Source organism: Pseudomonas sp. NFIX28 (assembly GCF_900107395.1).
In the GTDB taxonomy this organism is placed as follows: Bacteria; Pseudomonadota; Gammaproteobacteria; order Pseudomonadales; family Pseudomonadaceae; genus Aquipseudomonas.
In genome coordinates this window covers 53,853-168,133 of record NZ_FNPW01000007.1, presented here as the reverse complement: position 1 = coordinate 168,133, position 114,281 = coordinate 53,853, and the positions used below count along the sequence as shown (strand labels likewise).

The window sequence follows — 114,281 nt, the reverse complement described above, 5'->3', positions numbered from 1 at the left end:
TACGCAAAGGCCGGCGGCCAGGGCGAAGCCCCAGGAGGAGTTGAGCCAGGCACCAATCAGAAAGCTCAGCTGGCTGACCAGGATGAACGGCAGCCAGTCCTGGAGCACCGGTAGCCATTTGTCGCGTTTCGGAATGGCCGACTTGCCCTGGTTGATGCGTTGGTAGAGCGCTTCGGCCCGGCGGATCTGCTCGGCGGTGGGCTTGACCCGCACCGACTCGTAGCCGACCACTTGCTGGCCTTCGAACACCGGGGTCACATAGGCGTTGACCCAGTAATGATCCCCGGTCTTGCAGCGATTCTTGACAATGCCCATCCATGGCAAGCCTTGTTTCAGGGTGGCCCACATATGCGCGAACACCGCGGCCGGAACGTCGGGGTGACGGACCAGGTTGTGCGGTGCGCGGACCAGTTCCTCACGGGAAAACCCGCTGATTTCAACGAAGGCATCGTTGCAGTAGGTAATCACGCCTTTGGCATCGGTGGTGGAGATCAACCGTTGCTGAGCCGGAAAGGTACGTTCGCGCTGGGTGACAGGCTGGTTGTTACGCATGGTTTTTCTATCCGCAAGGCTTTGATAGGTTGTCGGCCGCCCTCGCCAATTATTGAAATTTTTTTCAGGAAGTTGAGAAGTGGTTCATTGACAGAGGCCTTGTCCTGCGCGCAGAGGTCGGGCTCACCCAGCCGAGGCCTTGCAGGGGCCCCGGCTGTGCAAGGGTCAACCCGCCAGCATCGGGTAAGTAAAGAGCCCGAAATGCAGCAGGTTCAGACCGAAATGGGTAGCCACCGCGGCACCCAGGCCGCCGAAACGATAGGCCAGGCCGTAACCGACGCCAGCGATGCTCGCCAGCAGCCACCATTGCCAGCCGGCACCCACATGCACCAGGCCGAACAGCAGGGCCGCGCACATCAAGGCGAGGTTTTCGCCATAGGGCAAATGCTTGAGGCGGCGGCTCAGGCCGCCCTGGATATAGCCACGGAACAGTGCTTCTTCAACCAGGGTGACCAGCAACAGATTGTTCAGGACCCACAGCCAGGCCTGATCCGGCCATTTCGGTGCCCAACTGATAATTCCCAGCAATACCGCGCCACCCAGGGCCGCCAGGGCGGTGAGGGTCAAGGCCAGGGCCGTGGTGTAGAGCGACAGCCGCAGCGAACGCCGCCCGATGATCCAGGGGCAGACCAGCAATAGCCAGAAGCCGATCAGCGGCTTGTCCTGGTTCAGGTACATGGAAAACGGCACCGCGTCGGCGGTAAAGCGTTCCGGGCCGATCGCCCGGCCATTGTAGAAACCGGGCAGCCAGTGCATGGCCAGCGCCAGGGCCAGGACCACGAACAGGCCGTGCCCCAGGTAGCGCGCATACAGGCTTTTCTGCTGGCGCACGGCAAAACCTGCGCCTAGCAGCAGGGCGACGGACACCGCCGCCAGCAGGCCCAACTGGCCGTAGCTCAGGGCCAAGGCGTAGCCAATGGAGAGAAGTGCCAGGTACATCCATGGCAAAACAGTCATGTGAAATCCTTGTTGCGAAAGAAGGGGTGTAGCAGAGACGTGGATCAACCTTTGTCGCCTGCAATCGGCTGAGCAGGCGCCGGCGAGGTTGATAGGTGATGCGGATGACGCTTGGTCATCTGTGCCAGCGGCGAAGGCTCTAGCCCGCACGGCGCCAAGTATAACCAGCTGGGCGCTACGGGCCAGCCAAAAGCCAGACACCGCCCGGGGGCGGTGTCTGGTCCAGCGTTGGTCACGCCGCGTTTCAGGCGGCGATCAGTTGCCGCAGTACGTAGTGCAAAATCCCGCCGGACTTGAAGTATTCCACTTCGTTCAGGGTATCGATGCGGCACAGCACCTCGACCTTTTCCTGGCGGCCATCCTCGCGGGTGATCACCAGGCTGAGGTTCATCCGTGGCGTCAGTTCGGCGCCGGTCAAGCCCTGGATGTCGAGGGTTTCCCTGCCGGTAAGGTTCAGGCTCTTGCGGTTCTGGTCGAGCTTGAATTGCAGCGGCAGCACGCCCATGCCCACCAGGTTGGAGCGGTGGATGCGCTCGAAGCTCTCGGCGATCACCGCCTTGACCCCCAGCAGGTTGGTGCCCTTGGCGGCCCAGTCGCGGCTGGAGCCGGTGCCGTATTCCTGGCCGGCGATCACCACCAGCGGCGTGCCTGATTGTTGGTAACGCATGGCCGCGTCGTAGATCGCCAGTTTCTCGCCGGTAGGGATGTAAATCGTGTTGCCGCCTTCTTCGCCGCCGAGCATTTCGTTGCGGATGCGGATGTTGGCGAAGGTGCCGCGCATCATCACCTGATGGTTGCCGCGGCGTGAACCGTAGGAGTTGAAGTCCCGCGGCTCCACGCCTTGCTCGCGCAGGTAGCGGCCGGCCGGGCTGTCGGCCTTGATGTTGCCGGCCGGGGAGATGTGGTCGGTGGTCACCGAGTCGCCCAGCAGCGCCAGGACCCGCGCCCCCTCGACATCCTTGATCACCGGCAGCGGGCCGGCGATGTCATCGAAGAACGGCGGGTGCTGGATATAGGTGGAATCCGCCTGCCACACGTAGGTCGCGGCCTGCGGCACTTCGATGGCTTGCCACTGGGCATCGCCGGCGAATACCTCGGCGTATTCCTTGTGAAACATCCGGGTATTGACCTGGGTGACGGCCTCGGCGATTTCCTGGCTGCTCGGCCAGATGTCGCGCAGGTAGACCGGCTTGCCGTCCTTGCCTTCGCCCAAGGGCTCGCGGCTGATATCGATGCGCACGCTGCCGGCCAGGGCATAGGCGACCACCAGCGGCGGCGAGGCCAGCCAGTTGGTTTTCACCAGCGGGTGCACGCGGCCTTCGAAGTTGCGGTTGCCGGACAGCACCGAGGCAACGGTCAGGTCGGCCTTCTGGATGGCTTTCTCGATCGGCTCCGGCAAGGGGCCGGAGTTGCCGATGCAGGTGGTGCAGCCGTAACCCACCAGGTCGAAGCCCAGGGCATCGAGGTATTGCGTCAGCCCGGCGGCCTGGTAGTAGTCAGTGACCACTTTCGACCCCGGGGCCAGTGAACTCTTTACCCAGGGTTTGCGTTTGAGGCCTTTCTCCACGGCTTTTTTCGCCAGCAGGCCGGCGGCCATCATCACGCTGGGGTTGGAGGTATTGGTACACGAAGTGATGGCGGCGATGACCACCGCGCCGTTTTTCAGGCGGTAGGTCTGGCCGTTATGGTCGTAGTCGACTTCGCCTATCAGGTCGGCGCTGCCCACGGCCACGCCGCCACCGCCTTCGCTTTCCAGGCGGCCTTCTTCCTTGCTGGTGGGTTTGAACTGCAGGTCGAGAAAGTCAGTGAAGGCCTGGCCGACGTTGGGCAGGGAAACCCGGTCCTGAGGCCGCTTCGGCCCGGCCAGGCTGGCCTCCACGGTGCCCATGTCCAGCGCCAGGCTGTCGGTGAAGAGCGGTTCCTTGCCCGGCAGGCGCCACAGGCCCTGAGTCTTGCAATAGGCCTCCACCAGTTTCACCACGGCGTCCGGGCGGCCGGACAGGCGCAGGTATTCCAGGGTGACGTCATCCACCGGGAAGAAACCGCAGGTGGCGCCATATTCCGGGGCCATGTTGGCGATGGTGGCGCGGTCGGCCAGTGGCAAGTCGGCCAGGCCGTCGCCATAGAACTCGACGAATTTGCCGACCACGCCTTTCTTGCGCAGCATCTGGGTGACGGTCAGCACCAGGTCGGTGGCGGTGATGCCCTCCTTGAGCTTGCCGGTCAGTTTGAAGCCGATGACTTCCGGGATCAGCATCGACACCGGTTGGCCGAGCATCGCCGCTTCCGCCTCGATGCCGCCCACGCCCCAGCCGAGCACGCCGAGGCCGTTGATCATGGTGGTGTGGGAGTCGGTGCCGACCAGGGTGTCGGGAAAGGCGTAGGTGCGGCCGTCTTCGTCCTTGGTCCAGACCGTGCGGCCCAGGTATTCCAGGTTGACCTGGTGACAGATACCGGTGCCCGGCGGTACTACGCTGAAGTTGTGGAAGGCGCTCTGGCCCCAGCGCAGGAAGGCATAACGTTCACCGTTACGCTGCATTTCAATGTCGACGTTCTGTTCGAAGGCGGTGCTGCTGGCGAACTTGTCGACCATTACCGAGTGGTCGATTACCAGGTCCACCGGCGACAGCGGGTTGATGCGCTGCGGGTCGCCCCCGGCCTTGGCCATGGCCGCGCGCATGGCCGCCAGGTCGACCACCGCCGGCACGCCGGTGAAGTCCTGCATCAGCACGCGTGCCGGACGGTACTGGATTTCGCGATCTGAGCGACGTTCCTTGAGCCAGGCGGCGAGGGCCTTGAGGTCGGCGCCGGTGACGGTCTTTTCGTCCTCCCAGCGCAGCAGGTTTTCCAGCAGGACTTTCAACGACATGGGCAGCTTGTCGAGATCGCCAAGGTGCTTGGCGGCTTCCGGCAGGCTGAAATAATGGTAGGTCTTGTCGTCGATCTTTAATGTTTTAAGGGCTTTCAGGCTATCGAGGGACGGCATTGAATCACTCCTTTTAGTCCGCACGGCTACGGACCTGACGGGACGGACAGAGCTCTTAACCTAGTCGTGTTTTCAGTAGCTCGCTAATAACTGGACTCTATGGACAAGTCCAAGGTTCCGAACTCGGCTATCATGCGCCGGTTTTCGTGACAGGCTTTGCGTGCACCTTGGGCGGGTTTGCGCGTGATTCATTGCCAATGGCCCAGGAGATTCGATGAACACCCTCTTTATGCACTGCCGGCCGGGCTTCGAAGGCGAAGTCTGTTCCGAGATCGCCGATCATGCCGCACGTCTGAATGTGGCCGGATATGCCAAGGCCAAGCCCGGCACCGCCTGTGCCGAGTTCGTATGCAGCGAGGAGGACGGGGCGGAGCGCCTGATGCGCGAGCTGCGTTTCGCCGAGCTGATCTTCCCTCGGCAATGGGCGCGCGGTGTGTTCGTCGACCTGCCGGAAACCGACCGTGTCAGCGTGATCCTGGCCCATCTGGCGAGTTTCCCGACCTGCGGCAGCCTGTGGCTGGAGGTGGTGGATACCAATGACGGCAAGGAGCTGTCGAACTTCTGCAAGAAATTCGAAGCACCGCTGCGCAAGGCCCTGACGGCCGCTGGCAAGCTGGTGGACGATGCCGGCAAGCCGCGCTTGCTGCTGACCTTCAAAAGCGGTCGCGAGGTTTTCATCGGCCTGGCGGACGCAGGCAACTCGGCCATGTGGCCAATGGGCATTCCGCGCCTGAAGTTTCCCCGTGAGGCGCCCAGCCGTTCGACCCTGAAGCTGGAAGAGGCCTGGCACCATTTCATTCCTCGCGATCAATGGGACGAGCGCCTGCATGGCGATATGACCGGCGTCGACCTGGGCGCCGCCCCGGGTGGCTGGACCTGGCAGCTGGTCAATCGCGGCATGCTGGTCACTGCCATCGACAACGGACCGATGGCCGAAAGCCTGATGGATACCGGCCTGGTGCAGCATTTGATGGCCGACGGCTTTACCTTCAAGCCCAAGCAGCCGGTGGACTGGATGGTCTGCGACATCGTCGAGAAACCGGCGCGCAACGCGGCCTTGCTGGAAACCTGGATCGGCGAGGGGCACTGCCGTGAAGCGGTGGTCAACCTGAAGCTGCCGATGAAGCAGCGTTACGCAGAAGTGAAGCGTTTGCTCGAGCGGATCGAGGATGGCTTCAAGGCGCGTGGCATCCGGGTGGCCATCGGTTGCAAGCAGCTGTATCACGACCGTGAGGAAGTGACCTGCCACCTGCGCCGGCTGGATGAAAAGAAGCCCAAGGCCCGTTGAGCGTGGGTGCGGCGCAACGCCACAGATAGCGTCGATGCCGGCATTGCGCGACAATGCCGGCCAGTTTCAGGAGTGAGTTATGAGTCAAATCATCGATACGCCGGTCGACGGCACGCTGGATGCCACCGGGCTCAATTGCCCGGAGCCGGTCATGATGCTGCACCAGCATATTCGTGACCTGCAGCCCGGCGGCCTGCTCAAGGTGATCGCCACCGATCCCTCGACCCGCCGCGACATCCCCAAGTTCTGCGTGTTCCTCGACCATCAACTGGTCGCTCAGCAGGAAGAGGCTGGCACCTATCTGTACTGGATTCGCAAGAAGTCCGATTAACTCGCTGCCTGGCTGAGGCGAATGCGCTTGCGCGCACTGCGGGCCAGGCGGATCGACAGCATCAGCGCCGCGCAGCTCAGGCCGGCAATCAAGCCTTCCCACAGCCCGCTCGGGCCACTGGCGGGACCGAACCAGTCGGTCAGCCCCAGCACATAACCCACTGGCAAACCGATACCCCAATAGGCGAACAGCGTCAGGACCATGGTCGCCCGGGTGTCCTGGTAGCCGCGCAGGGCACCGGCGCAGATCACCTGGATCGCGTCGGAGAACTGGTAGAGCGCGGCATACACGATCAGCATTGCCGCCACCTGGATCACCGCGGTGTCCGGGGTATAGATCGAGGCGATGGATTCTCGCAGCAGCAGGATCAGGCTCGCGGAGAACAGGGCAAAGGCCAGTGCCGCGCCCAGGCCGACGCCAGCGGCGAAGCGTGCCTGATGAGGCTTGCCGGCGCCCAGGGCTTGGCCGACCCGCACCGTCACCGCCATGCCCAGGGAATAAGGAATCATGAACAGCAGCGAACTGATGTTCAGGGCGATCTGGTGCCCTGCCACCACGGTGGCGCCGAGGCTGCCGATCAACAGGGCGATCACCGCGAAAATGCTCGATTCGGCAAACACCGCGATGCCGATCGGCAGGCCGACGCCCAACAGGCGCTTGATCACTGCCCATTGCGGCCAGTCGAAGCGCTTGAACAGCTGGCTGCTCTGGTAGGCCGGGGCCCAGCGGGTCCAGCCTGCCATGGCGAACATCATCGCCCACATCACGATGGCCGTGGCCCAGCCGCACCCGACGCCGCCCATGGCCGGCACGCCAAGGTGGCCATAAATGAACACGTAGTTGATGGGGATGTTCAGGGCCAGGCCGAACAGGCCGATGACCATGCTCGGCCGGGTGCGGCCCAGGGCGTCGCTGCAGCAACGCAGCACGTAATACAGCGCCACCGCCGGCAAGCCGCTGGCAATGCCGTGCAGGTATTCCATGCAGGGGCCGATCAGCGTCGGGTCGACCTTCATCAGGTGCAGCACCGGCTCGGCATTGACTAATATCAGGCTGGCGGCCAGGCCGACCGCCAGGGCCAGCCACAGCGCCTGGCGCACGATCGGGCCGATCTCGCCATAGCTGCCGGCGCCGACCCGCTGGGCCACTTTCGGCGTGGTGGCCAGCAGGGTGCCGGTCATCAGCAGGAACACCGGAATCCAGATCGAGTTGCCCAGCGCCACGGCCGCCAGGTCCCGCGGGCTGACCCGTCCGGCCATCACCGCATCGACGAAGCCCATGGCCGTGGTCGCCAGTTGCGCGATCATGATCGGCAAGGCCAGGGCCAGCAGGCTGCGCAATTCAAGGCGCACCCGGGCCGGGCGGTTGAGGGAGGTGGCAGGGGTATCGGTCACGGAATTCACAGGCGAAGCGTCCACAGGGTTGATGCGCAGGGCGGCGTATTCTACGCATTGACAGATGAGTCAGGAAAATACCTCTGTTGTCGATTTGTAAGCGCCGGCGGCGGCCGGCGAGGCGGATTGCCCGCTGGCTCAACACAGCCTTCTCCGCCTAAACTGCGGCTCCGTGAAAGGAGCCTGCCATGCTGATTGTTGCCGACGAAAATATTCCCCTGCTCGATGCCTTTTTTTCCGGTTTCGGCGAGATCCGCCGTTTCCCGGGGCGAGCCATCGACCGCACCGCCATCGAAGGCGCCGATGTGCTGCTGGTGCGTTCGGTGACCCAGGTCAGCCGCGCCTTGCTCGAGGGTAGCCAGGTGCGCTTTGTCGGCACCTGCACCATAGGCACCGATCACCTGGACCTCGAGTATTTCCACGAGGCGGGCATTCGCTGGTCCAGCGCGCCGGGCTGCAACGCGCGCGGGGTGGTCGACTATGTGCTGGGCAGCCTGCTGACCCTGGCGGAGATCGAAGGCGCCGACCTCAGGCAACGCACCTACGGCGTGGTGGGCGCGGGCGAGGTCGGAGGGCGGCTGATCGAGGTGCTGCGCGGCCTGGGCTGGAAGGTCCTGGTCTGCGATCCACCACGGCAGGCGGCGGAAGGTGGCGACTATGTCAGCCTGGAGCAGATCCTCGCCCAGTGCGATGTCATCAGCCTGCACACGCCCTTGACCCAGGCTGGCGAGTCGCCGACCTGGCACTTGCTGGACAAGCCGCGCTTGCAGCAGCTGCGTCCCGGCGCTTGGCTGATCAATGCCAGCCGTGGCGCGGTGGTGGACAACAGCGCCTTGCGCGAGGTGTTGCTCGAGCGGGAAGACCTGCAGGCGGTGCTGGATGTCTGGGAAGGCGAGCCCCAGGTCGATGTGGCCCTGGCCGATCTGTGCGTGCTGGCCACGCCGCATATCGCCGGTTACAGCCTCGATGGCCGACAACGCGGGACGGCGCAGATCTATCAGGCGCTCTGCGATTACCTCGGGCAGCCACAGGCGATTGATCTGCGCGACCTGCTGCCCCAGCCATGGTTGTCGCAGGTGAGCCTCGATGCCGATAGCGACCCTGCCTGGTCGCTGGCGATGATTTGCCGGGCGGTCTACGACCCGCGGCGCGACGACGCGGATTTCCGCCGCAGCCTGGTGGGCAGCGTGGCCGAACAGCGCACAGCCTTCGATGCATTGCGCAAGGGCTATCCGCCGCGCCGTGAAATCGATGGGCTGACCGTGCGCATCCAGGGTGAGGCGCCAGGTTTGCAGCAGATCGTCGCGGCCTTGGGTGCGGTGTCGATTGATTGATGGGGCGAGCCTGGTCATTTGAGCCGAGGGCTTTTGGCAGGCATAAAAAACCCGGCTTCGTGGCCGGGTCAAGAGGACGTGAGGCTATGTGTCAATCTTGCTGCGCAGGCTTGACCAGTCGCTTTTCCAGTTCGCGGCAGGCGTTCTGGATCATGTCTTCAGTGATCGGTACTTCGCGACCCTGAGCGTCGATGATGGCGCATCCCAGAGACTGGTCGGGGTGGGTACGAATCACTTCAATCTTGTCATCGCTGCTGTTTTGCAAGGACATGGCCTGTCTCCTCATCAGGTTATGCGCTTACTTTAAAACCGCCAGGTGACCGGGCTGTGACAACTCTCCCTGCCAGGTCCCACCGCGGTACTTTTCCCGCCAAGAGCCTTCAGTCCAACAGAAATGCTTGTGGACTTCCACTCGGACCTTAGACCAATAACATCTAGGCTCTAGTGTTGGTGGTCATAATTAACCTGACTCATTGTGATTTACCTTAGTTCCTGGAAAGCAGGCTTCTGGAAAAGCAGGCTCCAGGAAAAGCCATTTCGAGACTCGCGGATTTCACGACAATTGGCTTCGATAAACAGGGCTTTGTCTTATCGCGCCGCTGGATCAGGCAGCGGTGATGGGGCGGGGCCAATCCCAGGTGTGCTGCCGGATGAACTTCATGCTTTCTTCGCGTCAACGCCGGGCGATTCGCCTGGCCAGCCGTTTTATCGCGCCTTATCGCTGGCAGGCCCTGGGGGCGTTGCTGGCGCTGGTGGTGACTGCGGGCATCACCTTGTCCATGGGGCAGGGTATCCGCCTGCTGGTGGACCGGGGTTTCATGACCGGGTCGCCGGACTTGCTCAACCAGTCCATCGGTTTGTTTCTGCTGCTGGTGCTGGGGCTGGCGGTGGGGACGTTCGTGCGTTTTTACCTGGTGTCGTGGATTGGCGAGCGCTGCGTGGCGGATATCCGGCGCCAGGTGTTCAACCATCTGATCTACCTGCACCCGGGCTTCTATGAAAGCAATCGCAGCTCGGAGATCCAGTCGCGTCTGACTGCCGACACCACGTTGCTGCAATCGGTGATCGGTTCGTCCCTCTCGCTGTTTTTGCGTAATGCGCTGATGGTGGTCGGCGGCATCGTGCTGCTGTTTATCACCAACCCCAAGCTCACCAGCATCGTGGTGATCACCTTGCCTTTGGTGTTGGCGCCGATCCTGATTTTCGGCCGTCGGGTGCGCAGCCTGTCGCGCCTGAGCCAGGACCGTATCGCCGATGTCGGCAGCTACGTGGCGGAAACCCTGGGCCAGATCAAGACCGTGCAGGCCTATAACCATCAACTGCAGGACGAACAGCGCTTTGCCCTGACGGTGGAAGAGGCGTTCAACACCGCGCGCCGGCGCATTGTCCAGCGTGCCTGGCTGATAACCCTGGTTATCGTGCTGGTGCTGGGGGCGGTCGGCGTGATGCTCTGGGTCGGAGGCATGGACGTCATCGCCGGACGTATTTCCAGCGGTGAGCTGGCAGCTTTTGTCTTCTACAGCCTGATCGTCGGCAGTGCCTTTGGCACCCTCAGCGAGGTGATTGGCGAGTTGCAGCGGGCCGCCGGCGCGGCGGAGCGGATTGCCGAGTTGCTGCGTTCGGAAAGCCTCATCCAGCCGCCAAGCGCCGGGCTGGCCACTTTGCCCGAGCGAGTGCGAGGCGAGTTGGTATTGGAGAACCTGCGCTTCTCTTATCCCTCGCGCCCGGAAAGCTATGCCATCGATGGTCTGAGCCTGACGGTTCGAGAAGGGGAAACCCTGGCGCTGGTCGGACCGTCGGGAGCGGGCAAGTCGACCCTCTACGATCTGCTGCTGCGCTTCTATGACCCGCAGCAGGGGCGCATCCTGCTCGATGGCGTGCCCTTGACCCAGCTCGATCCGCGGGATGTGCGTCGCTGTTTTGCCCTGGTGTCGCAGAGCCCGGCGCTGTTCTTCGGCAGCATCGAGGAGAACATTCGCTATGGCAAACCCTCGGCCACTGCGGAGCAGGTCCGCGAGGCGGCAAGGATCGCCTACGCTCACGAATTCATCGAGAACATGCCCGAGGGTTATCAGACCCACCTCGGTGATGCCGGGCTGGGGCTGTCCGGTGGCCAGCGTCAGCGCCTGGCGATTGCCCGGGCATTGCTGGTGGATGCGCCGATCCTGTTGCTGGATGAAGCCACCAGCGCCCTGGATGCGCAAAGCGAGCATTTGATCCAGCAAGCCTTGCCCGGGCTGATGAAAAATCGCACCACCCTGGTGATCGCCCATCGCCTGGCCACGGTGAAGAATGCCGACCGGATCGCCGTGATGGATCAGGGCCGGCTGGTGGCGGTGGGCACCCATCAGGAGCTGATCGCCAGCAATCCTTTGTACGCGCGCCTGGCGGCCCTGCAGTTCAGCGATGGGCAGCCCGCCGCCTCCATGTAGGGGGGGCGCGACCTGGCGCTGCAAACAAAAATGCCCGCATCGCTGCGGGCATTTTTTATGGGGCGTTATTGCCTACTGATCTTCGAAATACCGCTCATGCCAATCCACCAGTGGCTGGGGCGAGTTGAGCTTCTGGCCGTAGATCACCGAATAAGACAGCACGTTCTGCACGTACTGGCGGGTTTCGTCGAACGGAATGCTCTCCACCCAGACATCGAAGCTCAGGTGGTCGGCGCCGCGGAGCCATTGGCGAACGCGGCCGGGACCGGCGTTGTAGGCGGCGGAAGCGAGCACGCGGTTACCGTTGAACTGGCTGTGCACCTGGCTCAGGTAGGCAGCGCCGAGCTGGATGTTCTTGTCCGGGTCCAGCACTTGCTGCGGCGAGGCCAGCGGGATGCTGAACTTGCGCGCGGTTTCCTTCGCGGTACCGGGCATCAATTGCATCAGGCCGGCGGCGCCGACGCCGGAGCGGGCATCGGCCATGAATGCGCTTTCCTGGCGGGTAATCGCAAACACCCAGCTCGAATGCAGGCCGCGGACCTTGGCTTCGCGCACCAGGGTGTCGCGGTGGGCCATGGGGAAGCGGATATCCAGGTCGTCCCAGTATTTCGCCTGGCTGATGGTGCGGATGGCCGGGAAGTACCATTTCAAGTCGTAGGCCAGCTTGGCCTGGGCGACCATTTCGTCGCGGTTGAAATGACGGCTGACATGGTACCACTCACGACGCCCGTCGACGATCTGGCCGCGGGCATGGAACTCCAGGGCGCGCCGCACACCAGGCGTATTGCGCACCTTGTTGATCACTTGCTGGCTGAGCACCAGGGGCTTGTTGTTCAACTGATATGGCAGTTGGGTGCGGTCGGCCGCGAGGAAGCCATAGAAGTCGCGCTCGTTGGCCAGGCCTTTATAGAGGGACTGAACTTGAGGATTCTTCGGTTCGGCCAGTTCCAGGCTGCGCGCCTGCCAGTAGCGCCAGCGGTTGGTGGTCGCCAGGTCCTGGGGCAGCTTGCGCGTCAACTGGTAGGCATCTTCCCAGCGCGCCAGGCGCAGCAACAGGCGCAGGCGCCACTCGGAAACCGTGTTGTCGCGCAACTCGGGGTCGTATTTGGTCATGACCTCCAGGCCGCGGCTGTCGAAGCGCCGCGCCAGGGTCAGGCCGATTTCCCGGGCAATCGCCACTTTTTCGTCACGGGAGAAGTGCATGCTGCTGGCATAACCGTCGAGCAGCGCCAGGGCCCTGTCCGGATCCTGGCGGGCCAGGCGACGCAAGCCCAGGCCGACCACATCGGACATGGCTTCGCTGGCCGGGGTGAAGCGCGATGGCTGGCTGAGCAGCTCGGGTTTCTGCGCGACATCGACCAACAGCCGGCCCTGGGGGGCGAGGGTGGTCATGCTTTTGACCAGGCTATTGGCCAATGGATAGTTGCGGGCTTCGGCGGCCAGTTTGGCGCGCTGCCAGCGCTTCTGTTCGGTCAACTGGCCTTCGGCAGCCCACTGGGCGAACAGCGCATCGCAGGTGGCGGGCAGGGATTTGCCGCTCAGCCAGAGCTTGTCGGTGGCGGCATAACCTTCGGCCTTGAGGTTGTGGCCCAATTGGTATTGCGCGTTCAGGCAGTCCAGCTCGGTGAAGTTGAGCTTGGGGTCGTAATACTTGACGAAAGTGGCCCAATCGCCGCGTTCGGCCAGCCAGCGCAACCAGCGCAGTTTCATCCAGTTGGCCTGGGGCAGGTCGCCGTGTTCGCGGAGAAATTTTTCGATTTCAGCGTTGCTGGCAGTCTTTAACCGGGCCGTCAGCTCGTCATAGGCCAGATAGGGTTCGAGCGGGTAGTCGGCCAGGACCTGGCTGTAGCGGAAATATGGCCCGGAATCGCCCTTGGCCAGGGCGCGTTTGGCTTCATCGTAATATTGACGCTGGAGGGAGAGGTCCGCGGCCTGAACGGTTTGCACAGAGGCAGAAAGAAGCAGGCAGGACAAAAGGCTGAAAAGGCGACTGCGCATGAGACATCCGGGCAGAGAAATCATGACAAGTGCCGACAATGCCAACACTGATTATTCCTTAGCTTAGCCTTTTGCCAGCAACGGATGAAAGCTTTGCCGGCCTCTGGTCGCCAGTTCGCTGCAAATGTTGTTCAGGGTGCTTCAAGAGCGAAAATGCCGGCCTTCTAAGGCCTCAACTCAGGTAGAATGCGCGCCCGGTTTTTGGAGAAGCTCATGACCCTGCTCAAATTCAGCGATGTGTCCCTTGCGTTCGGCGCTATGCCGTTGTTGGACAAGGTGTCCTGGCAGATCGCCCGTGGTGAGCGGGTGTGCATCATCGGCCGTAACGGCACTGGCAAGTCCAGCATGCTGAAGCTGGTCAAGGGCGATCAGAAGCCTGACGACGGTTCCGTATGGCGTGCGCCCGGTCTGAAAATCGGCGAATTGCCGCAGGAATTGCCGGTGGCCGACGAGCGGACTGTGTTCGACGTGGTTGCCCAGGGCCTCGACGGTGTTGGCGAGCTGTTGGCGCAATATCACCACCTGAGCCAGAACATTGTCACCGATGCCGACCTGGAAAAGCTCATGCACGTCCAGCATGACCTCGAGGCCCGTGATGGCTGGCGCTTGCAAACGCTGGTGGACAGCACCCTGAGCCGCCTGCAACTGCCGGCCGACAAGACCCTCGCCGAGCTGTCCGGTGGCTGGCGTCGTCGCGTCCTGCTGGCCCAGGCCCTGGTTTCCGAGCCGGACCTGCTGCTGCTCGACGAACCGACCAACCACCTGGATATCGGTGCCATCGCCTGGCTGGAAGAGGCCCTCAAGGACTTCCAGGGCGCCGTGCTGTTCATCACGCACGACCGTTCCTTCCTGCAAAACCTGGCCACCCGCATTCTCGAATTGGATCGCGGCGGCCTGATCGACTGGAACGGCGACTACGCCAGCTTCCTGGTTCATAAAGAAGCGGTGCTGGCCGCCGAAGAAACCGCCAACGCGCTGTTCGACAAGCGCCTGGCCCAGGAAGAAGTGTGGATCCGCCAGGGCATCAAGGCTCGTCGCACCCGTAACGAAGGCCGTGTACGCGCGCTCAAGGCGCTGCGTGTGGAACGCAGCGAGCGGCGCGAGCGTACCGGCAAGGCCAATATCCAGCTGGAAACCGCCGACAAGTCCGGCAAGCAGGTAATGGTCCTTGAAAACGTAAGTTTCGCCCATCCGGGCGGCCCGTTCCTGGTCAAGGATTTCTCCATGGTCCTGCAACGTGGCGACCGTATCGGCCTGCTGGGCGCCAACGGCACCGGCAAGACCACGCTGCTCAAGCTGATGCTGGGCGGCCTGGTACCGAGCAGCGGCAAGGTCGAGGAGGGCACGCGTATCGACGTGGCTTACTTTGACCAGTTGCGTCACCAGCTGGACCTGGAAAAGACCGTGATCGACAACGTCGCCGAAGGTCGCGACTTCATCGATATCGACGGCCAGAGCCGTCACGTGCTGAGCTACCTGGGCGATTTCCTGTTCAGCCCGCAGCGTGCCCGCACGCCGGTCAAGGCGCTGTCCGGTGGCGAGCGTGCCCGCCTGTTGCTGGCCAAGCTGTTCAGCAAGCCGGCCAACCTTTTGGTGCTCGACGAACCGACCAACGACCTGGACGTGGAGACCCTCGAGCTGCTGGAAGAAGTGCTGCTGACCTTCCAGGGCACCGTGCTGATGGTCAGCCACGACCGGGCATTCCTCGACAACGTGGTGACCAGCACGTTGGTCTTCGAAGGCGAAGGCAAGGTTCGTGAATATGTCGGCGGCTATCAGGACTGGCTGCGCCAGGGCGGCTCGCCCCGCCTGCTGGGCGTGACCGAGAACAAGTCCGGCAAGGCCGAGCTGAATTCGGCGGTGGTTGCGCCTGTCGCGGCGGCGCCTGCTGCGGCGCAGGAAGCGCCTGCGGCCAAGAAGAAGCTCAGCTACAAATTGCAGCGCGAGCTGGAAGCATTGCCTGGTCAGATCGAAGCCATGGAGCAGCAAATCGCCGCCGTGGAAGCGCAGATGGCCGATGCCGGCTTCTATCAGCGTCCTGCGACCGAGACCGCGGCAGTCATCGCTCAGCTGGAACAGCTCAATGCTGAACTGGATGTGATGGTCGAGCGCTGGGCCGAGCTGGATGCCTGAGTGACTTGGCGCCAATAAAAAAGCCCGACATTGATGTCGGGCTTTTTGCAGGGCCGGTTCAAACGAAAGGGCTGCCGGTAGCGGTTCAGCGCTTGACCAGATGTACGGCCAGTACGTCGCAAGGTGCGCCGTGCAGCACGTCGTTGGCGGTCGAGCCCAGCAACAGCGCCAGGCCGTGCCGGCCGTGGCTGCCGACCACGATCAGGTCGCATTCCTGTTCCTTGGCCAGATGGTGGATTTCCTGGCGCGGCTGACCATAGGTCAGGTGGCTGTACTCCTTGGACAGCTCAGGATATTTGGCGATGAGGCGATCGAGGCGCTCCTTGGCCTGGTCGAACTGCTGCTGTTGCAATTGGGACAGGTCCATCGGTACGTCGCCGCCGAATGCCATGGCCATCGGTTCGACAATATGAACCAGGGACAATTTGGCGCTGTTGCTGACCGATAGCTCGCGAGCCCGGTGGATAACAGGATCGCACTCTTCGGTTAGATCTACGGCGACCAGAATATGGTGGTAGGGCATAAGGTGCTCCTCCTGAGGATTGCAATAGCTTCAAGTATGGCTGGTTTCAAGCGGATTGGTTCCGACCCGGATCAATCGGCTCATCAAGAATCGGGAGTACAGATATGACGGTCTGGATAGTGGTGTCAATCCTCGCGGTGGTGTTGAGTCCGCTGGCGTGGCTGCGCCCGTCGCGCCGCCAGAGCGGGCAGATCGCCATGCGCATGGAGGCGCGCCGCATGGGCCTGGGCATGCAATTGGCGCCTCAGGAATGGCCGCACTGGTTGGTTCCACAGCCTCCGAGCCCTTGTGCGCAATACCATCGGCCGCGACGCGGTACAAAGCCGGCCTGCTGGGCCTACTGGCAAAGCGCGCCGGGCGAGTGGGTCAACCAGTGGCGGGAAGCGTGTACGGATACGGCCTTGCTTGAGCATTTGCGCACCCTGCCAAGCAATGTTTTCAAGGTCGAGGCCGACCGGCAGATGATCGTCTTGTATTGGGGCGAGCGTGGCGAGGTCAGTGTTTTGCAAGACATTGCCGCAGTGCTCAAGGCACTGGCATGAGGTGCGACCTGCGCTGCAATGGCGCAGGTTATTGAAATACAGCCACTAAAAAGCCCGACAGAGTCGGGCTGGGGGTTGGCCAGGCAGGCCGGTAAGTCTTTTTACTTCGCTGATTCTGTGCGGTCAGGGAATAGGGTTGTCGCCGATCCTACGCCTGGTATCCGCCCAGGGCGTCCATATTTTGCTCCAGGATTGTGCCAGCGTAGCTGCGAATTGGTCGCGGGCGCCACGCATTAGGGCGATTTTTCTAAATATAGACTCTATGAATATCCCCAGATGTGCAGGCTGGTTGATGGTGTCTGCCTGTTTGAAGTGACCGCGAAGTCGCGTTTTAAACAACCTTTTGGGCGATTGACAATTGTCGGATTTTGCCTGAATGTGGCGTACCCAAATCAAACGGGCGTATGAATTGAGCGTTTGTATTACCAGACGGCTCTTACAGAATCCCGACTATCGCGTTGGCGGGTGTGCCTGGCGGATTGGCGTAGCATCGATGGAAACGTCGCTGCCGAGTCAGAAGTTAGCGTCCGACGTGTACTGTTCAGCTTCCATATCGTGGAGATCAGTTGATGATTTACGAAGGTAAAGCCATCACGGTTAAGGCTCTTGAAAGTGGCATCGTCGAATTGAATTTCGATCTCAAGGGTGAGTCCGTCAACAAGTTCAACCGTCTCACCCTGAACGAATTGCGTTCGGCCGTGGACGCCATCAAGGCAGATGCGTCGGTCAAGGGTGTGATCGTCAGCAGTGGCAAGGACGTCTTTATCGTCGGCGCCGACATCACCGAATTTGTCGATAACTTCAAGCTGCCGGATGCAGAGCTTGTCGCAGGCAACCTCGAAGCCAACAAGATTTTCAGCGATTTCGAAGACCTCAATGTTCCGACCGTTGCCGCGATCAATGGCATCGCGCTGGGTGGCGGTCTGGAAATGTGTCTGGCGGCTGACTATCGCGTCATGTCCTCCAGCGCCAAGATCGGCCTGCCGGAAGTCAAGCTGGGCATCTACCCGGGCTTCGGCGGTACCGTTCGCCTGCCACGCATCATCGGTGCCGACAACGCCATCGAATGGATTGCCGCTGGCAAGGAAAACCGTGCTGAAGACGCACTGAAAGTCGGTGCGGTCGACGCTGTCGTCGCGCCGGAAAAGCTTCATGAAGCGGCCCTGGCCACCGTCAAGCGCGCCATCTCCGGCGAGTTCGACTACAAGGCCAAGCGTCAGCCAAAGCTGGAAAAGCTCAAGCTCAACGCCATCGAACAGATGATGTCCTTCGAAACCGCCAAGGGTTTTGTCGCTGGCCAGGCTGGCCCGAACTACCCGGCGCCGGTCGAAGCCATCAAGACCATCCAGAAAGCCGCCAACTTCGGTCGCGACAAGGCACTGGAAGTCGAGGCCGCAGGCTTCGTCAAGCTGGCCAAGACTTCTGCCGCGCAGAGCCTGATCGGGCTGTTCCTGAATGACCAGGAGCTGAAGAAAAAGGCCAAGGCCTACGACGAAATCGCCCGCGACGTGAAGCAGGCCGCCGTTCTCGGTGCCGGCATCATGGGTGGCGGTATCGCCTACCAGTCGGCGTCCAAGGGCACGCCGATCCTGATGAAAGACATCAACGAGCACGGTATCGAGCAAGGCCTGGCAGAAGCCGCCAAGCTGCTGGTCGGCCGTGTCGATAAAGGTCGCATGACCGCGGCGAAGATGGCCGAAGTGCTCAACGGCATTCGTCCTACGCTGTCCTACGGTGACTTCGGCCACGTCGACCTGGTGGTCGAAGCGGTCGTCGAGAACCCAAAGGTCAAGCAAGCGGTTCTGGCCGAAGTCGAAGACCAGGTCAAAGAGGACACCATCCTCGCTTCGAACACCTCGACCATTTCCATCAGCCTGCTGGCCAAGGCCCTCAAGCGTCCGGAAAACTTCGTCGGCATGCACTTCTTCAACCCGGTGCACATGATGCCGCTGGTTGAAGTCATCCGTGGCGAGAAGTCCAGCGAGCTGGCCATTGCCACCACCGTTGCCTACGCCAAGAAAATGGGCAAGAACCCGATCGTGGTCAACGACTGCCCGGGCTTTTTGGTCAACCGCGTCCTGTTCCCATACTTCGGCGGTTTCGCCAAGCTGGTCAGCGCCGGTGTGGACTTCGTGCGCATCGACAAGATCATGGAAAAGTTCGGCTGGCCAATGGGCCCGGCCTACCTGATGGACGTGGTCGGCATCGACACTGGCCACCACGGTCGTGACGTGATGGCCGAAGGTTTCCCGGATCGCATGAAAGACGATCGCCGCTCGGCCATCGATGTGCTCTACGAAGCCAAGCGCCTGGGTCAGAAGAACGGCAAGGGTTTCTATGCCTACGAGGCCGACAAGAAAGGCAAGCAGAAGAAAGTGGCCGACCCGTCGGTGCTGGAAGTGCTCAAGCCTATCGTCTACGAGCAGCGTGAAGTCACCGACGAGGACATCATCAACTGGATGATGATCCCGCTGTGCCTGGAAACCGTTCGTTGCCTGGAAGACGGTATCGTCGAGACCGCTGCCGAAGCCGACATGGGCCTGGTGTACGGTATTGGTTTCCCTCCATTCCGTGGCGGTGCGCTGCGCTACATCGATTCGATCGGTGTTGCCGAGTTCGTTGCCCTGGCCGACCAGTATGCCGATCTGGGCGCGCTGTACCACCCGACCGCGAAGCTGCGTGAGATGGCCAAGAATGGCCAGAGCTTCTTCGGTTAAGCGCCCCCTACTAGAGCGAGAGTGAATATATGAGCTTGAATCCTAGAGACGTCGTGATTGTCGACTTCGGTCGTACTCCGATGGGCCGCTCCAAGGGCGGCATGCACCGCAACACCCGCGCCGAAGACATGTCGGCGCACCTGATCAGCAAATTGCTGGAACGCAACACCAAGGTCGATCCGGCAGAAGTCGAAGACGTGATCTGGGGCTGCGTGAACCAGACCCTGGAGCAGGGCTGGAACATCGCGCGCATGGCGTCGCTGATGACCCAGATCCCGCACACCTCGGCTGGCCAGACCGTCAGCCGCCTGTGTGGCTCGTCGATGAGCGCGCTGCACACCGCCGCTCAGGCAATCATGACCGGCAACGGTGACGTATTCGTGGTAGGCGGCGTCGAGCATATGGGCCACGTGAGCATGATGCACGGTGTCGATCCGAACCCGCACATGTCCCTGTACGCGGCGAAAGCCTCCGGCATGATGGGCCTGACCGCCGAGATGCTCGGCAAGATGCACGGCATTACCCGCGAGCAACAGGATGCCTTCGGCCTGCGCTCCCACCAGCTCGCCCACAAGGCGACTGTGGAAGGCAAGTTCAAGGACGAAATCATCCCGATGCAGGGCTACGACGAGAACGGTTTCCTGAAACTGTTCGACTACGACGAAACCATTCGTCCCGAGACCACCCTGGAAAGCCTGGCGGCCCTCAAGCCGGCATTCAATCCGAAGGGCGGTACCGTGACTGCCGGTACTTCGTCGCAGATCACCGATGGTGCTTCGTGCATGATCGTGATGTCGGCGCAGCGGGCCCAGGACCTGGGTATCCAGCCGATGGCGGTCATCCGTTCGATGGCGGTGGCGGGTGTGGATCCGGCGATCATGGGCTATGGTCCAGTACCGGCCACGCAGAAAGCATTGAAGCGCGCGGGCCTGGGAATTGCCGATATCGACTTCTTCGAGCTCAACGAAGCTTTTGCGGCGCAGGCTCTGCCGGTGCTGAAAGACTTGAAAGTGCTCGACAAGATGAACGAGAAGGTTAACCTGCACGGCGGCGCGATCGCCCTGGGTCACCCATTCGGCTGTTCCGGTGCACGTATCTCCGGCACCTTGCTCAATGTCATGAAGCAAAATGGCGGCACCTTTGGCGTGTCCACCATGTGCATTGGCCTTGGTCAGGGCATTGCCACTGTCTTCGAACGCGTTTAAGCGTTGCGTTGATGGAAGCCGGGGCCCAGTGCCCCGGTTTTTGTTTTTCTGAAGATTTATTATTTTTAATTTGTACGAGGGCCAGAACATGCAGTTACAACCCGGGCTCTATCAGCATTACAAGGGACCGCAGTACCGCGTTTTCAGTGTGGCGCGGCATTCCGAGACGGAAGAAGAAGTGGTGTTCTATCAAGCCCTGTATGGCGATTACGGCTTTTGGGTGCGCCCCTTGAGCATGTTCCTGGAGTCGGTCGAGGTTGACGGCGAGCAGGTGCCACGCTTTGCTTTGGTGCAGGCCGAACCCAGCCTTTTTTCGCAGCCTTGAGCCGGGGTCGCGCGGAACCCTGCGCTTGACCTCACCTTGTTGCCACTATATATAGCGGTGCCGCGTCAGGCGCCAACCGCCTTTCACTTCTCGAATTCAGGAATTTTCCGATCCATGGGCAAATCGCTGGTCATTGTGGAATCCCCGGCTAAGGCCAAGACCATCAACAAGTACTTGGGTAACCAATACGTGGTGAAGTCGAGTATCGGCCATATCCGAGACCTGCCCACCAGTGGTTCGGCGAGCGCCGCCAAAGAGCCTGCCGCCAAGCGTGGCAAGGCGGCTGCTGGTGAAGCGCCGGCGCTGTCGGCCAAGGAGAAGGCGCGCAAGCAGCTGGTCTCGCGCATGGGAGTCGATCCGGACCACGGCTGGAAGGCCAAGTACGAGATCCTTCCTGGCAAGGAAAAAGTCATCGAAGAGTTGCGCCGGCTCGCCAAGGATGCCGACACCATCTATCTCGCAACGGACTTGGACCGCGAAGGGGAGGCCATTGCCTGGCACCTGCGGGAAGCCATTGGTGGGGATGACAGCCGCTACAAGCGCGTGGTGTTCAACGAAATCACCAAGAAGGCGATTCAGGAAGCCTTCTCCCAGCCGGGCGAGCTGGATATCGATCGGGTCAATGCTCAGCAGGCGCGTCGTTTCCTCGACCGCGTGGTGGGTTACATGGTTTCGCCGCTGCTGTGGGCCAAAATCGCCCGTGGCCTGTCTGCCGGTCGTGTGCAATCGGTGGCGGTGAAGTTGGTGGTGGAGCGTGAGCGCGAAATTCGCGCCTTCATCCCTGAAGAATATTGGGAAGTTCATGCCGACCTCGGTACCGCCAAGGGCGCCAACGTGCGCTTCGAAGTGGCCCGGGAAAACGGCGAGGCCTTCAAGCCGCTGAACGAAGCCCAGGCCATGGCGGCGCTGGAGAAGCTCAAGGCTTCGACCTACACCATCGCCAAGCGGGAAGACAAGCCGACCAGCAGCAAGCCATCGGCTCCTTTCATTACTTCCACCCTGCAACAGGCCGCGAGCAACCGCCTGGGCTTCGGGGTGAAGAAAACCATGATGATGGCCCAGCGTCTGTATGAGGCCGGCTACATCACCTATATGCGTACCGACTCGACCAACCTCTCGGCTGATGCCCTGACGATGGCGCGGACCTATATCGAAGAAGAGTTCGGCAATAAATACCTGCCGTCCTCGCCGAATTTCTACAGCAGCAAGGAAGGGGCCCAGGAGGCGCACGAAGCAATTCGTCCGTCCGATGTAAACACCCATCCAAGCAAGCTGTCGGGCATGGAACGTGACGCCGAGCGCCTCTACGAGCTGATCTGGCGCCAGTTCGTGGCTTGCCAGATGTTGCCGGCGCAATACCTGTCGACCACCGTCAGCGTTGCCGCTGGTGGCTTCGAGCTGCGTGCCAAGGGCCGTATTCTCAAGTTCGACGGTTACACCCGGGTCATGCCGCAAATGAGCAAGCCGGGCGACGACGATGTCCTGCCGGACATGGCGCAGGGCGATGTGCTGAAGCTGATCAAGCTCGACCCGAGCCAGCACTTCACCAAGCCGCCGGCGCGTTATTCCGAAGCCAGCCTGGTCAAGGAAATGGAAAAACGTGGCATCGGTCGTCCTTCGACCTATGCGGCGATCATTTCCACCATCCAGGACCGTGGCTACGTGGCGCTGCACAACCGTCGTTTCTATTCGGAAAAGATGGGCGATATCGTCACCGAGCGTCTGTCCGAGAGTTTCTCCAATCTGATGGACTACGGCTTCACCGCCGGCATGGAAGAGCATCTCGATGATGTGGCCCAGGGCGAGCGCGATTGGAAAAACGTCCTCGATGAGTTCTACGGTGACTTCAAGAAGAAGCTTGAAGTGGCCGAAGGCAGCGAAAGCGGCATGCGCGCCAACCAGCCGGTGATGACCGATATCCCGTGCCTCACCTGCGGTCGTCCGATGCAGATTCGCACCGCGTCTACCGGCGTGTTCCTCGGGTGTTCGGGTTACAGCCTGCCGCCGAAAGAACGCTGCAAGGCTACTGTCAACCTGGTGCCGGGCGACGAAATCGCCGCGGACGACGAGGGTGAATCCGAATCGCTGGTATTGCGTGGCAAGCACCGTTGCCCGATCTGCAGCACGGCAATGGACGCCTATCTGCTGGACGAGAAACGCAAGCTGCACATCTGTGGCAACAACCCGGATTGCGCAGGCTACGAGATCGAAGAAGGCAGCTACCGCATCAAGGGCTACGAAGGTCCGAGCCTGGAATGCGACAAGTGCGGCAGCGAGATGCAGCTCAAGACCGGTCGTTTCGGCAAGTTCTTCGGGTGCACCAACCCGACCTGCAAGAACACCCGCAAGCTGCTCAAGAGCGGTGACGCGGCGCCGCCGAAGATGGATCCGGTGAAGATGCCCGAGCTGAAATGCGAGAAGGTCAACGACACCTACATCCTGCGCGACGGGGCATCGGGTCTGTTCCTGGCGGCCAGCCAGTTCCCGAAAAACCGTGAAACCCGCGCACCGTTGGTGCTCGAGCTGATCCCGCACAAGGACGAGATCGATCCGAAGTATCACTTCCTCTGCGAAGCGCCGAAGAAGGACCCGGAAGGTCGCCCGGCGGTGATCCGCTACAGCCGCAAGACCAAGGAGCAATACGTGCAGACCGAGGTGGACGGCAAGCCGACCGGCTGGCGTGCGTTCTACGACGGTGGTAGCTGGAAGGTCGAAGACAAGCGTTAAGGTCCATATCGGACACTTCCGACAGGCCGCGTAACCTTTGACGGGTACGCGGCCTTTCTTTTGGGCTTGCGGTCGGCTGGAGTGTTCCATGACACTGTAAGGCCGGCTCGTTGCTATCTATTCGTTGTGGAGATTGCCGTCATGGCCCACGAACTCTATACCCGTACCAATCAGAAAATTTACTTCGCCGGCCTGTCGCTGGAAGCCTTGGCGCGGGCCGAAGCGGGTGGGGCAATGAACGCTCAGGCGCTGGCCCAGGCAGGACGAGAGTCGGTGCTGTTTCATCTGTACGGCGCATTGCTGGGGTTGTGTCACGAAATTGCCGGCTTCTATCGTCTTCCCCAGGCCAATGCACCCCGCGCGGAGCTGCTGTTGACTCGCGAAGTGCTGGAGAGCGTTGCCATTCCTGAGCTGGCCGAATTGGTGGAGCTGGCCCATAACCCGGAAACCTGGCTGGCGAAGCTGCTGGCGGCACATTCAGCCATGTTCCAACCACCGCGAGTGCCACATAAGCCCAAGGGCGATGTCACCCAGCCTCTGATTGTCGCGGTGAACCTCGATGAAGAGGAGCAGGCACCGCAGCTGAGCCGGGAAGAGCTGGAGCAATGGCGTCAGAACCTCAAGGCTTTGGCCATTCGTTTCCGTGACGGCCTCAACGAGTGTTGAACCGTCGCTAGGGTCGATTATTCAAGGATGAGTGGGCCGTTCAATCGCTGTATCCAGGCGCTCCCGCGCTTTTAGGGCGGCTATTAACGGGAAGACGGTCACTATGCTGTTTTCCGGTAGGGAAGCTGCTTACCGGTTTTGATTGCAAGTCGAGTTGCTACCGACAAATGCCTGTTCGTAACGGCAGGCAAATAAAGAAAACCGTTTGGGCCCGCGCGAGGTCGAGGCGATGACTGATATAATCCCGGCCTTTCGTGGAGAACAGACCTTTATGCCAACGTCCTTTCTAGAAATTGTCGAATTGCCAGACGGTCGTATCGAGCTGCGCAGGGCTGAGGACGAGGGTTCTCTGGTTACTCTGGACTTTTCAGAGGATGCCAAAGCCTTCTTGCAAGGCCAGCATGTCGAGGTGGCCAAGGCCATGTTGAGTGTGGGTGTGCAGATGGCGGGTCGCCTGGTTGAAGGCGAATTGGAGAAGGAAGAGGGGCCGCGGGTTCTTCACTGAGTCCGTTTGTCGGCTTTTTAGCTGTCGTTCGTCGCTTCCTTTCGGCTTCTCAATCCTGGAGAAGCCTTATGTCATTCAAGCGTATCCCTCGACGCTTCTTGCGATCATCCCAGGCGAATATTCAGGCTTTGTGCGTCGCCTGTACGGGCTGCGCTGATGAGCTGCTGGCGGCCGTTGCTGTTCAGCGGGTTGAGCCAGCTGACAACGGTGTGGCTGCGTCCCAGGCGTAGAGCCTCGCAGGCCAATTGTTGTGCGCTTTGGGCGCCGCGCGGGTGCAGCAGCAGAATCCGTTCGCGGTTCAGGCCGGCATCCCGTAGCCACGCCTGGGTCAGGCTTGCCGGTGGCGCAATCAGTGTCAGCCAGCGCGCGTCCTGGTCCTGGCTCAGTTCCCGGAGGATAGGGGCCAGCAAGCTCAGGCAGTTCCCGGCGGCACCGCGTAGCGACAGTTCACTGAAGGCTTCCGGTTCATTGCTCCAGGGCGATTCAACGACCTCTTTGAGGATGGGCGCCATCGGCTGGGCCATGAACGCTTCGAACAGTGGCAGTTGTGCATGCTGTGGTGTGTGAGGGAACTGCATACAGCCTCCTTTAGCGGCGAATGACGCCGACACTCAAGCCTTCGATCACCAGGTCCTGATCTTTCAGGTTGACTTCGATAGGGGCGAACTCAGGGTTTTCGGCAATCAGCCAGACTTTGCTGCCTTCGCGCTTGAAGCGTTTCACGGTGACTTCATCGCCGATGCGGGCGACCACCACCTGGCCATTGCGGGCCTCGCGCGTGGTGTGCACGGCCAGCAGGTCGCCATCGAAAATGCCGATATCCTTCATGCTCATGCCGTGAACCCGCAGCAGGTAGTCCGCGCGAGGATGGAAGAAGGCCGGGTTGATGTTGCAAGATTCTTCGATGTGCTGTTCGGCGAGAATCGGGGCGCCAGCGGCAACCCGGCCGATGATGGGCAAGCTGGAGTCGTCGGGCTTGGCCTCGAACCCCGGGATGCGAATGCCGCGGGAGGCACCCGGAGTCATTTCGATCGCGCCCTTGCGAGCCAGCGCCTTGAGGTGCTCTTCAGCGGCGTTGGGCGACTTGAAGCCCAGTTCCTGGGCAATTTCCGCGCGGGTCGGCGGGTAGCCGTTGTCTTCGAGGCAGCGTTTGATAAAAGCCAGAATCTCAGCTTGGCGTGGCGTCAGTTTTAGCATGTCGATCGCTCTGTCTTTTTATACAGTGACTGGAATTATATACAGTGAGTGCTGCTTGGCAATCCTCCTTTTTCCAATCGCCGCTGGACGGTCGGGGCGGCGCTGCACATGCCCGGTGTCGCGTGGCTGGCTACAGGAAGCGGCAGGTATGATTAAATAGCTGACTGACCGGCCGCAAAACGGACAGGCAGGCTTGACAAGGCGAGGGCTGAAACGTATGTTTCAAACAAGTGTTTGTCAGGCGGAGTAGCCATGGCCCAGTCGGAAACCGTTGAACGCATTCTCGATGCTGCCGAGCAGTTGTTCGCGGAAAAAGGTTTTGCCGAAACCTCATTGCGGCTGATCACCAGCAAGGCCGGGGTCAACCTGGCGGCGGTGAATTATCATTTCGGTTCCAAAAAGGCCCTGATCCAGGCGGTGTTCTCGCGCTTCCTCGGGCCGTTTTGCGTCAGTCTCGATCGAGAGCTGGAGCGGCGTTCGGCCAAGCCGGACAGCAAGCCGACCCTCGAAGAGCTGCTGGAAATCCTCGTCGAGCAGGCGCTGGTGGTCCAGCCTCGCAGCGGCAATGACCTGTCCATCTTCATGCGCCTTCTGGGCCTGGCCTTCAGCCAGAGCCAAGGGCACCTGCGGCGTTATCTGGAAGACATGTACGGCAAGGTTTTCCGTCGCTACATGCTTTTGGTCAACGAAGCCGCGCCGCGCATTCCACCGATCGAACTGTTCTGGCGTGTGCATTTCATGCTTGGAGCGGCAGCGTTCAGCATGTCGGGGATCAAGGCGTTGCGCGCGATCGCCGAGACCGATTTCGGGGTCAATACCTCGATCGAGCAGGTGATGCGCCTGATGGTGCCGTTCCTCGCGGCCGGCATGCGCGCCGAAACCGGTGTCACCGACGATGCCATGGCTGCGGCGCAGCTCAGGCCGCGCAGCAAATCGACGCCGGCGGTCGCCAAGGCCTGACCGTCCGGGTGGGCGCGGCAGCTTACATCCGCTAAGCTAGCCGCCCATGTCGACTCTCGTTTCCTACCCTTCTTCACACCTTTCGCCGATCCTCGCTTGCCGGGCTTTGCCGTCGGCAATGGGTTCGTGCGTCCGCGCCACGCCAGCACGCTTTGCGATGCCGTGCGCGCACTTCGTTACTAAGGAATTGCTATGACCACAGGCCTGCAAGGCTCCTTGATGGTGGATGTCGCCGGTACCTGGCTGACGGCTGAAGATCGCCAACTGCTGCGCCAGCCCGAAGTGGGCGGCCTGATCATCTTTGCTCGCAATATCGAGCATCCGCGGCAGGTGCGCGAGCTGAGCGCGTCCATTCGGGCGATTCGCCCGGACCTGCTGCTCGCGGTGGACCAGGAAGGCGGCCGCGTGCAGCGCCTGCGCCAGGGCTTCGTGCGGCTGCCAGCTATGCGTGCGATTGCCGACAACCCGAATGCCGAATACCTGGCCGAGCAGTGCGGCTGGATCATGGCTACCGAAGTGTTGGCCGTCGGCCTGGACCTGAGTTTCGCGCCGGTGCTGGACCTCGATCATCAGCGTAGCGCCGTGGTGGGCACTCGTTCCTTCGAGGGTGACCCCGAGCGCGCCGCCTTGCTGGCAGGCGCCTTTATTCGAGGCATGAACAGCGCCGGCATGGCGGCCACGGGTAAGCATTTCCCCGGGCACGGCTGGGCCGAGGCGGACTCTCATGTGGCGATCCCCAATGACGAGCGCAGCCTCGACGAGATTCGCGCCAAGGACCTGGTGCCTTTTGCGCGCCTGAGCAAGCAACTGGCGGCGGTAATGCCGGCTCACGTCATCTATCCTCAGGTCGATGCCCTGCCGGCCGGGTTCTCCCGGCGCTGGCTGCAGGAAATCCTGCGCGGCGAACTGCAATTCGACGGTGTGATCTTCAGCGACGACTTGTCGATGGCCGGTGCGCATGTGGTGGGCGATGCCGCGAGCCGGATCGAAGCGGCGTTGTCGGCCGGTTGCGACATGGGCCTGGTGTGCAACGACCGGGCCGCGGCCGAGCTGGCCTTGAGCGCGGCCCAGCGCCTGAAAGTGACGCCATCGGCGCGTATCGCACGGATGCGCGGCCAGGCGTTCGCCAGCACCGACTATCGCCAGGATCCGCGTTGGTTGGCGGCGCTGGGTGCGCTCAAGGATGCCCAACTGATCGATTAAGGGTTTTGCGATGACGGTCTACGCGATTATCGGAGGTACCGGCCTGACCCGGCTCGAAGGCTTGAGCATTCGCCAATCCTTGCCCCTGGACACGCCTTATGGCGCTCCGTCGGCGGATATCCAGAAGGGCGAATACGCCGGGCGCGAGGTGCTGTTTCTGGCGCGCCATGGTCATCCGCATCGCTTCCCGCCGCATCAGGTGAACTATCGGGCCAATCTCTGGGCGCTGAAGCAGGCCGGTGCCAAAGCGATCCTGGCGGTCAATGCGGTGGGTGGTATTCATCCAGTGATGGGCCCCGGGCATTTCTGTGTGCCGCATCAACTGATCGATTACACCGGCGGTCGCGAGCACACCTACTTTGCCGACGACCTGGAGCAGGTCACCCACATCGATTTCAGCTATCCCTATAGCGAATCGCTGCGTCAGCAATTGATTGCCGCGCTGGCGGCGGAAGGCTACGGATTCAGCAGCCAGGGCGTGTATGCCTGCACCCAGGGCCCGCGCCTGGAAACCGTGGCGGAAATCGCCCGCCTGGAGCGGGACGGTTGCGACATCGTCGGCATGACCGGTATGCCGGAAGCGGCGCTGGCCCGTGAGCTGGAACTGGACTACGCCTGCCTGGCGCTGGTGGTGAACCCGGCGGCGGGAAAATCCGCTGCGGTGATTACCATGGCCGAGATCGAGCAGGCGTTGCAGGACGGCATGGGCAAGGTGCAGGCGACGCTGGCGCGGGTCCTCGCGGCAAACCTGTAGCGGCTGGCGCAGGCTGCGATCGAGCGCGCAGCGCTCGCAAAACCTGAGCCCGCGATATTACTGAAACATCGTGAGGCTTTACGTCTGCTGCGCAGCCGATCGTGGGCAGCGCCAGCAGCCACGAATCAGCGTCCGCCTTTCTTGTCGGGCAGCGGGGCGAAGAGGGCTTCGATGTCTTCGCTCTGCAGCTTCCAGTCGCCAGCCTTGCGCCCATCCAGTACGCCCGCGGCCAGGTCGGACTTCTCCTGCTGCAGGTGCTGGATTTTCTCTTCCACCGTGCCGCGGGCAATCAATTTGTAGACGAATACCGGCTTTTCCTGGCCGATCCGATAGGCGCGGTCGGTGGCCTGGTTTTCCGAGGCCGGGTTCCACCAAGGATCGTAGTGGATCACGGTGTCGGCTTCGGTGAGGTTGAGGCCAACGCCACCGGCTTTCAGGCTGATCAGGAAAATTTGCAGTTTGCCGCTCTGGAAGTCTTTGACCGGCGTGCGGCGGTCGCGAGTCTGCCCGGTCAGCAGGGCATAGGCGACATTCCGCCGCTTCAGCTCGGCCTCGATCAGGCTGAGCATCGAGGTGAACTGCGAGAACAGCAGGATGCGCCGGCCCTCGTCGAACAACTCCTCGAGCATCTCCATCAGGCTGTCGAGCTTGCCGGACGAGCTACCGCGCGCGGGCGCCGGGTCCTCGTTGACCAGGCGCAAGTCGCAGCACACCTGGCGCAGTTTCAGCAGCGCTTCAAGAATGATGATCTGGCTGCGGGCCACGCCCTTGCGGGTAATCTCGTCGCGGACTTTCTTGTCCATGGCCAGGCGCATGGTTTCGTACACATCGCGCTGGGCCTCATTGAGTTCGACCCAATGGATGATCTCGGTCTTGGGCGGCAGCTCGGTGGCCACCTGTTCCTTGGTGCGGCGCAGCAGGAAGGGCTTGATCCGGCCGTTGAGGTGCTGCAGGCGCATTTCGCTGGCATGCCTTTCGATCGGCACGCGGTAGTCGCGATTGAAACTCTTCACGTCTCCCAGCCAGCCGGGCAGTAGGAAGTGGAACAGCGACCACAGCTCGCCGAGGTGATTCTCCAGCGGCGTGCCGCTCAGGCACAGGCGCTGGCGCGCGTTGAGTTCGCGTGCGGCCTGGGCGGCCTTGCTCGACGGGTTCTTGATGTATTGCGCTTCGTCGAGCACCAGCACGTGCAGGGGCAGGGCGGCGAGCTGCTCGACATCCTTGGGCAGCAGCGCATAGGTGGTCAGGATCAGGTCGTAGTCGTTCAGCTGGGCGAAGTGTTTTTTGCGGCCGGCGCCGTACAGCGCCAGGACCTTGAGCTGCGGCGTGAAATGCGCCGCCTCGTCGAGCCAGTTGGGAATCAGGCTGGTGGGCATGACCACCATGCATGGCCGATCCAGGCGCCCGGCGTTCTTTTCGCTGAGCACATGGGCCAGGGTCTGCAGGGTTTTGCCCAGGCCCATGTCGTCGGCCAGGATGCCGCCGACTTCCAGCTGGCGCAGCGACTGCATCCAGCTCAGGCCTTCGAGCTGATAGGGACGCAAAATGGCGTTCAGGCCGGCCGGGGCCGGGGCCGAATAATCCTTGATGTCGCGCAGTCGCTGGGCGAAGGAGCGGATGTGGTCGCCGCCTTCCCAGAGCAGCGGCAGGTTTTCCAGCGGGTTGAGGCGGGTTGCGTCGGCGTGGCTCAGGCGTAGCGCGGTTTTGCCCGGCTCTTGCAGATAGAACTCGCCCAGGGTCGCCAGCACCGGTTTCAGCCGGCCGTAGGGCAGCGCCACCTGCAAAGGGCCGTTGGATGAGTTGGGACGCCCGGGAATATTCACCAGGATCAGTTCGTCGTCCCGGCGTTTGGCCAGGCGTTCCGGGTTGAGGATCTCGGCGTGGGAGCGCATCAGGTTGAGCAGGATCGGCAGCAGGCTCAGGCGTTCGCCATTGACGATGATGCCCAGTTCCAGGTCGAACCAGTCGCGCCCCGGCGCCTCGTCCACCGTGGCGTACCAGTCGTCCACGGCGGTCAGGTCGAAGCCGAAGTCGTCATCGATCTGCAGCTCCCAGCCCTGGGTGCGCAGCTTGGGCAATTCATTGAGGGTGAAGGTCAGCCAGGCGCTGTCGTTGACCATTTCATACAGCTCGCCGGCGCTTTCCGGCAGGGCCTTGCTCTGGCGGGTGGCAATCTTGAAACCCAGTGCCCGCAACTGTTCGCGATAGCATTGCTCGACTTCTGGCTGGCGCTTGATGCGCAGGGTCTGGTGTTCCTGGCGAATCACTACGTCGGCGTTTTTCTGCCCGCTGACGTATTCCTCCAGGTAGCTGAACGACAGCGCGGCACGGTGCTGGATGTAACGCTGCATCCTGCCGTTGCGCGGTTCGAAGGCACTGAATTCGATGCTGGCCAGCCATAAGCGGGGCACTGGCTGCACGTTATCCACGATTTGTTGCGGCAGCGGGGCGGGGCTGCGGTTTTCCAGCACGGCCTGGAGTTTTTCCAGCAGCTCGGCGTCTTTCTCCGCGGCCGGGTAGGCCAGGGTTTCCTCGATTTTTAGCAGCACCGCGGCAATGTGTTTGCAGTTGCCATGGACCGGGCAGGTGCAGGAGGCGTCGACCATCAGCAAGGTGTTCTTGGCCGACTCGCGCAGGCTGATGGTCTGTCGATAGACGTTGCCGCCCGAGCCTTCGCAGCTGGCGGTGATGATGCTGTCGCCGGCCTGGACAATCCTGACGCGGTTTTCCAGGGCGTAGCGGCGGCCACGCTCCAGGGCTTGTTCCTTGAATCGACTGACCCAGGAACGTGCCAGGGGTTTGGTCAGGGGCGGGGACATGGGAACTTCTGTCAGTCCACGATTTCAGGAGGCGCTTCGCGTGGCGCGGGGGCCGACAGCGAGGTGATCTTGATCAGCAGGGCCAGGTGGCCGTTGTCGAGGTAGTTGAGCTGGCCGTTCTTGGTGTGGCTTTCCTGCTTCAGGCGTTCGCTGGCGGTCACCAGGCCGTTGCTGTCGATCTGGTTGACCCAGAACTGCGCATCCACATCGGTGAAGCGTCCGAGCTTCAGGGTCAGGGTGCCCTCGATCGGGAACTGGCCGAACTGTTCCCGGCCTTCGCTGACCGCGATTTTCACCGGGGTTTCGTCCAGCGGCTGCTGCCAGGCCTTGTGCATCAGCACGCTGTAGTCGCCGCTGGCGGTGAGTTTCTCGACCACGCTGCCCAGCGCCGGGGTGCGCTGGCTGTCGGCCGCCAGGCGTTGTGCGCCGGCAGCCCAGTCTTCGGGGGCGGCGCGGCTGACAATGGCGGGGACCGCGTTTTGCCGGACCAGAATCATTTCGACCTGATACATGTCGGCAAATGCCGAGGGGGCGACCAGGGTCAGGAGCAAGGTCAGTGAGCGAAACAGGCGCATGGGGCGTCCTTCAAGCAGTTTTCGGGGCGAGGCGCTCGAACAGCGCCTCCAATGTGTTGAAGCGTTCTTCCGGACGTTCCATCGGCACCATGAATTTGAACAGCGTGGCGCCTTCAAATTTGTAGCGGTTGGGTTGGCCCTGGATGAGTTTGATCAATGCCAGCGGGTCCACCGGGGTATCGGCGGCGAACTCGAGCCGGCCGCCCTGCGGGCCGCCGTCGACCTTCTTGATGCCCAGTTGCTCGGCCTGCAGTTTCAGCAGGGTCAGGCGTACCAGGTTCTTGGTCGGCTCCGGCAACAGGCCGAAGCGGTCGATCATTTCCACTTGCAGGTCTTTCAGGCCGTCCTCATCGGTGGCCGAGGCGATGCGCTTGTAGAGGATCAGCCGCGCATGCACATCCGGCAGGTAGTCTTCGGGAATCAGCGCCGGCAGGCGCAGGTTGATCTCCGGACCACCGCCCAGCGGCTGGTCGAGGTTCGGCTGCTCGCCCTTGCGAATGGCTTTTACCGCGCGCTCGAGCATCTCCATATAGAGGGTGAAGCCCACCGCCTGGATCTGCCCGCTTTGGCCATCCCCCAGCAGTTCGCCGGCACCGCGGATCTCCAGGTCGTTGGTGGCGAGCACAAAACCGGCGCCGAGGTCCTGGGTGTTGGCAATGGCCTCCAGGCGCTTTTCCGCGTCCGGGGTGATCTGCTGCCGTGGTGGCGTCAGCAGGTAGGCGTAGGCCTGGTGATGGCTGCGACCGACCCGGCCGCGCAACTGATGCAGCTGGGCCAGGCCGAACTTGTCGGCGCGCTCGATGATGATGGTGTTGGCGCTCGGCACGTCGATGCCGGTCTCGATGATGGTCGAGGCGATCAGCACGTTGAAGCGCTTGTGGTAGAAGTCGCTCATCACCTGTTCGAGTTCGCGTTCGCGCATCTGCCCGTGGCCGATGCCGATGCGTGCTTCCGGCACCAGTTCGGCGAGGTCGGCGGCGCATTTCTCGATGGTCTTCACATCGTTGTGCAGGTAGTAGACCTGGCCGCCACGCAGCAGCTCACGGAGCAGGGCCTCTTTGACCGTGCTCTTGTTCTGCTCCATGACGAAGGTGCGCACCGACAGCCGTCGGGCTGGCGGCGTGGCGATGATCGACAGATCGCGCATGCCCGACACCGCCATGTTCAGCGTGCGCGGAATTGGCGTGGCGGTCAGGGTCAGGATGTCGACCTCGCTGCGCAGGGCCTTGAGCTGCTCCTTCTGGCGCACGCCGAAGCGGTGTTCTTCGTCGATGATCACCAGCCCGAGGTTCTTGATCTTCACATCGTCTTGCAGCAGCTTGTGGGTGCCGATGACGATATCGATCTTGCCTTCGGCCAGGTCGGCCACCGCGGCATTCACTTCCTTGGCGGACTTGAAGCGGCTCATCACTTCCACGGTCACCGGCCAGTCGGCGAAGCGGTCGCGGAAGCTGTTGTAATGCTGCTGGGCGAGCAGGGTGGTGGGCACCAGGATCGCCACTTGCTTGCCGCCGTGCACGGCGATGAAGGCTGCGCGCATCGCCACTTCGGTCTTGCCGAAGCCAACGTCGCCGCAGACCAGGCGATCCATCGGCTTGGCCGCGAGCATGTCCTCGCGCACCGCTTCGATGGTGGTTTGCTGGTCGGGGGTTTCTTCGAACGGGAAGCCGGCGCTGAAGGTGGCGTAGTCGGCTTTCGGATCGGCGAAAGCATAGCCTTCGCGGGCCGCGCGGCGGGCGTAGATATCCAGCAGCTCGGCGGCGACGTCGCGCACCTGTTCGGCGGCTTTGCGCTTGGCTTTCTGCCAGGTCTCCGAGCCCAGGCGGTGCAGCGGTGCCAGGGCATCGTCGCTACCGGTATAGCGGGCGATCAGGTGCAGGTTGGCCACCGGCACATACAGCTTGGCGCCCTCGGCGTATTCCAGGGTGAGGAATTCCGCGGCCTGGTTATCGATTTCCAGAGTGGCCAGGCCCAGGTAGCGGCCCACGCCGTGGTCGATATGCACCACCGGTGCGCCTTCGCGCAGCTCGGTAAGGTTCTTGATTACCGCATCGTTGTTGGCGTCGGCGCGCTTCTCTCGGCGCCGGCGTTGCATCACGCGCTGGCCGAACAGCGGGCTTTCGGCCACCAGCGCCAGGGCCGGATCGTCCAGCAACAAACCTTCGTCCAACGGCGCGATGGTGATTGCCAGGCGGTCCTTGCCGGCGACGAAGTCCGGCCAGCTGTCGACGGTCTTCGGCCGCAGCTTCAGGCGCTCCAGCAACTCCAGCAGCACCTCGCGGCGCCCGGCGGATTCGGCGGTGAACAGCACGCGCCCGGAGAACTCATCGAGGAAGTTCGCCAGGGCCGCCAGCGGCTGGTTGGCCTTGGCTTCAATGGCGAGGTTGGGCAGCGCCTGCGCCGGAAAACGCTCGCGGCCGCCACCGGCCTCGATGTCCTGCTGGCTGGCAACCACCCGTGGCCAGCTTTTCAGGCGGGCGAAGCAGTCTTCCACCGGCAGGAACAATTCGGCGGGCGGCAATAAAGGACGGGACGGATCGACACGGCGCTCTTCATAACGGTTACGCACGTCGTTCCAGAAGTTCTCGGCCGCCTGTTCGATGCCCGGCAGGGAAAACACCTGGGTGTCCTGGGGCAGGTAGTCGAACAGGGTCGACGTGTCTTCGAAGAACAACGGCAAGTAATACTCGATACCGGCCGGGGTGATCCCGCTGCTCAGGTCCTGGAAGATCGGGCAGCGCCGGAAGTCGACGTCGAAGCGCTCGCGGAAGCGGGCCTTGAAGCGGGTAACGGCGTCTTTCTGCAGCGGGAACTCCTTTGCCGGCAGCAGGCGTACCGAATCGACCTTGTCGATAGAGCGCTGGTTTTCCGGGTCGAAGGTGCGCAGGGTCTCGATTTCATCGTCGAACAGGTCGATGCGATAAGGCAGCTTGCTGCCCATCGGGAACAGGTCGATCAGGGCGCCACGCACGGCGAATTCGCCATGCTCGTAGACCGTGTCGACACAGCGATAGCCGCTGGCCTCCAAACGGGTGCGCATCTGTTCGACGTCCAGCTTCTGGCCGATGTCCAGCACCAGGCTGCTGCCCAGCAGGAACTTGGTCGGCGCCAGGCGATGCAGGGCCGTGGTGATCGGCACCACCAGCACGCCATGCTCAAGCTCCGGCAGCCGGTACAGGCTGGCGATCCGCTGGGAAATGATGTCCTGGTGTGGCGAGAACAGGTCGTAGGGCAGGGTTTCCCAGTCCGGGAAATGCAAAACGGGCAAATCCGGGGCGAAGAAACTCAGCTCCTGCTCCAGCCGTTCGGCACTTTGGCTATCGGCGGTCAGCAGCAGGGTGAAGCGCTTGGCGGCGCTGGCAGCCTCGGCAATGGCCAGGCTGAGGGCGGCACCGGGCAGGTTGCCCCAGTGCTGTTTGCCGGCGGCGGCAGGGAGTTGCGGTAGACGCAGAACGGGCACGGAAGGTTGAGCTCCAGCGTTGCGACAAAGTCGGTAATTGTAGCGGTCCGGCGTACCGGCTGTCAGTTGCTGATGTGTCTATTACGCGGTTGCGCAAAATGTAGTGGCTATGACAAAAAAATATGCTTTTTAAGCGAAAATGTAGTGCCGAATCAGGGTGGTGTTACGGAGGGTTACAGACAAGTCGGGATTGTGGCGTAAATTGAGGCCTTTCTGAAACCCGCGTATTTACTGGGCTGGAGCGGGGCGTGATTTTTTCTCGGAGGGAAATGTTACGTTTTGCGCGACAGGCGCGCATTGCTACGCAGGGGACTCGGCGGCATAATGTAGCCCCTTTTTTCAGCCCCTACATGTGGAAGGTTCCCGTGACTCAGAAGCCCGACCAGTGTCTTGGTGAATGGATCGACCGTGAAGCGCTCGCAGAAGCGATGATTCCGCTTATCGGTCAGCTCTACCGCAATAACAATGTGGTGAGTTCGATCTATGGCCGCAGCCTGATCAACCAGTCTGTCATCGCGATTCTCAAAGCTCACCGCTTTGCTCGCCATCGTTCTGCCGACGACAGCGAACTCTCCGTCCACGAAACATTCCCACTGCTCAAGGCCATGAGCGAGCTCAAGCTCGGCGCGGCTTCGGTAGACCTGGGCAAGTTGGCTTTCAAATTCCGCAACGAAAGCAACGGCCGTACAGCCGAGCAGTTCGTCCGCGAGGAAATGGCCGATGTGGTTGGCCAGCAAAACGCTTCGGCCCGCAAAGGCACTGACGTTGTTCTTTACGGCTTCGGTCGCATCGGCCGTCTGCTGGCGCGCATCCTGATCGAGAAAACCGGTGGTGGCGATGGCCTGCGCCTGCGTGCCATCGTGGTCCGCAAAGGCGCCGAGAACGACCTGACCAAACGCGCCAGCCTGCTGCGTCGCGACTCGGTACACGGTCCGTTCAACGGCACCATCGTCATCGACGAAGAAAACAACACCATCACCGCCAACGGCAACCTGATCCAGGTTATCTACGCGAAGAACCCGACCGAGGTGGACTACACCCAGTACGGCATCAAAGACGCGCTGCTGGTGGACAACACCGGTGTATGGCGTGACGCCGATGGCCTGGGCCAGCACCTGACCTGCCCGGGTATCGACCGCGTCGTTCTGACCGCGCCTGGCAAAGGCAAGCTGAAGAACATCGTTCACGGCATCAACCACACCGAAATCACCGCTGACGACAAGATCGTTTCCGCCGCTTCCTGCACCACCAACGCCATCGTGCCGGTGCTCAAGGCAGTGAACGACAAGTTCGGCATCGTCAACGGTCACGTCGAAACCGTTCACTCGTACACCAACGACCAGAACCTGATCGACAACTTCCACAAGGGCGATCGCCGTGGCCGTAGCGCCGCGCTGAACATGGTTATCACCGAGACCGGTGCTGCCACCGCTGCTGCCAAGGCTCTGCCTGAGCTGGCCGGCAAGCTGACTGGTAACGCGATCCGCGTTCCGACGCCAAACGTGTCGATGGCCATTCTCAACCTGAACCTTGAGAAAGCCGCCACCCGCGAAGAGATGAACGAGTACCTGCGCTACATGGCGCTGCACTCGGATCTGCATAAGCAGATCGACTTCGTCAATTCCCAGGAAGTGGTTTCCACCGACTTCGTAGGCTCGCGCCACGCCGGTGTGGTGGACGCTGAAGCGACCATTACCCAGGATAACCGCGTTGTTCTGTACGTCTGGTACGACAACGAGTTCGGTTACAGCTGCCAGGTGGTTCGCGTGATGGAAGACATGGCTGGTGTAAACCCGCCTGCATTCCCGCGCTAAGCCTTAGCCGCAAATGAAAACGCCCCGACTTGTCGGGGCGTTTTTGTTTGTGGGGGCGCAGGTTGGGAGATGTATTGATGGTGCGGGCCTCTTCGCGGGCAAGCCTCGCTCCTACGGGGCGTATGTGATTTTGTAGGAGCGAGGCTTGCCCGCGAAGAAGGTCGATCAGGCGCCACCCACCACAGCTGCCTGCGCAGTGCGCAGTTCATGTTTGTTGCCGCGGAACAGCACCAGGGTCGCGATCAGGCCCAGCACCGCCGCGCCACTGAGCCAGATCCCCGGTGCCGCCTTGTTGTCCAGGGCATGGATCAGGTAGGTGCAGGCGGCCGGCGTGAAGCCGCCAAAGGTAGCGGTCGCCAGGCTGTAGGCCAGGGAGAAGCCGGTGGTGCGGACTTCCACCGGCATGATCTCGGTAAGGGCCACCACCATGGCGCCGTTATACGAGCCATAAAGGAAGGACAGCCACAGCTCGACGACCAGCAAATGGCTGAAGCTCGGGTTGGCCACCAGCCAGGACAGCGCCGGATAAGCCGTGAGGATCGCCAGGACAGTCGCCGCCAGCAGCAATGGCTTGCGCCCGACCTTGTCCGATACGGCGCCCATCACCGGCAGCCAGAAGAAGTTCGACAGGCCAATGCACACAGTGACCAGCAAGGCGTCGAGGTCCGACAGTTGCAGTTCGGCCTTGCCGAAGGTCGGGGTGTAGGCGGTTATCAGGTAGAAGGACACGGTGGTCATCACCACCAGTGCCATGCCGGCGAGCACGATGCCGAAATTCTGGCCGATGGAGCGGATGATTTCCTGCAGGGTAGGGCGGTGCTGGCGTGCCTGGAACTCCGGGGTTTCTTCCAGCGCGCGACGGATCATGAAGATCGCCGGCACTATCATGCAGCCCACCAGGAACGGCACGCGCCAGCCCCAGTCGCCCATCTGTTCCGGGCTCAGCCAGTGGTTCAGGCCAACGCCCAGCAGGCCGGCGAATACCACGGCGGCCTGTTGGCTCGCCGATTGCCAGCTGACGAAGAAGCCCTTGCGACCCGGGGTGGAAATTTCCGCCAGGTAAACCGAGACACCGCCCAATTCGACCCCGGCAGAAAACCCCTGGAGCAAACGGCCGAGCAGCACCAGCAGCGGTGCGGCGACACCGAGGGTGGCATACCCCGGGACGCAGGCAATGAGCACGGTGCCTGCGGCCATGAGCAGCAGGGTGATGATCAGGCCCTTGCGACGGCCGTGGCGGTCGATATAGGCCCCGAGAAAGATCGCGCCCAATGGGCGCATGAGGAAGCCGGCGCCGAAGGTCGCCAGTGACAGCATCAACGATGCGAAGGCGCTGTCGGCGGGGAAGAAGGTCCTGGCGATGGCCGTGGCATAAAAGCCGTAGACCATGAAGTCGAACATCTCCAGAAAGTTGCCGCTGACAACGCGAAAGATCGCCTTGCCTTTGCCCGTGGTCGTGGACATTTGATTCACTCGCTTTGGCTGTTTGGAAAGCAATCCCTGGTCATTACCCATCCTGGCTGCACAGCCTGAGCGGCTAAACTGCAGGTCAGGCAGTTTGTAACAATATGTGTATGCGTCTGCCGGGGCAACAAAAACTCTTAGCTTGCTTGCTATTTTTCATCTGCGGCTGGGCTGGGTTTTAGTGTGAACAAGCGTGTTCTCGCGGAAGGCGGCGTCGGCTCGGCGTGCATCAAACAAGCGGTCGTTGCCGCATAATGGCGCGCCTTGTCCGGCTCTATGCCGGGAAGACATGAATGGCCTGGAGGCGAAGCGGTGCTGGGTAAAACGTTGGCGCGTCGGTGGGCAATTCTTGCGGTGATGGCGACCCTGGGCGGATGCGATCAGGGCGACTCGCTGGAAAGTTTTGGCGGGCCGACCATGGGCAGCACTTACTCCATCAAGTACGTACGGCGTGCAGGCCTGGCTGCGCCGGGTGAGGTGCAGGCCCAGGTGGAACAGATCCTCGCGCAGGTCGATCGGCAGATGTCGACTTACCGCAGCGACTCGGACATCCAGCGCTTCAACGATCTGCCGGCCAACAGCTGCCAGGCGATGCCCGCGGCGGTCCTGCAATTGGTCGAGATCGGCCAGCAGTTGTCGCGCGATAGCCAGGGGTCCTTCGACCTCACGGTCGAGCCGTTGCTCAACCTCTGGGGTTTCGGGCCGCAGGGGCGCGGGGCGGTGGTGCCGAGCGAGGCGGCACTGATGCAGGTACGGCCGCGAGTCGGCTATACCCATCTGCGTATCGAGGGCGACCAGCTGTGCAAGGACGCCGCGGTCGAGGTGGATTTCAACAGCATCGCCGCCGGTCATGCGGTGGACCGGATTACCGCCAGGCTCGAGGAAATGCGCATCGACAATTACCTGGTCGAAGCCACTGGCGAGCTCAAGGCAGTTGGCAGGAAACCCGACGGCTCGGCGTGGCGCATTGCCCTGGAAGAGCCGCGGGACGATCGCCAGGTGGCCGAGCGGGTTATCACCATCGATGGCTACGGGGTATCGACGTCCGGTGACTACCGCAATTATTTCCAGCGCGACGGCCAGCGTTATTCCCACACCTTCGACGCCCGCACCGGCACACCTGTCGAACATGCTTTGGCCTCGGTCACGGTGATTCATCCCGCGGCCGTAATGGCCGACGGTCTATCGACTCTGTTGCTGATCCTCGGCCCGGAGCGTGGCTGGGACTACGCAGAAAAACACGATATCGCCGCATTTTTTGTGATTCGCGCCGATACAGGCTTCGTCACACGCAGCAACCGCGCGTTTGATCGCCTGTTTGCCAGGCAAAAGCAGTAATCTTGCGCGGCGCCGCGGCGCGATGTCGCAGGCAAAAGTAGCCGGCGACGCGACCAAGGGTTAATGTGCGCGGCGTTGACGCTTCTATAGACTGTGCCCGGGTTCGTAACCGAGCCAAATTGATCCTTCATGCCGCTGGCCGCGACATGATTTAGCCGCAGGCACCACATCGGGTGCCGCGGCCTGTTCTGAGGAGTACGCATGGCTGTCTACAACTACGACGTAGTGGTGCTGGGTTCAGGCCCCGCTGGAGAAGGTGCGGCGATGAACGCCGCGAAAGCAGGGCGCAAAGTAGCGATGGTCGATAGCCGTCGCCAGGTCGGCGGTAACTGCACCCACCTGGGCACCATCCCGTCCAAGGCCTTGCGTCACTCGGTCCGGCAGATCATGCAGTTCAACACCAACCCGATGTTCCGGGCCATTGGCGAGCCGCGCTGGTTCTCCTTCCCTGATGTGTTGAAAAGCGCCGAGAAGGTCATCTCCAAGCAGGTGGCCTCGCGCACCGGCTACTACGCGCGTAACCGGGTCGACGTGTTCTTCGGCACAGGCAGCTTCGCCGACGAGCAGACCGTCGAAGTGGTCTGCGCCAACGGCGTGGTCGAGAAGCTGGTGGCTAAGCACATCATCATCGCCACCGGTTCGCGTCCCTATCGTCCGGCCGATATCGATTTCCACCACCCGCGTATCTACGATAGCGACACCATCCTCAGCCTCGGCCACACCCCGCGCAAACTCATCGTTTACGGCGCCGGGGTAATTGGTTGTGAATACGCCTCGATCTTCAGTGGCCTGGGTGTGCTGGTCGAGCTGGTGGACAACCGCGGCCAGTTGCTGAGCTTCCTGGATTCCGAAATCTCCCAGGCGCTGAGCTACCACTTCAGCAACAACAACATCACCGTGCGCCACAACGAGGAATACGACCGTGTCGAAGGCCTCGACAATGGCGTGATCCTGCACCTCAAGTCCGGCAAGAAGATCAAGGCCGACGCCTTGCTCTGGTGCAATGGCCGGACCGGCAACACCGACAAGCTGGGCATGGAAAACATCGGGGTCAAGGTCAACAGCCGTGGCCAGATCGAGGTGGATGAGAACTACCGCACCTGCGTGCCGAACATCTACGGTGCCGGTGACGTGATCGGCTGGCCGAGCCTGGCCAGTGCCGCCCATGACCAGGGGCGCTCGGCCGCCGGCAGCATCGTCGACAACGGCAGCTGGCGCTTCGTCAACGATGTACCGACCGGGATCTACACCATTCCGGAGATCAGTTCGATCGGCAAGAACGAGCAGGAACTGACCCAGGCCAAGGTGCCGTACGAAGTGGGCAAGGCGTTCTTCAAGAGCATGGCGCGCGCGCAGATCGCCGGTGAGCCGCAAGGCATGCTGAAGATCCTGTTCCACCGCGAAACCCTGGAAGTCCTGGGCGTGCACTGCTTCGGTTATCAGGCGTCGGAGATCGTGCACATCGGCCAGGCGATCATGAACCAGCCGGGTGAACTCAATACCCTGAAGTACTTCGTCAACACCACGTTCAACTACCCGACCATGGCCGAAGCCTATCGGGTAGCCGCTTACGACGGCCTCAACCGGCTTTTTTGAGCGACTCCGGCCGGTGGCCTGAGCCGGCCGGGGAGATCGATTTCAGTAATTCTCGAGAGTGGCGCTGGCCAAACCGGGAAAGTCTGTAATCAGGCTGTCTACGCCGAAGTCGGCGAGCCTGCGCATCAGCGCAGGCTCGTTGACTGTCCACACCGACACATGCAAGCCCTGGCGCTGTGCCCGTTGCAGCCGCTCCGGGGTGCAGAGCGTCCAGTTCAACGCCAGAATCTCGCAGCCATAGTTTTGCGCGACCTTCAACGGGTCGAGCCAGGCGTATTCGGCGACCAGTCCACGCGACAGATCCGGCGTCAGTTCGATAGCGGCCTTGAGCACTTCTCGTGAGCTGGAGGTCACGGTGACCTTGTCCAGCAGGCCGAAACGCTGCGCCATCTCGCGAATCGCCAACACTGTGGTGGCGGCGCGGGTGCGCGAGGCACTCTTGACCTCCAGCTGCCAATGCTCGAAGTCGCACTTTTCAAACAGTTCTTCCAGGCGCGGGATCGGGCAGGGCTTGACCCAGCCCGGGCCGCTCTTGCGGGCGTCGTAGGTCATCAGCTCCGCGGCGGTGTGTTCGACCACCTTGCCGCGGCGGTCGGTGGTGCGCTTGAGGGTTGGGTCGTGGATCACCATCAGCTCGCCGTCCATGGACAGGTGCAGGTCCAGTTCGCAACGGCGCACGCCATGCTTGAGGCATTCCTGGAAGCTGGTCAGGGTGTTTTCCGGTGCTTCGCCTTTAGCGCCGCGGTGGCCATAAATCAGGGTCACGATTGCTCCTTCACGGAAGTTTTTCCATCAAATGGTCAGTGCTGCGCGGTGGGGCCACAGGTCAATCGGCGGCCGGGTCGTTCTGCTCTCGGGCCTGGCGACGTTCCTGGGCCTGCTTTTGCAGGATATAGCGAGCCAGCAGCTGGCGTTGCGCGTCGGTCAACGATTCGAATTCGGTGCCGATTTCGAATGTGCCGAAACTGAGGGTTTCGCAGTGGGTGACCTTGGCCCGCAACAGCAGGCCCAGCGCCTGGGGCATCAGCAGCAGCTTGACGGCCAAATGAGTGCCGGCAGGATAGGACAGGTGATGTTCGAACTCGATGCCGCCCTCGGAAAGAACCACCCGCTGCGGCTCGCCGAACTTGCCGAGCACGGTCTGCGCCACTACCTGGCTGAGTAGGTCGATGCGCTTGTTCATGCTCTTGAGGTAGTTGGCCAGGGTCCGGTCGCGCTCGCTGACCTGGCGCAGCAGGTGCTGCGATTCGAATTCGCTCAGATGCAGCTCGCTGAGCAGGTTGAACAGCGGCGACGCATCCTGCAACACTTCCTTGCTCGCCGCTTCGTGGGCGGACAAGGGGCTAATTTCCAGTGCGATCGTGTCCTCGATACGGTAGTATTCGCGGCGATCTTCTTCATCTAATGTCGACATGGCGAACCCATGGTAGCGGCGGTGGTCTGAGTGTAAAGCTGCTTATCAGGACCCGCCACAAGGACGTCTTCTTTTCCTCCGAACAAGCCCCGACATGTTCAGACCTCTCTTCGTATTTATTGGCACGCGTTATACCCGTGCAAAGCGTCGCAATCATTTCGTGTCATTCATTTCCCTGACCTCGATGATCGGACTCGCCCTCGGCGTGGTCGTGATGATTGTCGTGTTGTCGGTGATGAATGGCTTCGACCATGAGATGCGCACCCGCGTGCTGGGCATGGTGCCCCACGCGACCATCGAGTCCGGTGAGCCGATCAGCGACTGGCAAGGCCTGGCCGACAAGGTCAAGCAGAACCCCAAGGTGCTGGCGGTTGCGCCATTCACCCAGATGCAAGGGTTGCTGACCAATAACGGCCAGGTGCAGAAAGTCCTGCTCAACGCTATCGATCCGACCAAGGAACGCCAGGTTTCGATCATCGATAACTTCATGAAGCAGGGCAAGCTGGACGACCTGGCTCCCGGCAGCTTCGGCATCGTGATCGGCGACAAGGCCGCGACCAAGCTGGGTGTTGGCCTGGGCGACAAGCTGACCTTCGTCGCCCCTGAGGTCACGGTGACCCCGGCGGGGATGTTCCCGCGCATGAAGCGCTTTACCGTGGTCGGCATTTTCCATGTCGGCGCCGGCGAGCTGGACGGCTATCTGGGCCTGACCAACCTCGACGACCTGGGCCGCCTGCACCGCTGGAAGCCGGACCAGGTGCAGGGCCTGCGCCTGAAGTTCGACGACCTGTTCCAGGCGCCACGCACCGCCTGGGAAATCGCCCAGCAACTGGGTGAAAACCAGTATTACGCCCGCGACTGGACCCGTACCCACGGCAACCTGTACCAGGCCATCCGCATGGAAAAAGCCATGATCGGCCTGTTGCTGCTGCTGATCGTCGCCGTGGCAGCCTTCAATATCATTTCCACCCTGGTGATGGTGGTGAACGACAAGAAGGGCGATATCGCGATCCTGCGCACCTTGGGGGCGACGCCGGCCACCATCATGGCGACCTTCATGGTCCAGGGCACGGTGATCGGTGTGATCGGTACCTTGATCGGTGCGGTGGTCGGGATGTTCGCGGCGCTGAACGTCAGCGCGGCGATCTCTGCCCTCGAAGGCCTGATCGGGCACAAATTCCTCAATGCCGACGTGTACTTCATCGACTACCTGCCATCGCAACTGATGGCTGAGGATGTGTTGATGGTCTGCGGTGCGGCACTGGTCCTGAGTTTCCTCGCCACCCTGTATCCAGCCTGGCGTGCCGCGCGCACCCAGCCGGCGGAGGCGCTACGTTATGAGTGAGTTGGGCATGAGTGAAAAAGCAATTCTGAGCTGCCGCGACCTGGGCAAGTCCTACGAGGAAGGTCCGGAATCGGTGGTGGTGTTGTCCGGCCTGCAACTGGAGTTGCATCCCGGCGAGCGCGTGGCGATTGTCGGTACCTCGGGTTCGGGCAAAAGTACCTTGCTCAACCTGCTGGGCGGCCTCGATACGCCTACCAAAGGCAGCGTCTGGCTCGACGGTGAAGAGCTTTCGGCATTAAGCGAGAAAGGCCGCGGCCTGTTGCGCAACCGCTCCCTCGGTTTCGTTTACCAGTTCCACCACTTGCTGCCGGAATTCACCGCGCTGGAAAACGTCTGCATGCCGCTGCTGATCGGCAAGACCGCGATCCCGGAAGCCCGTCAACGAGCCACCGCCTTGCTCGAACGGGTGGGCCTGGCCCATCGCCTGGAGCACAAGCCGGCCGAGCTGTCCGGTGGTGAACGCCAGCGCGTGGCCATCGCTCGCGCCCTGGTCAACAAGCCGGGACTGGTGATGCTCGACGAGCCGACCGGCAACCTCGACTCCCACACCGCGCAAGGCATCCAGGATTTGATGCTGGAACTCAGCACCTCGATGCGTACCGCGTTCCTGGTGGTGACCCACGATATGAACCTGGCTCGCCAGATGGATCGCGTCCTGCACTTGCAGGAAGGTTTCCTGACGCCGATCTGATTGGCCGCTGCCCGGCGCCTGCTTCAGGCGCCGGGTCTTTAATTTCCATACGGTGCCCCAGCGAATGTTCAGACCGTTATCGATCTTTATCGGCACGCGCTATACCCGCGCCAAGCGCCGCAATCGCTTTGTTTCCTTCATCTCCATGACCTCGATGATTGGCCTCGCCCTGGGCGTGCTGGCGATGATCGTGGTGTTGTCGGTGATGAACGGGTTCCAGCGCGAAATGAGCTCGCGCATCCTCGGCATGGTGCCCCACGCCACCATCGTCGGCGTCAAGCCGATCGACGATTGGCGGCCGGTTGCCGCCGTGGCGATGAAAAATCCCGAGGTGACGGCGGCAGTGCCCTTCACCGAAATGGAAGGCATGCTCTCCTACAAGGGTTCGATGCAGCCGATCCAGATCAGCGGCATCGACCCGGCCCAGGAAGGCAAGGTGTCCATCGTTGCCAAGCACATCGTCCAGGGTCGCCTGGACGCCTTGAAGCCGGGCGAGTTCGGGGTGGTGATCGGTGAGATCACGGCGCGGCGCTTCCGCCTGAACGTTGGCGACAAGCTGACCCTGATCGTGCCGGAAATCAGTTCCGCACCGGGCGGCATCACCCCGCGCATGCAACGCTTGAACGTGGTCGGCGTGTTCAAGGTCGGCGCCGAGCTCGACGGCTCCATGGGCCTGATCCACGTGGCCGATGCCGCCGAAATGCAGCACTGGCAGTCAAATCAGGTGCAGAGCGTGCGCCTGGCGGTGAAGGACCTGTATGCCGCGCCCAAGGTTTCCAGCGATATCGCGGCCGGCCTCGGTGCCAGCTTCAAGGCCGATGACTGGACCCACACCCAGGGCAGCCTGTTCAGCGCAATGAAGATGGAAAAGACCATGATCGGCCTGTTGTTGCTGATGATCGTGGCCGTGGCCGCGTTCAACATCATCGCCACGCTGATCATGGTGGTGAACGACAAGGGCGCGGATATCGCGATCCTGCGTACCATTGGCGCCACGCCACGGCAGATCATGGCGATCTTTATGGTCCAGGGCACGGTGATCGGTATCGTCGGCACCTTGATCGGTGGCGTGCTGGGCGTGATCGCCGCGCTGAATGTCAGCGCGCTGGTGGGTTGGCTGGAGCGAATCAGTGGCCAGCACATCTTCAGTTCCGACGTGTATTTCGTCAGCAACCTGCCGTCCGAGTTGCAAGGCGCTGACGTGGCCCTGATCTGCACCGCGGGTTTTGTCCTGAGCTTCCTGGCAACCCTGTATCCAGCCTGGCGCGCGGCGAAGGTCGAGCCGGCGACGGCATTGCGTTACTCGTAATCGCACCATCGCGAGCAAGCTCGCTCCTACGGGGGAGCTTGCTCGCCAACCCTGCGCTACTCCTGCCTTGGCAACTCAATCACAAAACTCGTCCGGCCCTGCGCCGATTCGCAATGAATCTGCCCGCCATGGGCGCGGATGATTGACTGAGTAATGGCCAGCCCCAGGCCCGCATGTTCACTGCTGCCTTCGCGGCGTGCTGGATCGGCGCGGTAGAACCGATCGAACAGCCGTGGCAAGCGTTCAGGCGGGATGCCTTCGCCGGTGTTTTCCACCCGCAGGTAGGAAGCCTTGGCGGTCTCGCCGATCCGTACTCGCACTTCGCCGCCTGCCGGGGTAAAGCGCAGGGCGTTGTCCAGCAAGTTGGAGAGGGCGCGCCGCAGCATGTTGCGATCGCCCTGGATTTGCGCGCTGCCTTCGCGCCCCAGGGCGATGCCGGCGTCTTCGGCCAGCGGCGTATAGAACTCCAACAACATGTCGGTTTCGTCGCCCAGCTCCAGGGTTTCGCGTTTCGGCGTCAGCAGGCCGTGGTCGGCCTTGGCCAGGTAAAGCATGTCGTTGACCAGCTGGGCCATCCATTGCAGCTCTTCGAGGTTGCTGTGCAGGGCTTCACGATAATCCTCCAGCACTCGTGGGCGGGTCAGGGTGACCTGAGTGTGGGTCAGCAGGTTCGACAGCGGGGTGCGCAGCTCATGGGCGATGTCCGCCGAGAACGCGGAAAGGCGCTGGAAGGAGTCGTCCAGGCGCCCGAGCATGGCATTGAAGGCATGAGCCAGTTCGGCCAGTTCGCCAGGCATCTGCTGCTCCGGCAGGCGCTGGGTCAGCGAACTGGCGGAAACGCTCGCGGCCACCTCGCTCATCCGGCGTAGCGGCCGCAAGCCGCTGCGCGCGGCCCAGGCCCCGAGCAGCGCAGTGGCCAGGGCCGAGAGGCCGACGGTCAGCCAGATCAGGTGCTGCATGCGTTGCAGGAAGTGCTGGTGGTGGGTGATGTCGAGCATCAGGGTCAGTTGCGGTGAACTCGCCTGGCCAGGCTCCAGCGCCGCGTTATAGACGCGGTAGGCGGTGCCGTCATGTTGCAGGCTGTGCAATCCTGCTGGCTGGGCGGGAAGAGCTGGCAGCGTTTCGGCGCTGTCGAACCAGACGGCGCCATCGGCGCCCGCGACCCGCAGCGCCAGGTCCGGTTGATGGCTGAGCTCGTCTTGCAACTGCGCCTTGCGTTCGGCAAAGCGTTGCGCGGTGTCGGCGCCCTGTAGCGCACTGCGCATGGCGATCAGCTTGCCTTCCAGCAGTTGCTGGTCGAGTTCGATGAAGTGCGCCTCGCTGGCGCGACTGAACAGCACCCCCGCGAGCAACGAAACCACTGCGGTGCAGCCGGCGAACAACAAGGCCAGGCGGCTGCTCAGGGACAAGCGGCGCATCAGGCCGGGCGCTCTTCGAGCACGTAGCCCATGCCGCGCACGGTGTGGATCAGCTTGTTCGGATAGTCGTCATCGATCTTCAGGCGCAAACGGCGGATCGCCACTTCGATGACGTTGGTGTCGCTGTCGAAGTTCATGTCCCAGACTTGGGAGGCGATCAGCGATTTGGGCAGCACTTCGCCCTGGCGTCGCAGGAGCATTTCCAGCAACGAGAATTCCTTGGCTGTCAGGTCGATGCGTTGACCGCCGCGCTCGACCCGCCGGCGAATGAGGTCCAGGCGCAGGTCCGCCAGTTGCAGGCTGGTTTCCTGTTGCGCGCTGCTGCCGCGGCGCAGCAGGCTGCGAACCCGGGCCAGCAGTTCGGAAAAAGCGAAAGGCTTGACCAGGTAATCGTCGGCGCCCAGCTCCAGGCCGTGAACCCGGTCTTCCACCGCATCGCGCGCGGTCAGGAACAACACCGGGATTTCCAGACCGGCGCCGCGCACGGCTTGCAGGATCTGCCAGCCATCGCGCCCGGGCAGCATCACGTCGAGAATCAGCAGGGCATAGTCGCCCGTTAGCGCCAGGTGTTGGCCGGTGGTGCCATCGGCCGCCAGCTCGGCATTGAAGCCGGCCTCGCTCAGGCCCTGGCGCAGGTATTGGCCGGTTTTCGGTTGGTCTTCGACGATCAGCAGTTTCATGGGCGACTCATGGCAAATGGAACGCGGGCTTTATACCTTGGGTGACGACCGCAGGGCACAAGCTGACAAAGTTGTAATCTAGCAGTCAGCTGGCTGGCAGCGGTGCGGCCTTAGTGTTTCGCACAGGCTGAACCTCATTTTTAGGGAGTGTGAATATGTTTTTGCCCAAGGGTGTTACTCGTTCATGGACGCTGGCTGCGTGCCTGTTGGCATTCAATGTACCGGCCTGGGCATCGCCGGCGCATACCTACGATTTCGGCCAGGCGGCCTCGGCGGCCAAGGCCACGCGTACGGTGGAGGTGGTCATGAACGACATGTCCTACACCCCCAAGAGCCTGGACATCAAGGCTGGCGAGACCGTGCGTTTCGTCTTGATCAACAAGGGCCAGTTGCTGCATGAGCTCAATCTCGGCACCGCGACCATGCATGCCGAGCACCAGCAGGAAATGCTGAAGATGCAGCAGAGCGGAATGCTCACCCCCACCGCTATCAAAGCCATGCCCGCCGGCGCCATGGATCATGCTGCCATGGGCCATGGCGCGATGTCCGGCATGAAGCATGACGACCCGAACAGCGTGTTGGTGGAACCGGGCAAGACCGCCGAATTGACCTGGACCTTCAGCAAGGCCGGCAGCCTGGAGTTCGCCTGCAACATTCCGGGGCACTATCAGGCGGGTATGGTCGGCAAGCTGACGGTCAGCCAGTAAGCGCCTGGGGCTCAAAGGCGGAGGCAAAGACTGATAGAATCGCCTGATTCTTCAGTCAGGTTTCCGCCATGCATCCCGCAGCCGAACATTCGCCGCTGGGCAAATCCAGTGAATACGTATCCACCTACACGCCGTCCTTGCTGTTCCCGATCCCGCGTGCGGCAAAGTGGGCCGAGCTAGGCCTGAGCGCCGACACCCTGCCTTATAAGGGCGTGGACTTCTGGAACTGCTTCGAACTGTCCTGGCTGTTGCCTTCCGGCAAGCCGGTGGTGGCTATCGCCGAGTTCAGCATTCCGGCGGACTCGCCGAACATCATCGAGTCGAAGTCATTCAAGCTGTATCTCAATTCGCTGAACCAGACCCCTTTCGCCGATCGCCAGAGCCTGGAAGAGACCTTGCGCACCGACCTCTCCGCGGCTGCCGGCAAGCCGGTGGGCGTGCGCATCCGCAGCCTGGGCGAAGTGGAGGCGGAAGGTGTGGTGGCCTTGCCGGGTGCCTGCATCGATGAGCTGGATATCAGCGTCAGCAGCTATGAGCATCCCCGTCCGGAACTGCTGCAGTGCGACAGGTCGCGGATCGTCGAGGAGAGCGTGCATAGCCATCTGCTCAAATCCAATTGCCCGGTCACCAGCCAGCCGGATTGGGGCAGCGTAGTGGTGGAATATCGCGGCCCGGCGCTGGATCACGCCAGTTTGCTGGCCTATCTGGTGAGTTTCCGTCAGCACTCGGATTTTCATGAGCAATGCGTGGAGCGAATTTTCCTCGACCTGCAGCGTCTGCTGCTGCCCGAGAAGCTGACGGTGTATGCGCGTTATGTGCGTCGCGGCGGCCTGGACATCAACCCGTACCGCAGCACCGAAACCGCGAGTTTCGCCAACTTCCGGCTGGTTCGCCAGTAATGAAAAGCCCCGCTCGATAGCGGGGCTTTTTTGTCTGTAAGGGGTTAAATCCCCATGTTGCCTAGGGTTTGCACGATGTTGCGCAACGTGCCGGCAATGGCGGGGTGTTCAAGCTCGAAGCGTTCGACGGCGAGGTTGACCCCGTCGGCCAGGCTGGTGTCCTGGGTGGCGTTTTCCAGCTTCAGCTCGAGCTCGATCTGTTGCATCAATTCCTGCAGATTGGCGCGTTCTGCTTCCGAAAGCGGTGGGTTCTGCTCCAATTGCTCGCGCAGGGTATTGAGCTGTTCTTGCAGTTCGCGGGCAGGCATGGCGTTCTCCCTTCATTAAATAGGCACAGCCATGGACCGCGCCGGTTCGCTAAAGGTCCATGTCTGAACCTTAGCGTAATCCACTCGCGGGCAATGTGCATGATCTTGATCAAGTCAGGGTTTTTCACCCTTCAGGCGGCGCTGGCCGATGTCGGCCAGGCAGGTCGGCAGTTCGCCCAGATGATCGATCACCGAATGCACGCCGAGGCTGAACAGGTGCAGGGTGGCCTTGCCGCGCTTGAGGTCGCGTTCCTGCGGGGTCAATGCCTGCCATTCCGCCGGACTCATGCCGCACAGCGAGCCACACGAAGCCAGGCCGATGGTCCACAGCCCGGCGTTGAGGCCCGATTGCAGCAGGCGCGGTTCGCCGCTGACCAGCACACAGCCATCAAGCCGGCCGACATTCAAGGCCATCAAGGCTTGCCAGCAGGCGTCGGGAGCGGGCCAGCGCGCGCCCGTATTGGGGGAGGGGGCGACCCAGCCCGGTAGCGAGCTCGCCAGGCGTTGGCTGAGGTTGGCGGGGAGCTCGTCGAGCCAGGCACAGGGCACGCCTTGATGTTGCAGGCTGTGCAAAATATCGAGGGCGCCATGAGTGGCGTGGGCCTGGTCCTGGACGGAAAGATCGGCGCTGTGCAAGCGCATCCGGGCACCGAAATCCACCAAACATCCGCTGAGGCCAAAGAGCACGGCGGTCAAGGTGGGGGCGGATACAGGCAAGGCTTCGGCGTGAGGCATCGTGACGTCCTTGAAATACCTTGCAAGAGTATCGACGGCAGATGACCGTTGGGTGACATCCAGTAACCGGCTTATGCAGCCGAGGAAGCGGCAGAGCCAGCGCTATGCCGGTACTGCATAAATGGATGCATCCGACTTATACTAGCCCGCTTACCGCCAGGCCATAGCGCCCGCGACAGTACAAATCCAAGGAGTTTCTGTTATGCGCTGGAGCAATCGTCTCGCTCAGCTTATGTGTGCCGGCATGCTGCTGGTGCCTGTTTTCGCTCATGCAGCCGAAGACGATCCGTGGGAAAGCTTCAACCGTCCAATTTTCACCTTCAACGACACCATCGACACCTATGCGCTGAAACCGCTGGCGCAAGGTTATCAGGCGGTTACGCCACAGTTTCTCGAAGACGGCATCCACAATTTCTTCCGCAACATCGGTGATGTTGGCAACCTGGCCAACGATATCCTGCAGGCCAAGCCGCATGCCGCCGCCGTCGACACCGCGCGGTTGTTGATGAACACCACCATCGGCGTGGCGGGTTTCTTCGATGTGAGCACCAAGATGGGCTTGCAGCGTAACGATGAAGATTTCGGTCAGACGCTCGGCTACTGGGGTATCGGCAGTGGTCCTTACGTAATGCTGCCATTCTTGGGCCCAAGCACCCTGCGTGACGCGCCGGCCAAGTATGTGGACAGCTTCACCGACCCTTACCGTTATGTGAACGACGTGCCGGTACGTAACAGTGTGTTTGCCCTGGAGGTCGTCGATACCCGCGCCAGCTTGCTGTCGAGCGAGAAGCTGATCAGTGGCGACAAATACACCTTCATTCGCAATGCCTATTTGCAGAACCGCGAATTCAAGGTCAAGGACGGTCAGGTCGAAGACGACTTTTAAGCATCGACCCGAACATTAAAAAGGCGGCCCCAGAGGCCGCCTTTTTTATGGCTTTCGACATCAATTCATCTTCAGGATTGTAAGGCCAAGTTTCTGGCCGTTGCCTTCCGACTCGGTGACCCACACCACTTCGGTGTCCGCTTCCAATCCCCTGAGGGCAGCGTGCTCGGAATCGATACGCACGCTGAGCTGGTCGCCGACCTTGAATGAGCGCGGGGCCCGGACCTGCATGCCACTGCTGGAAAGGTCGATGCAGACGGCTGGAATCACCTGCCCCTGGTGGATCAGCGTGACTTCTGCATCCACCCGCATGCGGATGTAATCGCGCTTTTCACTGTAGTCACGATCGTTTGGGCTCATAGGCTTCATCCTGCGTTTGAGTTGCGGATTTGCCCGTTCTTATAACTCCCGGTGATTTGAGGTGTAAAGACGTCCAGCGACCATCGGCATGAGCTTGAAACGCCCCGCGGATGGGAGTACCGTCTGCGCCTTAGAAGGGCACCTCTGATGTTCGAGCGTGCAGGGCTGCGGGCCCTGGCTCCATTTCCAGAGTGGCTAGAAAGCGAATCCAGTAGTGTGTGTCCAGGCCCCGTGCCCAGCCACCTACGCCAACCTAATTCTGGCGCCGTTTGCCCACATGCCAAAAACCAGTGCCACGCTGCTGATAATCGATGACGACGAAGTAGTGCGCGCGAGCCTCGCGGCCTATTTGGAAGACAGTGGCTTCAGCGTCCTGCAGGCCAGTAACGGTCAGCAGGGACTTCAGGTGTTCGAGCAGGAAAAGCCCGACTTGGTGATCTGCGATCTGCGCATGCCGCAGATGGGTGGCCTCGAACTTATCCGCCAGGTAACCGATATCGAACCGCAAACCCCGGTTATCGTGGTTTCTGGCGCCGGGGTGATGAACGACGCTGTCGAGGCTCTGCGCCTGGGCGCGGCCGACTACCTGATCAAGCCGCTGGAAGACCTCGCGGTGCTTGAGCACTCGGTGCGCCGGGCCCTGGACCGCGCGCGACTGTTGCTGGAAAACCAGCGCTACCGGGAGAAGCTGGAGGCCGCCAACCGCGAGCTCGAAGCCAGCTTGAGTTTGCTGCAGGAAGATCAGAACGCCGGGCGCCAGGTGCAGATGAACATGCTGCCGGTGAGTCCTTGGGCCATCGATGAGTTCAAGTTCGCGCATCAGATCATCCCGTCGTTGTACCTTTCCGGCGATTTCGTCGATTACTTTCGCGTTGACGAGCGCCGCGTAGCCTTTTACCTGGCGGATGTTTCCGGGCATGGCGCGTCATCGGCCTTTGTCACGGTGTTGCTCAAGTTCATGACTACGCGCTTGCTGTTCGAATCCAAGCGCAATGGCACGTTGCCGGAGTTCAAGCCGTCGGAAGTCCTTGGCCATATCAACCGTGGCCTGATCAGCTGTAAGCTGGGCAAACACGTGACTATGGTCGGTGGCGTCATCGACGAGGAGACAGGCTTGTTGACCTATAGCATTGGCGGGCACCTGCCATTGCCTGTGTTGTACACGCCAGACAGTGTGCGTTACCTGGAAGGGCGAGGTCTGCCGGTGGGCTTGTTCAACGAAGCCACCTACGAAGACCACATCCTGGAATTGCCTCCGACCTTCAGTTTGACGCTGATGTCTGATGGCATTCTGGACCTTTTGCCGGAACCCACACTCAAAGAAAAAGAGGCCGCCTTACCTGAGCGGGTGAGAACGGCAGCCGGCAGCCTGGATGGTCTGCGGCAGGTTTTTGGATTGGCCACGCTAGGGGAGATGCCGGATGATATCGCCCTGTTGGTGTTGAGCAGGAATCTTTAATGAGTACCGGTAGAATCCAGTTCGCCGAGCAGGATGGCACCTTCGTCCTGAAGTTTATCGGCGAAGTGCGCCTGACCCTGTGTTCGGCGCTGGATGCGACTATTGAGCGGATCTTCACGGCGCTGAACTTCTCGGCGATCGTGATCGACCTGACCGAAACCCGCAGCATCGACAGCACCACCCTGGGCTTGCTGGCCAAGCTGTCGATCCTGTCGCGGCAGAAGGTTGGCCTGTTGCCGACCGTCGTCACCACCCACGAAGACATCACGCGGTTGCTGCAGTCCATGGGCTTTGATCAGGTGTTCAACATCGTTGACCGTCCGGTCCCGTGCCCGGAGTGCCTGACCGACCTGCCATCCCAGGACCAGTCGGAAGAAGTGGTGCGGCTCAAGGTGCTGGAAGCGCACAAGATTCTCATGGGCTTGAACGATTCCAACCGCGAGGCTTTCCATGACCTGGTGAATGCCTTGGAACGCAACTGATCCGATAAAAGCACCAGCGAATAAAAAAGGGCGGACCCGCGAGGGTTCGCCCTTTTTGCGTTGATGCTCGCTAAGTCAGAGCTTGGCGGCCAGCAGTGCTTCGAGTTTTTCCTGGTCGCGGGCGAACTGGCGGATGCCTTCGGCCAGTTTTTCGGTGGCCATGGCGTCTTCGTTGGAGGCCCAGCGGAACTGTGCTTCGTTCAGGCTCTGGCGGGCTTCGCCGGCGTGGCCCGGCGCCAGTTTGCGCTCCAGCTTGCCGGTGTCGGCGGCCAGCTTCTCGATCAGGTCCGGGCTGATGGTCAGGCGGTCGCAGCCGGCCAGTTGTTCGATCTGGTTCAGGTTGCGGAAGCTGGCGCCCATGACCACGGTCTTGTAGTCATTGGCCTTGTAGTAGTTGTAGATGCGGGTCACCGACTGCACGCCTGGATCGTCGGCGCCGGTGTAATCGTTGCCGTTGGCCTTCTTGTACCAGTCGTAGATACGGCCCACGAACGGCGAGATCAGGAACACGCCGGCCTCGGCGCAGGCGATCGCCTGGGCGAAGGAGAACAGCAGGGTCAGGTTGGTCTGGATACCTTCGCGTTCCAGTTGCTCGGCGGCGCGGATGCCTTCCCAGGTGGAGGCAATCTTGATCAGGACACGATCGCGGCCGATGCCGGCTTTGTCGTACAGCTCGATCAGGCGATGGGCGCGCTTGAGCATCGCGTCGGTGTCGAACGACAGGCGTGCATCCACTTCGGTGGAAATGCGGCCCGGGATCACCTTCAGGATTTCCTTGCCCACCGCGACGCCAAAACGGTCGCTGGCCAGGCCGACATCGCCCTTGACGTCACTGACGCAGGCATTCAGCAGTTCGGCGTAACCCGGAATGGCCGCGGCCTTGAGCAGCAGGGAAGGGTTGGTGGTGGCGTCTACCGGCTTGACCCGGGCGATAGCGTCGAAGTCGCCGGTATCGGCAACCACGGTGGTGAATTGCTTGAGTTGTTCCAGCTTGGAAGTCATGGGAGTGCTCTGTCCTGTGGGTTTGTTGACATTACCCGAGCGTCGAGAGCCGCTCAAGGGCGTGAAGAAGTAAGCGGATGCCTAAACCGGCCCCAAGGGCAACAACCTGAAAACCGGTGTTTGAATGCTGGGGCGCTATCCGTTTACTACGATGCCAAAACACCCGTCAGGTTCAACCTGCGCGACCGTTAGCGGCCTTCGAGCAACTGCCCCGCCTGGTCCAGTAACGCCAACGGATCCTTGGCCTTGTGGATGTCCACCGAGAGCAGCTGGCGGAACTTGCGCGCTCCTGGAAAACCGGTGCCCAGCCCCAATACATGGCGAGTGATGTGATGCATGGCGCCGCCCGTGGCCAGGTGCCTGGCGATATAAGGCCGCAACTGCGCCAACGCCTCGGCCCGGGAAATTACCGGTGCCGTGCTGCCGAACAATTGCTGGTCCACCTCGGCCAGCAGATACGGGTTGTGATAGGCCTCGCGACCCAGCATCACCCCATCGAAGGTCTGCAAATGCTCATGGCAGGCGTCCAGCGTCTTGATGCCGCCATTGAGGATGATTTCCAGCTCGGGGAAGTCCGCTTTCAAGCGTGCCGCCACGTCATAGCGCAGGGGAGGAATGTCGCGGTTCTCCTTCGGCGACAGCCCCTCGAGAATCGCGATCCGCGCATGCACGGTAAAACTGTTGCACCCGGCCTCGCGCACCTGGCCGACGAAATCGCACAGCTCTTCATAGCTGTCGCGGCCATTGATGCCGATCCGATGCTTGACCGTCACCGGGATGCTCACCGCATCGCGCATCGCCTTCACGCAATCGGCTACCAAGCCCGGATGCCCCATCAGGCACGCGCCAATCATATTGTTCTGCACTCGATCGCTCGGGCAGCCAACGTTGAGGTTCACCTCGTCGTAACCATGCTCCTGCGCCATCCGCGCACAAGCCGCCAGATCCGCCGGCGTACTGCCACCCAATTGCAACGCCAGGGGATGCTCGGATTCGTCGTGACGCAGAAAACGCTCATGATCGCCATTGAGCAACGCACCGGTGGTGACCATCTCGGTGTAGAGCAGGGCGTGCTTGGACAGCAGTCGCAGGAAGAAGCGGCAGTGCCTATCCGTCCAATCCATCATGGGCGCAACACTAAACCGCCGGGACAGCGTAGAGATTGAATTTACTGGGCTAGTATGGGGGGTTGGTACCATTTCTCTCACGGTTATAGCGTTTTTTGTTTTCAGGTGTTAATCGATGTCGCTGGCACAACGTACCGAACCACTTTCGGAATTGTACCAGTCAACTATGGCAATGATCAGAGCACGAAAGCGCAACGATGGCTCGGTTAGATACCCGGCACAAATACGTCTATTTTCGCGAAGGTGTGCAAGTCTACCAAGAGAGCCAGACCTTCGCCCGGAAACCGGCAGCACATTGAGGTGGCGATGTGAAGCAGAGCTTGGTCAGTTAGATGTGATCGAGCGAGCGAACTGAGCGGGTGTCATCATCAACTGCAATGACGGCGATTTACCAGACGGCCTGCCGCCATTGCACAGCCTTCACCGATCGAAGGCTGGGGTTCGTTTGGAAATGTCCGGGCGAACAGTCTATTTGTCGGACGAATGATCAATGCTTAGGGCTTCAAAGTCTGCCTCGATGGCGCCGCATCCCCTCTTGACACTATTGGCTACTGTACCAATGGGAGTCTGTCACTGAGCAACAGCTTTTGCGCATTATACCTAACGCTCGTCGTCAGAATGGTTTGGTGGGGGCAGAATGCCCGCGTGGATTAGAATGGGTTCAAGAAGATCACATGCACGTTGGCCTGAGCAGCCGGGGCAGCTGTAGGCGTAGGCGAAAGCAGTGCCAAAGAAATCTCATCAACGAAGTAAAAAGAACGGTCGGAGTACAGACTACCCAGAAGTCCTGCCAAGGCTCTCGCTTTGTGCTCAAAGCGCAGCGGGTATAATAATTGTCTATATATACGGTTTTAATGCCTGCACTCATCCCTTGGGTGGGTGGCAAACCCTGCCTGGCCGACCGTCTCATTCTGCTCGTCCCCCCTTCTTAGTGAGTGTTTGCGTCGAAGTTTGCCGGCTGTGCTGAGCTCTATTTCATGCGGCCCAGGCCGGGTTGCGCCCGTAGAGGTCCTCAACGGCATCAACGGCAACCTAGTGTCGTGCAGCCCCCCGGGGAAGAGTTCGTGACCCAGTTCAAATGGGCGTCCAGATCGTGCTAGGAGAAGGTGACCTGCCCCGCCCCGAAACCCTCACCGACCTCAGCAGTCACCTGGTGCTTCTACCAGCAGCACCATATCTTTGCCGACAAGGTTACCGGGCAGAGGTTCGGTGTTGTCTCTGTCGGTCTAGCGATCAATATGCTGCGGATTGAGGAAATCTCTCGGCCACCTGGATGGCGGCATCTGTCCGGCACCTACGTCGAAATCTGTCCTGGCTTGAATGCTACGACCGTACTCATACTTTCCATTGCATGGACCCGTCTTACTGGTAAGTCATCGACTATGGCGTAGCTTCCCGTTTGAGAGTTACGAGCGAATGCTCGGCTTCGTGCATCGTTGCAAAGCCAAGGTGGTGATCAGCATCAACGATCCCCCGGACATTCGGAAATGTCTTTGAAGGCATTCACTTTGAAGCGCCACATATCTGTTATTGCAATACGAACCAGCGGTAGGGGAGATCGAGATGAGTGGAGAGTTGGTGAACATACTAATTTTTCAGCAGCTCACTATCACATGCATAGTCACTTGCCTACCCCTGATGTCCTGCTTTTCAGGAGGTTCGTTCGTGCGCTATAGTGCCTATATTACAGGAGCTTAATAGATGGTTCAGCGATTTTTCCATAAAAATCTTTTTGTTAGAAATGTCATTATATTAATGACGGGTACAGGTATTGCTCAAGCTATTCCGATAGCAATAAGCCCTATTTTGTCGCGACTATATACACCAGAAGATTTTGGTGTATTTGCTTTGTATATGGCGGTTGCCTCAATTTTTGCTGTTCTAGTTACCGGTCGATATGAGTTGGCTATTATACTTCCTGAGAAGGATAGTGATGCTATCAATGTTGTTGCTTTATCTATCGTGCTAAGCTTAATTGTTAGTGGTGTCCTACTATTGTTTGTCTGTGTTTTTAATGAGCAGATCGTGACTTTATTAAAGAGTCCTAGTATTTCAGGCTGGCTTTACTTTATTCCAGTTTCTACGTTATTTATGGGGGTTTATCAGAGCCTGAATTGTTGGAATAATCGAAAAGGGTACTATAAGCGTATGGCGTTTAGCCGAATGGTACAAAGTGCCGGAGGCGCCTCGGGGCAACTCGGAGCGGGCTATTCCGGTATGGGTGGTGCCGGCATGGTTGCGGGCCAGCTTGGGGGATTGATTATCTCAACAGGCCTCTTGGGGAGGCTTGTCTATCGTGAAGATAAGGGGGAGCTTGAAAAAATTAGTCGAAGCCGAATCGCTGCCATAGGTAGAAGGTACTCGGTTTTTCCAAAGTATTTGATACTTGGTCAATTGGCTAATGTGGCTTCAGGGCAGATGCCTTTGCTCTTGTTAAGTATGTTTTTTGGTCCTGCTATAGCAGGCTTTTACTCATTAACGGAAAAAACTCTTTCGGCTCCAATATCACTTGTTGGTGGTGCGGTTGGAGATGTTTTTAGAAGCGAAGCAGCGCTTGCTTATAAAGAAAATGGTGATTGTCGCGAGCTTTTTCTAAAAACGCTTTCCAAACTGGCTCTCTTTGCCACCGTTCCAGTTCTCCCCGTACTATTTTTTGGCCCTTGGTTGTTTTCTTTTGTTTTTGGAGAGCAGTGGAGGACGTCGGGAGAAATTGCATCTATAGTTTCCATAATGGTTTTTTTTCAAGCATTATCTTCCCCGCTTAGTCAAACGGTTTTGCTGGCCGGTATGCAATCCATTGATCTTGCTTGGCAAGTGTTGAGGCTTTTTCTTTCGATAGGATCTTTTTTTCTCGGTTATATTGTTTTTAATGATTATAAATTGGCCATTATTTTTCATGTCTTTTCGTTCTCGCTGTTATATGTAGCGCACTCTGTTTTACAATATAAAGCTGCTAAAGGTCTCGGTAAAAGCGTATGACAAAAATTTCAGAAAAAGAACTCTTTGAAGAATTTTCGAGGATGGGTGTTTGTTCTGGTGATACCATCCTTCTGAGAGCCAGCTTAGGTGCTGTCGGGCGAATCACGGGGGGGGCGGATGTATTTATAGACGCGCTCTTAAATGCTGTAGGTCCCGAGGGTACTATTGTTTCACTGGCTTTTACAGATGGGGTCTTTATTAGGAAGCCCAAAGTTGAAGATGCTTTTGATCTGCAAAAAAAGAGTTATGCTGGTGCGCTACCCAATGCAATGATAAAACGTGCTGATGCTTTTCGGAGTCGTCATCCAATGTGTTCCTATGTTGCAATTGGTAAGCTTGCAGAGCATATAACCAATGGTCATGATGAAAAGTCACCCGCATACGAGCCGATTAGAAAAATAATTGATGCTCATGGTAAGTGCATGCTGGTCGGATGTGTTGGTAGTAGCCCAGGATTTACAACGACGCATTTGGCAGAGGCTGATCTTGGACTTTTATCACTTGCTGTTTTTCCAAGGCTCGTATCAACCTATTATAAGGACGCGAGTAATGAGGTGAAATTGTTCAGGCGTCCAGATTCTGGGCTCTGTTCAAATTCATTTTATAAGTTTTATTCACTATATGTCAAAAATCAAATTCTCACGACCGGATTTATTGGTAATGCATACTCAATTATTGCGCCAGCAAAAGAGTGTTATGAAATCGATTATGCTGCGCTTAAGCAAGATCGCAAAATGAATATTTGTGGGTCGAGTGATTGTTATACTTGTAATGTTGGTCGTTGGGATCGAATTTATAGAGCTCCAGGCTATTTTTTTAAACTTATTGTCCGAAAACTACGGGCGAAATTATTTTAATTTCTTATGGGTATTGGTTTTTTGGTCAAGGTGCAGGCCGCCATGTTCGAGTGACGGTGACAGAGCATTGAGTGTCTCCAACTGGCCAAGAGCACCGTGCTGAAATTCAGCTTAAACATCATAACTCATGCCAAAACGCATGGTGTTGTAGAACAGGATCGCGATCTTTCGGGTGGTAGCCGTAACGGCCTTGGCTTTACCGATTCGAGCTGAGAGCCGCCGCTAAAGCGCCCCCAATGCCGTGTTCGTTCTTCCGACCGTCACCGCAGCTAACCGTAGGTGGGCGGTCACTCGATTTTTGGTCTTGCGGGTATGGGCCGAAAGTATCTTGCCGCCACTGATATGACAGCCGGGCGCGAGTGTGAGCCACGAAGTGAAATGATGGCAGGTACGCCATCGGCTCAGATCCGTGCCGCACTCGGCGACCAGCCGAAGAGCCAAGTAGGGGCCGATGCTGTGGATCTGGGTCAGATCGACGCCGACCAGTTGATAGAGTATGGTCCGGACATCGAAGTTGAGCGCGTTGGGTTGCCGGGGTGTGATGCCGTGGTTTTGGTAGTGGCTCAGTCGGTGAGGTCTTTTCTTGCGAGAGTTTGATCAGCGTCTGTGCAATCTGCTGATCGCAAAGCACTAGCTGCGCCTGATAAGCGTCATACATGGACAGCAGAGTAAAAACGTGCTCCGGCTGATAGTTACCGACCAGAGAGGCTTGAATAACATCGATGCCTGCTTTGCAACGGGCGTCACTTATTGCAGCCAACACCGAGGGTCTTCGCACGCCCGCCACGATGGCACGGATTATTCGCATACCGGTTACCCTGGTGATATCCGTCACTACATGGTGCAGTTGCAGATTCATATGCGTCAGCGCTTTTTGCATGTGCTGGATATGTGCTGCGGCATAGTCGAGATGACGCTCCCGCAGCCTCATATAGCTGCGCAAAGCCGAGATCTCTCGATCGGGGTGAAAGCTGGCTCGAAGTAATCCGTAGGCATGGAGTCGTTGTATCCACTGTGCGTCATTCACGTCGGTTTTGCGGCCTGGTACTGCACGGGCTTCTCGGGCGTTGGCCATGAAGGCCATGTCCTTCCAACATTTCGTAAACCGGAATCCAGTAAACGCCTGTCGACTCCATCGTAATGGTGGTTATTCCGAGACTGACCAGCCAGTTGGCTATGCGCTCGAGATCGGCGGTGAAGGCCTTGAAGGCTTGAACGGCCTCTTTGGCGAGGTCTATGGGAACGGCAACAACATGAAAGCGCGAGCCAATATCGATGCCTGCCGCACGGTCATGGATAACGGGTAGTCCGTGTCGTTTTGAATCATGCCTGTTTATGAACAGCTCCAGTCAAGGGATGAGCTGGACGGAGACTCGGATCAACTCACCTTCCTAAACGGGGTCACGAAGTGCGCCACCACTAACAGGTCCGCAGCTTCCTCTGGAGCAAGTTTTTTGACGGGGACTCAGCCTCCAAAAAAGCCAGCGACCACTGTCCAGAGGGATCAGTGTAGTCCGTAGTGTTTCTAGTCCAATGGGCCGCGGAGCGCCGGGGAGGCAGTTTTTTAAGATTTCGGCCTCAGTTTCAAGGTGTTTGATCTTGGCTCGAAGCACCTGCAGCTCCTTCTGCTCCGGGGTGATCGCCTTGGTACCTGCCGCAGCCTGGCCTTGACGCTCTTTGCGTACCTGATCGATCCAGCGGCGCAGGGTTGTAGGCCCCACATCCATCGATGCGCAGACATCGGGAACCGAACAATTGTTGTCAAGCACCATGCTGGCAGCACGCAGCTTGAACTTGCGGGTGTAGGTCTTAGGTTCTTCATGGAACCTCCTGAATGGGCGAATCATATCGCCCTAAAGAGGTGTCCGGGATCATTAGGCCAGTTCAGAGCCGAATTTCATTTGCATTTGAATCATCACAGCCTATCCGCCAACTTCCACGCCCGCTGCACCGCTTCCTGCCGCGCTTTCTGATCCACCTCATACCCCAGGATGGTCTTTTCCACGATCAGCGCATGCACATCCTTGACTCCAACAAACTGCAACCAGGCCTCGACGTAGGGCTTCTGGAAATCAAAGCGCTCCGCAGGCGTGTCGGATTGCGCGGAGAAATCGAGGCCGCGGGCGTAGGCGACGACCGCGGTTTTGTTGTGCAGCAGGCCGCGCAGGCCGTGTTCGGCGGTGAAGCTGAAGAGGATGTCTTTCTGCGTGACCAGGTCGATGAAGTGCTTGAGCTTGTAGGGAATGCTGTAGTTCCACAGAGGCACGGAAAGTACCAGCAAGTCAGCATGGTGAAGATGGGCAGCCAGGTTTTCGAGGGTGTTCCAGGCTGCTTGCTGATCGGGGGACAGGGCCATGCCTTGCAAGCCAGCGTATTTGGCGTGCATGGCGTGCTGGTCGAATTCCGGCAGGTCCAGGCTCCACAGGTCCAGGGTGCTGACTTCCGTATGTGGATGGTGGGTCTGGTAACGGTCGATAAAGCCTCGGGCGACTTGTTGCGAGGCGGAGCGCTCTTTGCGCGGGGAGCATTGGATATGCAGCAGGCGGGTCATGGCGGCTTCTCGGGTGGAGGAATACCGGCATTGCAACATAGCTCTATCCGGAATATAAATTGTAAATAAATGGCCTATTGATCACGTACCTTTATATGTTCGATGTTCTGTTACTCAAGACCTTTGTGACCGTGGTGGACGAGGAGGGCTTCAGCCGTGCCGCCGAACGCCTGCACCTGACGCAGTCGGCGGTCAGCGGTCATCTGCGGCGCCTGGAAGAGCAGGTCGGCAAGCCGCTGCTGACCCGTACCACGCGTTCCCAGCACTTGACCGCCGATGGCGAGCGCCTGATGGCCTATGCGCGCGCCATCCTCGCCCTGAACCGCGATGCCTGGGCCGAACTGACGCGTTCGCCGTTTCACGGGCGGGTGCGGCTCGGGATGTCCGAGGATTTTGTCGAGCCTCGCCTGCTGCGCCTTTTGCAGGAGTTTGCGGCGCAATACCCGGGCATGGAGATCGACATACAAGTGGATATTCCCGGCACGCTGCTGGAGCGCATGCAGCAGGGCGGTCTCGAGGTGGTTATCGGTTCGCTGTGCGAAGCCAGTCAATCGGGCTTGCTGTTGTGGCAGGAGCCGCTGGTGTGGGCCAGTTCCGCATACCTCGTCGGCCGCTTGCCGACCCCGTTGCCGCTGGCGCTGTTTCCCGAGCCTTGTCCCTATCGGGCGGCGACCTTGCAATGTCTGGCGCAAGCGGGAATCGCCCAGCGCACGGCCATGCTTTGCTCGAGCACGGCGGCGTTGCGTACGGCGGCCCTGTCCGGGTTCGCGGTAGCGCCAATAGCGACCAGTCAGCTGGGGCCAGGGCTGGCGGTGTTAGGCGCTGAGCATGGTTTGCCGGCATTGCCTGACGCGGAGTTTCGACTGTTCACGGCCAAGGATGCCGACCCGAACATAGTGGCCGCATTGAGTCAGGTGATAGTGGGGTATTGTGCGACGCGGCGGCTCTAGCCGTCGGTTTCGGTCATGCGACTGCCCGAGGGGCAGTCGCTTGAGCGCAGGTCAGAGGTCCAGGCCTTCCTGGATTACCGACAGCAGGGTGTCTTCATTGAGTTCGAGCGGGTCCGGCCGGTTTTTACCTGGCCCTGGAACCGTCTGGATCAGCCAGTGCCCCTCGCCATGTTCGGTGCCGCTGCGCAGCATGTAGCGTTCCGGGCCTTTGCCATGGATTTCGACCCGTCCGGCGCCGCCGGTAGTGAAGCGGGCGATGGGGTCGAGAAGGATGCTTTTGTGGTTGCCCTCGATCAGCAACTGGTCGATGGCATAGTTGAACGTGGCGCCGGAGACGTGGCTCTCGAATACGCGAGTGGGGACGCGCCGGATATTCAGGCCAACCTCTGAAAGTGGAGTCAGCCAGGTTTCGACCTGGTGATACATCTCATAGACCTGCGCCGGCCACAGCTCGATGGCCTTGTCTGCCGAGATGTCTTCCTTGGCCCAGCTGTCCTGTTTCTGTTTCAGCCTTGCGGCGAGTTCATCGACCTTACTCATTCCGACTTCCTATCGTGATGTGAGGGTAAGTGTAGTCCCAGAAGGTACTTTACCTTGGCGGACGGTGACCAGCGATTCATGACACGGCTATTGTGACGGGTGTTTTTTATATATCCCTGATGGACATCAGAAAAATGCTCTACATTTTCAGAAGGTGTCACCCTGAATTGTCCGGTATTACCTCATAGGATTGGCCAGCCCGGCTGCATCGCATGCCTTACCCTCCCAGGATGTTGCTTTGCCTATCCCGATTCACGACCCTCACCACACCTCTGATCGAGCCTTGAAGCGACTGCCTCTGCTCAAGGCCGCGGTGGTTTTCATCGCGATGGTTTGCCTGTGCCTGTGCGGCCTGCTTTACCTGCAGCTGGCGCAGTCCTATCACTACGATATGGCGCGGGCGCAGGTCGTTTCGTCGAACCTGACCCGGGCCATGGCCCAGCAGGCCGAGGACACTTTCGTCGAGGCGGACCTGGTGCTGGCCAGCCTGGCCGACTGGATTCAGAAGGACGGTTACGGCCCGACGCAGAAGCCTTTCCTGCAGAAGATCTTTGCGCAGAGGGCGCAGGCGCTCAAACAGCTGCATGGCCTGTTCCTGTTCGATCGTGAGGGGCATTGGCTGGTCACCTCGTTCGAGCACTTGCCACGCAGCGAAGGCGTGGCCAATCGGGATTACTTCCACTTCCATCAACAGAACGCCTCCTTGTTGGCGCATGTCGGCCCGGCGATCCGCAGCCGGGAAAATGGCGAGTGGATCATTCCCATTTCCCGGCGGCTGAACGACAGGCAAGGCAACTTCGAAGGCGTGTTGATGGCCGGCATCAAGCTGGCCTATTTCGACCAGTTCTTCAAAAGCTTCAATATCGATGACAACGGCACCATGTTCCTCGCCCTGTCCGACGGCACCTTGCTGGCAAGGCGCCCCTTGGAGGAGCGGCAGATCGGCGCGTCCCTGGCGCGCGGGGAGATCTTCAGCAAGTACTTGCCCGAGGCTCCTTCGGGTACCGCCATGATTCGTTCGCTGGTTGACGGAAAGATGCGGCTCTACGGCTATCGCCAGCTGGAGGCCTACCCACTGGTGGTCGGTGCGGCGAGTTCGAAGGATGCGGTGCTCAAGGATTGGTATGCCAGCGCCTATCAGTCCAGTGTCCTTGTCGCCCTGGTGGTGCTGGGGATTGGCCTGTTCGGCTGGGTCTTCGTGCATCAGGTGCGCAACGGTGAGCGCATCGAGGCCGACCTGCGGACCGCGCAGGCGGCGCTGGAGGTGATCGCAACCCATGACAGCCTGACCGGCCTGGCCAATCGCCGGCTCTTCGAGCGGGCGCTGGAGACCGAGTTTGCGCGCGGAGGGCGGCAGGCCAGCCCGCTGAGCCTGATCATGCTCGATATCGATTTCTTCAAGCGCTACAACGACACCTATGGCCATGTCGCCGGCGACCAGTGCCTGGCCGAGGTGGCGCAGGTGTTGAGGGATTGCTGCCAGCGCAAGGCCGATCTGGCGGTGCGGTATGGCGGGGAGGAATTCGTGGTCCTGTTACCGGATACCGAGATGCAAGGGGCGCTGGCCATGGCCGAGAAGATTCGCTGCAGGGTCATGGCAAAACACATCTCGCACAGCGGCTCGCCCTTTGGCCGGGTCACCCTCAGCCTGGGCTGCTACTGCTTCGTGCCGAGCGGGCACGACAGCATCGAAACGTTTCTCGAACATGCCGATGCCGCGCTGTACCAGGCCAAGAAGTCCGGACGCAACCAGGTGGCTATCGAGAGTACCGGCGAGCCCTTGGCCCGCTCGGATCGCTGACCGGCAGCTGCCTTGGGCGCTCAAATCCCGGGCCGGATAACCTGGCGGGTGTTCGAGTTTCTATAACCGAGAGGGGGCGGCGCCAGGCTGTTACAGGCGGCTGTCGGTGCCTGGGCAAGGTCCGTGAGCGGGCGCTCTTGGTCGAGAAAATCAACCAAAATCCATTATCGGCTGGCGGCATTTTTGGCTTATACATAGCGCCGATATGCGACACCTCATGCATAAGGACAAGCCCATGAGCCAGCCCCATCAGTTGAACTTCGCGCTGTACCTGCAACGCCTCGGCTATGGCAGCGCGCCGCCGCCGACCCTGGCGACCTTGCGCGAGCTGCAGTTGCGCCATACCAGTACCTTTGCCTTTGAAAGCCTGTCGACGCTGTTGCGCATGCCGGTGCCGATCGACCTGGCTTCAGTGGAGCGCAAGATCCTGCATGACGGGCGCGGGGGCTACTGCTACGAACTCAACCAGATGTACCAGGAGCTGTTGCGGCACCTGGGGTTCGAGGTGCGGGGCATTACCGGCCGGGTAGTGATGGGGAAGCCGGAGGATGCCTGGACGGAGCGCACTCATCGCCTGGTGCTGCTGAGCCTGGATGGCGTGCGTTATGTCTCGGATGTCGGCTTTGGCGGCATGGTGCCCACCGCGCCGTTGCTGCTCGATACCGAAGAGGAGCAGGCCACGCCGCACGAGCCGTACCGCATCACCGAGCGCGACGGCAATTACACCTTGCGCGCCAAGGTGGCCGGCGAGTGGCGGGCAATGTATGTGTTCGACCTGCAGCGGCAGGAAGCCGCGGATTACGAGATGGGCAACTGGTTCGTCTCGACGCACAAGGACTCGCCGTTCCTTGGCCACTTGAAAGTCGCGCTGATGGGCGAGGGCTTGCGCCGGACCCTGAATAACGGCAGTTACGCGGTGCATCGCCTGGGCCAGGACAGCGAGCGACGGCAGATCGTCGACCCCGATGAGCTGATTGCCCTCTTGCAGCGCGAGTTCGCCATTCGGGTCCCGCAACATCCTCGACTGCGCGAGGCCCTTGGCGAATTGCTCGCAAGGCCGCCACAAGCCTGATCGACCAGGTGGCGCTCGGCTGCCCGGGGTGGATCTTTCCGGGCAGGGCTTTTTGCTGAGCCAATCCGTCTCGACGCCTCGAGGCTGGCGAGGGTCAACGCCATGACAGCGTGCGCTGATACCCATCCTTCAGCTGGCGGCGGTAGGACCAGTGAGTCAGCAGCGCAATCAGTGCACTGTCCAGCAGCCAAATCGGCATCAGCAAGCGCAAGGCCGGGTGCAGGCAGAGCACGCTGGCGATCGTCAGCCCCAGCAGCAGGCTGCTGAACCAATTGGCAAGGCCTTTGGCGCAGAGCAGCGCGTATAGCGGAGTAAACACCAGGGCCATGGGCAGGAAGCCAAACAGCAGGCCGCCGGTGATGAACAGAGCGAAGACTCCCAGGCCAGCCCAGAACCCCTGCCACAGGCTGTCGCTGAAGCAGGCGCTGAATACAGCGAGGGCGAAGCTTTGCAGCACCACGACCGTGCGGAAGCTGCCATAGGCGAGGATGAAGCTGTGCCAGAGATGATTCATAGGATCGCTTCCATGCGCAAACGGAGGGTGTTGCCTGTGTGACTACCCAGCCAGGGGCGGGGATTCTATCAGGGCGGCGTCTAGGGCGGGGGGTTGGCGCGAGAGGCGAGGGTTTGCGAGCCTGTGTCGCGGGTTTTATGGGCGCGGACAGTGTCGAATAAAGTGTATACAACTCTATAGACATTTGTCCCGACTGTTGAATACAGTGTGCCCATAACAAAAACCAGGGAACCCCCCAACCATGAAAACGCCCTCTGTTTCACCGCAACGGCCTGAAGATGAAAACCTCGGTCTTGGCGCGAATATGGCTTACGGCCTGCAACATGTTCTGACCATGTATGGCGGTATCGTTGCGGTGCCATTGATTGTCGGCCAGGCAGCCGGCCTGGCACCGGCGGACATTGGTCTGCTGATCGCGGCGTCGCTGTTTGCCGGCGGTCTGGCGACGCTCCTGCAAACCCTCGGCTTGCCGTTTTTCGGTTGTCAGTTGCCGCTGGTCCAGGGCGTGTCCTTCTCGGGCGTGGCGACCATGGTGGCGATTGTCAGCAGCGGTGGCGAAGGGGGGTTCCAGTCGATTCTCGGCGCGGTGATCGCCGCCTCGTTGATCGGCCTGCTGATCACCCCGGTGTTTTCCCGCATCACCCAATTCTTTCCGCCGCTGGTCACCGGCATCGTGATCACCACCATTGGCTTGACGCTGATGCCGGTGGCGGCGCGCTGGGCCATGGGGGGCAATAGCCATGCGGAAAACTTTGGCAGCATGGCCAATATCGGCCTGGCGGCGATCACCCTGGTATTGGTGTTGCTGCTAAGCAAGATCGGCAGCGCGACCATCTCCCGCTTGTCGATCCTGTTGGCCATGGTGGTGGGGACGATCATCGCGGTGTTCCTGGGCATGGCCGATTTCTCGATGGTCACCCAGGGGCCGATGTTTGGCTTCCCGACGCCGTTTCATTTCGGCATGCCGACCTTTCATGTCGCCGCCATCCTCTCGATGTGCATCGTGGTCATGGTGACGCTGGTGGAGACTTCGGCCGATATCCTCGCGGTGGGCGAGATCATCGACACCAAGGTCGACTCCAAGCGCCTGGGCAACGGCCTGCGCGCCGACATGCTGTCGAGCATGATCGCGCCGATCTTCGGCTCCTTCACCCAGAGCGCCTTTGCCCAGAACGTCGGGCTGGTGGCGGTGACCGGAATCAAGAGCCGCTACGTGGTGGCGACCGGCGGGGTATTCCTGGTGATTCTCGGTCTGCTGCCGTTCATGGGGCGGGTGATTGCCGCGGTGCCGACATCGGTGCTCGGCGGCGCCGGCATCGTGCTGTTCGGCACCGTGGCGGCCAGCGGCATCCGCACCCTGTCCAAGGTCGACTACCGTAATAACGTCAACCTGATCATCGTCGCCACTTCGATCGGTTTCGGCATGATTCCCATCGCCGCGCCGAATTTCTACGACCATTTCCCAAGCTGGTTCGCCACCATCTTCCATTCCGGCATCAGCTCGTCGGCGATCATGGCTATCGTGCTGAACCTGACTTTCAACCACTTCACCCTGGGCAACTCGGATCAACAGTCGGTGTTCGCCGTGGCGTCCGAGCGCACTCTGCGCTACCAGGACCTGGCGGTATTGCGCGAGGGCGATTATTTCAGCGGCGGCAAGCTGCACGATGCCGAGGGGAATGAGATTCCTGTGGTGGACACCTCCCATGGCGAGCATTCCGTAACTGCTCACCAGGCATCGCCCCATGCTTCGGGCTCGGTCGAAACCAGCAAGGTCTAGGCCGATCGAGCGAGTCGCCAGGCTGGGTGCGACAAAGTCCAGTCCTGGCGGCTAGCTACTGCGCAATCCGCTCCGGCAGCCCTTGCCGGAGCAATGACCAAGCGAACAGCACCACCACGGCAGCCGCCGCCGACAGCGTCAACGGCAGGCCGTGGGCGCCACCGCTCATGGCGGCGCCGCTGAGCAGGGGCCCCAGCAGGCTGCCGATACCCCACAACAAGCCCGCGCTGGCGTTGGCTGTCACCAGATCGGGGCCGCTGAACGTCTGGCCGATCAGGATGATTGCCAGGGTGTACACCCCGCCCGCTGCCGCGCCGAGTATCACCAGGCTTGGCCAGAGCAGCCCCGGGTAATTCATCAGCAGTGGCAACCCCAGGCCAATCACCAACGACACTACGCCGCAGCCCAGGTAGATGGCGGCGCGCCCGGCCTTGTCCGACAGCCAGCCGAGGGGGAACTGGAATGCCGCATCTCCCAGCAGAATGATGCTGACCATCAGCGCCGCGAGCTTGATGGCGTAGCCGTGAGTCGCGGCGTAAACCGGAAACAGCGAGAGAATCACCGTATCGAAAAAGGCGAAGAACAGGATGCCCGCGCACAGCGCCGGCGCTACCCGAATAAAGCCCAGCACCGAGAAGCTCTTGTTTTCGGCATGTCCGGCAACGGGAGGCTGGCGTGGCAGGGTCAGCCAGATCACGGCGATGGCCAGCAAGTAACCGGTGCTGACGACGGCGATCACCACCGGGCCCTCGGTGCCGAGCAGGGCCACCAGGCCCGGGCCGATCATCTGGAATACCGTGAAGCAGGTGGTGTAGACCGCGATGACGCGCCCGCGGACGGCGTCCGCGGCCATCTCGTTAACCCAGGTTTCTCCCAGGATGATGATCAGCCCGGCGCCGAAACCCATGACGATGCGCGCCAGCCCCAGGCCGACCAGGCTGATACCGGGGATTTCCAGGGCGGCGATGCTCAGGGCGCACAAGCTGAAGCACAGCAGGTAGATTTGCCAGCGGCTGAGTGCCTGGCACAACCCGCTCACCAGGAACGCCGACAGCATCATGCCCGCGGCAGGAAGGGCCGACATGATGCCGATCTGGGTATTCGAGGCGCCGGCCTGATATAGGCGCAAGGCGAGGACCGGCACGGTGGAGCCGATGCTCAGGCCGACAATCGAAATGCCGAGGATCAGTGCGGCCAACAAGGTTTTGTTCATGAAATACACCTGCGCCCGATGGTTCGGGCACCTCAAGAAGGGCTGGTGTGGCGCGGCGCTTTTGCTCGGGCAATGCGCAGGCGCAGGCCGGGCCAGGGTTCTGCGATGCAAAGCGGCGGTGGATCGAATGCGCGGCAAATATGGGCCGCTGGCATCAGGTCCGCGCCGGGTTCGGACGCAACTCTGGGGTTCAGGCGTGAGGCGAGAAGGTGAAGGCGAACAGCACGCTGCGGCGGCGTCGGTTGATCGCGCAGTCGGATTGCGACACCGCGAAGGTCTGCGATGGGCTCATCGAGAGAAAGGTGGGGTTGGGTTGTGCTGGGAAAAACATGAGTCGTGACGGCTGGCGTGAAAGGGGCACAGCCTACTTCAGGCATTGGCGCCAGGCAATCGGATACAGGTTGGAATTGGATACTGCTCAAGAGCGTGCATCCGCATGCCGGTGCGGCATGCGTTGAGTCGATCTTGGGGAGGGTGCTGCTGAACTGATTCGCCGGAAGAGCGGGGCGCTCTGGAAATGTTGCTGGCCAATCAGTGTAGGAAGATGGCTCCACGACCTGGACTCGAACCAGGGACCCAGTGATTAACAGTCACTTGCTCTACCAACTGAGCTATCGCGGAATGCGGCGTATCTTACTGATTAAGAAGGAGAAGTCAAGCATTCGAAAACAGTTTTTCGCTTCGGCGCGGCCGATCGGCCCGGACCATTGCGTCAGTCACGTGACTCAGGTTTCCCGCAGCGCCGCGGCAACGGCCAGGCCGAGGGTTTTGTCCTGGATTGGAAAGCGCCCAGGCCGGCAAGCGCCTGGGTGCCGGCCACGCTGTATGTGGCCTTCGGTGATACCGCCAGCAGCGCATCACTGAATGGGTCGGTTGAGCTTCTTCAGCCGCCGAAGGTGAAAGTGCCCAGCATGAACTTGGCTGCCAGGGAGGTGGCGGCCAGTTGCACCAGCCACAGCGCCAGGCCGCCGATAAAGCCCCCCAGGGCAATTTGCAGGACCAGGTTCTTTTCGCGTTTCTGCTGGCGGGGAAAGTACTCCAGTTCGTCGCGGTCGGCTCGCAGGTCGTCGTGTCTCATGGGGCGTTCTCGATAAGGAAGCGATAGGGAAGAAGGCAAGCTGAATTCAGTCTAGTGGGCATTGGGTCGGCGAGGGCGGCCCACAAAAAAGGGGGAAGCCCAAAGGCTTCCCCCTTTTCATACACCGCGCGTGGCTCAGATCACCTGGATGATGGCCTTGGTCACGACGTCGATATTGCTCTGGTTCAGCGCGGCCACGCAGATGCGGCCGGTGTCCAGGGCGTAGATGCCGAACTCGTTGCGCAGGCGCGTCACTTGTTCGACGGTCAGGCCGGAGTAGGAGAACATACCGCGCTGGCGGGCGACGAAGCTGAAGTCGCGCTGTGGCGCGCCCTTGGCCAGCAGGTCGACCATCTGCAGGCGCATGCCGCGGATGCGCAGGCGCATTTCAGCCAGTTCGGCTTCCCACTGGGCGCGCAGTTCCGGGCTGTTGAGCACGGCGGCGACGATGCTTGCGCCGTGGGTCGGCGGGTTGGAGTAGTTGGTGCGGATCACGCGCTTGACCTGCGACAGCACGCGCGCGCTTTCTTCTTTCGACTCGCTGACGATCGACAGGGCGCCAACGCGCTCGCCGTACAGCGAGAACGACTTGGAGAACGAGCTGGAGACGAAGAAGGTCAGGCCCGATTCGGCGAACAGGCGCACGGCGGCGGCATCTTCGGCAATGCCGTCACCGAAGCCCTGGTAGGCCATGTCGAGGAACGGCACCAGGTTTTTCGCCTTGATCACCTGCAGCACGTTGTTCCAGTCTTCCGGGCTCAGGTCGACGCCGGTCGGGTTGTGGCAGCAGGCGTGCAAGACCACGATCGACTGGGCCGGCAGGGCATTCAGGTCTTCCAGCAGGCCGACACGGTTCACGTCGTGAGTGGCGGCATCGTAGTAGCGGTAGTTCTGCACCGGGAAACCGGCGGTTTCGAACAGGGCGCGGTGGTTTTCCCAGCTTGGATCGCTGATGGCCACGACTGCGTCAGGCAGCAGTTGCTTGAGGAAATCGGCACCGATTTTTAGTGCGCCGGTCCCGCCGACGGCCTGGGTGGTAACCACGCGACCGGCAGCCAGCAACGGCGAGTCGTTGCCGAACAGCAGCTTTTGCACGGCCTGGTCGTAGGCGGCGATACCGTCGATCGGCAGGTAGCCACGGGAGGCATGTTGAGCGGCGCGGATCGTCTCGGCTTCGACAACGGCGCGCAGGAGTGGAATTCGCCCCTCCTCGTTGCAGTAAACACCGACCCCCAGGTTGACCTTGTTGGTACGGGTATCGGCGTTGAATGCTTCGTTGAGGCCCAGGATAGGATCGCGTGGTGCCATTTCGACAGCGGAGAACAGGCTCATTATTACGGCGGCTCTGAATGGAGTGTGGAGGGACGTGTCGCGCTCCAGCCGAATGCACTAGAGCGGTGCACAAACGGGGAGCTAGTATAGAGGCCATCACTGTGCGGGGCGACAGCTGAAAGGGCTTTTCCGGCAAGTTTTTCGGTTTATTTTTCGACCGTTAGTCTTATTGCAACGTCGAAGGCGTAGAGGGGGGCTAGGACCTTTACCTTGAAAGCAGTGGAATTTGCCTCCACATCCCGCACAATCCAGTATTTTTCCGGCGACACTCGTCGTTTGTGGTCTTTCTCGTTCCTGTGCGGCGGCGTCGTGCCGGAGTGAACCCAGAGGTACGTTATGTCTGAATTCCAGCTAGTCACCCGCTTCCAGCCCGCCGGCGACCAGCCGGAGGCCATCCGCCTCATGGTCGAGGGCATCGAGGCCGGGCTGGCGCACCAGACGCTGCTCGGTGTGACCGGCTCGGGCAAGACCTTCAGCATCGCCAACGTGATTGCCCAGGTACAGCGCCCGACCCTGGTACTGGCGCCAAACAAGACCCTGGCCGCGCAGTTGTACGGCGAGTTCAAGGCGTTCTTCCCGAACAACGCGGTGGAGTACTTCGTTTCCTACTACGACTACTACCAGCCGGAAGCCTATGTACCTTCGTCCGATACCTTTATCGAGAAAGACGCCTCGATCAACGACCATATCGAACAGATGCGCCTGTCGGCGACCAAGGCGCTGCTGGAGCGCAAGGACGCGATCATCGTCACCACGGTGTCGTGCATCTATGGCCTGGGCAGCCCGGAAACCTATCTGAAGATGGTGTTGCACGTCGATCGCGGCGACAAACTCGACCAGCGCGCCCTGCTGCGCCGCCTGGCCGACCTGCAATACACCCGCAACGACATGGATTTTGCCCGCGCCACCTTTCGTGTGCGTGGCGATGTGATCGATATCTACCCGGCGGAATCCGACCTGGAAGCGATCCGCATCGAACTGTTCGATGACGAGGTGGAAAGCATTTCCGCCTTCGATCCGCTGACCGGCGAAGTGATCCGCAAGCTGCCGCGTTTTACCTTCTATCCCAAGAGCCACTACGTGACGCCGCGGGAAACCCTGATGGATGCCGTCGAGGGGATCAAGGTCGAGCTGCAGGAGCGCCTGGAATACCTGCGCAGCAATAACAAGCTGGTGGAAGCCCAGCGCCTGGAGCAGCGCACCCGTTTCGACCTGGAGATGATCCTCGAGCTGGGTTACTGCAACGGCATCGAAAACTACTCGCGCTACCTGTCCGGGCGTCCGGCCGGGGCCGCGCCGCCGACCCTCTACGACTACCTGCCGGCGGACGCCTTGCTGGTGATCGACGAGTCCCACGTCAGCGTGCCGCAGGTCGGCGCGATGTACAAAGGCGACCGCTCGCGCAAGGAAACCCTGGTGGAATACGGTTTTCGCCTGCCCTCGGCCCTGGACAACCGGCCGATGCGCTTTGACGAGTGGGAAGGGGTCAGCCCGCAGACCATCTTTGTCTCGGCCACGCCGGGCAACTATGAAGCCGAACATGCCGGCCGTGTGGTCGAGCAGGTGGTGCGCCCGACCGGCCTGGTCGACCCGCAGGTGGAAGTACGTCCGGCGCTGACCCAGGTCGATGACCTGTTGTCGGAAATCACCAAACGCGTGGCCGTAGAAGAGCGGGTCCTGGTGACCACCCTGACCAAGCGCATGGCCGAGGACCTGACCGATTACCTCGCCGATCACGGTGTGCGCGTGCGTTACCTGCACTCGGACATCGACACCGTGGAGCGGGTCGAGATCATCCGCGACCTGCGCCTGGGCACGTTCGATGTGCTGGTGGGGATCAACTTGCTGCGTGAAGGCCTGGACATGCCCGAAGTGTCGCTGGTGGCGATCCTCGATGCGGACAAGGAAGGTTTCTTGCGCTCCGAGCGCTCGCTGATCCAGACCATCGGCCGTGCGGCGCGCAACCTTAACGGTCGGGCGATTCTCTATGCCGACCGCATTACCGGCTCCATGGAGCGGGCGATCGGCGAAACCGAGCGCCGTCGCGACAAGCAGATTGCCTTCAACCTGGCCAACGGCATCACCCCCAAGGGCGTGTTCAAGGATGTCGCCGACATCATGGAAGGCGCCACCGTGCCGGGTTCGCGCAGCAAGAAGCGCAAAGGCATGGCCAAGGCCGCCGAGGAAAATGCCCGCTACGAGAACGAACTGCGTTCGCCAAGCGAGATTGCCAAACGCATTCGCCAGCTCGAAGAGAAGATGTACCAGTTGGCCCGCGACTTGGAATTCGAGGCCGCGGCGCAGATGCGCGACGAAATCAGCAAGCTGCGCGAGCGTTTGCTGACAGTCTGATCGCCGCAGTTGTAGCCGCTGCCGCAGGCTGCGATCGGTCGGTACGGCCGCGGCGCCATCACTATCGCGGGAGGCCCTTCGGACCTATCGCAGCCTGCGGCAGCGGCTACAGGTGAGTCGATGGGCAGCCCAGGCCGCGATGCCCAGAGTGAGGCGGGCAGGCTGTGATCAGGGAAAAGTAAAATGCCGCCTATGGATAATCGGCGATTCAACGGCTCGGGCGACTCGAGTCGCCTCAGTCTTGGCTTAAATACCCTGCTCACTGGAGCGGGGCCGGCATCGCCTGTTACCATTCGCCCCTTGTTTGATCTTTGCTTTTCATATTCTTTCCGAGACATGCCATGACCACCGTCCGCACGCGCATCGCGCCATCGCCTACCGGGGATCCCCACGTAGGTACCGCTTATATCGCTTTGTTCAACTACTGCTTCGCCAAGCAGCATGGCGGTGAGTTCATCCTGCGTATCGAGGACACCGATCAACTGCGTTCGACCCGCGAGTCCGAGCAGCAGATTTTCGACGCCTTGCGCTGGTTGGGCATCAACTGGAGCGAAGGCCCGGACGTGGGCGGCCCGCACGGCCCTTACCGGCAGAGCGAGCGTAGCGAGATCTACCAGAAGTACACCCAGCAACTGGTCGACATGGGCCATGCCTTTCCGTGCTTCTGCACCGCCGAAGAGCTGGACCAGATGCGTGCCGAGCAGATGGCCCGTGGCGAGACGCCGCGCTACGACGGTCGTGCGCTGTTGCTGTCCAAGGAAGAAGTCGCGCGGCGCCTGGCCGCTGGCGAGCCGCACGTGATCCGCATGAAAGTGCCGAGCGAGGGCGTCTGCGTGGTGCCGGACATGCTGCGTGGCGATGTCGAGATCCCGTGGGACCGCATGGACATGCAGGTGCTGATGAAGACCGATGGCCTGCCGACCTACTTCCTGGCCAACGTGGTCGACGACCACTTGATGGGCATCACCCACGTATTGCGTGGTGAAGAGTGGCTGCCCTCGGCGCCGAAACTGATTCTGCTCTACGAGTATTTCGGCTGGGAACAGCCGCAGCTGTGCTACATGCCGCTGCTGCGCAACCCGGACAAGAGCAAGCTGTCCAAGCGCAAGAACCCAACCTCCGTGACCTTCTACGAACGCATGGGCTTCATGCCGGAAGCCATGCTCAACTACCTGGGCCGCATGGGCTGGTCGATGCCGGACGAGCGCGAGAAGTTCTCGCTGCAGGAAATGGTCGACAACTTCGACCTGTCGCGCGTCTCTCTGGGCGGACCGATCTTCGACATCGAGAAGCTGTCCTGGCTCAATGGCCAGTGGCTGCGCGACCTGCCGGTGGAAGAATTCGCCAGCCGCGTGCAAACCTGGGCGCTGAACCCCGAATACCTGATGAAGATCGCACCGCACGTGCAGGGTCGGGTGGAAACCTTCAGCCAGATCGCACCGTTGGCCGGGTTCTTCTTCGCCGGTGGCGTGACCCCGGATGCCAAGCTGTTCGAATCGAAGAAGCTTTCGGGCGATCAGGTGCGGCAGTTGATGCAACTGATCCTGTGGAAGCTGGAAAGCCTGCGCCAGTGGGAAAAGGACAGCATCACCGCGACCATCCAGGCCGTGGTCGAATCCCTGGAGCTGAAGCTGCGTGATGCCATGCCGCTGATGTTCGCCGCGATCACCGGCCAGGCCAGTTCGGTCTCGGTGCTCGATGCCATGGAAATCCTTGGGCCGGACCTGACCCGTTTCCGTCTGCGCCAAGCCATCGACTTGCTCGGTGGCGTGTCGAAGAAAGAAAACAAAGAGTGGGAAAAGCTGTTGGGCGCGATCGCCTGATTCAGCCTTCTGATTGGTGGGAGCCGGCATGCTGGCTTCCACGAATCTGCGCAAGAAGTGAAATCGCGACCATGGGTGGAGGGCACAATGGTCCGCGAAAGCCCCGGATTTACGGGGGAGGGCGGTAAGTGATTGTTATGCCGGCAAATTTTTTTAAAAAAAGCTGAAAAAAAATTTGACAGCTTCCCGATACGCCCTTAAGATTCGCCCCGTCCTCACCGACGAGGGGCTATAGCTCAGCTGGGAGAGCGCTTGCATGGCATGCAAGAGGTCGACGGTTCGATCCCGTCTAGCTCCACCAATTTACAGTTCAAGGTCTGGCCACACCGGCCTTGAATCGATCAGTTCTCAGCACTGATCAGTTGTTAGAAGGGTTTGCGTCCCCTTCGTCTAGTGGCCTAGGACACCGCCCTTTCACGGCGGTAACAGGGGTTCGAGTCCCCTAGGGGACGCCAGTTTTACAGAAGCGATGTTGCAAGATGTCGCTCCGCCGCGAGGCGAAAAATCTGGGGCTATAGCTCAGCTGGGAGAGCGCTTGCATGGCATGCAAGAGGTCGACGGTTCGATCCCGTCTAGCTCCACCAATTTTACAGTTCAAGGTCTGGCCACACCGGCCTTGAATCGATCAGCTCTCAGCACTGATCAGTTGTATAGAAGGGTTTGTGTCCCCTTCGTCTAGTGGCCTAGGACACCGCCCTTTCACGGCGGTAACAGGGGTTCGAGTCCCCTAGGGGACGCCACGTTTACCCGCTCTGCGGGATTTTATAAGGGTCATTCAATTATTGAATGGCCCTTTTGTTTGTCTGGCGTTTGGCCAATTCTCTCTTTTCTCTCCCTTCTGTTCTTCTGACCGGCGGTCACACTAACGACTTGCGAAAATTTATTATGAGAATAATATTTTGATCGTAATATTCGGAGGCAACGATGAACGATAAAAAAGCTCAAACCCGCGAACGCATTCTCCAGGCCGCCAGCTCCGCACTGGTGCAGCGTGGCCCGGCCGAGCCGAGCGTGGGCGAGGTGATGGGGGCCGCGGGCCTGACGGTCGGTGGCTTCTATGCGCATTTCGAAAGCAAGGACGCCTTGATGCTGGAAGCGTTCAGCCAATTGCTGGCCCAGCGTCGCAGCCTGATCGCCGATATGGATGCGTCGCTGACGGGTGAAGAGCGGCGAGCGCTGGTGGCGGCCTTTTACCTGTCGCGCAAGCACCGCGATACCACCGAGCAGGCCTGTCCGATTCCCGCATCGGTCGGTGAAATGGGCCGCCTGCCGGACGATTTCCGCAAAGTCCTGAATGAACACATCGAGCTGATGCTGGCTCAGTTGGCTAGCACCCCCGAAGACACCGACAAGGCCCTGGCCGACCTGGCCCTGATGGTGGGTGGCTTGTCCCTGGCCCGGGCGCTGGGAGCCGGTGAGCTGTCGGACCGTTTACTGCGCGCTGCCAAGTCGGCGGTGCTATGACCTGAGGCGCTGGCCTGAGGAGAGAGGCGATGAGCACGTTAAGTTGGGTTCGTGGCGTTAATGGCACATTGGGCTGGGTGGCACCGAAGCTGGTCGCCAGCAAGATGCGACTGGCTTTCATGACGCCGCGCGAGCGGCTGCCGCGTGACTGGGAGCTGCCGCTGCTGGCGCGCTCGGAGCGTATCACCCTGCGTTTCGGGCTTTCGGCGTTGCGCTGGGGCCAAGGGCCGGCGGTGTTGTTGATGCATGGCTGGGAAGGGCGCCCGACGCAGTTCGCCAGCCTGATCAATGCGTTGGTTGATGCCGGCTACAGCGTCGTGGCGCTGGACGGTCCGGCTCACGGACGGTCGCCCGGTCGCGAGGCCAATGTGGTGCTGTTCGCCCGCGCCATGCTTGAGGCTGCTGCGGAGTTGCCGCCGCTGCGCGCGGTCATCGGCCATTCCATGGGAGGCGCCAGTGCCATGCTGGCGGTGCAGCTGGGCTTGCGAACCGAGACCCTGGTCAGTATCGCCGCCCCGGCGCGGATCCTCGGCGTGCTACGCGGTTTTGCCCGTTACGTGCGCCTGCCACCCAAGGCGCGCTCGGCCTTTATCCGCCAGGTGGAGCTGGATGTCGGCATGCGCGCCGCGGCCCTGGATGTCGCGCATTACCAGCTGGATATGCCCGGCTTGATCGTGCATGCCGAAGACGATTGTTTTGTGCCGGTCAAGGAGTCCGAATTGATCCATGACGCCTGGTTCGACAGCCGTTTGCTGCGCCTGAAGGAAGGCGGGCATCAGCGAGTATTGGCCGACCCGCGGCTGATCGAGGGGGTGCTGACGCTGCTGGCCGGTCGCAGCCTGCAAGCGCGCCAATCCGCCTGAGCAATCCGCTACACTGCCCCGGTCGAATAATCTGACCGGGAGTGGGGCATGGGCTGGGATCTGGCAACGCCATTTATCATCGATCTGCAGGTGGGGGCCGAAGACATCGACGGCTTGGGGCATGCCAACAATGCGGTGTATGTCAGCTGGCTCGAGCGTTGCGCCTGGCGTCATTCCCAGCGCCTGGGCCTGGACCTGAGCGAGTACCGCCGCCTGGATCGGGCCATGGCGGTGGTGCGCCACGAGATCGACTACCTGGCGGCCGCCTATGAAGGCGACGAGCTGCAACTGGCGACCTGGATCGTCGATTGGGACCAGCGCCTGAAAATGTCACGGCGTTTCCAGCTGGTGCGTCCGAGCGATGGCACCACCTTGCTGCGGGCCCAGACCACGTTTGTTTGCATCGAGTTGTCCAGCGGCAAGCCCAAGCGCATGCCGGCGGAGTTTCTCGAGGGTTATGGGCCGGCGCTGCAAGGCGCAACCTAAGCCGGTCGGGACGGGCTCGCTCCTGCAGGAGCGAGCCGCTCGGCAACCGTTCCCCTGTTTTCCGCCGAAACCCAGTAAACTGCCGCACGTTTTTTATCGCGTTTTACGTTGAGTGTGATTCATGCAAATTGCTTTGGCGCCCATGGAGGGGTTGGTCGACGACATCCTGCGGGACGTGCTGACCCGTGTCGGCGGTATTGACTGGTGCGTGACCGAGTTCATCCGGGTCAACGACCAGTTGCTCACGCCGGCCTATTTCCACAAGTTCGGCCCTGAGTTGCTGAACGGCGCCCGGACTGCGTCCGGCGTGCCGCTGCGGGTGCAACTGCTGGGTTCCGACCCGGTATGCCTGGCGGAAAACGCCGCGCTGGCCTGTGAGCTCGGCTCCGAAGTCATCGACCTGAACTTCGGTTGCCCGGCCAAGACCGTCAACAAGTCCCGCGGTGGGGCGGTGCTGCTCAAGGAGCCCGAGCTGCTCAACCAGATCGTCGAGCATGTGCGGCGCGCCGTGCCTGCGCATATTCCGGTGACCGCCAAGATGCGTCTCGGTTTCGACAGCCCGGACGGCTCGCTGGTGTGCGCCACGGCGTTGGCCGAAGGCGGCGCGGAACATATCGTGGTGCATGCGCGGACCAAGGTCGACGGCTACAAGCCGCCGGCGCACTGGGAGTGGATTCCCCGGGTGCAGGACGTGGTCAAGGTGCCGGTGTTTGCCAACGGCGACATCTGGAGCGTCGAAGATTGGCGCCGTTGCCGCGAAATCAGCGGTGTGGACGACATCATGCTTGGTCGCGGCCTGGTGTCGCGTCCGGACCTGGCCCGGCAAATCGCCGCCGCGCGCGCCGGGGAGGAGGTGGTCGAGATGACCTGGGTCGAGCTGATGCCGCTGATCCAGGACTTTTGGCTGCAAGCCAAGGCGCAGATGACCGCGCGCCAATCGCCGGGCCGCCTGAAGCAATGGCTGGCGATGCTGACCCGCAATTATCCCGAGGCGGCGGCGTTGTTCAGCGTTCTGCGCCGCGAAACCGAGCCGGATCAAGTCTCGCGTTTGCTGGGCCTGCCGGTGGCCGAAGCGGCCTAAAAAAATCTGCAAAAAATCTCTTGAAATGCAATTGGCGGTCCCTATGTAAGGGTTACGCGATGCCGAATTCGGGTCGCGGAGACAAAAAAACTTGCTGATTATTTTCAGGAGATTTGAATCATGAGTACTGCATTTTCCCTAGCGCCACTGTTCCGTTCCTCGGTGGGTTTCGACCGTTTCAACGACCTGTTCGAAACCGCCCTGCGCAATGAGCCAGGCAGCACCTATCCGCCCTACAACATCGAAAAACACGGTGATGACGAATACCGCATCGTCGTGGCCGCCGCCGGTTTCCAGGAAGAAGACCTGGAGCTGCAAGTCGAGAAGGGCGTGCTGACCATCAGTGGTGGCAAGCGTGACACGAACGAAAACGTCACCTTCCTGCATCAGGGCATTGCCCAGCGTGCATTCAAGCTGTCCTTCCGTCTGGCCGACCACATCGAGATCAAGGCCGCCGGCCTGAGCAACGGTCTGTTGAACATCGACCTGTTGCGAGTGATCCCGGAAGAAGCGAAAGCCAAGCGCATCCCAATCAACGGGACGCAGCAAGCGGCTCTGCAGCATTGATCCATGCGCAGCAACGCAGGCGCTTGATCGAGCGCTGAGCCACCAAATGAAGGCCCCGACTTGTCGGGGCCTTTTTTATGCCCGGCAGAATCATCGTTCACCTTTGCTGCCTGCGATGGTTTCTCTACAATCCGCCGCAGTTTTGCCGACCCCTTCCTTACCGGTCGGCCTGGAGCCTTTTTCATGGACGAGATACAACAGCGCTGGCTGTGGGGTCTTTCTGCGCCGATGGTTGCGCTCAACCCTCGCGCCGAATACGACAACCCCGCGTTCTACTCCAGCCCGGAACCCATCGACATACAAAATGGGTGGGGCATCAATGACCGGCGGCAGTTGCTGGGCATGCTGGAGAAAATGACTGACAACGGTCATGCCCGCCATCTCGACGATGCCTATCGCGCCTGGCAGCGTTGCCTGCCAAGCGAATGGCAGGCCTTGCTCGACACCCTCGAACCTCGCGAGCGCATCCTGCATGAGCTCGCCAGCCGGACCTTTGGCGCTTGCGGCCCGGGCGGGATTCTTTCCTGGGATTACGGGCGCATGGGGTTTCTCTTGCGTTGCGGCGTGCGCAACCGGTGGATCGATCTGAGCGAAAGTCTTTGGTTGCACAGCCGGTTGGCGGTCAGGGCGCAATACCACTACGGCAGCTGGCTCGCCTATTTCAATGGGTTCCTGGTAGGGCGCGCGTTTTGGGCCTGCCTGGGCAACAGCGATGAAGAGCTGGCGTACGAGCTGGATCGGCAAGGGGAAAACCCCCTCAGCCAGAGAATCGCCCGGGGCCTTGCTCAAAACATGCCGGAGTGCCTGGCGGACCTGCCTTGGCGTCTGGAACTGGATATGCCGCAGCGTCCGGCGTCGCTTGAGGAGTTCGCCTGGTCATGAGTTGCTGGATACAGTTGGGGATCGACCCCACCACCGATGAAGCGCTGATTCGCAATGCCTATCGCGCCCGCTTGCCGGAGCATCACCCGGAGACTGATCCCGAAGGCTTCCAGGCACTGCGCCAGGCGTACGAAGCCGCGCTGCGGCTGGTGCGCGACAACGAGCAGGAACTGGAAGAGCCGGAAGCAAGCGAGCCGGAGCCCGCGCAGGCGGTCCTCGATTTTGCTGCGCTGCTGAGCGATCCGGCACGCCGCTTCAACCCGAATGCCTGGCAGGCCTTTATCAAGAGCCTGGATCAACTGCCGCTCGGCGTGCTTGACGACCTGCGCTGGGAATTGTTCTGGCGGATGGCCAATGCCGGGCCGCTTTCCTACCGTTGCGCGAGCCTGCTGGCCCTGCGCATGGCCTGGGAGGATCAATTGCTGGAGCTGGATTTCGACCAGGCGCGCCACGTAGAGGCTTATCTGGAACGGATCAAGGCCCCGGACCCTTTTGACACGACGCTGATGGCTGGCTGGTCAGAGCCGGCGCAGACGGAAACCCTGTGGTATGCGCGCAGCCTTGACTTCATCTTCGAGCAGCGGCCGCTTCACGAATACGAAAGCTTCGTCAGCCAGCACACTTGCCTGCCGCTGCCGAACGATGCGGCCTTCATCAAGCGCCTGCTGGTGCAGTTCACCCAGGTGGGCATCGGTGCGGAGGCGTTGCTGCAGTTGTGCATCGAGCAGCAGCGCCAAGCGCCGGACGATGTGGACTGGCTTTACTTGCTGGCGTGCCAGAACAGCCTGCTGGGGCTCGACGACCAGGCCATGCCTTGCTGGGTCAGGCTTTGGCAGGAGCATCGCCACCCCAAGGCCGAAAGCCAATTGCTGGCGTTGTGCGCCAAGCGTCAGCCGGACTTTTTGCCGCTGCTGATCCAGGCGTTTGATCGCCTGCAGGATTTCAGCGCCTGGTCCGCCGATCTCGCCCATGTCAGCCAGGAGTACGGCAGCCCTTCACAACGCCCCGAGACGCTGATCCGCTGGGTTGGCATTGGCCAGTTCGAACGCCAGGGGCTGGCGCAGGCCTTTATCGAATGGCGGATGAGCGGCGATGAGTTGCCCTTGCTGGCACAGCTGCTTGGCCAGCACAGCGACAGCCGGTTGCTGCGCCTGTACCGCCATGCCTGGGCCTTGCACCGTGGCGCGGCAGAATTGTTGCAGCAGGTGCTGGACGAGCCGCAGCCGCTGGATGCCCTTGAAGGCCTGGTGATGAGCGGGTTCAAGGACCAGGCCAGGCAGCACCTGCGCTGGTTGGCCCGGGCGCCGATTCCCTTGGCGATGAACGCCTTGATCGCCGAGGGGGCCGCTTCGGTGCCGCTGGCCAGCGCGCTGACAAGCGGGGAGCCGCACACGATTTGCCGCGTGTGGCTGCGCCGGTTGCGTCCTTACAGCCACGCCGGCCTGGAGCGCATCGCCGAGTCGTTCCAATTGAGCGATACCGACGCCGAGAGCGATGTGTCGGAACTGAACATACTGTTTCAACTCAGCCAGCGCGGCGTGGTATTGCCGCCCGTGGGGGCGGGAGAGGCGGTGTGGCAGTGGCATGCCCAGACGCTATTCCTGCTGGCCTTGCTGGAGCAGCCGGAACGCTGGTGGTCCTTGCTCGACGCGCAGTGTCTGCAGCGCCTGGCGCTCAACCCGGACCATCCGCTGAGCCGGTTACAGCCGCAGCTTGGCCAGTTGGAGCGCGAGCAGGGCGAACTTGTCGGCCTGTTCGGCGGGCTGCAATTAGCGGACCCGGTGCATGCCTTGCTCGACCGGCAATTGCTTGGCATCCAGCAAGCGCTTGGCAGTGCGCATTTGTTGAGCAATGAGCACTTGTTCGAATGCATGAGCAGCGACTTGCACGCCTTCGCCGACGATTTGCTCGGGCGCATGCTCTTGAGTGGCGTGCTGTATCACGACCCGCTGCTCGATGCGCAGCAGCGTCGGTATCTGCTCGACAAGATTACCGAGATCAGCAACCCCCAGGACTGGTTCGACGGTTTCCGCCACGGCTTGATCAAGGGCGAGCCGCCACGGCCGCCGCAGCAGGCCCTGGTGGAAGACGAAGGAATCGACAGTGCGGCCTTTTACCTGGCCCTCGATGCGCTCAAGGGGCTGGTGCGTTACGGCAGTGCCGGTGTGCCGCGGCAGAAAATGCTGCTGCGCATGCAACGGGCCAAGGACAACCCTGAAAACGGCTTGGGCCTGAGGTTTGCCTTCAGTGCGCTGCTGTCCTGGAGCGAGCGCCTGCTGCTGGCCAAGGGCGATAGCCGTCCGACACCCGCCACGGCGTTCTGGCGCCTGGACACGCGGTTGGGGCGCGGGGCGTTCTTCTGGCAAGTGCTGGGGGCTGTGCTGGCCACCCCGCTGGCCGCGCTAATCAGCGGCACGTCGCTGTCCGCAATCGCCGTGTCATTGCTGGGCACGGTGTTTTTGCTCGGGGCCATTCTTCGCCGTCTGCATGACCTGGGGCGTGGCATCCCGACCTTGTTGGTGCTGGGCTGTCTGTCGGTGTTCTTGCCGTTTCTGTCGCTGATCCTGTTCGCCTTTCCTGGCGACAAGCTGCCCAATCGCTATGGCGTGCCGCCGGACGGCGCGGGTGAAAATGCGCTCGCCGGCGGTTTGCAGGCCACCTTGCGGCGGCTCGACGGCTAGAGGCGCAACTGGTCCAGCGCCTTGTTCAACTGGGCCCGGTGGCTGGCAATCTCTGCCGGCTGCTGGCTGCCGAGCACGGTGCTGAAGGTGTCCAGCCAGTCGGCGATGCGCTCGCGCTCGTCGCCCAGGCTTTGCATCCATGCCCGTTCCAGGCGTGCCAGCAGGGTGCGGTTGGGCAGGGCGTCGCGAGGATGGATTTTCAGGGCGGTCAGCCGCTCATGGCTGGCCTGCCGGGACGCTGCATCGAGGCCGGTGGGGCTGCGATCGATGCTGTGGCTATGGCGTTCGCCGCTGGCCAGCAGGGTCACGTCGACTTCCAGCAGGCCATTGATGTCATAGCTGAAGCGCACGTCCAGGGACTGGATCTGCTCGCTGGGCGTCAGGGGCACGTCGAAGGCGTCGATGAAAATATTGTCCTTCACCCAAGGCCGCTCGCCCTGGTACACCTCGATGCGGATAAACGCCTGATGCGGATGTGTGGTGTAGAACTGCTGCACCCGTGACGTCGGGATCACCGTGTTGCGTTCGATGATGGGCGAAAAAGCCCCGCTGACATGTTCGCCGCGGCGGGTGGAAATCCCCAGGGTGTAGGGGCAGACATCCGTCAGGATCAGTTCTTCGATGGCCCCGTCCCGGGCCTTGCAGGCCGCCTGGGTGGCGGCGCCCAGTGCGACGATGGTGTCCGGGTCGAGGTGGCGGTAGGGCAGGCGGCCGAACAGCGTGGCGACCATTTGCTGCACCGCCGGCATCCGGGTGGCGCCGCCCACCAGCACCAGGCTGTCGAGGTCGCGAGGCTTGAGGCGGGCGTCGCGCAGGGCTTGTTCGATGGGCGCCCGCAAGCGGGCCAGCAGCGGCTCCCAGATTTTCAGCGCCAAGGCTTCGTCCAGCGTCCATTCATAGGGCTGCTCGCCCTGGCGCCAGCTCAGCGTCTGCGGGCCTTCGGCGAGCTTGCACTTGAGCTGTTCCAGGGCATCGCCCAGGCTGGCCATGCCCTGGGCGTCGATTTGCGCCGAGGTCAGTTGCCAGTCCTTGAGGCAGGCCTGCAACAGGGCGTCGGTGAAGTCTTCGCCGCCCAGGAAGTTGTCGCCCGTGGAGGCGTGCACTTCAATCAGCGGCAGCGCGTATTCCAGCACCGTGACGTCGAAAGTGCCGCCGCCCAGGTCGAAGATCAGCGTGCGTTCGAACTTTTGTTCGTGCAGCCCGTAGGCCATGGCCGCGGCGGTTGGCTCGTTGATCAGCCGCGACACCGTCAGGCCTGCCAGTTCGGCAGCGAACAGCGTGCGCTTGCGTTGTTCGTCGCTGAAATAGGCCGGTACCGAAATCACCGCTTCCTGCACCGGATGGCCGAGAAAGGCTTCGGCATCCTGCTTGAGCGAGGCGATCACCAGCGCCGAAAGTTCTTCCGGGCTGAACAAGCGGCTCCCCAGTTCGAGGCGCTTGTCGCTGCCCATGAAGCGCTTGAAGGCCGCGGCCGTGCGTTCCGGGTGGGTCGTCAGGCGGGCTCGCGCGGCCTTGCCCACCAGGATGCTGTCGTCTTCATCGAGGCTGACCACCGATGGGGTAAGGACGTCGCCAAGGGCGTTGGGGATCAATTGGGCGTGGCCGTCCTGCCAGACGGCGATCAGGCTGTTGGTGGTGCCAAGGTCAATGCCCAGCAGCGCCGGGCGGGGGAGGGTTGCATCCTGCATGATCGATCTCGTGGTGCGTCGCAAAAAACGCGACCCTACAGGTTGCGCGAAACACTGGCAATTGCTGCCCCGTTGATCTGCCAGGCCGGCGATTGCATGTCGTCCGCTCACGCCAGCAGGGTTTTCAAACCCTCCAGCGGCAGCGGCCGACTGTGCAGGTAGCCCTGATACAGATGGCAGCCCAGGCCTTGCAGGAACTCGAGCTGCTCCACGGTTTCCACGCCTTCGGCGATCACCTTCAGGTCCAGGCTGCGGGCCATGGCGACGATGGCGCGAACGATCTCGGCATCGTTGGGGTCTTGGGTCGCATCGCGGACGAAGGACTGGTCGATCTTCAGCGCATCCACCGGCAAGCGCTTGAGGTAGGTCAGCGACGAATAGCCGGTGCCGAAATCGTCCATGGCGAAACTCACGCCGAGTTTCTTCAGGCGGCGCATCTTGCCGATGGTGTCGTCCAGGTTCTGGATCACGATGCCTTCGGTGATCTCCAGCTTCAGCAACGAAGACGGCAATTGGTAGTGGCTCAGGCTGCGCTCTATGCGTTCGACGAAGTCGTTCTGGCGGAACTGCCGTGGGCTGATGTTCACGCACAGGCTGAAGTTCAGCGGGTCCACCAGGCCTTCGGCGATCAGTTGGCTGAAGGCCTGGCAGGCTTCGTCGAGAATCCAGGTGCCGACCTCGAGGATCAGGCCGCTGTCTTCCAGGACCTTGATGAACTCGGTGGGCGATTGCGCCCCCAGTTCGGGGTGGTGCCAGCGCACCAGGGCCTCGGCGCCGACGATGCGGTTGTCGCGGGCGTCGACCTGGGGCTGGAAGTGCAGGCTGAACTCGCCGCGGGACAGGGCCAGGCGCAGGTCGGTTTCCATGCGCATGCGCTCGCTGGCGGCTTTCTGCATGGTGTTGTGGAACATCTGCGTGGTGTTGCGCCCGGAATCCTTGGCCCGGTACAGGGCGATATCGGCGCGCTTGAGCAAGTCGGTGGGGGTCGAGCCGTGATCGGGAATCAGCGCCACGCCGATGCTCGGGGTCACTTGCAGGCGCTGGCCGTCGAGGAACATCGGTTCGGACAGCAGGTCGCGCAGGGTATCGGCCAGCTCTCGCACCTGCTCGCTGACTTCGCTGCGGCTGCCTTCCAGGCCGCTGAGCAGGACCACGAACTCGTCGCCGCCCAGGCGCGCGACGGTGTCTTCCATGCGCACGCTGGCTTCGAGGCGGGCGGTGACGATCTTCAGCACGGTGTCGCCCACCGGGTGACCGAGGGAGTCGTTGATGTGCTTGAAATGGTCCAGGTCGAGAAACAGCAAGGCGCCGCGCAGGTTGTGGCGCTTGAGCAGGGCGATCTGCTGGCTCAGACGATCCATCAGCAAGGCGCGGTTGGGCAGGTTGGTCAGCGGGTCGTGGTATGCCAGGTGGCGAATCTGCGCCTGGGCGTTTTTCAGCAGGCTGACATCGCGTGCGGTAAGCAGCAGGCACGCGGTTTCGTTGAGGGTAATGGGCTCGACCGAGACCTCGACCGTCAGGATGTCTCCGCGCTTGTTGCGGCCGAGCATTTCCAGGTGGTTGACCCGGCCCTTGATCTGCAGCTCGGCGAGCAGGATCGAACGCTGTTTTTCCTCGGCCCAGATGCCGACCTGATACACGGTGCGGCCGATCACTTCTTCGGCGCGGTAACCGGTGAGCCGGCAGAAACCGTCGTTGACTTCCAGATAGCGCCCGGTATCGCGCTCGGTGATGGTGATGGCGTCGGGGCTGGAGTGGAACGCCTTGGCGAATTTCTCTTCGCTGGCCTTGAGCGCAGCCTCGGAGCGCTGTTGCTGGGTAATGTCGCGCAGCGTGGTGACGATGCACGGCTGCTTGTCGACGGTGATCTGCCGGCTGGAAATGATGCAAGTCAGGAGCTGCCCGTCCTTGTGCCGGACCACCACCGCTACGTTGTTCAGTGCCTGTTCGCGGATCACCTGCTCGACCCGTTGCAGGCGCTGGGCGGAATCGTCCCACAGGCCGATCTCGTCGGCGCTGCGCTCGAGCACTTCCTCGACGGTCCAGCCGAAGGTCTGGGTGAAGCTGGAGTTGATTTCGATGAACTGCCCGGTTTCCTGGAGCGTGACGCAAATCGGGTCCGGGCTGACCTGGAACAGGCTGGCGAATTTTTCTTCGGAGGTGATCAGGCGCTGCTCGCGCTCGACCTGCTCGGTAATGTCCAGCAAGGTCCCGGCCATGCGCAGCGGGTTGCCCTGCTCGTCGCGATAGAGGCGCGCACGGCTTTCCAAAAAGCGCGACGAGCCGTCGGCCAGCTGCACGCGGTAGGTCAGCTGATAATTGCCGGCCGGCCCTTCGCGCAGGCTGCGGTAGGCGTTGCGCATGCTGTCGCGTTCTTCGTCGGGCACGCCTTCGAAAAACGCATCGAACGATTCGTGAAACGGCATCGGTTCCAGGCCGTGCAGTTGTGCGGCGCGAGCCGAGCCGTAGAGCATGCCGCTGGGAATGTGCCAGTCCCAGGTACCGAGCTGAGCCGAGTCCAGCGCCAGGTCGAGGCGTTCCTGGCTGTCCTTGAGGGCCTGTTCGGCGAGCTTGCGTTCGCTGGTATCGAGAAAGGTGCTGAGCAGATAAGCCTGGCCTTCCAGCTCGACTTTCTGGGCGCTGAGAATGCCGTCGTGGATCTGCCCGTTGCTGGCGCGCAGTTGCACTTCGAGGCTGGCGGCCTGGCCTCGCTTTTGTACTGCCTTGACCAGCTGTGCGCGTTGTTCAGGGTCGACCCACAGGCCCAGTTCGAGGGTGGTGCGGCCAATCACATGCTGCACCGGCCAGCCGAAGAGAATCTCGAAGTATTGGTTGGCTTCGCTGATCAGGCCGTCTTCCAGGCGGGTCAGCAGCACCATGTTCGGGCACAGGTGAAACAGCGTGGCAAAGCGTTTTTCCGAGCTGCTGAGGGCCTGTTCCCGCTGACGTTGGTGGGTGATTTCACGAATCACCCCGATCATTCGGGGCTTGCCGTGTTTGTCCGGCAGCACGCTGCCATTGATTTCCAGCCAGTGCAGGCTGCCGTCGGGCCAGCGGATGCGGTGATGCATCGCCTGTTCCAGCGGCGCGCCGGCCAGCACCGAATGGAAAGCGCGAATGGTCTTGGCCCGATCTTCCTCGGGCAGCAGGTCGAGGTATTCGAGATCTTTGGGCAGCGGCTGGCGCGGATCGAAGCCAAACAACGCCTGGGTGCCCCGTGACCAGCTGATTTGCCCGCTTTCGATGTCCCAGTACCAGGCGCCCAGACGTGCCCCATTGAGTGCGGCAAGCAGCTGCGGGGCGCTCTCCCAGCTTTGCTCCGACTGTTTGGGGTCGAGCGCATGAATGCGCGGCATGGGCGGTATACGGTCAGCGGGTTTTGGCATGAGCAGCGGGCCTTGGGCTGAAAAGAGCGTTGGGCGCGGCGTTCAGGCGATCAAGGGGGTGGCATAAGTCATGCCCGGGCTCTTATGCCTGGGTCCCTGGCAGGTCGACTTGTGCATCCAGTAAGGCCATGAAAGCCCGCGCGGCATTCGACAGCGTCCGTTCGGTATGCAGGATATAGCCTAGCTGGCGAGTGAGCTGTATGCCCGGTAAAGGAATGCGCGCCACCTGATCGTCGAGCATGGTGCGGGGCAAGACGCTCCAGGCCAGGCCGATGGACACCATCATCTTGATGGTTTCCAGATAGTTAGTGCTCATGGCGATGTTCGGCGTCAGGCCCTGGGCCTCGAACAGGCGCTGGACAATATGGTGTGTAAATGTGTTGCCGCCGGGAAAAACCGCCGGATGCAGGGCAATATCGGCCAGGCTGACCGTGCCGTTGCTCACCAGCGGGTGTTCGGGGGCGGCGACGAAGTCCAATGGGTCGTTCCACACCGGCGTGGCCTTGACCAGCGCATGGGGCTCGGGGGCCAGGGTGATTACCGCCAGTTCGGCGCGACCGTGGAGGATTTCTTCGTAGGCCACTTCCGAGTCGAGAAACTGGATGTCCAGGGCCACTTCCGGGTAGCGCCGGGTAAAGGCGCGCAGCAGGGGCGGCAGGCGGTGCAGGCCGATATGGTGACTGGTGGCCAGGGTCAGGCGGCCGCTGACCTCGCCGGTCAGGTTGGTCAGCGCCCGGCGGGTATCGTCCAGCACATTGAGGATCTGATAGGCCCGGGGCAGCAGGGCGCGGCCGGCCTCGGTCAAGCCCACTTCGCGGCCCAGGCGGTCGAACAGCCGGACATTGAGTTGCTGTTCAAGGCCGGCGATGCGCTTGCTGATGGCCGGTTGGGTCAGGTGCAGGCGCTCGCCGGCCCCGGAGAAGCTGCCGGTCTCGGCAATTGCGATAAAGGCATTGAGGTTGGCCAGGTCCATGGTCGTATTCCAGTCGGTTATCCAAAGTATAAAAAATATGAATTTGAGTTATTTAATGTAACGCCATAGCATCAGCCTCACAAGCCAAGGGGTTATTGACCGCTACCCGCCATGACCCGCGGCATAGAAAATGATGAGGAACCGTCTGATGGCCGGCAAAACGCTCTACGACAAGCTCTGGGATTCGCATTTGGTCAAGCAGCGCGACGATGGCTCGGCGCTGATCTATATCGATCGTCACATCATCCACGAAGTGACCTCGCCGCAAGCCTTCGAAGGCCTGCGCCTGGCCGGGCGCAAGCCTTGGCGCATCGATGCCAACATCGCGACCCCGGACCACAACGTACCGACCACGCCTGAGCGCAAGGGCGGCATCAGCGCCATCGCCGACCAGGTCTCGCGTTTGCAGGTCCAGACCCTCGATAACAACTGTGACGAATACGGCATCGTCGAATTCAAGATGAACGACGTCCGCCAGGGCATCGTCCACGTCATCGGCCCGGAGCAGGGCGCCACCTTGCCGGGCATGACCGTGGTCTGCGGCGACTCGCACACATCGACCCACGGTGCCTTTGGCGCCCTGGCGCATGGCATCGGCACCTCCGAGGTCGAGCACGTGCTCGCTACCCAGTGCCTGGTGGCCAAGAAAATGAAAAACATGCTGGTTCGCGTCGAGGGCACGTTGCCGTTCGGCGTGACTGCCAAGGACATCGTCCTGGCCGTGATCGGCAAGATCGGCACCGCCGGCGGTAACGGCCATGCCATCGAATTCGCCGGCAGCGCGATTCGCGACCTGTCCGTCGAAGGCCGCATGACCATCTGCAACATGTCCATCGAAGCCGGCGCCCGCGTGGGCCTGGTGGCGGCGGACGAAAAAACCGTGGAATACGTCAAGGGTCGCCCGTTCGCCCCTAAAGGCGCGGAATGGGACCTCGCCGTCGAAGCCTGGAAAGACCTGGTGTCCGACGCCGACGCCAAGTTCGACACCGTGGTCGAGCTCGACGCGGCACAGATCAAGCCGCAGGTCAGCTGGGGCACTTCGCCGGAGATGGTCCTGGCCGTCGATCAGAACGTGCCGGACCCGGCCAAGGAAATGGACCTGGTCAAGCGCGACTCCATCGTCCGTGCCTTGAAATACATGGGCTTGACCGCCAACCAGGCGATCACCGATATCCAGCTGGACCGGGTGTTCATCGGTTCCTGCACCAACTCGCGGATCGAAGACCTGCGTGCCGCGGCGGTCATCGCCAAGGGTCGCAAGGTGGCCTCGACCATCAAGCAGGCGATCGTGGTGCCGGGCTCGGGCCTGGTGAAGGCCCAGGCGGAGTCGGAAGGCCTGGACAAGATCTTCCTCGAGGCCGGTTTCGAATGGCGCGAGCCGGGTTGCTCGATGTGCCTGGCGATGAACCCGGACCGTTTGGAGTCGGGCGAGCATTGCGCCTCGACCTCGAACCGCAACTTCGAAGGTCGTCAGGGTGCCGGTGGCCGTACTCACCTGGTCAGCCCGGCCATGGCCGCGGCCGCCGCCGTCAGCGGTCGTTTCGTCGACGTCCGTGAATTGATCTAAGGAGCGCAGCATGAAAGCTTTCACCCAGCACACCGGTCTTGTCGCGCCTTTGGATCGTGCCAACGTCGACACCGATCAGATCATTCCCAAGCAGTTCCTCAAGTCGATCAAGCGCACCGGTTTTGGTCCGAACCTGTTCGACGAGTGGCGCTACCTGGATGTCGGCCAGCCGTACCAGGACAACTCCAAGCGTCCGCTGAACAAGGACTTCGTGCTCAACGCCGAGCGCTACCAGGGCGCCAGCGTGCTGCTGGCCCGGGAAAACTTCGGCTGCGGCTCCAGCCGTGAGCACGCGCCCTGGGCGTTGGAAGAGTATGGTTTTCGCAGCATCATCGCGCCGAGCTACGCTGACATCTTCTTCAACAACAGCTTCAAGAACGGCCTGCTGCCGATCATCCTCAGCGACGCTGAAGTCGATGAGTTGTTCCAGCAGGTCGAGGCCAACCCGGGCTACCAGTTGCAGATCGACTTGCAGGCCCAGACCGTGACCCGTCCCGATGGCAAGGTGTTGAAGTTTGAGATCGACGCGTTCCGCAAGCATTGCCTGCTCAACGGCCTGGACGATATCGGCCTGACCTTGCAGGACGGCGATGCGATTGCCGCCTTCGAGGCCAAGCATCGTGCCAGCCAGCCGTGGTTGTTTCGCGACGCCTGATCGGCGTTAAAGTAACGCGCTAATCGCCAGCCGGCTCGCTCTGGCAGGGCAGTAAGCACAACCTGCAGGGGCGAGCTTTTTGCTCGCCAAAGCCGCCAGATAAATATCCATGGCGCGTTTGAAATTCGAGCCAGCGCTTCGTTCTCTACGGGTGGACGAGGCAGCAGGCCAGGCAGCAGCATTTTTCCGGGCGTGCCAACCAGCACACCGACAGAGCAAATGAGGAAAGCATGAGCAAGCAGATTCTGATTCTCCCAGGTGACGGTATTGGCCCGGAAATCATGGCCGAGGCGGTCAAGGTGCTGGAGCTGGCCAACGACAAGTACAGCCTGGGCTTCGAGCTGAGCCATGACGTGATCGGTGGCGCGGCCATCGACAAGCACGGCGTGCCGCTGGCCGACGAGACCCTGGATCGTGCCCGGGCTGCCGACGCGGTGTTGCTGGGCGCCGTGGGCGGCCCGAAATGGGACAAGATCGAGCGTGATATCCGTCCTGAGCGCGGCCTGCTGAAGATTCGTGCGCAGTTGGGCCTGTTCGGCAACCTGCGTCCGGCGATCCTCTATCCGCAACTGGCCGATGCCTCCAGCCTCAAGCCGGAAATCGTCTCTGGCCTGGATATCCTCATCGTTCGCGAGCTGACCGGCGGTATCTATTTCGGCGCGCCACGTGGCACCCGCGAGCTGGAGAACGGCGAGCGCCAGTCCTACGACACCCTGCCGTACAGCGAGAGCGAAATCCGTCGCATCGCCCGCGTCGGCTTCGACATGGCCCGCGTGCGCGGCAAGAAACTCTGCTCGGTGGACAAGGCCAACGTCCTGGCGTCCAGCCAGCTGTGGCGCGAAGTGGTCGAGCAGGTGGCCAAGGATTACCCGGATGTCGAACTGAGCCACATGTACGTCGACAACGCCGCCATGCAACTGGTGCGTGCGCCGAAGCAATTCGACGTGATCGTCACCGACAACATGTTCGGCGATATTCTTTCCGACGAAGCGTCGATGCTCACCGGTTCCATCGGCATGCTGCCGTCGGCCTCGCTGGATGCCAATAACAAGGGCATGTACGAGCCATGCCACGGTTCGGCGCCGGACATCGCCGGGCAGGGCATCGCCAACCCGCTGGCGACCATTCTGTCGGTGTCGATGATGCTGCGTTACAGCTTCAACCTGAACGATGCGGCGGATGCCATCGAGAAGGCCGTGAGCCTGGTACTGGACCAGGGATTGCGCACTGGCGACATCTGGTCGGCCGGTTGCACCAAGGTGGGTACGCAGGAAATGGGCGATGCAGTAGTCGCCGCGCTGCGGAATCTGTAATCTTTCGGGCCCACCGCTCAGACGGTGGCCCACTTTTGTATAGGTGTAGTTGCGATGAAACGTGTAGGTCTGATCGGTTGGCGCGGTATGGTCGGTTCCGTGCTCATGCAGCGGATGCTGGAAGAGCAAGACTTCGATCTTATCGAGCCGGTGTTTTTCACCACTTCCAATGTCGGTGGCCAAGGCCCGTCCGTGGGCAAGGACATTGCTCCGCTCAAGGACGCTTACAGCATTGAAGAGCTGAAGACCCTCGACGTGATTCTGACCTGCCAGGGTGGCGACTACACCAGCGAAGTCTTCCCCAAACTGCGCGAAGCCGGCTGGCAGGGTTACTGGATCGATGCCGCTTCCAGCCTGCGCATGCAGGACGACGCGGTGATCATTCTCGATCCGGTGAACCGCAAGGTCATCGACCAGCAGCTGGATTCCGGCACCAAGAACTATATCGGCGGCAACTGCACCGTCAGCCTGATGCTGATGGGCCTGGGCGGCCTGTTCGAAGCCGGGCTGGTGGAGTGGATGAGCGCCATGACCTATCAGGCGGCCTCCGGCGCCGGTGCGCAGAACATGCGCGAACTGATCAAACAGATGGGCGCGACCCATGCGGCCGTGGCGGATGACCTGGCCAACCCGGCCAGCGCCATTCTCGACATCGACCGCAAGGTCGCCGAAGCCATGCGCAGCGATGCCTACCCGACCGAGAACTTCGGCGTGCCGCTGGCCGGCAGCCTGATCCCGTGGATCGACAAGGAACTGCCGAACGGCCAGAGCCGCGAAGAGTGGAAGGCCCAGGCCGAGACCAACAAGATCCTCGGTCGCTTCAAGAGCCCGATCCCGGTCGATGGCATCTGCGTGCGCATCGGCGCCATGCGTTGCCACAGCCAGGCGCTGACCATCAAGCTGAACAAGGACGTGCCGATCGCCGATATCGAAGGGCTGATCAGCCAGCACAACCCTTGGGTCAAGCTGGTACCGAACCAGCGCGACATCAGCATGCAGGAGCTGAGCCCGACCAAGGTCACCGGCACCCTGAACATCCCGGTGGGCCGTCTGCGCAAGCTGAACATGGGCTCGCAGTTCCTCGGCGCGTTCACTGTCGGCGACCAGTTGCTGTGGGGCGCCGCCGAACCGCTGCGCCGCATGCTGCGGATCCTGCTCGAGCGTTGATTCTGTGATGTGTTGAACGAGCCCGCGTCTTGCAAAAGGTGCGGGCTTTTTCATTGCGGGGCAGGCCTGGGGCTGCCGGGGCGAGCCAGCTCGCCATAAGCCTCGCAACCCCCATTGAATTGCCTCGTCCCCAAGCGCCGGGTAAAGTGCCGCTCCCCCCGTTTCGCCAGAGGTAGCTCCATGAACCAGTCCTTCGATATCGCCGTGATCGGTGCCACCGGTACTGTCGGCGAAACCCTCGTCCAGATTCTCGAAGAGCGCGATTTCCCCATTGCCAACCTGCACTTGCTGGCCAGCAGCGAGTCGGCGGGGAGCTCGGTGCCGTTTCGGGGCAAGAATGTGCGCGTACGCGAGGTCGATGAGTTCGATTTCAGCAAGGTCCAGCTGGCGTTTTTCGCGGCCGGCCCGGCGGTGACCCTGAGCTTCGCTCCACGGGCCACGGCGGCCAACTGCGCGGTGATCGACTTGTCGGGCGCCTTGCCCTCGGCCCAGGCGCCCAACCTGGTACCGGAAGCCAACGAGCGCGTGCTGGCTGGCCTGAAGCAGCCTGTTCAACTGAGCAGTCCCAGCGCCGCGGCCACTTCCCTGGCAGTGGTGCTGGCGCCCTTGCAGTCGTTGTTCGATATCCAGCGGGTCAGCTTGACTGCGAGCCTGGCGGTGTCCACGCAAGGTCGTGAAGCGGTAACCGAGCTGGCGCGGCAGACCGCCGAACTGCTCAATGCGCGTCCGTTGGAGCCGCGATTCTTCGATCGGCAGATGGCATTCAACCTGTTGGCGCAGGTCGGCACGCCCGACGAGCAAGGTCATACCTTGTTGGAAAAACGTCTGGTGCGGGAGTTGCGCGAAGTGCTCGCGCAGCCTTTATTAAAGATTTCTGTCACTTGTGTTCAAGCCCCGGTGTTTTTTGGCGATAGCTATAGCGTGACTCTGCAGTCAGCCACTGCGATCGACCTGGATGCGGTCAATGCCGCGCTCGAGGCGGCGCCGGGTATCGAGTTGGTCGAGGCGGGTGATTATCCGACCGCGGTCGGCGATGCGGTGGGGCAGGATGTGGTCTACGTTGGTCGGGTACGCGCGGGGATCGACGACCCGGCGGAACTTAATCTCTGGCTGACGTCAGATAACGTACGCAAAGGGGCCGCGCTCAACGCGGTGCAGCTGGCGGAGTTATTGATAAAAGACCTTCTGTAAAAGATACTTGGCAACAATTTGCAGAATGATTCTAGCTGGGCGCTATGCTTGGCTGGTTGCTGGAGGTGAGCTGCTGTCGTGGGCTTCCAAGGCATGCAGACATAATCGCGCGAAGCGGCCCTCCAGGGTCGCGCGCAATGCCTTACGGCAGCAGCTACAACACCTTCTCGCTGGCCGAGGAATGTTCAAACAAAGGATGAGGCTATGGTTCAAGTTCGCAAACTGGTGTTAGCAATAGCGGCCGCGTCGGCGCTGTCCTCCGGTATGGCGCATGCGCTTGGGCTCGGGGAGCTGACCCTGAAGTCGACTCTGAACCAGCCGCTGGTTGCAGAAATCGAGTTGCTGGACGTCAAGGATCTCACCGCTACCGAAGTGGTGCCGAGCCTGGCCTCGCCTGAAGATTTCGCCAAGGCCGGCGTCGATCGCCAGGCCTTTCTCAACGACCTGAGCTTTACGCCGGTGCTCAATGCCAACGGCAAGAGCGTGCTTCGAGTCACTTCGAGCCAGCCGCTCTCCGAGCCGATGGTCAAGTTCCTGGTGCAGGTGATGTGGCCCAACGGCCGCCTGCTGCGCGATTACAGCGTGCTGCTCGATCCTTCCAAGTTTTCCCCGCAAACCGCTGAAGCCGCCGGGCAATCCGCGGCGGCGCAGACTCCAGCGGTTGCAGCGCCGGTTACCGGCGCCAGCAAGCCTGCTCAATACACCACCTCGGCCCGTGACACGCTCTGGGAAATTGCGGCCAAGGCGCGCAATGGCGGCTCGGTCCAGCAAACCATGCTGGCGATCCAGGCGCTGAATCCGGATGCCTTCATCGATGGCAACATCAACCGACTGAAAACCGGGCAGGTGCTTCGCTTGCCTGACGCTGCGCAGAGCACTAGCCTGCCGCAGCCACAAGCGATCGCCGAGGTCGCGGCGCAGAATACGGCGTGGCGCCAGGGGCGTCGTCTGGCGCCGCGTGGGGCCCAGCAGCAACTGGACGGCACCCGCCGCGCCGGTGCGGACAAGGCGCCCGCACAAGGCGCGGTCAAGGATAATCTGAGCCTGGTGTCTGCCGAATCGGGCAAGGCGCGGGGCAAGGGTGCGGCGGGCGACAGCCAGGCATTGAGCAACAAGCTGGCGGTGACCCAGGAAAGCCTTGATTCGGCCCGGCGTGACAATGCCGAGTTGAAAAGCCGCATGGCGGACCTGCAAAGCCAGCTGGACAAGCTGCAACGCCTGATCGAATTGAAGAACGACCAGTTGGCCAAATTGCAGGCGGAAACCGCAGGGGGCGTGGCGCCAGCGCCAGCTGCCGCGGCGATGCCGGCTCAGTTGGCTGAGCAGCCGGCGACCCCGGCGGCGCCAGTGACCGATCCTGGGGCAGCTCCAGGCGAGGCTCCAGCTGAGGCGGCACCGGCCCAGGCGCAAGCGCCGGCCTCCGACGAAGACAAGTTCAACGAGTTGCTGACCAACCCGATCCTCCTGGGGCTGGCAGGTGGCGGGGCAGTGCTGGTGCTGCTGCTATTGCTGTTGCTGGCTCGTCGCCGCAAGGCACAGCAGGAGGCGGAAAAGCATCTGCGCATGGCTCGCGCCCTGTCCGAAGAGTCCGAGTTGTCCAAGGACCTGGATCTGCCGGAAAGCAGCTTCGAAGGTCTTGAAGTTCCGCCGCCGAGCGTCAAGCTCGCTCCAGCTCCAGCTCCAGCTCCAGCTCCAGCACCGGTCGTGGCGCCTGTGGTGGTCGCGGCGCCAGTGGTTGCCGCAGGCGAGCACTCGGACGATGTGCTGGATCAGGCTCAGTCCCATATCAATGGTGGTCGCCTTAACCAGGCGGCAGCCATCCTGGAGGAGGCCGTCAAGCTGGAGCCGCAGCGTAGCGAGTTGCGCTTGAAGTTGATGGAAGTCTACGGTCACCAGGGCGATCGCAGCGCCTTTGTGGCTCAGGAGCGCCAGCTGGTGGCCAATGGCAAGAATTACGCTGAAGTCGAACAGCTGAAAAGCCGTTTCCCGACAATGGCTGCGGTGGCTGCTGGCCTCGGCGCTGCTGCGGCAGCGGCGGCGCTGGATGCTCAATACGTCAAGGAGTTGTTGCTCGATGAGCCGCAGGAACCTGTGCCTGCACCGGCTGTAGACGAGCTGGATACCGATTTCGATCTGAGCCTGGACGATCTGGAGGCGGCCTCTGCGGATGCTCCGGCCGTTCCTGCTCCAGTTGAGCCCGAGCTGGATGAATTCCCTCTGGACGATGACCTGAGTTTCGAATCGGTACTGCAGCAGCAAACCGAAGCCAAGGAGAGCCTGGACGATCTGTCGGATTTCGATCTGGATCTGGGTGAGGATCTTCCTGCCGCGGCGCAAGCCGATGAGGATTTCCTTCTCAGCCTGGATGACGACCTGAAGGATCTGCCGGCTGTCGAAGTGCCTACGGTGACTGAAGCTGCGCTTGATGATCTTGAGTTGCCCGCGGATTTCGACTTGTCCCTGGCTGACGAGATGGATGCGCAGCCCGATGCCAAGGATGCTTTCGCTTCCGAGCTGGATGATGTCAACGCCGAGCTGGATCGCTTGTCGCAAAGCCTCGAGCAACCAGCGCTGGCCGAGCCGACGTTTACCGCGGAAGACGCTGCGGGCAGCGCCGACGAAGGGGATTTCGATTTCCTCTCCGGAACCGACGAAGTCGCAACCAAGCTCGATCTGGCCCAGGCTTACATCGACATGGGCGATAACGATGGCGCGCGAGACATTCTCGGCGAAGTCATCAGCGAAGGTAACGACGGCCAGAAAAGCGAAGCCAAGGAAATGCTCGCACGCCTGGCCTGAGTCAGCGATAGAAACAAAAAACGGCAGCCATCGAGGCTGCCGTTTTTGTTTTCGCGGTGCAGGCGGCTGTGCTGTCAGGCCAGCAGGTCTTCATAAAACGCACCGAATGGCCGGGTGGGGTGGGCGATCTGGATTTCCAGAATCCACAGGCCGACGTTGGGGCATGCCTCGAAGTTGCCCAGGTCTCCCGCTCGATAAATGGCATGGGGGAAGTCGCTGACCCGATGTCCCTTGATCTCCAGATTCAAGACCCAGCCCATGGCGCTTGCCTGCTCTTGGGCGTAGCGATAAAGGGCGGGGCCCGCGACCTTGTGTTCGTGCCAGTGATCGCGAACCCGCTCGAACAGGGTTTGGGCGGCAGCGGCGCAGGCGTGCATCTCAGGATCGTCGCCGGTGACGAAGGTGGCGCCGCAATCGCCTTCATGGCGGTCCCAGACCACGCCGAGATCGATAAAGAAAATGTCGTTGTTACCCAGCTCCGGATCGCCTTCGGAGCGTTGCTTGAAGGTTTTCAGGGTGTTTTCGCCAAAGCGGACCAGCGCCGGGTGCCAGATCCGGTCCATGCCCAGCTCTGCAAGGACCTCCAGGCTCAGCGCGCGAGCCTGGGATTCAAGCATGCCTGGCCGGATGCGCGCGGCTATCTGGGTGATGGCTTCCCAGGTCTTGCGCTTGGCATGGAGCATGCCTTGCAGGCTATAGGCGAGGCCGACGGCCTCCTTGTCGATGGCGCTCATGAATCGGCTCCCGGTCGGATGAATGTATGTTTATCGCTATATATTTATCTATATAGCGTTTGTCGTGGTTTTTACGCAATCGCGTTGCCGGCTTGCGGCTACGTAATGAGTAAACCGCAACTAAAAGGCGGCCCCGCATGGCGTCTGCTTTCGCGCGCCTTATAATGGCTGCCTTTGCGCACATCAGCAGGCTGTAAGTTCTTGGCAAATATAGATAACGCGGCCGCCGAAATGGCGGCCGCAGGCTTTTTCAGAATCGCATTGGGTGTCGAATACAAGGGCTCGCGTTATCGCGGCTGGCAGCGTCAGGCTTCTGGTGTCCCGAGTGTCCAGGAAACCCTCGAGAAGGCGTTGTCCAGAGTGGCAGATTCGCCGGTGCTGCTGTCTTGCGCCGGGCGTACCGACGCTGGCGTGCATGCCTGCGGGCAAGTGGTGCACTTCGATACCCAGGCCGAGCGTTCGATGAAGGCGTGGGTGATGGGGGCCAATATCAATTTGCCCCACGACATCAGCGTGAGCTGGGCCAAGGTCATGCCGGCGCATTTTCATGCGCGGTTCAAGGCGATTGCCCGCCGCTATCGCTATGTGATCTACAACGATCAGATCCGCCCGGCGCACCTGAACGAGGAAATCACCTGGAATCATCGCCCGCTGGATGTCGAGCGGATGGCCGAGGCTGCCCAGCATCTGGTGGGTACCCACGATTTCAGTGCATTCCGTGCTGGGCAGTGCCAGGCCAAGTCGCCGATCAAGGAAATCCATCATCTGCGGGTCACTCGGCACGGCAAGATGATTGTCCTGGATATCCGCGCCAGTGCGTTCCTGCATCACATGGTGCGCAATATTGCCGGAGTGCTGATGACCATCGGCTCAGGCGAGCGTCCGATCGAATGGGCCAGGGAAGTATTGGAAAGCCGGATTCGCCGTACGGGCGGGGTCACGGCGCATCCCTTCGGGCTTTATCTGGTGCAGGTCGAGTACCACGATGAGTTCGAATTGCCCGAGCGATACATTGGGCCACATTTCCTCACCGGCTTCTCGGAACTTGACGGCTGACGCCCGGAAAAGCATTTGCTACCATCCGGGACTTTCCCCGGATTTGCCCTGAGGTTTAAACGACATGTCAGCCGTTCGCAGCAAAATTTGTGGGATTACCCGCATTGAGGATGCGCTGGCGGCGGTCGAGGCCGGGGCCGATGCCATCGGGCTGGTGTTTTATGCCAAGAGCCCCCGGGCGGTGAATGTGCAGCAGGCGCGGGCGATCATTGCCGCGCTGCCGCCGTTCGTGACCACTGTGGGCTTGTTCGTCAATGCCAGCCGCTGCGAGCTGGGCGAGATCCTCGATGCAGTGCCGCTCGACCTGTTGCAGTTTCATGGCGACGAAACGCCGGCGGACTGCGAGGGTTATCACCGGCCTTACATCAAGGCGCTGCGGGTCAAGGCGGGTGACGATATTGCCGGCAGCTGTGCGGCTTACGCGCGGGCCAGCGGCATCCTGCTCGACACCTATGTCGAGGGGGTGCCGGGTGGAACCGGCGAAGCCTTCGATTGGTCACTTGTACCACAGGGTTTGAGCAAGCCGATCATCCTCGCCGGTGGCTTGTCCGCCGAGAATGTCGGCCAGGCGATCGCGCAGGTTCGCCCGTACGCGGTCGATGTCAGCGGTGGGGTGGAGCAGAGCAAGGGCATCAAGGACCACGCAAAGATTCGCGCATTTATGCAGGCCGTTCGCGGCAGCTGTTAGTCGATGTGACGGCTGGCAGTCTGCCGCCGTCCATAACACCACTGTACAAAACAGGCCGGCACCGTCGCTGGGCGGGCCGAAATCGAAGTGGCAATCGCTCTATCCGGGGGTTGCCGGGATGGCTGAGGAGCCGTTCGGTACAGGCAGGTCAAGCACGTGCTGACCGCGGTAGCGAACAGATCATCGCCGTATACATGAATTTAGCTCAAGGGCATACGCGGGGCCGCGAACCAGAGCGTTCGGGCCGCCGGTACTGGAGAAAGAAAGCATGAGCAACTGGTTAGTAGACAAACTGATCCCTTCGATCATGCGTTCCGAGGTGAAGAAAAGCTCGGTGCCCGAAGGTCTGTGGCACAAATGCCCATCCTGCGAGGCAGTGCTGTATCGTCCGGAGCTGGAAAAGACCCTGGACGTCTGCCCCAAGTGCAACCATCACATGCGTATCGGCGCTCGCGCCCGCATCGACATTTTCCTCGACGCTGAAGGCCGTGCCGAACTGGGTGCCGACCTGGAGCCGGTGGATCGTCTGAAGTTCCGCGACGGCAAGAAGTACAAGGATCGCTTGACCGCGGCCCAGAAGCAGACCGGTGAAAAGGACGCGTTGATTTCCATGAGCGGTACCCTGCTGGGTATGCCGGTGGTGGTGTCGGCGTTTGAATTTTCCTTCATGGGCGGCTCCATGGGCGCCATCGTCGGCGAGCGTTTTGTACGTGCTGCCAACTATGCGCTGGAAAAGCGTTGCCCCATGGTCTGTTTCTCCGCTTCCGGCGGCGCGCGGATGCAGGAAGCGCTGATCTCCCTGATGCAAATGGCCAAGACTTCCGCGGTATTGGCGCGTCTGCGTGAAGAAGGGCTGCCCTTTGTTTCCGTATTGACCGACCCGGTCTATGGCGGCGTTTCCGCCAGTCTGGCGATGCTGGGCGATGTGATTGTCGCCGAGCCCAAGGCCCTGGTCGGTTTCGCCGGTCCTCGCGTGATCGAGCAGACCGTGCGCGAAAAGCTGCCGGAAGGTTTCCAGCGCAGCGAGTTCCTGCTGGAGCATGGCGCCATCGATATGATCATCCCGCGCCAGGAACTGCGTCCGCGCCTGGGTAACCTGCTGGCCCAACTGATGGGCTTGCCAACGCCTGAATTCGTGGCCGCGCCGGTCGAGGCGATCGTGGTGCCGCCGGTGCCAGCAAACATATGACCGAGCGTACCCTTGGCGACTGGCTTGCCTACCTCGAGCAGTTGCATCCGTCAGCCATCGATATGGGGCTGGAGCGCTCGCAGGAAGTAGCGTCCCGCATGGGATTGGGCAAGCTGGCGCCTCGGGTCATCACCGTGACCGGGACCAACGGCAAGGGTTCTACCTGTGCGTTCGTGGCGTCCTTGCTGCGGGCCCAGGGGCTGAAGGTCGGTGTCTACAACTCTCCCCATCTGTTGCGTTACAACGAGCGGGTACAGATCGATGGCGTCGAAGCCAGCGATGCCTCGTTGTGCGAGGCCTTTGCCGCGGTCGAGGCGGCGCGCGGCGAAATCTCCCTGACCTATTTCGAGATGGGTACCTTGGCGGCCTTCTGGTTGTTCCAGCGTGCCAATCTCGATGCCGTGGTGCTGGAAGTCGGCCTGGGCGGACGCCTGGATGCGGTCAATCTGGTGGATGCCGATGTAGCGCTGGTTACCAGTATCGGCGTCGACCACGCCGATTATCTGGGCGATACCCGTGAATCCGTGGCTTTCGAGAAAGCCGGTATTTTCCGTCAGGGTGCGCCGGCACTCTGTGGCGACCTGAATCCTCCTCAACCCCTGCTGGATAAGGCGCGTGAGCTGAACTGCGGCTTTTTCCTGCGTGGTCGTGATTTCGATCTGGGAATTACCGACGAGAACTGGCAGTGGCGTGGGCTCGATACGCAGGGCAATGCCGTCGAGTTGCGTGACTTGCCGTTGCTCGATCTGCCTATGGAAAACGCCGCGCTGGCCCTGCAGGCCTATTTGCTGCTCGGGCTGCCTTGGCAGGCCGAGCGCATTGCCGAAGCCTTGCGACAGACGCGGGTGGTCGGGCGTCTGGATCGTCGTCAGTTCGAATGGCAGGGCAAGCGCCTGAACCTGTTGCTGGATGTCGGGCACAACCCGCATGCCGCGGAGTATCTGGCCGAGCGCCTGATGCGTCGGCCGGTGGTGGGCAAGCGCCTGGCGGTATTTGGCCTGTTGGCGGACAAGGACCTGGAGGGCGTGGTTGCGCCCCTGCACTGCTGTGTCGAGCAATGGGCGGTTGCGCCCCTGGATTCTTCGCGCGCACGTCCTGTTGCTGACCTGCAGGCTGCACTGGAGAACCTTGGGGCTTCGGTAGCGTCCTATGAGAGTGTCGCTGCTGCGCTGGAAGGGCAGTGTGCGCAGGCTACGGCCGAAGACGAGATTCTGCTGTTCGGATCTTTTTATTGTGTTGCCGAGGCGCTCGAGTGGCTTGCCCGGCGCTCCACGGAGGAAGCTGCACATGGCTATGCTGGATAACGTCTACAAGCAGCGAATGGTTGGGGCTCTGGTTCTGGTGGCGTTGGCGGTGATTTTTCTGCCGATGCTGTTTTCCCGTGAAGATGAGCAGCGGCACGTCAATGTCGAGGCGCCAGCAGTGCCTCAGGCGCCAGCTGTAACCCAGCTACAGGTCGAGCCTGTGATCGTGCCCGAGCCGCAGGCGCTGCCACAAGAGCCGGTACCCAGTGATGAAGAGGTGGCCCAGCAGGCTGCGCCTTCCATGCCGATTGCTCCAAATACCCCGGCTGCTCCTCCGGCCCCGGTGACGCCGCCAGTCGCCGCGAGCAAGCCAGTAGCACCGTCGGCGCCGGTAGCCAAGCCGGCTGCTCCTGCGCAGCCGATTGCCGCAGCGCCAGCCAAGCCTGGTGCAACCCCGAGTCGTGTCGATGCAAATGGCCTGTCGGTCAGTTGGTCCGTACAGTTGGCCAGCCTGTCCAGTCGGGAAAGTGCTGAAAACCTGCAGAAAACCCTGCGTAGCCAGGGTTACAACGCCTATATCCGTTCCGCCGATGGCAAGAACCGGGTGTTTGTCGGTCCGTTGATCGAGCGGGCCGAGGCAGATCGTCTGCGTGACTTGCTGAGCCGCCAGCAGAACCTCAAGGGTTTTGTCGTACGCTTCCAGCCTGAGCGCGGTTAAGGCTATCGCCTTGATTTGCAAAGCGCATTGAATCTCAGCTTACCGACGGCCATGCGCTCTGGTAAAATGCGCCGCCTTATCCGTCTGTAGGCTGCACTGTGCCATTTACCTGGGTTGACTGGGCGATCGTTGCAATCATCGCCATCTCTGCTTTGATCAGTTTGAGTCGCGGCTTCGTCAAAGAAGCGCTGTCGCTGCTTACCTGGATCGTCGCAGGAGTCGTCGCCTGGATGTTTGGTGGCTCCCTGTCCGAATACCTCGGCGGATATATCGAAACTCCCTCGGCTCGCGTGATTGCGGGCTGTGCCATCATGTTTGTCGCCACCTTGCTGGTAGGCGCAATGATCAACTTTCTTATCGGTGAATTGATTCGCGTGACCGGCCTTTCCGGAACCGATCGATTCCTGGGCATGGCCTTCGGCGCGGCGCGTGGCGCGTTGCTGGTGGTCGTGGCAGTCGGGCTGTTGAGCCTGGGACCGGTACAACAGGATTCCTGGTGGCAGCAGTCGCGACTGCTGCCACAATTTCTATTGGTTGCAGACTGGTCAAAAAACCTCATATTGGGGTGGAGCAGTCAGTGGCTGGCCAGCGGTATCAGCGTACCCGCTGAAATACCGTTCAAGGAACAACTCTTACCGGCCAAAACGCCTCAGTAAGATGTGTTCAGTTCAGTTTCATTAAGTAGGGGTTGCGTCGCATGTGTGGCATCGTCGGTATCGTCGGTAAGTCGAACGTCAATCAGGCGCTGTATGACGCGCTAACCGTCCTCCAGCACCGCGGCCAGGACGCTGCCGGTATCGTGACCAGCCATGATGGCCGGTTATTCCTGCGCAAGGACAACGGCCTGGTCCGTGACGTTTTCCATCAACGGCACATGCAGCGCCTGGTCGGCCACATGGGTATTGGCCATGTGCGTTATCCGACCGCTGGTAGCTCGACTTCGGCCGAAGCTCAACCGTTTTACGTCAACTCGCCTTACGGCATTACCCTGGCGCATAACGGTAACCTGACCAATGTTGAACAGCTGGCCAAGGAGATCTACGAATCTGACTTGCGCCACGTCAACACCAATTCCGATTCGGAAGTCCTGCTCAACGTGTTCGCTCACGAGCTGGCCCAGCGCGGCAAGCTGCAACCGACCGAAGAAGACGTATTCGCCGCCGTGACTGACGTGCACAACCGTTGCGTTGGCGGTTACGCGGTGGTGGCCATGGTCACCGGTTATGGCATCGTCGGCTTCCGCGATCCCCATGGCATTCGCCCGATCGTCTTCGGTCAGCGTCACACCGACGAGGGCGTCGAATACATGATCGCTTCCGAAAGCGTATCCCTGGATGTGCTGGGCTTCACCCTGATTCGCGACCTGGCGCCAGGCGAAGCGGTCTACATCACCGAAGACGGCAAGCTGCACACTCGTCAGTGCGCGACCAATCCAAAGCTGACCCCGTGCATCTTCGAACACGTCTACCTGGCGCGTCCGGACTCGATCATCGACGGTGTATCGGTGTACAAGGCGCGTCTGCGCATGGGCGAGAAGCTGGCAGAGAAGATCCTGCGCGAGCGTCCGGATCATGATATCGACGTGGTCATCCCGATTCCAGATACCAGCCGTACCGCGGCGCTGGAGCTGGCGAACCACCTGGGCGTCAAGTTCCGCGAAGGCTTCGTGAAGAACCGCTACATCGGCCGGACCTTCATCATGCCGGGCCAGGCCGCGCGGAAAAAATCCGTGCGCCAGAAGCTCAATGCAATCGAGCTGGAATTCCGTGGCAAGAACGTGATGCTGGTGGATGACTCGATCGTTCGCGGCACTACTTGCAAGCAGATCATCCAGATGGCCCGCGAAGCCGGCGCGAAGAACGTCTACTTCTGCTCCGCGGCGCCGGCCGTGCGATTCCCGAACGTATACGGCATCGACATGCCGAGCGCTCACGAACTGATCGCACACAATCGTTCGACTCAGGATGTGGCCGATCTGATCGGCGCCGATTGGCTGATCTATCAGGATCTGCCCGATCTGATCGAGGCGGTCGGTGGCGGCAAGATCAAGATCGAGAACTTCGACTGCGCGGTGTTCGATGGCAAATATGTCACTGGCGATGTCGACGAGGCCTATTTGAACAAGATCGAAAACGCACGCAACGATGCCTCCAAGGCCAAGACCCAGGCAGTCAGTGCGATCATCGATCTGTACAACAACTGATTTAGAGCATTAGAAGACATATAAGGAGTAGGCGGCATGAGTCAGGATTGGGATGCCGGTCGGCTGGACAGCGACCTTGATGGCGTAGCTTTCGATACCCTGGCCGTGCGCGCCGGCCAACACCGTACCCCGGAAGGGGAGCATGGTGATCCGATGTTCTTCACCTCCAGCTATGTGTTCCGTACGGCTGCCGATGCGGCCGCGCGGTTCGCCGGCGAGGTGCCGGGCAATGTCTATTCCCGCTACACCAACCCGACCGTGCGCGCGTTCGAAGAGCGCATCGCCGCCTTGGAAGGCGCCGAACAGGCGGTGGCCACGGCCACTGGCATGGCGGCCATTCTCTCGGTGGTCATGAGTTTGTGCAGCGCGGGGGATCATGTACTGGTTTCGCGCAGTGTGTTCGGCTCGACCATCAGCCTGTTCGAAAAGTATTTCAAGCGCTTCGGTATCGAGGTCGATTACGTGCCCCTGGCGGACCTGTCCGGTTGGGAAGCGGCAATCAAGGCCAATACCAAGCTGCTGTTCGTTGAATCGCCATCCAACCCGCTCGCCGAGCTGGTGGATATCGCTGCATTGTCCGAAATCGCCCACGCCAAGGGCGCGATGCTGGTAGTCGACAACTGTTTCTGCACCCCGGCGCTGCAGCAGCCGCTGAAGCTGGGCGCGGACGTGGTGGTGCATTCGGCAACCAAGTTCATCGACGGCCAGGGTCGTTGCATGGGCGGGGTGGTCGCTGGTCGCAGCGAGCAAATGAAGGAAGTAGTGGGCTTCCTGCGCACCGCGGGGCCGACTCTGAGTCCGTTCAACGCGTGGATTTTCCTCAAGGGCCTCGAAACCCTCAACCTGCGCATGCGCGCCCACTGTGCCAATGCCCAAGCCCTGGCCGAATGGCTGGAGCAGCAGGACGGCATCGAGAAGGTGCACTACGCTGGCCTGCCAAGCCATCCGCAATATGAGCTGGCCAAGCGTCAGCAGCGTGGCTTCGGTGCAGTGGTGAGTTTCGAGGTCAAGGGCGGCAAGGAAGGCGCCTGGCGCTTTATCGATGCCACTCGCTTGATCTCCATTACCGCCAACCTGGGCGACAGCAAGACCACCATCACGCACCCGAGCACCACCTCTCACGGCCGTCTGGCACCACAAGAGCGTGAAGCGGCAGGCATCCGCGACAGCCTGATTCGTATTGCTGTCGGTCTCGAGGATGTGGTGGACCTGCAAGCCGACCTGGCGCGCGGGCTGGCAGCCTTGTGATCGAGTTGTCCGAGCAGCAGAGCATTGCCAATGGTCGTGTGGCGCTGGTCACCGGCGCAGCCCGCGGTATCGGCCTGGGCATTGCTGCCTGGTTGATCAGCGAAGGCTGGCAAGTGGTGCTGACTGACCTGGACCGCGTGCGCGGCTCCCAGGTAGCCAAGGTCCTGGGTGATAGCGCCTGGTTTATCGGCATGGATGTGGCGGACGAAGCGCAGGTCACTCTGGGTGTCGCCGAGGTGCTGGGGCAGTTCGGACGTCTCGATGCGCTGGTGTGCAATGCAGCGGTCGCTGATCCGCGCAATATCACGCTGGAAAGCCTCGACCTGGCTCACTGGAATCGGGTGCTGGCGGTGAATCTCAGTGGTCCGATGCTCCTGGCCAAACACTGTGCTCCGTATCTGCGCGCTCATGGCGGAGCCATCGTCAATCTGGCGTCTACCCGCGCCCGGCAATCGGAGCCGGACACCGAAGCCTATGCGGCGAGCAAGGGCGGCCTGCTGGCCTTGACCCACGCATTGGCCATGAGTTTGGGGCCGGAAGTCCGGGTCAATGCCGTCAGTCCGGGCTGGATCGACGCCCGGGATCCGGCGGCTCGCCGGGCTGAGCCACTGAGTGATGCCGATCATGCCCAGCATCCGGCGGGCAGGGTCGGGACGGTCGAAGATGTGGCGGCGATGGTGGCGTGGTTGTTGTCGAAGAACTCCGGTTTTGTCACTGGCCAGGAGTTTGTGGTCGACGGTGGCATGAGCAAGAAAATGATTTATCGCGATTGATGGCATGTAAGGGGAGGGCAGCGAGGGTGACTTGAAGTCGCCGTCGTTGTTGCTCCCTTGCAAGCTTTGTCGTGATTTTGTCTTTTTCAGAAAAACTTCAAGCAGGGTATTGACTTAGCATCGGTATCTGCGTAAATTTCGCGGCCTCAACGAAGCAAAGGGTGATTAGCTCAGCCGGGAGAGCATCTGCCTTACAAGCAGAGGGTCGGCGGTTCGATCCCGTCATCACCCACCACTTCTTGAGTGTTTTTCGAAAGAAAGGCGGAGGCTTCCACGGAAGCATCCAACCGACGCGCAGCGGTAGTTCAGTCGGTTAGAATACCGGCCTGTCACGCCGGGGGTCGCGGGTTCGAGTCCCGTCCGCTGCGCCATATTTTCCAGATCAGGCATGCCTGGTCTGAGATTGAAAAGCCTCGAAGCTTTCCAGTCAGACGATTTAAACGGTTCACATGGACGCAAGTCCAAGCGATACGCAGCGGTAGTTCAGTCGGTTAGAATACCGGCCTGTCACGCCGGGGGTCGCGGGTTCGAGTCCCGTCCGCTGCGCCATATCTACTTGGGGGAACACTGAACGCCTTCAAGTGACGAAGAAGCCAAGGGCTCTTCGGATCGATAGCAAAGACCCTGGTCGAAAGACCGGGGTTTTTTGTTTCTGGAGTAGGGCTTTTCCTCGATGCCGTAGATAGTCGATATTTCCTCTATCAAAGAAAGCCAAAAAAACCGCCCGAGTGGCGGTTTTTTTATTTTGGGGGATTTGGCTAATCAGAGCCCGAGTTTATCCCGCAGGCTGTAATACCAGGCACCCAGCGCGGTGAATGGGGTGCGCAACAGCTGGCCGCCAGGGAAGGGGTAGTGCGGTAGCTCGGCAAAGGCGTCAAAACGCTCTGCCTGGCCTCGTAGCGCCTCTGCCAATACCTTGCCGGCCAAATGGGTGTAAGTGACGCCATGGCCGCTGCAGCCCTGGGAGTAGTAAATATTGTCACCCAGGCGTCCGACTTGTGGCAGGCGCGACAGGGTCAGCAGGAAGTTGCCGGTCCAGGCGTAATCGATCTTTACATCCTTGAGTTGTGGGAAGGCCTTGAGCATCTTCGGTCGGATGATCGCTTCGATGTTCGCAGGGTCGCGCGCGCCATAGACCACGCCGCCGCCGAAGATAAGGCGCTTGTCTGCGGAAAGGCGGTAATAGTCCAGCAGATAGTTGCAGTCCTCGACACAGTAGTCCTTGGGGAGAAGGCTTTTTGCCAACTCATCGCTCAGCGGTTCGGTGGTGATGACTTGGGTGCCGCACGGCATCGACTTGGCGGCCAGTTCCGGCACCAGGTTGCCCAGATAGGCGTTGCCCGCGACTATGACGAACTTGGCCCTGACTTGGCCTTGGGGAGTGTGTATCACCGGATTGGCGCCACGTTCGATGCGTACCGCGGGGGATTGTTCGTAGATAACTCCGCCCAGGGACTCCACAGCCGCTGCTTCGCCCAATGCCAGGTTGAGCGGATGGATGTGCCCTCCGCTCATGTCGAGCATGCCGCCCTGATACAGGTCACAGGCGACGACTTCACGAATGCGGCGCTGGTCCAGCAATTCCAGCTCGGTGTGGCCGTAGCGCTCCCACAGGCGCTTCTGTGACTCCAGATGGCCCATCTGTTTGCTGGTGATGGCAGCGAACACGCCACCATTCTTCAAATCGCATTGGATTTGATACTTGGCGACGCGCTCGCGAATAATCCTGCCGCCTTCGAAGGCCATCTGGCCGAGTAGTTGAGCCTGCTTGGGGCCGACGCTGCGCTCAATTACGTCAATGTCGCGGCTATAGCTGTTGACGATCTGCCCGCCGTTGCGCCCGGAGGCGCCAAAGCCAACCTTGGCTGCTTCCAGGACAGTGACTCGAAAGCCGTTCTCAAGCAGGAACAGGGCGCTGGAGAGGCCGGTATAACCGGCGCCGATTACACAGACATCGGTTTCCACATTATCTTGCAGTGGCGGGCGGACGGGAGCGGCGTTGGCTGACGCTGCGTAATACGATTGTGGGTAAGGAGTGTTCGCCATCCTGCAACCTCTGTTTAATATTCTTGACGATTGTGCCGATCCTACCTGAGTTGAAAAACCCCTACCAGCCAACAAAAAATCTTCTTGCTGGGCCCGAAAATAAAAAATTCGCATATTCAGAGAGTTAGCTGCAAAAAAGGTGTTGACACCCCTCCGGAATTCCGTAGAATGCCGCCTCACAGCAGGCACGTAGCTCAGTTGGTTAGAGCACCACCTTGACATGGTGGGGGTCGTTGGTTCGAGTCCAATCGCGCCTACCAAACAAAATCCGCTCTGCTGGGCGGTGTGAGGGGGAATCCGAAAGGGTTCCCCTTTTTCTTTGCCTAAGAAAACGTTCACAAACTATAGGCTCCGTTCACACAAGGCAATGTGAACGTGCATTCATGCCTTGCCTCTGTTCACACAAACAATTGTGAACGACTCTCCCTAACCTCTTGATACGTATGGTCTGAGCACTTTCTTGTCTAGGTGGTGGTACGTTCGCAAGCTCACTCCCTTGCCCATTGTTCGTGCCTCACAAGGGCAGGCTAGCTAACCAACTGAGCTACGTGCCGGCATTCCTCAGCGCCTATCGGCATGAACGCCAGCAGACCAACCCTGTGTTGATTTTTACAGACACGGCTATGTCTATGGTTTGAGGTTGTAGGTCAGCAGGTCGAGGGGGAGGGCAGGGGGTATGGGGTGGGGCTTCCTTCTTATGCAATGCCCCTTCTGAATTTCTGCTAGAAATTAAATTGTGTTTTATTGACAGCCATTCATATCCAAACCAACCTTTGAACCTTCTGTAATTGCTAATGGATTTGGCATGGAAATAGTTAGTAGCGCCATTGTATTTCTGATAGTAAACGCCTTTTTTCATGCGAGCGCCTCAGATAGATTTTCGTTGATTAGGCTGGCTCGTGAGGGAGGGCTTAATCCACCACCTACGCTACCTCCACAAGAACAACTGCTGACTATTTTGAGTTATCTTATCTCTCCGATAGCAGGTGTAATAGCAGTGGTTGTTGGTACAGAAGGTTATAATTTCGTAGTGTGGCTTCCTGCTGTTATTTGTTGGTATGTCGGATTTCAGGTTTTTAGGAGAGTTTCTAATCCTAAGCTAAAGGCACTGATGTGCAGTTGGGGTGTTGTGATTGTCCCCTTCTTATTATGGGTTATGATAATTAGGGTGTCCTAGGTGGCTTGACTTTTATTCTGTAGTTAGCTATAAAGCGCGTTCAGGCAAACGGGCCTAGTCAGATAGCAATGTGAGTTGCGACCTTGACCAACCGTATGTCCCTTAAAGGGGGCGACACAATGTGAGTAGTGTTAGGGCGAACCTTGAATGGTGTAGTTCTCTCATAAAAGCTTAGTGTTCCGCGCCGGTGGATTGTAAACAGGCCCGCTACATACGGCGTAATGTATGTTCCATATCCAGACTTGGGATAGTTAAGTCGGGCAGGTTACTGGTAGCTGAACTATCAGGCACAGCAGGCGTAAGCCCCTGTGAAGAACGGCCAGTGTGGCAACGCATTGAGCACCCCAAAGGGGCATCTAGGAATTTCCTAGAATCGAGCGTAATGCTCACTATGCCCTAGCTACGTCTAATGCTCACCATGGTCATTAGTGTTAGAAGTCAATGCCTCTCACCTCTATAAATAAATAATTCTATTAGACAGCGCTCATTCTACGAATGTCAGTGGCCCATTCTTCAGCAATCTTAGCTTCAACCGCAATGTGATGTTCTACATCTAGCTTGCGGGGTCTACCTACTGGTCTGGTTACGCCAGTTAGCTTAAGCATCTCCTTAACGGCTGACACATTTCCATTGATTAGTTCCTGCTTCAATATCTCCACTGACTTATCAAACCAGTAGAGTCGATGTTCTTCTTTCCATCCTAAGGACTCTGCTTGTGAGTCTAGCGCTGTAAGGCTGACTCCTAGCTTTTCTGCTAGATCAGCATGGGAGAATGTCTCAATGTAATCTTTCTTTTGTTTGTCCGTAATATCCATTGTGTTCTCTTGTTTTATTAAAGGGGAGTAATGGGCTTTCAGCAGGAGTCACTGCGTGACAGCAGAAGCAAGAGCACGCCACGTAGTGGCATACGCAATAAAGAAGATCAAGAGCAAATATACTGGTAGGTAGTCCGCTTTTGATTCTCTCTTTTAATGCGTGCTCTT

At 60.8% G+C, this 114,281-nt stretch carries 94 protein-coding genes, 9 tRNA genes and 2 pseudogenes (1 of these 105 only partly in view); 67 read left to right on the top strand and 38 right to left on the bottom strand.

Going from position 1 to position 114,281, the window contains the following annotated elements:
- From BLV20_RS15680 to acnA, 3 genes are all read right to left on the bottom strand, one after another.
- Positions 1-552 carry the beginning of a methyl-accepting chemotaxis protein gene (locus BLV20_RS15680; RefSeq protein WP_092302928.1) on the bottom strand. Its footprint begins 1,014 nt before the window's first position, so only the first 552 of its 1,566 coding nucleotides appear in the window; the start codon lies at positions 550-552; the stop codon falls past the left edge of the window.
- Between the two features lie 165 nt (positions 553-717).
- Positions 718-1,509, bottom strand: a complete 792-nt coding sequence (locus BLV20_RS15675) for a CPBP family intramembrane glutamic endopeptidase (RefSeq protein WP_092302926.1) — start codon at positions 1,507-1,509, stop codon at positions 718-720.
- A 244-nt stretch (positions 1,510-1,753) separates the two neighbouring features.
- Positions 1,754-4,495: an aconitate hydratase AcnA gene (gene acnA / locus BLV20_RS15670; protein ID WP_092302924.1), complete on the bottom strand. Its 2,742-nt coding sequence runs from the start codon at positions 4,493-4,495 to the stop codon at positions 1,754-1,756.
- 214 nt (positions 4,496-4,709) lie between these two features.
- Here acnA and rlmM point away from each other — a divergent pair, with 214 nt between their 5' ends.
- Both rlmM and tusA read left to right on the top strand, forming a co-directional pair.
- Positions 4,710-5,783 carry a 23S rRNA (cytidine(2498)-2'-O)-methyltransferase RlmM gene (gene rlmM, locus BLV20_RS15665; RefSeq protein ID WP_092302922.1) on the top strand — a complete coding sequence of 358 codons (1,074 nt, stop codon included), beginning with the start codon at positions 4,710-4,712 and terminating at the stop codon, positions 5,781-5,783.
- 79 nt (positions 5,784-5,862) lie between these two features.
- Positions 5,863-6,114 carry a sulfurtransferase TusA gene (gene tusA, locus BLV20_RS15660; protein WP_092302920.1) on the top strand — a complete coding sequence of 84 codons (252 nt, stop codon included), beginning with the start codon at positions 5,863-5,865 and terminating at the stop codon, positions 6,112-6,114.
- On the opposite strand, the gene BLV20_RS15655 is transcribed toward tusA, so the two are convergent.
- The gene (locus BLV20_RS15655) at positions 6,111-7,517 is read right to left on the bottom strand and encodes an MATE family efflux transporter (RefSeq protein ID WP_092302918.1); all 1,407 of its coding nucleotides are present in this window, start codon (positions 7,515-7,517) and stop codon (positions 6,111-6,113) included. The genes tusA and BLV20_RS15655 overlap by 4 nt on opposite strands.
- Positions 7,518-7,696: 179 nt before the next feature.
- Between BLV20_RS15655 and pdxB the strand changes: the two genes are divergently transcribed.
- Positions 7,697-8,842, top strand: coding sequence for a 4-phosphoerythronate dehydrogenase PdxB (gene pdxB / locus BLV20_RS15650; RefSeq protein WP_092302916.1), 1,146 nt, complete (start codon positions 7,697-7,699; stop codon positions 8,840-8,842).
- Positions 8,843-8,933: 91 nt separating this feature from the next.
- On the opposite strand, the gene BLV20_RS15645 is transcribed toward pdxB, so the two are convergent.
- A complete protein-coding gene (locus BLV20_RS15645) occupies positions 8,934-9,113 on the bottom strand; it encodes a PA1571 family protein (protein WP_092302914.1) in 180 nt (59 codons plus the stop codon).
- Between the two features lie 379 nt (positions 9,114-9,492).
- Here BLV20_RS15645 and BLV20_RS15640 point away from each other — a divergent pair, with 379 nt between their 5' ends.
- Positions 9,493-11,274, top strand: a complete 1,782-nt coding sequence (locus BLV20_RS15640) for an ABC transporter transmembrane domain-containing protein (RefSeq protein ID WP_175540207.1) — start codon at positions 9,493-9,495, stop codon at positions 11,272-11,274.
- Positions 11,275-11,346: 72 nt separating this feature from the next.
- Here the strand turns inward: BLV20_RS15640 and BLV20_RS15635 are convergent, their stop codons facing one another.
- Entirely contained in the window at positions 11,347-13,272 is a 1,926-nt protein-coding gene (locus tag BLV20_RS15635) for a transglycosylase SLT domain-containing protein (protein WP_092302912.1), read from the bottom strand.
- A 213-nt stretch (positions 13,273-13,485) separates the two neighbouring features.
- Between BLV20_RS15635 and BLV20_RS15630 the strand changes: the two genes are divergently transcribed.
- Positions 13,486-15,405 (top strand): ATP-binding cassette domain-containing protein, encoded by a 1,920-nt coding sequence (locus BLV20_RS15630; protein ID WP_092302910.1) that lies wholly within the window; start codon positions 13,486-13,488, stop codon positions 15,403-15,405.
- Between the two features lie 85 nt (positions 15,406-15,490).
- Here BLV20_RS15630 and BLV20_RS15625 read toward each other — a convergent pair whose 3' ends face one another.
- Positions 15,491-15,928 (bottom strand): universal stress protein, encoded by a 438-nt coding sequence (locus BLV20_RS15625; protein ID WP_092302908.1) that lies wholly within the window; start codon positions 15,926-15,928, stop codon positions 15,491-15,493.
- Between the two features lie 104 nt (positions 15,929-16,032).
- On the opposite strand from BLV20_RS15625, the gene BLV20_RS15620 reads away from it, so the two are divergent.
- The 7 genes from BLV20_RS15620 to BLV20_RS15585 all read left to right on the top strand — a co-directional run bounded on the left by BLV20_RS15620 (position 16,033) and on the right by BLV20_RS15585 (position 24,615).
- Positions 16,033-16,470: a hypothetical protein gene (locus tag BLV20_RS15620; RefSeq protein WP_092302906.1), complete on the top strand. Its 438-nt coding sequence runs from the start codon at positions 16,033-16,035 to the stop codon at positions 16,468-16,470.
- Positions 16,471-17,039: 569 nt separating this feature from the next.
- Complete coding sequence (gene fadB, locus BLV20_RS15610) at positions 17,040-19,187, top strand: fatty acid oxidation complex subunit alpha FadB (protein ID WP_092302903.1); 2,148 nt, start codon at positions 17,040-17,042, stop codon at positions 19,185-19,187.
- Positions 19,188-19,216: 29 nt separating this feature from the next.
- Positions 19,217-20,392 (top strand): acetyl-CoA C-acyltransferase FadA, encoded by a 1,176-nt coding sequence (gene fadA, locus BLV20_RS15605; protein WP_092302901.1) that lies wholly within the window; start codon positions 19,217-19,219, stop codon positions 20,390-20,392.
- 88 nt (positions 20,393-20,480) lie between these two features.
- Positions 20,481-20,717 carry a DUF1653 domain-containing protein gene (locus BLV20_RS15600; RefSeq protein ID WP_007921312.1) on the top strand — a complete coding sequence of 79 codons (237 nt, stop codon included), beginning with the start codon at positions 20,481-20,483 and terminating at the stop codon, positions 20,715-20,717.
- Positions 20,718-20,831: 114 nt separating this feature from the next.
- Positions 20,832-23,444 carry a type I DNA topoisomerase gene (gene topA / locus BLV20_RS15595; protein WP_092302899.1) on the top strand — a complete coding sequence of 871 codons (2,613 nt, stop codon included), beginning with the start codon at positions 20,832-20,834 and terminating at the stop codon, positions 23,442-23,444.
- A gap of 141 nt (positions 23,445-23,585) precedes the next feature.
- Positions 23,586-24,110 (top strand): DUF6586 family protein, encoded by a 525-nt coding sequence (locus tag BLV20_RS15590; RefSeq protein WP_092302897.1) that lies wholly within the window; start codon positions 23,586-23,588, stop codon positions 24,108-24,110.
- Positions 24,111-24,381: 271 nt separating this feature from the next.
- Positions 24,382-24,615, top strand: coding sequence for a hypothetical protein (locus BLV20_RS15585; RefSeq protein WP_044465990.1), 234 nt, complete (start codon positions 24,382-24,384; stop codon positions 24,613-24,615).
- 104 nt (positions 24,616-24,719) lie between these two features.
- Here the strand turns inward: BLV20_RS15585 and sulA are convergent, their stop codons facing one another.
- Together sulA and lexA are read right to left on the bottom strand one after the other, a co-directional pair.
- A complete protein-coding gene (gene sulA / locus BLV20_RS15580; protein WP_092302895.1) occupies positions 24,720-25,193 on the bottom strand; it encodes an SOS-induced cell division inhibitor SulA in 474 nt (157 codons plus the stop codon).
- A 10-nt stretch (positions 25,194-25,203) separates the two neighbouring features.
- Complete coding sequence (gene lexA, locus BLV20_RS15575; protein WP_007921301.1) at positions 25,204-25,812, bottom strand: transcriptional repressor LexA; 609 nt, start codon at positions 25,810-25,812, stop codon at positions 25,204-25,206.
- Positions 25,813-26,064: 252 nt separating this feature from the next.
- Here lexA and BLV20_RS15570 point away from each other — a divergent pair, with 252 nt between their 5' ends.
- The 3 genes from BLV20_RS15570 to BLV20_RS15560 all read left to right on the top strand — a co-directional run bounded on the left by BLV20_RS15570 (position 26,065) and on the right by BLV20_RS15560 (position 28,729).
- Positions 26,065-26,772: a TetR/AcrR family transcriptional regulator gene (locus BLV20_RS15570; RefSeq protein ID WP_092302893.1), complete on the top strand. Its 708-nt coding sequence runs from the start codon at positions 26,065-26,067 to the stop codon at positions 26,770-26,772.
- Between the two features lie 204 nt (positions 26,773-26,976).
- A complete protein-coding gene (gene nagZ, locus BLV20_RS15565) occupies positions 26,977-27,975 on the top strand; it encodes a beta-N-acetylhexosaminidase (protein WP_175540213.1) in 999 nt (332 codons plus the stop codon).
- Between the two features lie 10 nt (positions 27,976-27,985).
- Positions 27,986-28,729: an S-methyl-5'-thioinosine phosphorylase gene (locus tag BLV20_RS15560; RefSeq protein WP_092302889.1), complete on the top strand. Its 744-nt coding sequence runs from the start codon at positions 27,986-27,988 to the stop codon at positions 28,727-28,729.
- Between the two features lie 125 nt (positions 28,730-28,854).
- Here BLV20_RS15560 and BLV20_RS15555 read toward each other — a convergent pair whose 3' ends face one another.
- From BLV20_RS15555 to mfd, 3 genes are read right to left on the bottom strand one after another with little or no spacing between them, the layout of a single operon-like run.
- Positions 28,855-31,548: a DEAD/DEAH box helicase gene (locus BLV20_RS15555; protein ID WP_092302887.1), complete on the bottom strand. Its 2,694-nt coding sequence runs from the start codon at positions 31,546-31,548 to the stop codon at positions 28,855-28,857.
- 11 nt (positions 31,549-31,559) lie between these two features.
- Positions 31,560-32,123, bottom strand: a complete 564-nt coding sequence (locus tag BLV20_RS15550) for a CsiV family protein (RefSeq protein ID WP_092302885.1) — start codon at positions 32,121-32,123, stop codon at positions 31,560-31,562.
- 10 nt (positions 32,124-32,133) lie between these two features.
- Positions 32,134-35,583: a transcription-repair coupling factor gene (gene mfd, locus BLV20_RS15545; RefSeq protein WP_092302883.1), complete on the bottom strand. Its 3,450-nt coding sequence runs from the start codon at positions 35,581-35,583 to the stop codon at positions 32,134-32,136.
- Positions 35,584-35,933: 350 nt separating this feature from the next.
- On the opposite strand from mfd, the gene BLV20_RS15540 reads away from it, so the two are divergent.
- Positions 35,934-37,397: a glyceraldehyde-3-phosphate dehydrogenase gene (locus BLV20_RS15540; protein WP_092302881.1), complete on the top strand. Its 1,464-nt coding sequence runs from the start codon at positions 35,934-35,936 to the stop codon at positions 37,395-37,397.
- Positions 37,398-37,562: 165 nt separating this feature from the next.
- On the opposite strand, the gene BLV20_RS15535 is transcribed toward BLV20_RS15540, so the two are convergent.
- The gene (locus tag BLV20_RS15535) at positions 37,563-38,861 is read right to left on the bottom strand and encodes an MFS transporter (RefSeq protein WP_092302879.1); all 1,299 of its coding nucleotides are present in this window, start codon (positions 38,859-38,861) and stop codon (positions 37,563-37,565) included.
- Between the two features lie 357 nt (positions 38,862-39,218).
- Between BLV20_RS15535 and BLV20_RS15530 the strand changes: the two genes are divergently transcribed.
- Both BLV20_RS15530 and sthA read left to right on the top strand, forming a co-directional pair.
- Positions 39,219-40,199, top strand: a complete 981-nt coding sequence (locus BLV20_RS15530) for an FAD:protein FMN transferase (RefSeq protein ID WP_092302877.1) — start codon at positions 39,219-39,221, stop codon at positions 40,197-40,199.
- A gap of 201 nt (positions 40,200-40,400) precedes the next feature.
- Positions 40,401-41,795, top strand: coding sequence for a Si-specific NAD(P)(+) transhydrogenase (sthA, locus tag BLV20_RS15525; protein ID WP_092302875.1), 1,395 nt, complete (start codon positions 40,401-40,403; stop codon positions 41,793-41,795).
- A 42-nt stretch (positions 41,796-41,837) separates the two neighbouring features.
- Here the strand turns inward: sthA and BLV20_RS15520 are convergent, their stop codons facing one another.
- Together BLV20_RS15520 and BLV20_RS15515 are read right to left on the bottom strand one after the other, a co-directional pair.
- Positions 41,838-42,560 (bottom strand): glycerophosphodiester phosphodiesterase, encoded by a 723-nt coding sequence (locus BLV20_RS15520; RefSeq protein ID WP_092302873.1) that lies wholly within the window; start codon positions 42,558-42,560, stop codon positions 41,838-41,840.
- 61 nt (positions 42,561-42,621) lie between these two features.
- Positions 42,622-43,209, bottom strand: a complete 588-nt coding sequence (locus BLV20_RS15515; RefSeq protein WP_092302871.1) for a PilZ domain-containing protein — start codon at positions 43,207-43,209, stop codon at positions 42,622-42,624.
- Between the two features lie 94 nt (positions 43,210-43,303).
- Between BLV20_RS15515 and BLV20_RS15510 the strand changes: the two genes are divergently transcribed.
- The 3 genes from BLV20_RS15510 (at position 43,304) to BLV20_RS15500 (ending at position 46,554) form a co-directional block, all read left to right on the top strand.
- Positions 43,304-44,554, top strand: a complete 1,251-nt coding sequence (locus BLV20_RS15510) for a lipoprotein-releasing ABC transporter permease subunit (RefSeq protein WP_092302869.1) — start codon at positions 43,304-43,306, stop codon at positions 44,552-44,554.
- A gap of 7 nt (positions 44,555-44,561) precedes the next feature.
- Positions 44,562-45,245, top strand: coding sequence for a lipoprotein-releasing ABC transporter ATP-binding protein LolD (lolD, locus tag BLV20_RS15505; RefSeq protein WP_164485326.1), 684 nt, complete (start codon positions 44,562-44,564; stop codon positions 45,243-45,245).
- A gap of 64 nt (positions 45,246-45,309) precedes the next feature.
- Positions 45,310-46,554: a lipoprotein-releasing ABC transporter permease subunit gene (locus BLV20_RS15500; RefSeq protein WP_092302867.1), complete on the top strand. Its 1,245-nt coding sequence runs from the start codon at positions 45,310-45,312 to the stop codon at positions 46,552-46,554.
- Between the two features lie 56 nt (positions 46,555-46,610).
- Here the strand turns inward: BLV20_RS15500 and BLV20_RS15495 are convergent, their stop codons facing one another.
- Together BLV20_RS15495 and BLV20_RS15490 are read right to left on the bottom strand one after the other, a co-directional pair.
- Complete coding sequence (locus BLV20_RS15495; RefSeq protein ID WP_092302865.1) at positions 46,611-47,972, bottom strand: heavy metal sensor histidine kinase; 1,362 nt, start codon at positions 47,970-47,972, stop codon at positions 46,611-46,613.
- Positions 47,972-48,652 (bottom strand): heavy metal response regulator transcription factor, encoded by a 681-nt coding sequence (locus BLV20_RS15490; protein ID WP_092302863.1) that lies wholly within the window; start codon positions 48,650-48,652, stop codon positions 47,972-47,974. The genes BLV20_RS15495 and BLV20_RS15490 overlap by 1 nt, the downstream gene beginning before the upstream one ends.
- A 155-nt stretch (positions 48,653-48,807) precedes the next feature.
- On the opposite strand from BLV20_RS15490, the gene BLV20_RS15485 reads away from it, so the two are divergent.
- Positions 48,808-49,359 carry a copper-resistant cuproprotein CopI gene (locus BLV20_RS15485; protein ID WP_092302861.1) on the top strand — a complete coding sequence of 184 codons (552 nt, stop codon included), beginning with the start codon at positions 48,808-48,810 and terminating at the stop codon, positions 49,357-49,359.
- A gap of 68 nt (positions 49,360-49,427) precedes the next feature.
- Entirely contained in the window at positions 49,428-50,258 is an 831-nt protein-coding gene (gene queF / locus BLV20_RS15480; RefSeq protein ID WP_092302858.1) for an NADPH-dependent 7-cyano-7-deazaguanine reductase QueF, read from the top strand.
- Between the two features lie 44 nt (positions 50,259-50,302).
- Here the strand turns inward: queF and BLV20_RS15475 are convergent, their stop codons facing one another.
- Both BLV20_RS15475 and BLV20_RS15470 read right to left on the bottom strand, forming a co-directional pair.
- Positions 50,303-50,566, bottom strand: a complete 264-nt coding sequence (locus tag BLV20_RS15475) for a DUF4404 family protein (protein ID WP_007926964.1) — start codon at positions 50,564-50,566, stop codon at positions 50,303-50,305.
- A 114-nt stretch (positions 50,567-50,680) separates the two neighbouring features.
- On the bottom strand, positions 50,681-51,301 hold the full coding sequence (locus tag BLV20_RS15470; protein WP_092302856.1) for an HAD superfamily inactivated hydrolase PcrP: 621 nt from the start codon (positions 51,299-51,301) through the stop codon (positions 50,681-50,683).
- A 202-nt stretch (positions 51,302-51,503) separates the two neighbouring features.
- On the opposite strand from BLV20_RS15470, the gene BLV20_RS15465 reads away from it, so the two are divergent.
- Positions 51,504-52,187 carry an MlaA family lipoprotein gene (locus tag BLV20_RS15465; RefSeq protein ID WP_092302854.1) on the top strand — a complete coding sequence of 228 codons (684 nt, stop codon included), beginning with the start codon at positions 51,504-51,506 and terminating at the stop codon, positions 52,185-52,187.
- A gap of 60 nt (positions 52,188-52,247) precedes the next feature.
- On the opposite strand, the gene BLV20_RS15460 is transcribed toward BLV20_RS15465, so the two are convergent.
- On the bottom strand, positions 52,248-52,547 hold the full coding sequence (locus BLV20_RS15460) for a PilZ domain-containing protein (RefSeq protein WP_092302852.1): 300 nt from the start codon (positions 52,545-52,547) through the stop codon (positions 52,248-52,250).
- A 277-nt stretch (positions 52,548-52,824) separates the two neighbouring features.
- Here BLV20_RS15460 and rssB point away from each other — a divergent pair, with 277 nt between their 5' ends.
- Entirely contained in the window at positions 52,825-54,006 is a 1,182-nt protein-coding gene (gene rssB / locus BLV20_RS15455) for a two-component system response regulator RssB (protein ID WP_092302850.1), read from the top strand.
- Complete coding sequence (gene rssC / locus BLV20_RS15450; RefSeq protein ID WP_092302848.1) at positions 54,006-54,488, top strand: anti-sigma factor antagonist RssC; 483 nt, start codon at positions 54,006-54,008, stop codon at positions 54,486-54,488. The genes rssB and rssC overlap by 1 nt, the downstream gene beginning before the upstream one ends.
- A 75-nt stretch (positions 54,489-54,563) precedes the next feature.
- Here the strand turns inward: rssC and tal are convergent, their stop codons facing one another.
- Entirely contained in the window at positions 54,564-55,490 is a 927-nt protein-coding gene (gene tal, locus BLV20_RS15445; protein WP_092302846.1) for a transaldolase, read from the bottom strand.
- A gap of 188 nt (positions 55,491-55,678) precedes the next feature.
- Positions 55,679-56,689: a tRNA dihydrouridine(20/20a) synthase DusA gene (dusA, locus tag BLV20_RS15440; protein WP_092302844.1), complete on the bottom strand. Its 1,011-nt coding sequence runs from the start codon at positions 56,687-56,689 to the stop codon at positions 55,679-55,681.
- A 94-nt stretch (positions 56,690-56,783) separates the two neighbouring features.
- On the opposite strand from dusA, the pseudogene BLV20_RS32065 reads away from it, so the two are divergent.
- The 4 genes and pseudogenes from BLV20_RS32065 to BLV20_RS15420 all read left to right on the top strand — a co-directional run.
- Positions 56,784-56,969: pseudogene (locus tag BLV20_RS32065) on the top strand (site-specific integrase); the annotation flags it as partial.
- Between the two features lie 502 nt (positions 56,970-57,471).
- A pseudogene (locus BLV20_RS31755) lies at positions 57,472-58,198 on the top strand (DNA adenine methylase); the annotation flags it as partial.
- A gap of 120 nt (positions 58,199-58,318) precedes the next feature.
- Positions 58,319-59,596 (top strand): lipopolysaccharide biosynthesis protein, encoded by a 1,278-nt coding sequence (locus BLV20_RS15425; protein ID WP_092302842.1) that lies wholly within the window; start codon positions 58,319-58,321, stop codon positions 59,594-59,596.
- Positions 59,593-60,453, top strand: a complete 861-nt coding sequence (locus BLV20_RS15420; protein ID WP_092302840.1) for an AAC(3) family N-acetyltransferase — start codon at positions 59,593-59,595, stop codon at positions 60,451-60,453. The genes BLV20_RS15425 and BLV20_RS15420 overlap by 4 nt, the downstream gene beginning before the upstream one ends.
- A 222-nt stretch (positions 60,454-60,675) precedes the next feature.
- On the opposite strand, the gene BLV20_RS31750 is transcribed toward BLV20_RS15420, so the two are convergent.
- Positions 60,676-60,894: a transposase gene (locus BLV20_RS31750; RefSeq protein ID WP_256577802.1), complete on the bottom strand. Its 219-nt coding sequence runs from the start codon at positions 60,892-60,894 to the stop codon at positions 60,676-60,678.
- A 632-nt stretch (positions 60,895-61,526) separates the two neighbouring features.
- Here BLV20_RS31750 and BLV20_RS31745 point away from each other — a divergent pair.
- Positions 61,527-61,760 (top strand): hypothetical protein, encoded by a 234-nt coding sequence (locus tag BLV20_RS31745; protein ID WP_256577801.1) that lies wholly within the window; start codon positions 61,527-61,529, stop codon positions 61,758-61,760.
- A gap of 84 nt (positions 61,761-61,844) precedes the next feature.
- Here the strand turns inward: BLV20_RS31745 and BLV20_RS15410 are convergent, their stop codons facing one another.
- A complete protein-coding gene (locus BLV20_RS15410) occupies positions 61,845-62,300 on the bottom strand; it encodes a transposase (protein ID WP_092302838.1) in 456 nt (151 codons plus the stop codon).
- A gap of 68 nt (positions 62,301-62,368) precedes the next feature.
- Positions 62,369-63,004, bottom strand: coding sequence for an FMN-dependent NADH-azoreductase (locus BLV20_RS15405; protein WP_092302836.1), 636 nt, complete (start codon positions 63,002-63,004; stop codon positions 62,369-62,371).
- A gap of 95 nt (positions 63,005-63,099) precedes the next feature.
- Between BLV20_RS15405 and BLV20_RS15400 the strand changes: the two genes are divergently transcribed.
- A complete protein-coding gene (locus tag BLV20_RS15400; protein ID WP_092302834.1) occupies positions 63,100-63,954 on the top strand; it encodes a LysR substrate-binding domain-containing protein in 855 nt (284 codons plus the stop codon).
- Between the two features lie 51 nt (positions 63,955-64,005).
- Here BLV20_RS15400 and BLV20_RS15395 read toward each other — a convergent pair whose 3' ends face one another.
- Positions 64,006-64,494 (bottom strand): hypothetical protein, encoded by a 489-nt coding sequence (locus BLV20_RS15395; RefSeq protein ID WP_092302832.1) that lies wholly within the window; start codon positions 64,492-64,494, stop codon positions 64,006-64,008.
- 238 nt (positions 64,495-64,732) lie between these two features.
- Between BLV20_RS15395 and BLV20_RS15390 the strand changes: the two genes are divergently transcribed.
- Complete coding sequence (locus BLV20_RS15390; RefSeq protein WP_092302830.1) at positions 64,733-66,295, top strand: sensor domain-containing diguanylate cyclase; 1,563 nt, start codon at positions 64,733-64,735, stop codon at positions 66,293-66,295.
- 235 nt (positions 66,296-66,530) lie between these two features.
- Complete coding sequence (locus BLV20_RS15385; RefSeq protein ID WP_092302828.1) at positions 66,531-67,367, top strand: arylamine N-acetyltransferase family protein; 837 nt, start codon at positions 66,531-66,533, stop codon at positions 67,365-67,367.
- Positions 67,368-67,461: 94 nt separating this feature from the next.
- Here BLV20_RS15385 and BLV20_RS15380 read toward each other — a convergent pair whose 3' ends face one another.
- Positions 67,462-67,881 (bottom strand): hypothetical protein, encoded by a 420-nt coding sequence (locus BLV20_RS15380; protein ID WP_092302826.1) that lies wholly within the window; start codon positions 67,879-67,881, stop codon positions 67,462-67,464.
- 241 nt (positions 67,882-68,122) lie between these two features.
- Between BLV20_RS15380 and BLV20_RS15375 the strand changes: the two genes are divergently transcribed.
- The gene (locus BLV20_RS15375) at positions 68,123-69,661 is read left to right on the top strand and encodes a nucleobase:cation symporter-2 family protein (RefSeq protein ID WP_092302824.1); all 1,539 of its coding nucleotides are present in this window, start codon (positions 68,123-68,125) and stop codon (positions 69,659-69,661) included.
- 55 nt (positions 69,662-69,716) lie between these two features.
- Here the strand turns inward: BLV20_RS15375 and BLV20_RS15370 are convergent, their stop codons facing one another.
- The 5 genes from BLV20_RS15370 to BLV20_RS15355 form a co-directional block, all read right to left on the bottom strand.
- Positions 69,717-70,874, bottom strand: coding sequence for an MFS transporter (locus BLV20_RS15370; protein WP_092302822.1), 1,158 nt, complete (start codon positions 70,872-70,874; stop codon positions 69,717-69,719).
- Positions 70,875-71,064: 190 nt separating this feature from the next.
- A complete protein-coding gene (locus BLV20_RS31380) occupies positions 71,065-71,205 on the bottom strand; it encodes a hypothetical protein (protein WP_175540206.1) in 141 nt (46 codons plus the stop codon).
- A gap of 214 nt (positions 71,206-71,419) precedes the next feature.
- Positions 71,420-71,495, bottom strand: a tRNA-Asn gene (locus tag BLV20_RS15365).
- Positions 71,496-71,757: 262 nt separating this feature from the next.
- Positions 71,758-71,952, bottom strand: coding sequence for a CrcB family protein (locus tag BLV20_RS15360; protein WP_092302820.1), 195 nt, complete (start codon positions 71,950-71,952; stop codon positions 71,758-71,760).
- Positions 71,953-72,087: 135 nt separating this feature from the next.
- Positions 72,088-73,284 (bottom strand): amino acid aminotransferase, encoded by a 1,197-nt coding sequence (locus BLV20_RS15355; protein ID WP_092302818.1) that lies wholly within the window; start codon positions 73,282-73,284, stop codon positions 72,088-72,090.
- Between the two features lie 336 nt (positions 73,285-73,620).
- On the opposite strand from BLV20_RS15355, the gene uvrB reads away from it, so the two are divergent.
- From uvrB to BLV20_RS15290, 13 genes are all read left to right on the top strand, one after another.
- Positions 73,621-75,636: an excinuclease ABC subunit UvrB gene (uvrB, locus tag BLV20_RS15350; protein ID WP_092302816.1), complete on the top strand. Its 2,016-nt coding sequence runs from the start codon at positions 73,621-73,623 to the stop codon at positions 75,634-75,636.
- A 341-nt stretch (positions 75,637-75,977) separates the two neighbouring features.
- Positions 75,978-77,459 carry a glutamate--tRNA ligase gene (gene gltX / locus BLV20_RS15345; protein WP_007922014.1) on the top strand — a complete coding sequence of 494 codons (1,482 nt, stop codon included), beginning with the start codon at positions 75,978-75,980 and terminating at the stop codon, positions 77,457-77,459.
- Positions 77,460-77,684: 225 nt separating this feature from the next.
- Positions 77,685-77,760, top strand: a tRNA-Ala gene (locus BLV20_RS15340).
- 78 nt (positions 77,761-77,838) lie between these two features.
- Positions 77,839-77,914 (top strand) — tRNA-Glu (locus BLV20_RS15335).
- 53 nt (positions 77,915-77,967) lie between these two features.
- Positions 77,968-78,043 (top strand) — tRNA-Ala (locus BLV20_RS15330).
- 80 nt (positions 78,044-78,123) lie between these two features.
- Positions 78,124-78,199, top strand: a tRNA-Glu gene (locus BLV20_RS15325).
- Between the two features lie 184 nt (positions 78,200-78,383).
- On the top strand, positions 78,384-78,923 hold the full coding sequence (locus tag BLV20_RS15320) for a TetR/AcrR family transcriptional regulator (RefSeq protein WP_092302814.1): 540 nt from the start codon (positions 78,384-78,386) through the stop codon (positions 78,921-78,923).
- 29 nt (positions 78,924-78,952) lie between these two features.
- A complete protein-coding gene (locus tag BLV20_RS15315) occupies positions 78,953-79,786 on the top strand; it encodes an alpha/beta fold hydrolase (RefSeq protein ID WP_092302812.1) in 834 nt (277 codons plus the stop codon).
- A gap of 48 nt (positions 79,787-79,834) precedes the next feature.
- Positions 79,835-80,272, top strand: coding sequence for an acyl-CoA thioesterase (locus BLV20_RS15310; RefSeq protein WP_092302810.1), 438 nt, complete (start codon positions 79,835-79,837; stop codon positions 80,270-80,272).
- Positions 80,273-80,393: 121 nt separating this feature from the next.
- Entirely contained in the window at positions 80,394-81,353 is a 960-nt protein-coding gene (locus BLV20_RS15305; protein WP_092302808.1) for a tRNA dihydrouridine synthase, read from the top strand.
- 120 nt (positions 81,354-81,473) lie between these two features.
- Positions 81,474-81,920 carry an Hsp20 family protein gene (locus tag BLV20_RS15300; RefSeq protein ID WP_092302806.1) on the top strand — a complete coding sequence of 149 codons (447 nt, stop codon included), beginning with the start codon at positions 81,474-81,476 and terminating at the stop codon, positions 81,918-81,920.
- Positions 81,921-82,103: 183 nt separating this feature from the next.
- Positions 82,104-82,802, top strand: coding sequence for a DUF1266 domain-containing protein (locus tag BLV20_RS15295; protein ID WP_092302804.1), 699 nt, complete (start codon positions 82,104-82,106; stop codon positions 82,800-82,802).
- Positions 82,799-85,483 carry a DUF805 domain-containing protein gene (locus tag BLV20_RS15290; protein WP_092302802.1) on the top strand — a complete coding sequence of 895 codons (2,685 nt, stop codon included), beginning with the start codon at positions 82,799-82,801 and terminating at the stop codon, positions 85,481-85,483. Before BLV20_RS15295 ends, BLV20_RS15290 begins: the two co-directional genes overlap by 4 nt.
- Here BLV20_RS15290 and BLV20_RS15285 read toward each other — a convergent pair.
- The 3 genes from BLV20_RS15285 to BLV20_RS15275 all read right to left on the bottom strand — a co-directional run bounded on the left by BLV20_RS15285 (position 85,480) and on the right by BLV20_RS15275 (position 91,530).
- Positions 85,480-87,171: a molecular chaperone HscC gene (locus tag BLV20_RS15285; RefSeq protein WP_092302800.1), complete on the bottom strand. Its 1,692-nt coding sequence runs from the start codon at positions 87,169-87,171 to the stop codon at positions 85,480-85,482. The two genes, BLV20_RS15290 and BLV20_RS15285, sit on opposite strands and share 4 nt — an antisense overlap.
- A gap of 107 nt (positions 87,172-87,278) precedes the next feature.
- Complete coding sequence (locus BLV20_RS15280; protein ID WP_092302798.1) at positions 87,279-90,557, bottom strand: sensor domain-containing protein; 3,279 nt, start codon at positions 90,555-90,557, stop codon at positions 87,279-87,281.
- 82 nt (positions 90,558-90,639) lie between these two features.
- Complete coding sequence (locus BLV20_RS15275; RefSeq protein WP_092302796.1) at positions 90,640-91,530, bottom strand: LysR family transcriptional regulator; 891 nt, start codon at positions 91,528-91,530, stop codon at positions 90,640-90,642.
- Between the two features lie 148 nt (positions 91,531-91,678).
- On the opposite strand from BLV20_RS15275, the gene leuC reads away from it, so the two are divergent.
- The 6 genes from leuC to BLV20_RS15245 all read left to right on the top strand — a co-directional run bounded on the left by leuC (position 91,679) and on the right by BLV20_RS15245 (position 100,222).
- The gene (leuC, locus tag BLV20_RS15270; RefSeq protein ID WP_092302794.1) at positions 91,679-93,097 is read left to right on the top strand and encodes a 3-isopropylmalate dehydratase large subunit; all 1,419 of its coding nucleotides are present in this window, start codon (positions 91,679-91,681) and stop codon (positions 93,095-93,097) included.
- A gap of 10 nt (positions 93,098-93,107) precedes the next feature.
- Positions 93,108-93,752 carry a 3-isopropylmalate dehydratase small subunit gene (gene leuD / locus BLV20_RS15265; RefSeq protein WP_007921993.1) on the top strand — a complete coding sequence of 215 codons (645 nt, stop codon included), beginning with the start codon at positions 93,108-93,110 and terminating at the stop codon, positions 93,750-93,752.
- A gap of 230 nt (positions 93,753-93,982) precedes the next feature.
- The gene (leuB, locus tag BLV20_RS15260) at positions 93,983-95,065 is read left to right on the top strand and encodes a 3-isopropylmalate dehydrogenase (protein WP_092302792.1); all 1,083 of its coding nucleotides are present in this window, start codon (positions 93,983-93,985) and stop codon (positions 95,063-95,065) included.
- Between the two features lie 54 nt (positions 95,066-95,119).
- Complete coding sequence (gene asd, locus BLV20_RS15255) at positions 95,120-96,232, top strand: aspartate-semialdehyde dehydrogenase (RefSeq protein WP_007921989.1); 1,113 nt, start codon at positions 95,120-95,122, stop codon at positions 96,230-96,232.
- A gap of 180 nt (positions 96,233-96,412) precedes the next feature.
- Positions 96,413-97,423, top strand: coding sequence for an aspartate-semialdehyde dehydrogenase (locus tag BLV20_RS15250; protein ID WP_092302790.1), 1,011 nt, complete (start codon positions 96,413-96,415; stop codon positions 97,421-97,423).
- Between the two features lie 204 nt (positions 97,424-97,627).
- Positions 97,628-100,222, top strand: coding sequence for a motility hub landmark protein FimV (locus tag BLV20_RS15245; protein WP_092302788.1), 2,595 nt, complete (start codon positions 97,628-97,630; stop codon positions 100,220-100,222).
- Between the two features lie 74 nt (positions 100,223-100,296).
- Here the strand turns inward: BLV20_RS15245 and BLV20_RS15240 are convergent, their stop codons facing one another.
- Positions 100,297-100,956 carry a M24 family metallopeptidase gene (locus BLV20_RS15240; RefSeq protein ID WP_092302787.1) on the bottom strand — a complete coding sequence of 220 codons (660 nt, stop codon included), beginning with the start codon at positions 100,954-100,956 and terminating at the stop codon, positions 100,297-100,299.
- Between the two features lie 231 nt (positions 100,957-101,187).
- Between BLV20_RS15240 and truA the strand changes: the two genes are divergently transcribed.
- The 12 genes from truA to BLV20_RS15180 all read left to right on the top strand — a co-directional run bounded on the left by truA (position 101,188) and on the right by BLV20_RS15180 (position 110,624).
- On the top strand, positions 101,188-102,012 hold the full coding sequence (gene truA, locus BLV20_RS15235; protein WP_175540212.1) for a tRNA pseudouridine(38-40) synthase TruA: 825 nt from the start codon (positions 101,188-101,190) through the stop codon (positions 102,010-102,012).
- 64 nt (positions 102,013-102,076) lie between these two features.
- The gene (locus tag BLV20_RS15230) at positions 102,077-102,700 is read left to right on the top strand and encodes a phosphoribosylanthranilate isomerase (protein WP_092302783.1); all 624 of its coding nucleotides are present in this window, start codon (positions 102,077-102,079) and stop codon (positions 102,698-102,700) included.
- Between the two features lie 268 nt (positions 102,701-102,968).
- Complete coding sequence (accD, locus tag BLV20_RS15225) at positions 102,969-103,889, top strand: acetyl-CoA carboxylase, carboxyltransferase subunit beta (RefSeq protein WP_092302781.1); 921 nt, start codon at positions 102,969-102,971, stop codon at positions 103,887-103,889.
- Positions 103,886-105,193: a bifunctional tetrahydrofolate synthase/dihydrofolate synthase gene (gene folC, locus BLV20_RS15220; protein ID WP_092302779.1), complete on the top strand. Its 1,308-nt coding sequence runs from the start codon at positions 103,886-103,888 to the stop codon at positions 105,191-105,193. Before accD ends, folC begins: the two co-directional genes overlap by 4 nt.
- Positions 105,177-105,851 (top strand): SPOR domain-containing protein, encoded by a 675-nt coding sequence (locus BLV20_RS15215; protein WP_092302777.1) that lies wholly within the window; start codon positions 105,177-105,179, stop codon positions 105,849-105,851. Before folC ends, BLV20_RS15215 begins: the two co-directional genes overlap by 17 nt.
- Before the next feature lie 98 nt (positions 105,852-105,949).
- Positions 105,950-106,507: a CvpA family protein gene (locus BLV20_RS15210; RefSeq protein ID WP_092302775.1), complete on the top strand. Its 558-nt coding sequence runs from the start codon at positions 105,950-105,952 to the stop codon at positions 106,505-106,507.
- Between the two features lie 41 nt (positions 106,508-106,548).
- Positions 106,549-108,054: an amidophosphoribosyltransferase gene (purF, locus tag BLV20_RS15205; RefSeq protein WP_007921973.1), complete on the top strand. Its 1,506-nt coding sequence runs from the start codon at positions 106,549-106,551 to the stop codon at positions 108,052-108,054.
- A gap of 36 nt (positions 108,055-108,090) precedes the next feature.
- Positions 108,091-109,302, top strand: coding sequence for an O-succinylhomoserine sulfhydrylase (locus tag BLV20_RS15200; RefSeq protein ID WP_092302773.1), 1,212 nt, complete (start codon positions 108,091-108,093; stop codon positions 109,300-109,302).
- Positions 109,299-110,075 carry an SDR family oxidoreductase gene (locus BLV20_RS15195; RefSeq protein ID WP_092302771.1) on the top strand — a complete coding sequence of 259 codons (777 nt, stop codon included), beginning with the start codon at positions 109,299-109,301 and terminating at the stop codon, positions 110,073-110,075. The genes BLV20_RS15200 and BLV20_RS15195 overlap by 4 nt, the downstream gene beginning before the upstream one ends.
- Positions 110,076-110,234: 159 nt before the next feature.
- A tRNA-Val gene (locus BLV20_RS15190) sits at positions 110,235-110,310 on the top strand.
- Positions 110,311-110,369: 59 nt separating this feature from the next.
- Positions 110,370-110,446, top strand: a tRNA-Asp gene (locus BLV20_RS15185).
- Positions 110,447-110,547: 101 nt separating this feature from the next.
- Positions 110,548-110,624 (top strand) — tRNA-Asp (locus BLV20_RS15180).
- Positions 110,625-110,837: 213 nt separating this feature from the next.
- Here BLV20_RS15180 and BLV20_RS15175 read toward each other — a convergent pair.
- Positions 110,838-112,121 (bottom strand): NAD(P)/FAD-dependent oxidoreductase, encoded by a 1,284-nt coding sequence (locus tag BLV20_RS15175; RefSeq protein WP_175540205.1) that lies wholly within the window; start codon positions 112,119-112,121, stop codon positions 110,838-110,840.
- Positions 112,122-112,304: 183 nt separating this feature from the next.
- On the opposite strand from BLV20_RS15175, the gene BLV20_RS15170 reads away from it, so the two are divergent.
- A tRNA-Val gene (locus BLV20_RS15170) sits at positions 112,305-112,381 on the top strand.
- Between the two features lie 1,390 nt (positions 112,382-113,771).
- On the opposite strand, the gene BLV20_RS15165 is transcribed toward BLV20_RS15170, so the two are convergent.
- The gene (locus BLV20_RS15165; RefSeq protein WP_092302767.1) at positions 113,772-114,113 is read right to left on the bottom strand and encodes a hypothetical protein; all 342 of its coding nucleotides are present in this window, start codon (positions 114,111-114,113) and stop codon (positions 113,772-113,774) included.
- Positions 114,114-114,281: the final 168 nt, after the last annotated feature.

What these genes read in the sequence shown, in the direction of transcription:
- BLV20_RS15165 (WP_092302767.1), bottom strand. Translation starts at nt 114,113, where the DNA reads ATGGATATTACGGACAAACAAAAGAAAGATTACATTGAGACATTCTCC.
- BLV20_RS15540 (WP_092302881.1), top strand. Translation starts at nt 35,934, where the DNA reads ATGTGGAAGGTTCCCGTGACTCAGAAGCCCGACCAGTGTCTTGGTGAA.
- BLV20_RS15645 (WP_092302914.1), bottom strand. Translation starts at nt 9,113, where the DNA reads ATGTCCTTGCAAAACAGCAGCGATGACAAGATTGAAGTGATTCGTACC.
- BLV20_RS15620 (WP_092302906.1), top strand. Translation starts at nt 16,033, where the DNA reads ATGACGGTCTGGATAGTGGTGTCAATCCTCGCGGTGGTGTTGAGTCCG.
- fadA (WP_092302901.1), top strand. Translation starts at nt 19,217, where the DNA reads ATGAGCTTGAATCCTAGAGACGTCGTGATTGTCGACTTCGGTCGTACT.
- BLV20_RS15490 (WP_092302863.1), bottom strand. Translation starts at nt 48,652, where the DNA reads ATGAAACTGCTGATCGTCGAAGACCAACCGAAAACCGGCCAATACCTG.
- BLV20_RS15370 (WP_092302822.1), bottom strand. Translation starts at nt 70,874, where the DNA reads ATGAACAAAACCTTGTTGGCCGCACTGATCCTCGGCATTTCGATTGTC.
- BLV20_RS15550 (WP_092302885.1), bottom strand. Translation starts at nt 32,123, where the DNA reads ATGCGCCTGTTTCGCTCACTGACCTTGCTCCTGACCCTGGTCGCCCCC.
- BLV20_RS15420 (WP_092302840.1), top strand. Translation starts at nt 59,593, where the DNA reads ATGACAAAAATTTCAGAAAAAGAACTCTTTGAAGAATTTTCGAGGATG.
- BLV20_RS15290 (WP_092302802.1), top strand. Translation starts at nt 82,799, where the DNA reads ATGAGTTGCTGGATACAGTTGGGGATCGACCCCACCACCGATGAAGCG.
- BLV20_RS15215 (WP_092302777.1), top strand. Translation starts at nt 105,177, where the DNA reads ATGGCTATGCTGGATAACGTCTACAAGCAGCGAATGGTTGGGGCTCTG.
- BLV20_RS15495 (WP_092302865.1), bottom strand. Translation starts at nt 47,972, where the DNA reads ATGCGCCGCTTGTCCCTGAGCAGCCGCCTGGCCTTGTTGTTCGCCGGC.
- BLV20_RS31380 (WP_175540206.1), bottom strand. Translation starts at nt 71,205, where the DNA reads ATGTTTTTCCCAGCACAACCCAACCCCACCTTTCTCTCGATGAGCCCA.
- BLV20_RS15625 (WP_092302908.1), bottom strand. Translation starts at nt 15,928, where the DNA reads ATGCCCTACCACCATATTCTGGTCGCCGTAGATCTAACCGAAGAGTGC.
- BLV20_RS15275 (WP_092302796.1), bottom strand. Translation starts at nt 91,530, where the DNA reads ATGGACCTGGCCAACCTCAATGCCTTTATCGCAATTGCCGAGACCGGC.
- BLV20_RS15375 (WP_092302824.1), top strand. Translation starts at nt 68,123, where the DNA reads ATGAAAACGCCCTCTGTTTCACCGCAACGGCCTGAAGATGAAAACCTC.
- BLV20_RS15320 (WP_092302814.1), top strand. Translation starts at nt 78,384, where the DNA reads ATGAACGATAAAAAAGCTCAAACCCGCGAACGCATTCTCCAGGCCGCC.
- BLV20_RS15315 (WP_092302812.1), top strand. Translation starts at nt 78,953, where the DNA reads ATGAGCACGTTAAGTTGGGTTCGTGGCGTTAATGGCACATTGGGCTGG.
- lolD (WP_164485326.1), top strand. Translation starts at nt 44,562, where the DNA reads ATGAGTGAAAAAGCAATTCTGAGCTGCCGCGACCTGGGCAAGTCCTAC.
- BLV20_RS15465 (WP_092302854.1), top strand. Translation starts at nt 51,504, where the DNA reads ATGCGCTGGAGCAATCGTCTCGCTCAGCTTATGTGTGCCGGCATGCTG.
- BLV20_RS15280 (WP_092302798.1), bottom strand. Translation starts at nt 90,557, where the DNA reads ATGCCAAAACCCGCTGACCGTATACCGCCCATGCCGCGCATTCATGCG.
- folC (WP_092302779.1), top strand. Translation starts at nt 103,886, where the DNA reads ATGACCGAGCGTACCCTTGGCGACTGGCTTGCCTACCTCGAGCAGTTG.
- BLV20_RS15250 (WP_092302790.1), top strand. Translation starts at nt 96,413, where the DNA reads ATGAACCAGTCCTTCGATATCGCCGTGATCGGTGCCACCGGTACTGTC.
- fadB (WP_092302903.1), top strand. Translation starts at nt 17,040, where the DNA reads ATGATTTACGAAGGTAAAGCCATCACGGTTAAGGCTCTTGAAAGTGGC.
- tal (WP_092302846.1), bottom strand. Translation starts at nt 55,490, where the DNA reads ATGACTTCCAAGCTGGAACAACTCAAGCAATTCACCACCGTGGTTGCC.
- BLV20_RS15500 (WP_092302867.1), top strand. Translation starts at nt 45,310, where the DNA reads ATGTTCAGACCGTTATCGATCTTTATCGGCACGCGCTATACCCGCGCC.
- asd (WP_007921989.1), top strand. Translation starts at nt 95,120, where the DNA reads ATGAAACGTGTAGGTCTGATCGGTTGGCGCGGTATGGTCGGTTCCGTG.
- leuB (WP_092302792.1), top strand. Translation starts at nt 93,983, where the DNA reads ATGAGCAAGCAGATTCTGATTCTCCCAGGTGACGGTATTGGCCCGGAA.
- rssB (WP_092302850.1), top strand. Translation starts at nt 52,825, where the DNA reads ATGCCAAAAACCAGTGCCACGCTGCTGATAATCGATGACGACGAAGTA.
- BLV20_RS15560 (WP_092302889.1), top strand. Translation starts at nt 27,986, where the DNA reads ATGACGGTCTACGCGATTATCGGAGGTACCGGCCTGACCCGGCTCGAA.
- BLV20_RS15200 (WP_092302773.1), top strand. Translation starts at nt 108,091, where the DNA reads ATGAGTCAGGATTGGGATGCCGGTCGGCTGGACAGCGACCTTGATGGC.
- BLV20_RS15175 (WP_175540205.1), bottom strand. Translation starts at nt 112,121, where the DNA reads ATGGCGAACACTCCTTACCCACAATCGTATTACGCAGCGTCAGCCAAC.
- dusA (WP_092302844.1), bottom strand. Translation starts at nt 56,689, where the DNA reads ATGGTACCAACCCCCCATACTAGCCCAGTAAATTCAATCTCTACGCTG.
- truA (WP_175540212.1), top strand. Translation starts at nt 101,188, where the DNA reads ATGGCGGCCGCAGGCTTTTTCAGAATCGCATTGGGTGTCGAATACAAG.
- sthA (WP_092302875.1), top strand. Translation starts at nt 40,401, where the DNA reads ATGGCTGTCTACAACTACGACGTAGTGGTGCTGGGTTCAGGCCCCGCT.
- BLV20_RS15295 (WP_092302804.1), top strand. Translation starts at nt 82,104, where the DNA reads ATGGACGAGATACAACAGCGCTGGCTGTGGGGTCTTTCTGCGCCGATG.
- BLV20_RS15475 (WP_007926964.1), bottom strand. Translation starts at nt 50,566, where the DNA reads ATGCCTGCCCGCGAACTGCAAGAACAGCTCAATACCCTGCGCGAGCAA.
- BLV20_RS15530 (WP_092302877.1), top strand. Translation starts at nt 39,219, where the DNA reads ATGGCGACCCTGGGCGGATGCGATCAGGGCGACTCGCTGGAAAGTTTT.
- BLV20_RS15515 (WP_092302871.1), bottom strand. Translation starts at nt 43,209, where the DNA reads ATGTCGACATTAGATGAAGAAGATCGCCGCGAATACTACCGTATCGAG.
- BLV20_RS15460 (WP_092302852.1), bottom strand. Translation starts at nt 52,547, where the DNA reads ATGAGCCCAAACGATCGTGACTACAGTGAAAAGCGCGATTACATCCGC.
- BLV20_RS15410 (WP_092302838.1), bottom strand. Translation starts at nt 62,300, where the DNA reads ATGATTCGCCCATTCAGGAGGTTCCATGAAGAACCTAAGACCTACACC.
- uvrB (WP_092302816.1), top strand. Translation starts at nt 73,621, where the DNA reads ATGTCTGAATTCCAGCTAGTCACCCGCTTCCAGCCCGCCGGCGACCAG.
- queF (WP_092302858.1), top strand. Translation starts at nt 49,428, where the DNA reads ATGCATCCCGCAGCCGAACATTCGCCGCTGGGCAAATCCAGTGAATAC.
- BLV20_RS15310 (WP_092302810.1), top strand. Translation starts at nt 79,835, where the DNA reads ATGGGCTGGGATCTGGCAACGCCATTTATCATCGATCTGCAGGTGGGG.
- BLV20_RS15535 (WP_092302879.1), bottom strand. Translation starts at nt 38,861, where the DNA reads ATGTCCACGACCACGGGCAAAGGCAAGGCGATCTTTCGCGTTGTCAGC.
- BLV20_RS15240 (WP_092302787.1), bottom strand. Translation starts at nt 100,956, where the DNA reads ATGAGCGCCATCGACAAGGAGGCCGTCGGCCTCGCCTATAGCCTGCAA.
- BLV20_RS31745 (WP_256577801.1), top strand. Translation starts at nt 61,527, where the DNA reads ATGAAGGCCATGTCCTTCCAACATTTCGTAAACCGGAATCCAGTAAAC.
- BLV20_RS15470 (WP_092302856.1), bottom strand. Translation starts at nt 51,301, where the DNA reads ATGCCTCACGCCGAAGCCTTGCCTGTATCCGCCCCCACCTTGACCGCC.
- BLV20_RS15230 (WP_092302783.1), top strand. Translation starts at nt 102,077, where the DNA reads ATGTCAGCCGTTCGCAGCAAAATTTGTGGGATTACCCGCATTGAGGAT.
- BLV20_RS15510 (WP_092302869.1), top strand. Translation starts at nt 43,304, where the DNA reads ATGTTCAGACCTCTCTTCGTATTTATTGGCACGCGTTATACCCGTGCA.
- BLV20_RS15355 (WP_092302818.1), bottom strand. Translation starts at nt 73,284, where the DNA reads ATGAGCCTGTTCTCCGCTGTCGAAATGGCACCACGCGATCCTATCCTG.
- BLV20_RS15300 (WP_092302806.1), top strand. Translation starts at nt 81,474, where the DNA reads ATGAGTACTGCATTTTCCCTAGCGCCACTGTTCCGTTCCTCGGTGGGT.
- BLV20_RS15555 (WP_092302887.1), bottom strand. Translation starts at nt 31,548, where the DNA reads ATGTCCCCGCCCCTGACCAAACCCCTGGCACGTTCCTGGGTCAGTCGA.
- BLV20_RS15245 (WP_092302788.1), top strand. Translation starts at nt 97,628, where the DNA reads ATGGTTCAAGTTCGCAAACTGGTGTTAGCAATAGCGGCCGCGTCGGCG.
- BLV20_RS15405 (WP_092302836.1), bottom strand. Translation starts at nt 63,004, where the DNA reads ATGACCCGCCTGCTGCATATCCAATGCTCCCCGCGCAAAGAGCGCTCC.
- BLV20_RS15590 (WP_092302897.1), top strand. Translation starts at nt 23,586, where the DNA reads ATGGCCCACGAACTCTATACCCGTACCAATCAGAAAATTTACTTCGCC.
- BLV20_RS15585 (WP_044465990.1), top strand. Translation starts at nt 24,382, where the DNA reads ATGCCAACGTCCTTTCTAGAAATTGTCGAATTGCCAGACGGTCGTATC.
- leuD (WP_007921993.1), top strand. Translation starts at nt 93,108, where the DNA reads ATGAAAGCTTTCACCCAGCACACCGGTCTTGTCGCGCCTTTGGATCGT.
- topA (WP_092302899.1), top strand. Translation starts at nt 20,832, where the DNA reads ATGGGCAAATCGCTGGTCATTGTGGAATCCCCGGCTAAGGCCAAGACC.
- rlmM (WP_092302922.1), top strand. Translation starts at nt 4,710, where the DNA reads ATGAACACCCTCTTTATGCACTGCCGGCCGGGCTTCGAAGGCGAAGTC.
- BLV20_RS15305 (WP_092302808.1), top strand. Translation starts at nt 80,394, where the DNA reads ATGCAAATTGCTTTGGCGCCCATGGAGGGGTTGGTCGACGACATCCTG.
- acnA (WP_092302924.1), bottom strand. Translation starts at nt 4,495, where the DNA reads ATGCCGTCCCTCGATAGCCTGAAAGCCCTTAAAACATTAAAGATCGAC.
- BLV20_RS15485 (WP_092302861.1), top strand. Translation starts at nt 48,808, where the DNA reads ATGTTTTTGCCCAAGGGTGTTACTCGTTCATGGACGCTGGCTGCGTGC.
- BLV20_RS15400 (WP_092302834.1), top strand. Translation starts at nt 63,100, where the DNA reads ATGTTCGATGTTCTGTTACTCAAGACCTTTGTGACCGTGGTGGACGAG.
- BLV20_RS15395 (WP_092302832.1), bottom strand. Translation starts at nt 64,494, where the DNA reads ATGAGTAAGGTCGATGAACTCGCCGCAAGGCTGAAACAGAAACAGGAC.
- rssC (WP_092302848.1), top strand. Translation starts at nt 54,006, where the DNA reads ATGAGTACCGGTAGAATCCAGTTCGCCGAGCAGGATGGCACCTTCGTC.
- BLV20_RS15425 (WP_092302842.1), top strand. Translation starts at nt 58,319, where the DNA reads ATGGTTCAGCGATTTTTCCATAAAAATCTTTTTGTTAGAAATGTCATT.
- BLV20_RS15640 (WP_175540207.1), top strand. Translation starts at nt 9,493, where the DNA reads ATGAACTTCATGCTTTCTTCGCGTCAACGCCGGGCGATTCGCCTGGCC.
- sulA (WP_092302895.1), bottom strand. Translation starts at nt 25,193, where the DNA reads ATGCAGTTCCCTCACACACCACAGCATGCACAACTGCCACTGTTCGAA.
- BLV20_RS15635 (WP_092302912.1), bottom strand. Translation starts at nt 13,272, where the DNA reads ATGCGCAGTCGCCTTTTCAGCCTTTTGTCCTGCCTGCTTCTTTCTGCC.
- lexA (WP_007921301.1), bottom strand. Translation starts at nt 25,812, where the DNA reads ATGCTAAAACTGACGCCACGCCAAGCTGAGATTCTGGCTTTTATCAAA.
- leuC (WP_092302794.1), top strand. Translation starts at nt 91,679, where the DNA reads ATGGCCGGCAAAACGCTCTACGACAAGCTCTGGGATTCGCATTTGGTC.
- tusA (WP_092302920.1), top strand. Translation starts at nt 5,863, where the DNA reads ATGAGTCAAATCATCGATACGCCGGTCGACGGCACGCTGGATGCCACC.
- BLV20_RS15570 (WP_092302893.1), top strand. Translation starts at nt 26,065, where the DNA reads ATGGCCCAGTCGGAAACCGTTGAACGCATTCTCGATGCTGCCGAGCAG.
- BLV20_RS15675 (WP_092302926.1), bottom strand. Translation starts at nt 1,509, where the DNA reads ATGACTGTTTTGCCATGGATGTACCTGGCACTTCTCTCCATTGGCTAC.
- BLV20_RS15630 (WP_092302910.1), top strand. Translation starts at nt 13,486, where the DNA reads ATGACCCTGCTCAAATTCAGCGATGTGTCCCTTGCGTTCGGCGCTATG.
- BLV20_RS15360 (WP_092302820.1), bottom strand. Translation starts at nt 71,952, where the DNA reads ATGAGACACGACGACCTGCGAGCCGACCGCGACGAACTGGAGTACTTT.
- BLV20_RS15385 (WP_092302828.1), top strand. Translation starts at nt 66,531, where the DNA reads ATGAGCCAGCCCCATCAGTTGAACTTCGCGCTGTACCTGCAACGCCTC.
- purF (WP_007921973.1), top strand. Translation starts at nt 106,549, where the DNA reads ATGTGTGGCATCGTCGGTATCGTCGGTAAGTCGAACGTCAATCAGGCG.
- BLV20_RS15380 (WP_092302826.1), bottom strand. Translation starts at nt 67,881, where the DNA reads ATGAATCATCTCTGGCACAGCTTCATCCTCGCCTATGGCAGCTTCCGC.
- pdxB (WP_092302916.1), top strand. Translation starts at nt 7,697, where the DNA reads ATGCTGATTGTTGCCGACGAAAATATTCCCCTGCTCGATGCCTTTTTT.
- BLV20_RS15600 (WP_007921312.1), top strand. Translation starts at nt 20,481, where the DNA reads ATGCAGTTACAACCCGGGCTCTATCAGCATTACAAGGGACCGCAGTAC.
- accD (WP_092302781.1), top strand. Translation starts at nt 102,969, where the DNA reads ATGAGCAACTGGTTAGTAGACAAACTGATCCCTTCGATCATGCGTTCC.
- BLV20_RS15285 (WP_092302800.1), bottom strand. Translation starts at nt 87,171, where the DNA reads ATGCAGGATGCAACCCTCCCCCGCCCGGCGCTGCTGGGCATTGACCTT.
- gltX (WP_007922014.1), top strand. Translation starts at nt 75,978, where the DNA reads ATGACCACCGTCCGCACGCGCATCGCGCCATCGCCTACCGGGGATCCC.